At 47.9% G+C, this 115,343-nt stretch carries 86 protein-coding genes and 3 tRNA genes (2 of these 89 cut by a window edge); 24 read left to right on the top strand and 65 right to left on the bottom strand.

The features are described 5' to 3' along the window. The 3 genes from AC1DYT_RS05940 to AC1DYT_RS05930 form a co-directional block, all read right to left on the bottom strand. Positions 1–585 carry the 5' end (the start) of a T9SS type B sorting domain-containing protein gene (locus AC1DYT_RS05940; RefSeq protein WP_477468721.1) on the bottom strand. 3,723 nt of this gene lie to the left of the window's left edge, so only the first 585 of its 4,308 coding nucleotides appear in the window; it begins with the start codon at positions 583–585; its stop codon lies beyond the left edge, outside the window. 527 nt (positions 586–1,112) lie between these two features. Beyond that, positions 1,113–1,292 (bottom strand): T9SS type B sorting domain-containing protein, encoded by a 180-nt coding sequence (locus AC1DYT_RS05935; RefSeq protein ID WP_477468867.1) that lies wholly within the window; start codon positions 1,290–1,292, stop codon positions 1,113–1,115. A 117-nt stretch (positions 1,293–1,409) separates the two neighbouring features. Beyond that, positions 1,410–2,060: an NAD(P)-dependent oxidoreductase gene (locus tag AC1DYT_RS05930; protein WP_477468720.1), complete on the bottom strand. Its 651-nt coding sequence runs from the start codon at positions 2,058–2,060 to the stop codon at positions 1,410–1,412. 108 nt (positions 2,061–2,168) lie between these two features. Here AC1DYT_RS05930 and AC1DYT_RS05925 point away from each other — a divergent pair, with 108 nt between their 5' ends. Then, a complete protein-coding gene (locus AC1DYT_RS05925; RefSeq protein ID WP_477468719.1) occupies positions 2,169–2,507 on the top strand; it encodes a hypothetical protein in 339 nt (112 codons plus the stop codon). Positions 2,508–2,702: 195 nt separating this feature from the next. Here the strand turns inward: AC1DYT_RS05925 and AC1DYT_RS05920 are convergent, their stop codons facing one another. The 19 genes from AC1DYT_RS05920 to AC1DYT_RS05830 form a co-directional block, all read right to left on the bottom strand. After that, positions 2,703–3,620 (bottom strand): ChbG/HpnK family deacetylase, encoded by a 918-nt coding sequence (locus tag AC1DYT_RS05920; RefSeq protein ID WP_477468718.1) that lies wholly within the window; start codon positions 3,618–3,620, stop codon positions 2,703–2,705. Between the two features lie 309 nt (positions 3,621–3,929). Next, positions 3,930–4,406 (bottom strand): MarR family winged helix-turn-helix transcriptional regulator, encoded by a 477-nt coding sequence (locus tag AC1DYT_RS05915; RefSeq protein ID WP_477468717.1) that lies wholly within the window; start codon positions 4,404–4,406, stop codon positions 3,930–3,932. Between the two features lie 46 nt (positions 4,407–4,452). After that, positions 4,453–7,014 carry a DUF5686 and carboxypeptidase-like regulatory domain-containing protein gene (locus AC1DYT_RS05910; RefSeq protein WP_477468716.1) on the bottom strand — a complete coding sequence of 854 codons (2,562 nt, stop codon included), beginning with the start codon at positions 7,012–7,014 and terminating at the stop codon, positions 4,453–4,455. A gap of 10 nt (positions 7,015–7,024) precedes the next feature. Then, complete coding sequence (locus AC1DYT_RS05905) at positions 7,025–7,324, bottom strand: hypothetical protein (protein WP_477468715.1); 300 nt, start codon at positions 7,322–7,324, stop codon at positions 7,025–7,027. 475 nt (positions 7,325–7,799) lie between these two features. After that, complete coding sequence (locus tag AC1DYT_RS05900) at positions 7,800–8,351, bottom strand: phage tail protein (RefSeq protein ID WP_477468714.1); 552 nt, start codon at positions 8,349–8,351, stop codon at positions 7,800–7,802. Between the two features lie 20 nt (positions 8,352–8,371). After that, positions 8,372–8,926: a phage tail protein gene (locus AC1DYT_RS05895; protein WP_477468713.1), complete on the bottom strand. Its 555-nt coding sequence runs from the start codon at positions 8,924–8,926 to the stop codon at positions 8,372–8,374. A gap of 153 nt (positions 8,927–9,079) precedes the next feature. After that, a complete protein-coding gene (locus AC1DYT_RS05890; protein ID WP_477468712.1) occupies positions 9,080–9,676 on the bottom strand; it encodes a phage tail protein in 597 nt (198 codons plus the stop codon). A gap of 57 nt (positions 9,677–9,733) precedes the next feature. Continuing rightward, positions 9,734–10,345, bottom strand: coding sequence for a phage tail protein (locus AC1DYT_RS05885; RefSeq protein WP_477468711.1), 612 nt, complete (start codon positions 10,343–10,345; stop codon positions 9,734–9,736). A gap of 57 nt (positions 10,346–10,402) precedes the next feature. Next, positions 10,403–10,990, bottom strand: coding sequence for a phage tail protein (locus tag AC1DYT_RS05880; protein WP_477468710.1), 588 nt, complete (start codon positions 10,988–10,990; stop codon positions 10,403–10,405). A gap of 19 nt (positions 10,991–11,009) precedes the next feature. Continuing rightward, positions 11,010–11,570 (bottom strand): tail fiber protein, encoded by a 561-nt coding sequence (locus AC1DYT_RS05875; protein WP_477468709.1) that lies wholly within the window; start codon positions 11,568–11,570, stop codon positions 11,010–11,012. Positions 11,571–11,593: 23 nt separating this feature from the next. Continuing rightward, entirely contained in the window at positions 11,594–12,151 is a 558-nt protein-coding gene (locus AC1DYT_RS05870) for a phage tail protein (RefSeq protein ID WP_477468708.1), read from the bottom strand. A gap of 4 nt (positions 12,152–12,155) precedes the next feature. Next, a complete protein-coding gene (locus AC1DYT_RS05865; RefSeq protein ID WP_477468707.1) occupies positions 12,156–13,412 on the bottom strand; it encodes a hypothetical protein in 1,257 nt (418 codons plus the stop codon). Between the two features lie 27 nt (positions 13,413–13,439). Next, on the bottom strand, positions 13,440–17,435 hold the full coding sequence (locus tag AC1DYT_RS05860; RefSeq protein ID WP_477468706.1) for a hypothetical protein: 3,996 nt from the start codon (positions 17,433–17,435) through the stop codon (positions 13,440–13,442). Then, positions 17,425–18,366, bottom strand: coding sequence for a hypothetical protein (locus AC1DYT_RS05855; protein ID WP_477468705.1), 942 nt, complete (start codon positions 18,364–18,366; stop codon positions 17,425–17,427). The genes AC1DYT_RS05860 and AC1DYT_RS05855 overlap by 11 nt, the downstream gene beginning before the upstream one ends. Before the next feature lie 24 nt (positions 18,367–18,390). Further along, on the bottom strand, positions 18,391–20,052 hold the full coding sequence (locus AC1DYT_RS05850) for a hypothetical protein (RefSeq protein ID WP_477468704.1): 1,662 nt from the start codon (positions 20,050–20,052) through the stop codon (positions 18,391–18,393). A 4-nt stretch (positions 20,053–20,056) separates the two neighbouring features. Continuing rightward, on the bottom strand, positions 20,057–24,802 hold the full coding sequence (locus tag AC1DYT_RS05845; protein WP_477468703.1) for a DUF6603 domain-containing protein: 4,746 nt from the start codon (positions 24,800–24,802) through the stop codon (positions 20,057–20,059). 79 nt (positions 24,803–24,881) lie between these two features. Beyond that, the gene (locus AC1DYT_RS05840; protein ID WP_477468702.1) at positions 24,882–25,787 is read right to left on the bottom strand and encodes a PorP/SprF family type IX secretion system membrane protein; all 906 of its coding nucleotides are present in this window, start codon (positions 25,785–25,787) and stop codon (positions 24,882–24,884) included. A 265-nt stretch (positions 25,788–26,052) separates the two neighbouring features. Then, positions 26,053–34,296, bottom strand: coding sequence for a cadherin-like beta sandwich domain-containing protein (locus AC1DYT_RS05835; protein WP_477468701.1), 8,244 nt, complete (start codon positions 34,294–34,296; stop codon positions 26,053–26,055). A 301-nt stretch (positions 34,297–34,597) separates the two neighbouring features. Further along, positions 34,598–35,143 (bottom strand): phage tail protein, encoded by a 546-nt coding sequence (locus AC1DYT_RS05830; RefSeq protein WP_477468700.1) that lies wholly within the window; start codon positions 35,141–35,143, stop codon positions 34,598–34,600. A 486-nt stretch (positions 35,144–35,629) separates the two neighbouring features. On the opposite strand from AC1DYT_RS05830, the gene AC1DYT_RS05825 reads away from it, so the two are divergent. The 9 genes from AC1DYT_RS05825 (at position 35,630) to AC1DYT_RS05785 (ending at position 42,832) form a co-directional block, all read left to right on the top strand. Continuing rightward, positions 35,630–36,199: a hypothetical protein gene (locus AC1DYT_RS05825; protein ID WP_477468699.1), complete on the top strand. Its 570-nt coding sequence runs from the start codon at positions 35,630–35,632 to the stop codon at positions 36,197–36,199. An 8-nt stretch (positions 36,200–36,207) separates the two neighbouring features. Continuing rightward, entirely contained in the window at positions 36,208–36,882 is a 675-nt protein-coding gene (locus AC1DYT_RS05820; protein ID WP_477468698.1) for a hypothetical protein, read from the top strand. Further along, positions 36,849–37,640: a sensor histidine kinase gene (locus tag AC1DYT_RS05815; protein WP_477468697.1), complete on the top strand. Its 792-nt coding sequence runs from the start codon at positions 36,849–36,851 to the stop codon at positions 37,638–37,640. Before AC1DYT_RS05820 ends, AC1DYT_RS05815 begins: the two co-directional genes overlap by 34 nt. Positions 37,641–37,645: 5 nt before the next feature. Further along, the gene (locus AC1DYT_RS05810) at positions 37,646–38,299 is read left to right on the top strand and encodes a response regulator (protein ID WP_477468696.1); all 654 of its coding nucleotides are present in this window, start codon (positions 37,646–37,648) and stop codon (positions 38,297–38,299) included. A 165-nt stretch (positions 38,300–38,464) separates the two neighbouring features. Beyond that, a complete protein-coding gene (locus tag AC1DYT_RS05805; RefSeq protein WP_477468695.1) occupies positions 38,465–39,508 on the top strand; it encodes a phosphoribosyltransferase-like protein in 1,044 nt (347 codons plus the stop codon). Then, the gene (locus tag AC1DYT_RS05800; RefSeq protein ID WP_477468694.1) at positions 39,508–40,137 is read left to right on the top strand and encodes an NADAR family protein; all 630 of its coding nucleotides are present in this window, start codon (positions 39,508–39,510) and stop codon (positions 40,135–40,137) included. Before AC1DYT_RS05805 ends, AC1DYT_RS05800 begins: the two co-directional genes overlap by 1 nt. After that, positions 40,128–40,436, top strand: coding sequence for a response regulator transcription factor (locus AC1DYT_RS05795; RefSeq protein WP_477468866.1), 309 nt, complete (start codon positions 40,128–40,130; stop codon positions 40,434–40,436). Before AC1DYT_RS05800 ends, AC1DYT_RS05795 begins: the two co-directional genes overlap by 10 nt. 307 nt (positions 40,437–40,743) lie before the next feature. After that, the gene (locus AC1DYT_RS05790; protein ID WP_477468693.1) at positions 40,744–42,324 is read left to right on the top strand and encodes a hypothetical protein; all 1,581 of its coding nucleotides are present in this window, start codon (positions 40,744–40,746) and stop codon (positions 42,322–42,324) included. 19 nt (positions 42,325–42,343) lie between these two features. Beyond that, complete coding sequence (locus AC1DYT_RS05785; RefSeq protein ID WP_477468692.1) at positions 42,344–42,832, top strand: hypothetical protein; 489 nt, start codon at positions 42,344–42,346, stop codon at positions 42,830–42,832. Positions 42,833–43,225: 393 nt separating this feature from the next. On the opposite strand, the gene AC1DYT_RS05780 is transcribed toward AC1DYT_RS05785, so the two are convergent. The 8 genes from AC1DYT_RS05780 to AC1DYT_RS05745 form a co-directional block, all read right to left on the bottom strand. After that, positions 43,226–43,299: transfer RNA gene (locus AC1DYT_RS05780), tRNA-His, on the bottom strand. Between the two features lie 61 nt (positions 43,300–43,360). Next, positions 43,361–43,433, bottom strand: a tRNA-Glu gene (locus AC1DYT_RS05775). Between the two features lie 39 nt (positions 43,434–43,472). Next, positions 43,473–43,545: transfer RNA gene (locus tag AC1DYT_RS05770), tRNA-Glu, on the bottom strand. Between the two features lie 603 nt (positions 43,546–44,148). Further along, entirely contained in the window at positions 44,149–44,628 is a 480-nt protein-coding gene (locus AC1DYT_RS05765) for an anthrone oxygenase family protein (protein ID WP_477468691.1), read from the bottom strand. A 48-nt stretch (positions 44,629–44,676) separates the two neighbouring features. After that, complete coding sequence (locus tag AC1DYT_RS05760; protein ID WP_477468690.1) at positions 44,677–45,489, bottom strand: helix-turn-helix domain-containing protein; 813 nt, start codon at positions 45,487–45,489, stop codon at positions 44,677–44,679. A gap of 118 nt (positions 45,490–45,607) precedes the next feature. Continuing rightward, the gene (locus tag AC1DYT_RS05755) at positions 45,608–46,303 is read right to left on the bottom strand and encodes a 3-keto-disaccharide hydrolase (protein ID WP_477468689.1); all 696 of its coding nucleotides are present in this window, start codon (positions 46,301–46,303) and stop codon (positions 45,608–45,610) included. A 348-nt stretch (positions 46,304–46,651) separates the two neighbouring features. Further along, positions 46,652–47,197 (bottom strand): alpha/beta hydrolase, encoded by a 546-nt coding sequence (locus AC1DYT_RS05750; RefSeq protein ID WP_477468688.1) that lies wholly within the window; start codon positions 47,195–47,197, stop codon positions 46,652–46,654. Between the two features lie 238 nt (positions 47,198–47,435). Next, a complete protein-coding gene (locus AC1DYT_RS05745; protein ID WP_477468687.1) occupies positions 47,436–48,746 on the bottom strand; it encodes a hypothetical protein in 1,311 nt (436 codons plus the stop codon). A 185-nt stretch (positions 48,747–48,931) separates the two neighbouring features. Between AC1DYT_RS05745 and AC1DYT_RS05740 the strand changes: the two genes are divergently transcribed. Next, positions 48,932–49,669 carry a hypothetical protein gene (locus AC1DYT_RS05740; protein ID WP_477468686.1) on the top strand — a complete coding sequence of 246 codons (738 nt, stop codon included), beginning with the start codon at positions 48,932–48,934 and terminating at the stop codon, positions 49,667–49,669. 64 nt (positions 49,670–49,733) lie between these two features. Continuing rightward, positions 49,734–50,960, top strand: coding sequence for an aspartyl protease family protein (locus AC1DYT_RS05735; RefSeq protein WP_477468685.1), 1,227 nt, complete (start codon positions 49,734–49,736; stop codon positions 50,958–50,960). Between the two features lie 187 nt (positions 50,961–51,147). Here the strand turns inward: AC1DYT_RS05735 and AC1DYT_RS05730 are convergent, their stop codons facing one another. The 5 genes from AC1DYT_RS05730 to AC1DYT_RS05710 form a co-directional block, all read right to left on the bottom strand. Next, positions 51,148–52,896 carry an OmpA family protein gene (locus AC1DYT_RS05730; RefSeq protein ID WP_477468684.1) on the bottom strand — a complete coding sequence of 583 codons (1,749 nt, stop codon included), beginning with the start codon at positions 52,894–52,896 and terminating at the stop codon, positions 51,148–51,150. An 8-nt stretch (positions 52,897–52,904) separates the two neighbouring features. Then, positions 52,905–53,882 (bottom strand): PorP/SprF family type IX secretion system membrane protein, encoded by a 978-nt coding sequence (locus AC1DYT_RS05725; RefSeq protein ID WP_477468683.1) that lies wholly within the window; start codon positions 53,880–53,882, stop codon positions 52,905–52,907. After that, complete coding sequence (locus AC1DYT_RS05720; protein WP_477468682.1) at positions 53,883–55,697, bottom strand: gliding motility-associated C-terminal domain-containing protein; 1,815 nt, start codon at positions 55,695–55,697, stop codon at positions 53,883–53,885. A 131-nt stretch (positions 55,698–55,828) separates the two neighbouring features. Continuing rightward, a complete protein-coding gene (locus AC1DYT_RS05715; protein WP_477468681.1) occupies positions 55,829–56,863 on the bottom strand; it encodes an NAD(P)/FAD-dependent oxidoreductase in 1,035 nt (344 codons plus the stop codon). Between the two features lie 5 nt (positions 56,864–56,868). Continuing rightward, on the bottom strand, positions 56,869–59,487 hold the full coding sequence (locus AC1DYT_RS05710; RefSeq protein WP_477468680.1) for a hypothetical protein: 2,619 nt from the start codon (positions 59,485–59,487) through the stop codon (positions 56,869–56,871). Positions 59,488–59,759: 272 nt separating this feature from the next. On the opposite strand from AC1DYT_RS05710, the gene AC1DYT_RS05705 reads away from it, so the two are divergent. Next, a complete protein-coding gene (locus tag AC1DYT_RS05705; RefSeq protein WP_477468679.1) occupies positions 59,760–61,085 on the top strand; it encodes a cytochrome ubiquinol oxidase subunit I in 1,326 nt (441 codons plus the stop codon). Positions 61,086–61,100: 15 nt separating this feature from the next. Then, complete coding sequence (locus AC1DYT_RS05700; RefSeq protein ID WP_477468865.1) at positions 61,101–62,123, top strand: cytochrome d ubiquinol oxidase subunit II; 1,023 nt, start codon at positions 61,101–61,103, stop codon at positions 62,121–62,123. Between the two features lie 203 nt (positions 62,124–62,326). Here the strand turns inward: AC1DYT_RS05700 and AC1DYT_RS05695 are convergent, their stop codons facing one another. The 7 genes from AC1DYT_RS05695 to AC1DYT_RS05665 form a co-directional block, all read right to left on the bottom strand. Then, a complete protein-coding gene (locus AC1DYT_RS05695; RefSeq protein WP_477468678.1) occupies positions 62,327–65,710 on the bottom strand; it encodes a DEAD/DEAH box helicase in 3,384 nt (1,127 codons plus the stop codon). Between the two features lie 59 nt (positions 65,711–65,769). Next, on the bottom strand, positions 65,770–66,147 hold the full coding sequence (locus tag AC1DYT_RS05690) for a DUF2750 domain-containing protein (protein WP_477468677.1): 378 nt from the start codon (positions 66,145–66,147) through the stop codon (positions 65,770–65,772). A 67-nt stretch (positions 66,148–66,214) separates the two neighbouring features. Further along, positions 66,215–67,213 carry a hypothetical protein gene (locus tag AC1DYT_RS05685; RefSeq protein WP_477468676.1) on the bottom strand — a complete coding sequence of 333 codons (999 nt, stop codon included), beginning with the start codon at positions 67,211–67,213 and terminating at the stop codon, positions 66,215–66,217. A gap of 254 nt (positions 67,214–67,467) precedes the next feature. Continuing rightward, positions 67,468–68,640 carry a pyridoxal phosphate-dependent aminotransferase gene (locus AC1DYT_RS05680; protein WP_477468675.1) on the bottom strand — a complete coding sequence of 391 codons (1,173 nt, stop codon included), beginning with the start codon at positions 68,638–68,640 and terminating at the stop codon, positions 67,468–67,470. A gap of 21 nt (positions 68,641–68,661) precedes the next feature. Continuing rightward, the gene (locus tag AC1DYT_RS05675; protein WP_477468674.1) at positions 68,662–70,248 is read right to left on the bottom strand and encodes a flavin monoamine oxidase family protein; all 1,587 of its coding nucleotides are present in this window, start codon (positions 70,246–70,248) and stop codon (positions 68,662–68,664) included. Between the two features lie 272 nt (positions 70,249–70,520). After that, positions 70,521–71,030, bottom strand: coding sequence for a DinB family protein (locus AC1DYT_RS05670; RefSeq protein ID WP_477468673.1), 510 nt, complete (start codon positions 71,028–71,030; stop codon positions 70,521–70,523). Positions 71,031–71,033: 3 nt separating this feature from the next. After that, a complete protein-coding gene (locus AC1DYT_RS05665) occupies positions 71,034–72,050 on the bottom strand; it encodes a glycosyl hydrolase (RefSeq protein WP_477468672.1) in 1,017 nt (338 codons plus the stop codon). Positions 72,051–72,154: 104 nt separating this feature from the next. Between AC1DYT_RS05665 and AC1DYT_RS05660 the strand changes: the two genes are divergently transcribed. Then, positions 72,155–73,711, top strand: a complete 1,557-nt coding sequence (locus AC1DYT_RS05660; protein WP_477468671.1) for a L,D-transpeptidase family protein — start codon at positions 72,155–72,157, stop codon at positions 73,709–73,711. Positions 73,712–73,805: 94 nt separating this feature from the next. On the opposite strand, the gene AC1DYT_RS05655 is transcribed toward AC1DYT_RS05660, so the two are convergent. The 3 genes from AC1DYT_RS05655 to AC1DYT_RS05645 all read right to left on the bottom strand — a co-directional run bounded on the left by AC1DYT_RS05655 (position 73,806) and on the right by AC1DYT_RS05645 (position 78,512). After that, the gene (locus AC1DYT_RS05655; RefSeq protein ID WP_477468670.1) at positions 73,806–74,609 is read right to left on the bottom strand and encodes a murein L,D-transpeptidase catalytic domain family protein; all 804 of its coding nucleotides are present in this window, start codon (positions 74,607–74,609) and stop codon (positions 73,806–73,808) included. A gap of 283 nt (positions 74,610–74,892) precedes the next feature. Then, positions 74,893–75,840, bottom strand: coding sequence for a glycoside hydrolase family 43 protein (locus tag AC1DYT_RS05650; RefSeq protein ID WP_477468669.1), 948 nt, complete (start codon positions 75,838–75,840; stop codon positions 74,893–74,895). A 236-nt stretch (positions 75,841–76,076) separates the two neighbouring features. Further along, a complete protein-coding gene (locus tag AC1DYT_RS05645; RefSeq protein WP_477468668.1) occupies positions 76,077–78,512 on the bottom strand; it encodes an alpha-ketoacid dehydrogenase subunit alpha/beta in 2,436 nt (811 codons plus the stop codon). Positions 78,513–78,649: 137 nt separating this feature from the next. Here AC1DYT_RS05645 and AC1DYT_RS05640 point away from each other — a divergent pair, with 137 nt between their 5' ends. Then, positions 78,650–79,060: a DUF1573 domain-containing protein gene (locus AC1DYT_RS05640; RefSeq protein ID WP_477468667.1), complete on the top strand. Its 411-nt coding sequence runs from the start codon at positions 78,650–78,652 to the stop codon at positions 79,058–79,060. A gap of 385 nt (positions 79,061–79,445) precedes the next feature. After that, entirely contained in the window at positions 79,446–80,642 is a 1,197-nt protein-coding gene (locus tag AC1DYT_RS05635) for a pyridoxal phosphate-dependent aminotransferase (RefSeq protein WP_477468666.1), read from the top strand. Positions 80,643–80,670: 28 nt separating this feature from the next. Here the strand turns inward: AC1DYT_RS05635 and AC1DYT_RS05630 are convergent, their stop codons facing one another. Then, a complete protein-coding gene (locus AC1DYT_RS05630; RefSeq protein WP_477468665.1) occupies positions 80,671–81,129 on the bottom strand; it encodes a DUF3592 domain-containing protein in 459 nt (152 codons plus the stop codon). Between the two features lie 47 nt (positions 81,130–81,176). After that, the gene (locus tag AC1DYT_RS05625; protein WP_477468664.1) at positions 81,177–82,805 is read right to left on the bottom strand and encodes an acyl-CoA carboxylase subunit beta; all 1,629 of its coding nucleotides are present in this window, start codon (positions 82,803–82,805) and stop codon (positions 81,177–81,179) included. 161 nt (positions 82,806–82,966) lie between these two features. On the opposite strand from AC1DYT_RS05625, the gene AC1DYT_RS05620 reads away from it, so the two are divergent. Then, positions 82,967–83,560 (top strand): hypothetical protein, encoded by a 594-nt coding sequence (locus AC1DYT_RS05620; protein WP_477468663.1) that lies wholly within the window; start codon positions 82,967–82,969, stop codon positions 83,558–83,560. A 92-nt stretch (positions 83,561–83,652) separates the two neighbouring features. Here AC1DYT_RS05620 and AC1DYT_RS05615 read toward each other — a convergent pair whose 3' ends face one another. Continuing rightward, on the bottom strand, positions 83,653–84,237 hold the full coding sequence (locus AC1DYT_RS05615; protein WP_477468662.1) for an LOG family protein: 585 nt from the start codon (positions 84,235–84,237) through the stop codon (positions 83,653–83,655). A 150-nt stretch (positions 84,238–84,387) separates the two neighbouring features. Here AC1DYT_RS05615 and AC1DYT_RS05610 point away from each other — a divergent pair, with 150 nt between their 5' ends. Then, positions 84,388–85,170, top strand: coding sequence for a hypothetical protein (locus AC1DYT_RS05610; protein WP_477468661.1), 783 nt, complete (start codon positions 84,388–84,390; stop codon positions 85,168–85,170). Between the two features lie 86 nt (positions 85,171–85,256). Here AC1DYT_RS05610 and AC1DYT_RS05605 read toward each other — a convergent pair whose 3' ends face one another. The 4 genes from AC1DYT_RS05605 to AC1DYT_RS05590 form a co-directional block, all read right to left on the bottom strand. Then, on the bottom strand, positions 85,257–85,877 hold the full coding sequence (locus tag AC1DYT_RS05605; protein WP_477468660.1) for a hypothetical protein: 621 nt from the start codon (positions 85,875–85,877) through the stop codon (positions 85,257–85,259). Positions 85,878–85,889: 12 nt separating this feature from the next. Then, a complete protein-coding gene (gene guaB / locus AC1DYT_RS05600; RefSeq protein WP_477468659.1) occupies positions 85,890–87,359 on the bottom strand; it encodes an IMP dehydrogenase in 1,470 nt (489 codons plus the stop codon). A 196-nt stretch (positions 87,360–87,555) separates the two neighbouring features. Continuing rightward, entirely contained in the window at positions 87,556–88,839 is a 1,284-nt protein-coding gene (locus AC1DYT_RS05595) for a M16 family metallopeptidase (protein WP_477468658.1), read from the bottom strand. Between the two features lie 91 nt (positions 88,840–88,930). After that, positions 88,931–90,223, bottom strand: coding sequence for a M16 family metallopeptidase (locus AC1DYT_RS05590; RefSeq protein ID WP_477468657.1), 1,293 nt, complete (start codon positions 90,221–90,223; stop codon positions 88,931–88,933). 522 nt (positions 90,224–90,745) lie between these two features. Here AC1DYT_RS05590 and AC1DYT_RS05585 point away from each other — a divergent pair. Then, a complete protein-coding gene (locus AC1DYT_RS05585; protein WP_477468656.1) occupies positions 90,746–91,306 on the top strand; it encodes a hypothetical protein in 561 nt (186 codons plus the stop codon). A 113-nt stretch (positions 91,307–91,419) separates the two neighbouring features. Here AC1DYT_RS05585 and AC1DYT_RS05580 read toward each other — a convergent pair whose 3' ends face one another. From AC1DYT_RS05580 to AC1DYT_RS05560, 5 genes are all read right to left on the bottom strand, one after another. After that, the gene (locus AC1DYT_RS05580) at positions 91,420–91,764 is read right to left on the bottom strand and encodes a phosphoribosylpyrophosphate synthetase (protein ID WP_477468655.1); all 345 of its coding nucleotides are present in this window, start codon (positions 91,762–91,764) and stop codon (positions 91,420–91,422) included. Between the two features lie 421 nt (positions 91,765–92,185). After that, the gene (locus tag AC1DYT_RS05575) at positions 92,186–92,719 is read right to left on the bottom strand and encodes a VHS/ENTH/ANTH domain-containing protein (RefSeq protein WP_477468654.1); all 534 of its coding nucleotides are present in this window, start codon (positions 92,717–92,719) and stop codon (positions 92,186–92,188) included. A gap of 10 nt (positions 92,720–92,729) precedes the next feature. Beyond that, positions 92,730–94,487 (bottom strand): RHS repeat domain-containing protein, encoded by a 1,758-nt coding sequence (locus tag AC1DYT_RS05570; RefSeq protein WP_477468653.1) that lies wholly within the window; start codon positions 94,485–94,487, stop codon positions 92,730–92,732. A 1,108-nt stretch (positions 94,488–95,595) separates the two neighbouring features. Next, the gene (locus AC1DYT_RS05565) at positions 95,596–99,348 is read right to left on the bottom strand and encodes a DUF6443 domain-containing protein (RefSeq protein ID WP_477468652.1); all 3,753 of its coding nucleotides are present in this window, start codon (positions 99,346–99,348) and stop codon (positions 95,596–95,598) included. Positions 99,349–99,374: 26 nt separating this feature from the next. After that, positions 99,375–103,349, bottom strand: coding sequence for a hypothetical protein (locus tag AC1DYT_RS05560; RefSeq protein ID WP_477468651.1), 3,975 nt, complete (start codon positions 103,347–103,349; stop codon positions 99,375–99,377). Between the two features lie 515 nt (positions 103,350–103,864). On the opposite strand from AC1DYT_RS05560, the gene AC1DYT_RS05555 reads away from it, so the two are divergent. Further along, positions 103,865–104,233: a hypothetical protein gene (locus tag AC1DYT_RS05555; RefSeq protein WP_477468650.1), complete on the top strand. Its 369-nt coding sequence runs from the start codon at positions 103,865–103,867 to the stop codon at positions 104,231–104,233. Between the two features lie 59 nt (positions 104,234–104,292). Here AC1DYT_RS05555 and AC1DYT_RS05550 read toward each other — a convergent pair whose 3' ends face one another. The 3 genes from AC1DYT_RS05550 to gatB form a co-directional block, all read right to left on the bottom strand. Next, on the bottom strand, positions 104,293–104,988 hold the full coding sequence (locus AC1DYT_RS05550; protein ID WP_477468649.1) for a response regulator transcription factor: 696 nt from the start codon (positions 104,986–104,988) through the stop codon (positions 104,293–104,295). A 105-nt stretch (positions 104,989–105,093) separates the two neighbouring features. Then, the gene (locus AC1DYT_RS05545; protein WP_477468648.1) at positions 105,094–106,212 is read right to left on the bottom strand and encodes a redoxin domain-containing protein; all 1,119 of its coding nucleotides are present in this window, start codon (positions 106,210–106,212) and stop codon (positions 105,094–105,096) included. A 2-nt stretch (positions 106,213–106,214) separates the two neighbouring features. Then, positions 106,215–107,684 carry an Asp-tRNA(Asn)/Glu-tRNA(Gln) amidotransferase subunit GatB gene (gatB, locus tag AC1DYT_RS05540; RefSeq protein WP_477468647.1) on the bottom strand — a complete coding sequence of 490 codons (1,470 nt, stop codon included), beginning with the start codon at positions 107,682–107,684 and terminating at the stop codon, positions 106,215–106,217. A gap of 277 nt (positions 107,685–107,961) precedes the next feature. Here gatB and AC1DYT_RS05535 point away from each other — a divergent pair, with 277 nt between their 5' ends. Further along, positions 107,962–108,486, top strand: coding sequence for a hypothetical protein (locus tag AC1DYT_RS05535; RefSeq protein ID WP_477468646.1), 525 nt, complete (start codon positions 107,962–107,964; stop codon positions 108,484–108,486). 290 nt (positions 108,487–108,776) lie between these two features. On the opposite strand, the gene alaS is transcribed toward AC1DYT_RS05535, so the two are convergent. After that, the gene (alaS, locus tag AC1DYT_RS05530) at positions 108,777–111,695 is read right to left on the bottom strand and encodes an alanine--tRNA ligase (RefSeq protein ID WP_477468645.1); all 2,919 of its coding nucleotides are present in this window, start codon (positions 111,693–111,695) and stop codon (positions 108,777–108,779) included. A gap of 152 nt (positions 111,696–111,847) precedes the next feature. On the opposite strand from alaS, the gene AC1DYT_RS05525 reads away from it, so the two are divergent. Both AC1DYT_RS05525 and AC1DYT_RS05520 read left to right on the top strand, forming a co-directional pair. Next, entirely contained in the window at positions 111,848–112,399 is a 552-nt protein-coding gene (locus AC1DYT_RS05525; RefSeq protein WP_477468644.1) for an AAA family ATPase, read from the top strand. A 54-nt stretch (positions 112,400–112,453) separates the two neighbouring features. Then, the gene (locus tag AC1DYT_RS05520) at positions 112,454–112,984 is read left to right on the top strand and encodes a heme-binding beta-barrel domain-containing protein (RefSeq protein WP_477468643.1); all 531 of its coding nucleotides are present in this window, start codon (positions 112,454–112,456) and stop codon (positions 112,982–112,984) included. A gap of 9 nt (positions 112,985–112,993) precedes the next feature. Here AC1DYT_RS05520 and AC1DYT_RS05515 read toward each other — a convergent pair whose 3' ends face one another. The 4 genes from AC1DYT_RS05515 to AC1DYT_RS05500 form a co-directional block, all read right to left on the bottom strand. Further along, entirely contained in the window at positions 112,994–113,239 is a 246-nt protein-coding gene (locus AC1DYT_RS05515) for a hypothetical protein (RefSeq protein WP_133231175.1), read from the bottom strand. 332 nt (positions 113,240–113,571) lie between these two features. Continuing rightward, entirely contained in the window at positions 113,572–114,321 is a 750-nt protein-coding gene (locus AC1DYT_RS05510; protein ID WP_477468642.1) for an ABC transporter ATP-binding protein, read from the bottom strand. Further along, complete coding sequence (locus tag AC1DYT_RS05505) at positions 114,318–115,184, bottom strand: ABC transporter permease (protein WP_477468641.1); 867 nt, start codon at positions 115,182–115,184, stop codon at positions 114,318–114,320. Before AC1DYT_RS05505 ends, AC1DYT_RS05510 begins: the two co-directional genes overlap by 4 nt. Further along, positions 115,184–115,343: the 3' end of an ABC transporter substrate-binding protein gene (locus AC1DYT_RS05500; RefSeq protein ID WP_477468640.1), read on the bottom strand. The gene runs 812 nt beyond the window's last position; 160 of the gene's 972 nt are visible here — the last part of the coding sequence; its start codon lies beyond the right edge, outside the window; it ends in the stop codon at positions 115,184–115,186. The genes AC1DYT_RS05505 and AC1DYT_RS05500 overlap by 1 nt, the downstream gene beginning before the upstream one ends.

Here is a 115,343-nt window from a genome sequence, read left to right as displayed (position 1 = left end):
GCTCTGCGAAAAACTTTCGAAGCCGATGCCTATGCCTACCAAAGCGGTATTGCCGTCGGCGCTGATGGCAACTGAAGTTCCCTGCCCTGCCCCGTAAGACCTGCGCTTTACATAAGAACTGGGATTGTTAGGATCCGTCTGATAAAAGCCGTTATAAGTTGTAGTATCGGCAAGTTGTACGCTCTGCCTTACCATGGGATATGGTGTTGCGGTTATTGTAAAAGTACCTGCGGCCTGCACAACTACGTCGCTGTTCAGTTTCAGTTTTACAGACCCGGTGATATTGCCTGGCATTATCATACCGGCAATTTCGGTAGCGTTTACTTTTACTACTATGGCAAGTTTGCCGCCAATGTAAAGTTCTTTTACATCGCTTAAATTGGTGCCGGTAACCTTAATGAGCGTACCTGCCGGGCCATTTGCCGGGGCAAAGGAGGTAATGGTTTGTGCTGTTGCATTGCCTGCCATGCTTAGCGTTATTACCGCTGTTACGCATAGCGTAAACAACAGCTGCAACAGGCTTTTTGCCTTAATACGGCAATATGCAGGCAATAAAATTGCGGATAAGGTAGCGTTTTTCATCATATTTAGATAGTGTTTATGTGCGAATAAGGTACACACCGATGAATACACATACTTGCTAAATATGCGCGGATAGATGTGATAAGGTTATTATTATATAACTAAATGATTAAGATTTTAACCACCAGTTAGTTGCGGCTATGTATATGCCAAATATAGATGTTTGAACTATTATTTGCTTCGTCTTTTAAGGAATATTGGATTGTAATAAAGATAATACATAGACGAAATTTTTAATTTTAATTATTGATAATCAAGTAATTAAATAATTCTCTTGCTTTTACAAGCGCCTCCGCGAGTTAATAAATATTCGTATCAAGAATAAACGGACGAATATCGATGCGTAAAATGCAATAAACTAACTATCAGGTAACAGTATCTCGTTCCACGTAAATGCAAAAACACTACACAAATAAGGCAAAGCTTAACGTCTCCGTAACAAAGGATGACAGCCGGGCGGATTGTTTCGCCCCCCAAAAACAATAAAGGCCACGAGGATACCCCGTGACCCTATTTTTACAAGTATTTCGCTAATATTTGATTACCAAATAACCGGTTTTCCGTATCGTTTCCGTGCCTTTTTTATATTCAAGGGAATAAAAATAAGTGCCTGCTTTCTGCAGGGCACCATTTGCCGAGTGCCCGTCGAAAGCTTTAAGGTAATTATCGTAGTCGCTCGCCCTATATATTACGTCGCCGTTGCTATTTATAATCTTTACAACCCTTCGATATATCGTACATTAATCAAGCAGCTAGCCAGGATATTTTTCCTTTTTAATATTAATAAGATAAATGCCGGTAAAAGGATATGAAAAAGAAAGATTTTTTCAGGTAGATACCACCGGCATTTGGAGCAGGAAAAGCTTACCCTGCAAAGCATCCACCATAAACTTAGCAACGTTGCGCCGACTGATGGTAAGGCCTGGCTTGGGCTGGCTGTTAAGGCTTACGATAACGGTTTTGATTTTTGATGAATTGGTAAGCCCGACGGGGCGAACGATGGTGTACTTTAAAGCCGATGCGGCGAATAAATCCTCCTGACGCTCATGATCGCGGTAGGCAAGGCCTACGTTGCTGTTATCAATCACCCATTTAAACCACCATGGGATATCTTTGAGGGTATCGTTAGTGCCCCATGCCGAAGTGAGGATAATCCGGCTGATGCCATGCTGCGGCGCAAGCTCAATGATGTTTTTTGCCGTTTCGGAAAGGAAATTGGCCGGCGTACGCAGCTTAGCCCAGGGAAAATCGGAATTGCGGGAGATGTTCAATGCGCTTAGTATCGCTTCGCAACCTGCCATTGCTCCGTTTAAGGTGGCTTCATCGGTAGGTAGGCCCTCGAACAAGGTTAAAGCAGAATGCGCAGGCACCTTGCTTTTATCGCGCACCAATGCATTTACGGTATAACCCCGCGACAGAGCTTCCTGCAAAAGCAGCTTGCCGGTGCGGCCTGTGGCACCTAAAATCAATACGTGCATAATAAGGTGGTTTATGAAGCACTAAGCTAACTATTTTATGCCGATACGAAGGATTATCGCGCCGACCAAAGCATTGCAAATTGCGCAGAAAACCCTACCTTGCATCCAATGATTGAATATTTGGAAATGTTTAAGGATTGGCTGTTCAGCCTCGGCGAAGAGCATGATGTAAACCCATTGCTGCTTGCCATTCTTTATTTGGTAAGTAAGCCGTTATTTTTTTTCTTCCTGGGCTGGGTGATAAAAAACATGAGGAACAAAAAACCGTTCATGACACAGTTGCTCATCGCTTGTGTATGTTTCAGCATCCCCTACTCCTATCTGATATTCGCCGGGCGAAACATATCCATTTGGGTATATATATTTATTGCTGTGGTTTACGCTTATGGCGGGTTTTCTATCTACAAAAAGGTTACAGCTAAGGTGGATCCTACGTTGCCGGTGTAGTTGGAAACATCCATCGACCATAATTAATTACATTGCTTATCCACCTCGTCCTTGCGAGCGACAGCGTGGCAATCATCGGTGAACAGAGGAGCTTTGCACATCCGCCCTGCTTGCCGAGGATTGCCACGCCGCCCCATCGCGCATACCCCCACGTCGCTCCTCGCAATGACGTGGTAGAAAAAGTACTCACTCCCCCTACTTCCCATCCACAGCATTCAACACACTAATATCTTTACCTTTCAACATTTGCTCATAGTTTACTGCCACGAATTTCTTCCCTTGCATGGCTTTGAACTCCGGCGATAGTAGCATATTCAATTCGGTTTGGCGGTGCAGGCTGGTGAGGGGTTTGCCTTCTTTGGTATTCATCATGCCGGCGTTCATATCGAACAGGGCATCCATTTCCGGCCCCATTTGGCCAACGTGTATCACCACCAAATTGGGTCGCAGGGGGTTAAGCTTCCCTCCTACATAGGCCAAAAACGCTTTCTTTTTGGTAGCTACGGGTTCGCCCCACATCTCCAAATAGGTTTCGCCGAAATAGCTTACCGTACTTAGCGGCGATATGGCCAGTTTATATTTATGGGCCAGCTTTTCGGTGAGGGCACGCATGGCCGGGGTGGATAGCGCCACGCCCATATGCGGGTCGATATAAGTAATCTTCAATCCCGTCGCAAGCGCACGCTCTATCTGTGCGGTAAGCTCGCGCTCCACCTCTTCCATTTTGTAGCCGCTGTGCGCAAAATCGCCGGTTGACTGGTGGAAATACCCCACCCCATCAACAAGGCTCGGCACGGCTTCTTTGCCCAATACAGGTCCCCAGCGATAATACCGCCATTCGGAAGTAAGCGTAAGGTGCACGCCCACGCTTATCTGCGGGTTCTTTTTCAGTATCGCCACCGCCTCCTGGTACCAGGGACAGGCAAACTGCACCGACGCAGAGAAAGGCATGCCCGTTTTGGCCACCTGTTCCATGGCCATGTTTACGGAATGGTTCATGCCGATATCATCCAGCCGTATTAACAATTTAGGCAACTTATTTTGTGCGGAAAGCTTGAGTGTTAAGGCAGATAGCAAAGCTATCGCGAAGTAAAGTTTGAGAGATAATTTCATTTAGGATGTTGTGAGATGAGTATTCACGAATTGAGTTACCACGAATTTCACTAATAAAAACGAATTTCACTAATGGGAATCGGCAAGTTTCTTAAAGCCAAATGGTTTGTGCTAATCTTCCTCAATTCGTGAAATTAGTGGTAACTCAATTCGTAAAATTCGTGTTCACTCAATTCGTGAAATTAGTGTTCACTCAACTCGTATTCGCCCTATTCGAAAAAACCATATTTATTACAAAAGCCACAAGGATTATCCCTGTGGCTCTCTTTTTGAAAACTATATATCTATTAAAAATTATCCATTATATGGCTAAACCGGCTCTCCCGCGCAGTTATAATCCTCGTGGAATTTCACCAGCTTAAGCATTACGTCTATAGCAGCCTCGTAGTTTTTTACGCCTACTACCTTTTTATACTCGTTCTCTAAATTATCTACCTGCTTTTTTAAGTGCAGGTAAAATTTCTCACCCTGCGGGGTTAAATAAAGCATAGAGGCGCGGGCATCGTCGGGGCTTTTTTCGCTTCGTACCATGTTAGTGGCTTCCAGTTCCTTTACAATTTTGCTGGCTGCCTGTTTGCTTACGCCCATTTTGCCTGCCAGTGCATTGTTGGTAATGCCTGTTGTACCTATGCTCATAAAAAAAGGGATATGCGCATTGTTGAAATCGGGGTTATCCATGCGGCAGAGCTTTTTCATGCTCCAATCGTCTATCGAACGTTTCAGCAGGTACACCAATTTACAGGTGATCCTTTTAGAATCTTCAATTGTGTTGCAGTCGTCTGCCATGATTATATAACGATTAAAAGGTACAACTGGTTTAAACGAATATACATTAAAAATCGAACTTAACAAAGGCCCTTATACCGTACTCAGATACGCCGGGATTATCCAGGTAGGTAAAGCGTTTTACCAGGTCGATACGCAGTACCTTGAATATGTTACCTACGGCAACGCTTCCTTCAATATACGGGGTTGAACCCAGCGCATAGGTACCGCCGTTAGCCCCCGATGGGAAACGCAGGAGGTTAGCATTGTTAGTTGGGTCGTTCTCGCTGCGTACGCCGCCCCAAAGTGCTTTAAAGTCGATAATCTCGCGCAGCTTCAATTTCTTAAGCAATGGCACACGATTGAACAAAAAGCCGTTGAAGTTATGGTCTATGCTGATGCTGGCATAATGGTCGCTCACGAATTCCTGGAAATTCATTAAGTTGTATGAATACAGCTGGAACGCATAACTTTGGTTGGCGTGGTGAATATCAAGCAATGGAAAAGGCACCTGGCCAAATAAGTAGCCGCCCTCTGTGCTTACATCGGTAAAGCCCAATTGCGAAAGGTAGAAACGCTTGGTGATATTGGCCGTTACGTTTTGGTAATTGTAATCGCCGCCTGCCAGGCCCTTAACGCCTTGTGCATAGTTCAAGGTAAAAATGGGGTACTTATCAGGTATAGGCGTGCGGTATAGCTTGCCCTGGTAAAATTTTTCGTGCGGGGCCCAGCGCAAAGATGCTGAAAGTTCGGAGGTGTGGATCGTGCCCACATCGTTCAGGTTACCGTTTGGCAACAAGTTCTGAAACTTCAAAGCACCTGCTGCATCCTGGTTCCATTTTTTGAAACCGATAGAATACGAAAGATGGTTGCTGAATTCGTGCACGTAATCTAAACGGAAGATATCATTATACAGCCAAATATCGTTTGCACCGCGCTTGAATGATAGCAGCACGCTGCTCTCCTGCACGAATTGCAGTTCCTGGCCTGGTACCTTAGTATCATGCTGGAAACTTGCCCTTATATAATTCTGCGGGAACGAGTAGATGGATTTATTATTGATGGAATAAGTGCTGCTTAAAAAGTATTTCCACTCTTTATCCCTGGTACCGTAGGCACCATAAGTTTCAAAGTAATAACGCTTGCTCAGTTGCGGCGTGCTGCGACCGCCTAAACGCAGGCGGAAGCCTTCTACCGGGTTAAAGCTGTAGAATGTATTGGCGGGGCCAACCTCAAACTTGCCATAATTTTTGTACCCGGCAAGCACCAGCGTAGCAATATCCATGGTTTTTTTGAACGATGGGATGGTTTGCAGGCTATCGATATTTTTGTAGATGCTGGCAGCTGCTGCATCCAGCGTGTCGGGGCGACTCATCAGCCAATATTTATCGTCTTTATCGTCGGCATTAGTTGCAAAAACCTGCGCGGGGCCTTTGTAAGTATCATCTGTACGGGGCGAGTTTACCACAAAGTTGTTGATAGATACCAAACGCTCGCCATATACGCCGCCGCCTTTATTTTTGTTGATACCGAACTCTATCTTCAGGTCGCTTTGGCTAAGGTGGTACTTGCCATCGTTGTTTTTTTCGAAGGCAAGCGTGGCCTGCATCTGGCGCACGAAGTTGAGGTTGATGTTCTTGTTTACGTTCAACACCGCGTTCTGCACGGCGTAGTTACCATCCATGGTGATGTATATCCTCCCCTCGAATAACAGGCCGTTGGTATTGCGCGGCGTAAAGCTCAACTCTATCAGGTTGGGTTTTTGATCCTTGAGGGTATCGGTAATAAAGAATTTATAGAAATCGGGCGAGTGGTCGGCTATAGGGCTCAATAGCTGGTTGCTCAGCAACGATACGTTATTATCATAGATGTTGATATCCTGGTACATGCGGTTAAAGTATGTAGTGAGGCCCTGGTTATCTACGAAGCTTTCATCGTATTTCACCTGTTTGTTGGCAGATATCACTTGCTTTTTTGCATATGGCGATTTGCGGTAGTAGTTATCAGATAGTTTTTCTTCCTGGTATAACGGCAGCAATGTTTTGCCACCAATGAGCGTAGAATCCTGCTCCTTAAACAAAAACTGGTAGTTTTTGAATATGCGTTTGTTTTTGAATTTTTCGCTCAGGTTACTCAACGAAAAACTCATGCGCTCGTACTGTTTGTACTCGGCAAAGTTGTAGTCCTCCAGTTGGTTTTGTTTTTTGTGCGCAATCACCTGGCGTATCAGTGCAACAGCGGGATTATCTTTATTGGTGTATTTTTTCTTCTTGCCCGATTTTACCACCACTTCGCTCAGCGTTTGGTTATCTTCTATCAAGGCAATGTTGAGTTCCTGCTCTTTGCCGGCTTCTATGGTGCGGGTTGTAGTTTTAAAGCCTACGAAGGTTATCTGTATCTGGCTGTATTTTTCGGTAGTGCTGATGCTGTAGCGGCCCTGGGTATTGGTGCCGCTGCCAATAGTGCTGCCCGCAAACGTTACGGTTACGTAAGGCATCGGCTTGTGCGTTTTGGCATCGGTTATAGTGCCTTTTACTACGGTATTTTGCGCATGCAGGCTGGTAAAAGCCGTTAATGCGAGCAGTAGTAAAATAAAACTTTTTATGAGGGGTTTGTATAAAGTTTTCATGTTGGTGTTGTTAGGAATGAGATAAGGTAGCTGTGTTGTTATATTGGAAGCGCTTTTGGGCCACCTGGCGGCCTGCTGCGCTATATTTTTCTATTAGCTTTTTTACGCCCTTGCCCGATGCATGCGCTACGCTGCGAACGGTTAGGGTGATGAACTCTACGTTGATATCCATACCGTTAAGGCTTTGCTTGATACCCTCACCCAGTGCCTCTACCATATATTTGGCAGACGTTTTTAGAAGGGTAGCATTCGCGGCCCTGTTAGCAGCGGCTGCGGTAGTATCTGTTTGGTAGGTGGCAACGTTTTTCATGACTTTGTAAATGATAGCACAAAGGTAAACTAAGTTGACTAATATGGTCAACTTAGTTTACGATTATTTTGATTGTTAGTGTGTTTGTGACACTAAAATGAATTTTGTAAGCATCTTGTGTGTTTTTGCTGTTACGATTGTAGACGGCCAGCCTGGACAAACATTTCAAACCGGGTGTGTTTATGACACTAAGATGAGAAACTACTGCCCGAAAACAGTGGGCGGGCCGGTTGATTGAGGGATGCTGAAGCGGAACATATTTTTAACTGCTGTTGATTTTGCTTGCATATGCCAACGGCGCGCCAAATACATAAAATACTTATAAACAACCAGTTAAACAAAATAATAACAGATATAAATAACGACATATCGGCAATCAGCGAAGCCGGCAGTGTAATTCCGTAGCGGCGGCGATAAAAAAAGCCCCGTTCTGGTAAACAGAACGAGGCCATAGTAAAGGGGAAAAGGAAGTTTATCAGGCGGGCAGCCCTGCAAATATAATGTAGTAAGCGGCCACATTCTTGGGGCGGGTTTCGGCACTGTCGCCCGCCTCAGTAGAGGCTACTGAATTCTTCTCGCATGGCGGATGCCAGTGATTATCGGAGTGTGTGATTTTAAATGCACTCGTTTTCCATTCATTAGTGTTATGAGTATGCTTTTTAAAAGCATCGGCCTGATAGGTGCCCACGGCATTACCAGTGAGACCGCCCGGGTTTTGCGCATGGCGGTCTTTGGAGTCGGGATCGCGGGGGCTGTCATGCCGGTCCACACCTCTTATAAATACGCCGCGCAGGTCGGGCACGTTAAATCTGCTGGTATCTCCTCCGCTTGAGTTCCCTATCGCTCTATGTAATTGAGGGAATTCGGAGTGCAAGTACGACGTGCCATCGCAGGGCAGCCAGCCTTGCGCACGCAGGCCTATCAAGTTTTCGAACAAACCCATATAGGGCATTACCGTGCCAACGGGCATATTGTAAATATTGGCAGTTATCGTTTGTGTTACAGCTGCTAAATCACTTACTTCCATATCGTTATAAAATCAATTAGTTAAACGGTTTTTGGCAGCCCGGCAAAAATAATATAGTATGCCGAGATGTTTTTTGGGCGGGTTTCGCTGCCCCCTTCATCTTGTGGCTCAGTTTGTACAGCGGTATGATCTTTCGGCGGGTTCCAATTGCTTCCTGAATGCGTTATCGAAAACCAGTCGTTTGGCGTATAAACTTTAGTTTTATGGGTATGTTTTTTAAACTGATCGCCCTGGTAACTGCCTACAACGTCGCCTGCTTTATCTGTAGAGCCTTGCTTGGTCCTGTCGGCTGCATCGGTATCCTGTTTCCGGCCGCCATCAACGCCGCGTACAAAAACGCCGCGCATATCGGGCAGGTGAAAACTTGCGCCGCTGCCACCGCAGCTGTAGCCCATCATATCAAATAATAAAGGGTATTGGTCTTTATTAAGTGGATCGCCATTACAATAATGCCAACCGGTTGCGGTTAAACCGGCAAGCTTCTCAAAAAGCCCCATAAAAGGCATCACGGTACCAACAGGCACATTGTAAATGGAGGCCGCAACTGTTTTAGATTCTTCGTTTTCATTTTTCATTACTCAGTAGTTTGTTATTTTACAATAGTTATTTGGTTGATATCCCTGCAAAAATCTACATGCGCGTTTACCTCAGCTGTCGTTATTACTGCATTTTCCATTTGATGGATATTGTATGGTGTATTTATCGGTCTATTGCCAGGCAAACCCATTTTATAGCGGGCTGTTGTTTAAGCCTACGTAAATGATATAGTTTACCGATACGTTTACCGGGCGGCTTTCCTTCCCCCCGGTATCGGCCGTGGAGATGGGTTTCCCTTCTGCTGCTTTGTGGAAATTGTCGAACTCGTGCGAATCGCCCATCAATATCTTTACCGTATCCGCATACAACGAGCCTTTCCCTTCGGGTATATCATGCTTGTGGCTTTTAAGTGCATCCGCCTGGCGCGATAAAACCTTGTTCCCTACTACCTCGGCGGTGGCATGGCGTGTGCGTTCTGCCGAATCCGGGTCGCGGATGGTGCCCTCTTTTTCGTCGAGCACGTCTACTCCTCTTAAAAACGTTCCTCGGAGGTCGGGCAGAATAATTTCCGAGTAATGTTTTCCGCATGTTTCTCCCATGATAGTAAAAAGGCGGTGATGGCCTGCCATTCCCATTCCTTTACCATCGCACAAATACCAGCCGTGCGCATTCAGTTCCTTAGCTGCTTCAGCATCGCCGGCAAAAGGCATTATAGTGCCCACCGGCAATGTATTTATAAAAGCTTGCGTAACCGATTTTATCTGCGGATGCTGCTCGTTATTTTCCATTCGTTATTGTTTTATAAGGATTAATGTTAGATACGCCCATTGCGCCTGCCTCACCATTTATTCTTTATTCCGGGGCAACCCCGCAAAAATGATATAGTTTACAGATACGTTTACCGGGCGGGTATCTTGGGCACCAGTATCAAGCGTTGGGGTTATTACGCCTGCCCCCGGCTTATCAAATCTTTGCAAATAGAGTGTTGGGGGCGTTCGATCGAACTGAGACGCCCCTAACCTTATGCTGTCTACATATGCCGGCCCGTTTGGTATGTTATGTTTATGTCTTTTAAAAGCATCCGCCTGGCGCGATAAAATTTTATTGGGGGCTTTCTCCTCATCGGAGGTATGGCTGGTGCGTTTATCTGCATCCGGGTCGCGATGAGTTCCTGCTTCTCCTGCAGGCAAATCTACGCCCCGTAAAAACACGCCGCGCAGGTCGGGCAAGGCAAAGTTTAGGCCTTTGCCGCCACAGGCGTATCCCAATATGTCGTACAGAAGGGGGAAATCGTTTTTCCCCAGTGTTGACCCGTTACACAAAAACCAGCCAATACCGCTTAGGTCTGCCGCTGCTTCATCATTCCCCACAAAGGGCACTATGGTGCCTGCGGGCAATGCATTAATACAGGCCGACACGGCTTGTGATATTTTCGGTTCCTCCTTTTTATTTTCCATGGTCATTGGGTTTATAAAGCATCACGGTGCCGGCAGCAACCGCGTAGGTAATTTTTATTACAGTTTTGAGATTGGGGCGGGCTTCACTGCAGGGCCTGCAAAAATGATATAGTTTACCGATACGTTTACCCCACGGCTTTCAGCAAAGCCTGTTTCGGTTGTAACAATCTCGTCTATTGCCTTGGCCTTGTCGAATCTTTGGTACTCATGCTCGCCCATCATCAAAGGAGACCTCGCCTTTGCTTTTGCATCGGCTTGCGAACCCTGTGGCATTACGTGGCCATGGCCTTTTATCTCCGTATCCTGGCGGGATAAAACCTGGTTAGGGGCCAGCGCATCAGAGGTGTGGCTTTTGCGCGTAGCAGCATCCGGGTCGCGGCTTATTGCGCCTTCGCCATCTACGCCGCGTATGAACACGCCGCGGAGGTCGGGTACGCAAAAATTTGGGGATGCCCCACCGCATTTGTATCCTAATATCTGAAAAAGGCGGGGATGGGCTGTTTGAGCCAATTCCGCACCGTCGCAGGGAAACCAGCCTTCATCCTTCAGTTTGGCAATTGCGGCATCATCGCCCGAAAAAGGCGTTATCATGCCTATGGGCCAAATATTTATGGGCGTTGCAACGCTTCTTAGTAAATCTTCCATCATCAATTATTTAGCCGGGTTATGCAGTTTTAGGCAAACCGGCAAATATGATATAGTTTACCGTTACGTTTTTGGGGCGTGTTTCTACGCTGGTACCAGCTTCGAAGGTGTCACCGGCATCTGCTACGAATTTATCCCAGTGGTAACCACCTTCGGGTTTGCCTATAGAGTAAACGCCGTCTGCCTTATGCCTGCTATAGCGATGCACGTGTTTTACCATGGCATCGGGTTGCTGGGTGAGTACCTTATTGCCTATGTTGCCCCCTTCGCCCTGGCGGGTGCGGTCGGCAGCGTCGGGGTCCATCTTCGCATCCGGGTCGTGTCCTCTCATAAAAAAGCCGCGGAAATCGGGCAGGTTAAAATCAGTTCCCTTTGCGCCGGCTGCATTCTTCATCACAGCGTGCAGCTGCGGGTACTTATCCTTGCTCACCAGCGCACCATCGCAAAGCAGCCAGCCCTGGTTGCGCAGTGCCGAAGCTGCGTCGTTGTCGCCGGCGAAGGGCATTATGGTGCCTATAGGCAAATTAAAGATATTGGCTACGGCTTCGGCCGTTACCGGCGCATGGTTGATTGTTTCCATCGTGTATTAGCTTTGATTAATGGTTAAGAGGTTGGCAGCCCGGCAAATATGATATAGTACACGTACACATTTTTGGGTCGTGTTTCTTTGCCACCTGCGTTAGATGTGTTCTCCAATTTTACGTCTACTGCCGGTTTCCAGTATTCGGGTTTGTTTGCCATGTGTATGTTATCGTGATGCACCACGATGTGGATATTGTGGTTATGCTCGGCAAACTGATCGCCCTGGCGGCTCAAAACCCTGCGGCCTATTTTTTCTCCGCTACTTTGCGATGTGCGTTCGGCCGAATCCGGGTCGCGTTGTTTGGCCCCATCAGCTGAATCTACCCCCCGTAGGAACACCCCCTGCAGATCGGGCAAATCAAATTCGTTCCCCTCGCCGCCGCACATGTATTCTATGGTGTCGAATAATTGGGGGTATTTGGTTTTGCTTACCCTGCGCCCGTTGCAAAGCAGCCATCCTTTCGCATCTAAAGCTGCAAGTTTGGCATCTGTGCCCACAAAGGGCATTATAGTGCCCACAGGCATATTGTTTATTATAGCGGTTACCTCTTGGGTGGCAATCCTGGTTGTATTTTCCATAATATCAATCTTCGTTTGTTTCTCCCTTTTTTGTGGCTATCTCGAAAACGTTCAGTTTATATTTAGTTTGTTCGTACGCGGGTTCAACCACAAACTCAACTGCACCGGCGGGTATTGGCAACCTGATATCCTGCGTGTGACCGTTTTGTTCTATTATTTCGAAAGAACTGTAGTTTTTTATCTTCCAATCGAGTTTAAAGCTGCATTTTTTGTTGGCCGCTAACGGCTCTGCGGTAATATTGAAAGCCTCTATCAAAGGTGGGTTAATTACTACATTCGGGTGCTGTTTAACGCTTTCTACCGACCCCTTAACGGCCCATGCGGTAATGGTTATTGGTTTGGTGATGGGCCCGATAAATACCCTTTCAGGCTGTGGCGGTGTAGGTTGTTCTCCGGGTGCCTGCGGCGGATATTTTTCCTTCAAGATGATGCTCTTATCAGTACACTCCAGTTTTACCCCATCAGCATACTCGGTGGCCCAGGTAAGCTCTACCGATTCCCCCTTGTCTACAGCTTTGGCACTAACCTTAACAGGAGAAAGCAACGGGTTAAAAACGGTAACGGTACGCTGTATTTGCAAATTGGTGTCTTTGCTCTTAGCGTCCATAATGTATTGGGTAGTACGCGTTGGGCTAACCTGCAAGCCACCATGTTTCTTGTACTCCGTTTTATCGTGACTGATAGACGATGATAGCGTGTAAGTATCTATAAAATCGCCATCCCAATTGAGGTTGCAAACAGTGCCTGGGTCTATCGTCTGGTGGTCGATAGTGAAAATCAGCCTGGCCTCGGTATTGATAACCTTGGTAATATCCAGCTTGTATTCCAGGTTCGTATCCGGGTCTACTGCTACCTTCACCGTAATTTGCGCGGTCCCCTCTTTATAGTTAAAGATGACATTGTTTAGCTTAAAGCTAAAGCTTTTCTTAGATTCCAACAGTATTTTCGTTACGCCGGAAACCTTGGGCTTAATTTCAAAATGCGCCTTATCTCCTTTTTTGTCTATTTTCCATGGCGAGTCCTTGTCGTCCTCCGGCTGTATGTCGCCTTCGGTATTATCCAGTACCAGTTGGTTCTCATCCGGGCCTACGGGGAGGTCTATTTGCACGTGCTTCAGGTAAACATCGGGCCCGGTATTTTCAATAATCACGATGATGGCATCGAAGGCCTGTTGGGTATCTGTTGCTGATATTTTTACCTTCGGTGGATATAAAGAAGCCACTATCGGGTTATCTGTGCTATGAGTTGCGTTTGTGCTCATTTTTAGTTTTTGATTGTTTAAGGTCAGTTATGCTACTGCTATATTGATGGTTAGTTTTTGCGTGCTTTTGCCATCGCTTATGGTTAGGGTGATATCCTGTGTTTTTGTTACTGTATAAGCGTAAGCCGACTCATTGGCAGGTACGGTTTCCGCATCCGCATTACCTATAGCCAGCGTAGCGCTTGTTGCGCCCTGCGATGCCCAGCCAAGCTGCACGATGGTATCGACAGGAAAGCTGTAAGGTTGTTTTTGCCCAACAACTTCCAGGAAGAGCAACAGCATTTGATCGCCCAGTACGCCTGTAAGCTTAAGTCTGCCCTCAACGATGGTTTTAGGGCTTGCGCTCATCTGAGGTACTGCGTTTGCCGCTACCAACTCGTGCACTTCAGACCACTCCAGCTCATCATCCTCCCGGTAAGGCTGCAGCCAGCTCCATTGCTGCCCCACGCCGGCCGGCAATGGCAGCCACCATTGGGTTTTATCAACCAGCAACGGCCCGGCCTTAAATTCAACCAGCATATCGTCCAGTACCTTGCCTATGTACAATTCGGACAGTTCTACATTTAAAACGGGCAGCACGCCGGTAGAACAATGGATGGCACCACGCGGATCCAGCAGCAGGGTTATATGCACGGCTGCTGCATTTGGCTGCACGGGTGTGTACTTGTTTACGATGTATGGCGGCGATGCAGGGTCCACTATCATGGCGTTGTGTACGGTATTGAAAGCCGAATAATCATCGTTAGTAAAATAACCCATCACGCCATCCTGGCCCAGTTCCAGACTACCTATCTGAACCGGGAACTTGTAGTTATTTACGCCGCCGGTATCGTTTTGGCCGGTGCGCTCCCAGGCAAGGTTGGTGCTGGCATTGCCATAAAGCTCAAGGCCCATGGCAGCACGCACTACCGCTATAGGGCGGCCCACCAGTATAGATAAGCTTTGGTTGTTACGCTCGCCCAAGGGATCTACGCCCCAAAGTGTTTCATCAATAGCCTGCGAGAAATTTTTGAGGGCCTTGCCGCTCTCCTGCGTACCTTCATCTCCCCTGGCAACGCCAAGCAAGCCCCGCACAAAACCTTTCAAATGCCTGTTGCTGATGTCATCGGCATGGCAGCCATCAAAAGGTGCAGGCACCCACTGGGCGTGGTACGCACCGGTTGCGCCCATCAGCATTACCTCGCCAATAAATATCCCGCCATTATCATACACCATTACGCTATGGTTAAGGTGGTTGGGCAATACCCAACCGCACACCGGGGTAGTAAGCAACGATTGGCTGCTGCGTACCGCATCGTTTGCGGCCGATATAAAATCAAAATTGAGCCTGGAGCCCTGCGACAGGCGCGGCGGCAACTGGAACGAAGTAGGTAATTGCAGCTTAATATCATAGTCGCCGGGGCGTACGCCAATGCCCGGTATGGCATTAAATACCTTGCCCGAGGGAACGTAGTCGGCAGTGATATCGTACACCTGCCCAAAATCGTCTACTATCCACAACTTTTTAATATTTACGAAACCTGCCCGCACGGGGAAGAAATTGTTTGGGTAACCGGCAAGCACCATACCGTGGGCTTCATCGCCAACCGGGCCGGCAAAGGCATCCTGCGGCTGGTAGCCAAACTGCTCCAAATCCCATTGCAGCATTTGCATGCTAAAGCCGGTAAGCGTTTGCGAAAGCACGTCCCAGTTGCCTACGCCGTCCAAAACATCCTGCAGCGGCTCGTAATCGGGCGGGATTTTTTTACCATCGAAAGTACTGATGAATTCCTCGAGGCGGTTGCGCATGATAGCAGCCTGCGCCGGCGTAAGGATAGACCGGCCTTGAAAAACTTTATCGCCGGGGCGCGGATCTGGGATGGGTGTGCCTTTCTTCCAGTTGAAATCGCGCCCGTCGAACTCCCAGTTGCTTAAATCGGTATCTATTTTGGGCACGAAGCCAACCTGCCACTCCAGGTAAAGCGGTGTCCAGGGTTGCTCCCATTGCGTAACGCCTATTTTAGAGGGTACGTGAAATAATTCGTCGCTTGCGTTGAAGCCCGATATTTCTTCTATAGTACGCTGATCTATAGGCGTATCTGGCAGTTTGTTCCATACCAGCGTTTGCTGTTTCATGATGGTTTTTACGAATTCCGATTGAGGATCCGGCTTAGGATCACCCGTGGCCACTGTTGCAATACGTAGCGCAAAGTTGGTATCGAGCAGGTAGGCCTCATCAAGCAAGGCGTAAACTTCTGATGGTATGCCTTCCCTGGCAGGCATCGGCTCGCAAATATCGCGCGCGGTTACCCGTTTTACTTCGTTGCCGGGTTTTACATCCAAGCTGTTGATAAACTGCCCGCTGAAACGGGTGAACAGCATATCGTCGAATTCGCTATAAACGATATCCTCGCCGCGTTTATAGCTGCGCTTAGCATTGTTTACCAGCAATACGGGGTCGTTGGGGCGGTAAAACTCGTTCGCGGGCTTATCTTTCAGTTCAAATGCTTTCTCTATTTCGGTCCTGAGGGCTATGCTGGTATCCTCTATCACTTTTTTTGCAGCTGGCAAAGGCAGCATCAGCTCGTTTACTTTTTGCAAGGATATATTCAGTACGCGCTCCAGCTCCGGCAACGCTACCGGCGGCGTCAGACTTTGTTTAGCAATATTCCATTTAAGCCAATCGGCATATAGCAGTTTTTGACGGCTGATCAAATCGCGGTATTTGCTGTCGTAATCTGCCTGCAGCCTGTTCAGCGCGGCCAATTCATCGGCGCGATTGGTGGGCAATTCGGCCAGGCTGCTCTTGCTATCGTTAGGGTTGGGCGTGCCATTTTTGGGTATTGCCTGCGCAACCCATATGCGCCCGCCCGGCAATTTGCCAAACCACGCTTCGCGGATGGCATTATGCAATTCGGGCGTATCGTACACGCCGCCGGGCTGGTTAAGCATTTTATTGGCAAAAGCCTCCAGCATTATCTCTACCTCGCTATCGTCGCCAGGTACTTCGCTCTTTATAGGGTTGTTGAAATTCAGCTGCCATTGCATAAACGCTGCAAGGCAATCTGTAGCGGAATTGGCTGCCGATATGTAAACGCTCGATTTATCTAAGCGTGCATCCGGCACCATGCTCGATGGTTGGTGCGTTATTCCCGGCCACTCTACGTTTAACAGAAGGCCATGGCAAAGCGTTTGTGCCGCATATGTACCCTCTATGTCCTTAGATGGCTCAACCCCCTGCTGGCCCAGGTACCTTTGCCCGGCCGCTATGGCTTTGCGCAGGTCCTCGTTATCTGTTATGGCCTGGCTGCCTACGCTCCACTGCAGTTTATTCATGGTGGCCAGCCAACCGGTACGGTCTTCCCACTCCTTGCCTACTTTGGGCTTGGTGTACAACACATCGTACAAAGCATTAGAATACCAGCCAGATACCATATAGCTTACATTCAACGCATTGCTATCAGACAGCTTATCTATAAAGCTGAATACGAAAGCGTTATTACCCGCATAAGCCGTAAACATAGGGTCGGAGTTGCCCACTGCTGTCAGTATCAGTTCGGCCGGTTCGCCGGGCTCGTTAAAATTCTCGAAATCGTACCAGTGACCAATGTATTTTACCTCGGCAACGCCGTTGTTGTCCTTAATAATTTGCGGGTTTACCTTTTGGTCGGGAAAAGGGGTTTCGCTCATTTCATCGCTTTTCACTATCCAGGCCCGGCGTTTACCAGGGTCGGTACTGAAGCGGGTTATCATCCAGCGGTTGGGCAGGTAAGGGTACTCTACCTTGCCCTCTTTATTTATCTTGCCCTTGGTCATGCCATCGGGCAGGGCCCAGTTAAGGTGCACGCCGGGGTCGGGCCGTGTTTTAGCCGTTGTTGGCGTAAAAAGCCGCGGGCTCAATGGGCCAAATTCTTCGAATTCCTGTTTAAGGTTTAACGATTGTATAGAGAATTTAGTGGTATTAGGTACTTGGGTAACCACCAGCCCGTTTACGGTAATGGGCACCAAAAGCCTTGGCCCTGCCCAAATTGAATTATTGCTCATCTTCTTCTTTTTTTGGGGTGTTAACAAATATGGCTTCTTCGGGGGTGTTGATTATCTGCATGGCAAACTGCGATGCGCTTATAGGCTTCACCGGCTGGGGATATGCCCCGCTGGCCTGCAGGCTGGCCTGTATGGTGCCTTTAAGGGTATTAATATCCACCACGTATTTTTTGTCGCCCGTGCTTGCATCGGGGCGGAACAGCGTAGCCGACGGGATGTTGGCCAAAACCTCCTTGCTATCCTTCATCACCTGCATGCCCGTTGTTGGGCCGCTGATGTTGCGCAGCCGCGCCTGGTACGGCGCGGTGGCAGTGGCTTTATCTATAAACCCGAACTGTAGCCCCTGTGGCGGCTGCTGTATTTTTATAGATTGCGGCACCGCCGGGAATATCACCAGCAGCAAATCGTCGCTGAGGGTTTCGTACCGCAGAGGCACCGGGTTTATGATCCTGTTAGAGGAGTAGGTAGGGATAATCTTAAGCCCCGGGAATGACCTTACGATTTCTGATCGCATCAACAGGCCCGCCACCAGGTTATCCTGTAGGGGTTCCATCTCGGCAGTCAGCGCGTTGTCCATGCCCAATAGCTTCGCACGCATTTTATTGGCCACTACTGATGACCGGTCGCGCACGCTTTCGGCCATAACGGCGGTAAAAAGGCCCTCGGCAGAAGTGTTGGTGCCGATGCTTAGCGCACCATCTATCAATGCGTAAAGCCAGCTTGGGTCTACATAAAAAAAGCGGATGGCATTTTGCGGCAGCAGCCGGGTATCGGCAATCAAATCCTGGAAAGGCACATCGCCAAGCAGGATGAGGCGGGCCAGCCACTTATCAACCGCACCGTCTGTAGCGGCTACATCGTGCAACAGGTGCTGTGCGGACTGGTGCTGCAATATATTCTTTATCTGGGTTATCCCTATATTGGTGTTCATGGGTGTATTGGTTAGGTAATGGGGTTAATCTTGTTTAGGCGTGCTGTAAACGCGGTGTGCGGCATCCAGTTTTTCGAAGATCGCCACGTGCGGATCGGTGCCGTTCTCCAGTGCCGATTGCAGTTCGCCCTTGCTTAGCACGCCCGGCAGTTTCTCCAGATGTTTTTGCACGCCCGAAGGATCCAGTATAGCTACAGCCGGCCCGTTTTCGCCGCCTGTTCCCAGTATGTGCTTGCCAAGCCTGCGGCCCAGGTAGTTCATGAAAATGTATTTGCCCGCCTGGTCGTCCATCAGGTCATCTTTCAATTGCAGCCAGTTTACGCCATCAAGCAGGGCGTTAAGCTCCAATGTAGCTTCGGCGCCCAGCAGTTTCCTTTTCCTTTTTAGCTGGTGGCCAATCATCAGGTTAAGCACCTGCAGTTTTTTCATACCCTGTTTCTTCCACTGCCAAATGGCAATGGCTGCGGGGCGGTTGGCCAGCGTTAGCAGGCGGCCCAGTTCCCAGGCAACGGCATAGCTTTGATCGAACACGCCGGTTTTGGCGTCGTAAATCATGGCTTTATCTGCCGATGTGATATGGGTGAGGTAATCGCCCGCGGCAATAACCGGTTTTATATTGTTGATGATTACCGGCTTTACAGGGCTAAATGGGCCGCGGTACCAGGCAAAGCTCTTCTCGCCGGTACGGGTATCATGGTTAAGTGCCACGTAGCCATCGGCGTAACGCGCTTTAACTTGTTTCTGCGCATCGGTGTAATCCGTATCTTTTTGGGGCCAGGCGGCAGGCGCATCGAAACGTAATTGCAGCGTACCCGAACTCATCTTCTTCATCAGTCTGCCGAAACTTACCCCTTCTTTTTTGTTGTTGAATTTCCAGCTGTATAGGCTCACCAGGCGCAGCTTCTGATCGGCAGGGAGGGTTTTGGCCGGGGTAGCGCCCGGCAGGTATTCGGCCCAGCCTTCTAACGATACCAGGTGGGCATAATAAAGCGCTTCATTATTGGGGTTGGCCAGGCGGTTGGCCAGCAGGTTTGCGTAGGTGCGCTCGCCGGTTTGCCCATCTGCTACCAGGCCGCCACTGTTTATTTTGCGTATATGCGCCAGGTATTCCAATTCGGCCAGCGTAGGCGCCAGTTGCTGGAACGTGCTCGCCAATACATCAATAGTGTTTGCCCGCAGCGCCGGCAAAATGTTTCTTTCCAGCTCATTATCCAACTTGATATCGGGGCCCAGGATTTTATTTTTGTCGTACCCGGCCACTTCGGTTTTTACCGTGCGCATGGTGGATAACGTGGGGTTAGGCATCGCGTTGATGGGGTTATCGTATATGATCTCGTCTGCACGGAATATCATCAGGGCCATCCAGGGTGTGCTGCCTGTATCGCCGTTGATTTGGCGTGCCCAGGGCAAATTTTGTTCATTGAATACAATATAAGGCAGGTTGGTATGGAAATCGGTACGGCTATCCGGCATGGGGTATTGACCCTGTACGCTGCCCGGCGGTAAAGCGAACCGCGCTGCCAGCACCTTGAATTCCTGGCTGAGCTTGTAATTGCCTTCTACGCCGTAGGACTTCTCTGTTATATCGTGCGTTACATCTATCCTATAGGTACCGCCCGTAAGTACGGGTATGCTGCTATCCAGAAACTGCATCTCATTAGGGCCTATTGTAGTTAAGTTGCTCATGGCTTTAGTAGTTTAATACGTTTTTTAAGCTGACAGTTAATTTATTCTTTGCGTTGCCTTCGTCAAGCCCGGCATCCTGTGTTGCCAGCTGCTTACTTAGCCCGGCAGTCCACGCGGATATCGCCTGCGCTGTACCGGCTGTGCCAGCCAGTTGCAACCCGGCTTTAGATTCGGTCTCGGCCCATATGCTGAAGTGTTTGCCGGCAACCACATCGGGCAGGGTAAAGGCGGCCCAAGCTTCGGCACCGTTCGCGCCTACGGCATCTGCCGACAGTACCAAAGCCGCCTTGCTGCCTGCATCATCGGTATAGATAAGTTTCACCACCGTATCGAATGCCGGTGCTGCGGATGTGGCATCAGCATCGGGCCTTACCAGCACGAATACTTGCTTTACGCCGGGGTAAAAACGCGTCTCTATCCAGCCCTCCTTTTCGGCATTGCTGTTATTGAGTACCAACGAACGGCCCTCAACCAAGCCGGTATCATGTATGTATTGCTTCTTGCCCACACTATGCGAGTTTTTGGGGCGGACGAGGCAGCCTTTGCCCACCAGGTATTTGGGGTTTACCAAAACCAGGCACGATTGCTCGTGCCAGCCGGCGAGGGCTGTATTTACCCCATTAAGGCCCTGCAGGCACATCTGGGTTGCATTAGCGGGGATCGCTTCGGTTGCTATACCGGCAGAACTTAGCACTTTATCGGTAATTATCCGCAGATACTCATCGAATAATATCATACGTGCGGCAACCGCGCCCGAGTGTTGCAGCGTTTCGGCACCGGCCGTGTGATCCAGTTCCCATACCTGCAGCATGCCCGCCGTAATATCAAATGTGTCTATAGGATTGGCTCGCCCGTAGCGGCCTTTAGAAGCCGCGGTATTGTACAAGCCGGTGCGCATAATGAGGCCCGTTTGCACGGATTTATCGAAGCTGTATTTGATGATGGTGGCCTTTAGCTGGTGGCCACCGGTCAACACTGCATTGCGCCTTAAGGTGGTGCGGGTACCGGCAACCATCTTATCGGCAGTCTTAACCGGTTGCGGCTGTGCGGCTGCATTGGCCAGCATAGGCGAACCCTGGAATATATTCTTAGGTTCCGAAGCCATGGCATGCATATCATCGTTGGCACTGGCCAGCGAAAGAACCTGGCCGAGGGCATCAATGATACCTTTACGGGCATCTCTTACAGCATCGCTTGCAACGCTTGTTTTTATCACATCCAGCGAACCGCTTGTGCTTAAGGTTATTTCTGTTGCGCGGGCAGTAGCATCAAGGCCGTAATTTTTTCCGGCCAGCTTGGAATAAGCCAGATTTATAGAACCAAACTTATCAGGCCCTGTTGCGGGATGCAAAGGCGGAAGCGCCGACTTGATGCCCTTGGTTACCCCACCCAGCAGTTTTGCCTCAGGTTTTTCTTTAGGGTTCTTAACGGCTCCATACATAGCCTCCGGTACATTGTCTGTGTTTGGCCTTAACTGCCATCCTTCTAAACTGTAGGCCTTAAATACGGTGCCATCTTCCTTCCGGATGGTTAGATTGAGCTTAGAGGCGTCGCCATCAAGGGTGACGTTACCAACCGGCTTTATACCAAATGCTTTGCCGTCAATCTGCTGTGCATCTACCCTGCCCTCTTTAGTTATGAAGGTGATACGCGATACCGGGAACGACGACATAGCGTTGAAATCGAAGGTACCGGCATCTACCACCCAGATCTCTTCCGTGCCTTTCTTTATCTTCTGTTTTAGCCCGGCGTTGGTGTTTATGGTGATGATATTGTCGGTCTTTGGTGCATCGGCAAAGTCCTGCAGCTGGGTTTTGGCATCGCCCCCCGATAGGAAGTAGCTGGCGAAGTCTTTCCAGCTGATGGTTTTTTGCTCGGTGTTTTTATTCGCGCCAAAGCCTACGGTGAAGGAAATGATATACAGGCTTATCTCTGCCACGCCGCCAAATTCAGGGCCCCATAGCTGCACATCTACCCCAAGCTCCAGCGTAATGGTTTTGTGGATGAACGCAATATTAACCCGGTACGATACGCCGATATTTATACTGATACCGATATCGTAATGGAAGGGTTTCCAGGCGATAAGAAAATCGGCCACGGCCTTAAACCAGGCCTGCAAATCGCCCTCCTGGTAGGTGAGCGACAGCTTGCCGCCTGCCATAACGCATGATGGGGTAAGCGCAAAGTAGGCTTCGCCATTGAAATTGATGCTGCTGGAAACTTTCCAGTTGAATGCCAAACGCGGCACGGTTGGATAATGCGGGTACGCCGCTTTATCGAAGTTTTTATTGTAACCGCCAAGGCTCACCACAAAATCGCCGGAGTGCGCCCCGTTGAACCACGAATAGTAGGCAAAGCCACCGGTGATTTTACAAGATGGGTGTATTACGTAAGAGCTATCGGCCAGTTGCGCCTGCACGGCCAGTAAGCCTTCTTCGGGCTCGAAGGTGGCTTTGATGGCCATCTGCGCGTTTACGTAAGGTTTCAGCTTTGCGTCGGCAGGGAGTTTTGGCAACTGCAGCGTACTGAGGCCCAAAATATCCACCTCGAATTTCTTGCCGAATTGCAGTATGAGCAAAGCGAATGAATTCAACAGCTCGAAGGAGTTGAACTTAACGCCGGCCGCAAACCAGTACTGGCCAAGCTCGGGCGGAATAGATTCAGACATGCTTGCCAGCACCTTATCGGTATCCTTACCGGTGAATAACCCGGGGTTGATGGCTGCTTTTACGAAAGGGAAGTTCTGTACCTGGTTTATGGCAGGCATTACAATTTTGCGGTTGTAGCCAAAACCTGCGGCCAGAGCCGTTACGAAGAATACCGGTGGGCCGCCCAGTGCGGCATTCAACACGCCGAAGATAAACAGCGATGGGCTTTCTTTTACCGTGCCGAAGGAACCCAGGGCCGTGATGCCCCAGCTTGCTGCCTGTATGGCTACAGCACCATTGTATTCCGTACGCTCGGTTTCTTTCCCGGCATCTATTACGTTTTTGAGGAAACCGCCGGCCATGCTTACGGCACCGCTCTTAAAGGTAAGGTCGAAGCCTTCGAGGCCGAGCGAAAATGTGTTTGGGCTGCCTGTTGTGGCTACAGGCACGCCTACGGTTAGCTTATCAAGGTCAAGCTTCAGCGCATCAAGGTTAAGGCCGCCGCTCAGTTGGAACAACAGCGCTTTATCTTCATCGCTCCAGCCAATGCCCACATCTTTCAGGGCCACAGGGCCAAAGGATTTGTGCAGCGGTATGCTTACTATATCTTGCGGTTGCCCGTCTTCATCGAATAATTGCAGATAGAAATTGGTTTGGTACGCTGCAAGCAACGAGAATGCCGGGTTTACGGTAGGTTTCTTGTCTCCTTCTTCCTCCTTTGCTTCTCCGCCCGATGCCAGCAGAGTTTGCGCCACGCCTTCGCCTTCGGCAGATGGGCCAAGCGGCAGGGCTACATTATTAACTGCGGCAGCCACACCCCATTCGTTGCTTAGGCTGGAGAAAAAGCCACGTAGCTGGGCTTGCTCCAGGCTGTAGCCTTGCACATCGAACAAAGGCTGCCCGTCGGCTTTTGAAATATCCACGCCCACGCTTATGGCCTCAAACTGCGGGTCGAAAGAAACGCCTAAGCCGTTGGTATCCTCGCTAAGTACATAAAAATTCAGGCCCGTGCTTTCGGGCGCGGTGCCGCCTGCGGCTTCTATCCAGTCGGTCTCGTCGGCAGTAAAGCTGCCTAGTTGCAGTTTCATTAAGGGGCTGCCGTTTACAACCACATCAGCAACCTGTATATTTACACCATAGCGGCCTGCTTTCTTTATCAGGGATATTTTCCAGGTAGGCTCCGGTTCGTCGTCTTTGGCTTTGTGCTCCATTATTACAAACTCATGGTCCTCAGCCATGAATTCTTCGAACGCGGTTTTGATGGTATCGGTAACGTAATCCAGCACCTGTTTGCCGGGGAGTATGATATCGCCTGCTTTATAAGTGCCGTCGGCCTCTTCTACCAGCCAGCCGAGGGTTTTAAGTAAATCGGCCCAGGTTGTGGTAATGGTTTCGTTATCGGCAATTATCTTTTTCTTGAGGAAGTCTTTTACGCCATCTATCCCGAGCACCTTATCGAGCATTTCCCGTAGCGTGGGTATTTGCAGCCCGTCGGGCTTTACAGGGTCTATCAGCTTTATTTCGGGTTTAATCGTATTTTCTTTCAAATCGAACGTTACCCAAAATAGCACCTCTTTGCAGGAAAGGAATTTCGCCCGCGCGATATCGACGCTCAATTTAAAACCTATTTCGATCGGGCCGTTCTTATCCACGGCAAAAAGCGGTTCGGTGGTATCGGCCTTACCGGGCATCTGGAAAATAGGCGTAAATACAAAAGGGTTGATGGTAACCGCGTCATTTTTGAATTTGAATTCTTTGTGCATGCCGATACCCAGCAGGGCCAGCGGATCTGCCGTTTTCTGCACCAGGTAAAAGCCGGAGTTCTTTGTGCCGCCTTTACCGTCGTCTACGGTAACCGGGAACCAGTTTTCGTTGAAGATGCTGCCTTCCTTATTGTCGATAGGGTTTTTCGCCTTGCCCATAAAGGATTCGACAACGGGCTTAAGGTGGGGCCAGTTAAAGGCTTTGGTTAACTCATCTTTTGGGTGAGGGAACCATTCCAAATTTGGCTTCGGCTCAGCTTTGGTGCCTTTCAGCAAACCAATTAATAGCCCAAGGTCAATAGCCTCGGAACCTATTTTTTTTAGGTCGGGTGTACTCATAGTGGTAAATAAAAATTAGGAACGTAGAAGTAGTAGGTTCAGAACACTTATATATTGAATAACAACCTTGGCCTAGCTGTTATAAAAGTTTCCTTTGCAGATCGGTACCCCAGCGGTAGCTGATGCTTACCTCGTGGGTGGCATTGTTGAAGCCCCCCAAATTGGTAGATGATGTATTGAACTGGTAACTGTAGCCAACCTTAAAGCTGTTGGCGTTTACCGATATGATGCCCGCCACCTGTTTGTTGGTGCGGTAATTTACCCCAAGGCCCAGTTGCTCTTTGAGGTAGAAAGTGCCCGAAAAATCCGCCACCACAGGCGAACCCTGCAGGTACGATACCAATGCCGCAGGCTTCAGTTGCACGTCCTCGTTCAGTTTGGTTATGAAGCCGCCGCTGAAGTAGTAGTGGCTGCGCAGGTAATTGGCCTGCTGTACCGATGCGTTCCCCAGGTTGCGGAAGCTGAGTTCCGGCACCGAAAGCCCCACGTAGTAATTATCGCCGTAGAACATTACCCCGAAGCCGATGTTCGGCTTGGTCTCCCGCACGTCCTGGCTGAAGAGCGGGTCGCTGGCATCCAGCGTGGAATAATTGGCCACGTAGCTGCGGATGCCCGCATTCAGTGATACCGAAAGGTAGCTGCCGCCACTCAACTGTACCGATTTGGCGAAGAAGGCGTTCACCTCCGTTTGGTTCTCTACCGCGAACTTATCGTTCACCACGAAGAACCCTGCCGCCGCCCCCATCTGCTCCAGCGGGAAGCTGCCGCTCAGCAGCAGGCTGCTCGGCGCGCCATCCAAGCCTATCAGCTGCCTGCGGCCCAGCACGTTGAGGCTGTTGGCTTTATCAAGCAGCGAATAAGCCGGGTTTACCGGCGTAAGGTTATCTGCATACTGGTTATAGCTGAACATGTTCTGCTGGGCCAATGCCCTGCTGCCTATTAAGAGCAGCAGGGTTAGGCTTATCAGTTTTATGTATTTCCTCATGATTGCAGCGGCCTGTTTATGCTTATTCATTTTCAAAATATACCGGAGCCCACAGATATATTTACCAGGACTTAATATTTAATTGTGATATAGCCTGCCGTATATGCTTTCTCATCTCTGTGCCTGCTACTATACAAACTTGCCTAAAAATTGTATTTTTCTAAAGGGTAAATACAGCTTTTCGTGAGGGTTTTATCAGGTATCGGGCTACCTATATTTAAGGCTTTGCCCTGTAATAAACAAGTATCACAGGGCAAAACAACACTTAATATTTGATTACGATATAGCCCGTTTTACGCTTGGTTTCCGTGCCTGCCTTATACTCTAACGAATAGAAGTAGGTGCCCGGCTGCTGTAGCGTGCCTTTAGACGAGTGCCCGTCGAAAGATTGCCCAAAGTTATCGTACCCTTTCGCCTGGTATATCACATCGCCGTTACGGTTCATAATCCTTACCGTATTATCCGGGAAGGCATTGATGCCTTCTATGGTAAACCTATCGTTCACCCCGTCGCCATTGGGCGATAGGGCTTGTTTTACTACCAGCTCCGGTAGCGCATCCGGGGTTACCTCCGGCTTTTGCAACACATCAATTTGGTTCCTGTCCTTAGCGGCTAGAATTACTAAAGGTGCTGCATGGGTTACGGTCACTGTATAAGTACGTATAGTTGTTTTATCAGGAGCGGTTACTACTACAACGATATCAGTTGGCGAACTACCGCCGTTTAAAGTATAGCTGCGCGATGGCACTCCCGAGGCCACTAGTGAACCATTGGTTTTTATTTTGGCGGTGCTGGTTTGTACGGTTGCTGTAATAGTTACCGATGTTGTGCCAACGGGTACTTCTGCCGAATAATTTACGGCGCTGTTGCTGCTGCTGGTCACCAGCAACGGAACATCAGGGTTTAACACTAATGCACTAAGCCCGGTGTTACTTGAGCCGGTTTTACTCACCAATATGCTGTATGTTTTTACCGTAGTGCCATTTGCTGCCGTTACCAGTAAATTGATGGTAGTAGGCGAGCCGTCTGCATTCAGCGTTATCGGGCTTGATGCTGTATTGGTTGCCAAAGTTTCGGTACCGTTAACCAATATGGTAGCACCTGCATCCTGTGCTTTAGGCGTAACTGTTACAGTTGATGTAGTAGCCGATACTGATACGGTATAATTTACATCAGCCGGGCCGCTTGCTGCTGCAACAAGGGTTGAGCCCGGGCTCATTTTTATTGCGCTGAGCGTTGCATTGCTTGATGGCAACCTGGTAACCGTAACGGTATAGGTTTTAGTATCGCCACTTGGGGCTGTTACCACGGTGGCAACAATATTGGCGCCTACGGTTAGCGGCACAGCTACCGCTGGTGCCAAAGCATCTACTGGTGTGCCATTAACGGTTATAGTAGCATCCGCATCTGCCGCAGTTGGCGTGATAGCTATCGATTCCGCGGAGTTTGATACTTTGGCAGTGTAGCTTGTTTTAGCAGCTGTAAATACAGGGCTAAGTGTGCCGGTACCAAGTGCAAGGTCGCTCAACGTGGCATTTGTTGATGGCGCCCTGTTTACAGTTACACTGTATGTGCGTTTGCTGCTGCCGTTTGGCGCAGTAACTTCAACCATGATCACTGTTGGCGTGTGTGCCGCATTAAGGGTAATAGAACCTGATGGTTTTCCGCTTTGAACCAGTGTTCCGTTTACGGTAATAGAGGCATCTGCGTCTTGTGCTTTTGCCGTTAATTTTACAGTAACAGCGGTGTATGGTACCGTGCTGCTGTAATTGGTAGTAGCGGGCCCGCTTGTTTCAAGCACCAGCGGGCTGCCCTGGTTAAGTGTTATACTGTTTAAGTATGCATTACTGGAAGCGCCTTTCACCACGCTTACGCTATAGCTTCTTACGGTGGTACCGTTTTGAGCGGTTATCACTACATCAATAAGCGTTGGGCTATTGTCTGCATTAAGTGTAACAGGATCAGAGAATATACCATTGGCAACCGATGCGCCGTTTATCGTTACAGTTGCGTGCTCCTCCTGCGGTGTGACTTTTAATGTTACTGTGGTAACATTGGTACCAACTGTTGTAATGTAATTAACGTTGCTGCCACCGGTGGTGGTCACCAATTCGGCGTTAGGGCTCAGTTTCAATGTGGCTACAGCATTGTTAGATGGCGCTAAGCGGGTTATGGTTATATAATGCGTTTTGGTGCTGCCATCAGGTGCAGTTACCAATACATTGATGCGGTTATTACCAACAATTAGCGCAATAGGGTCGGCAAGCGGTCCGCCGTTAGCTGTTATTGTAGCTGTTGGATCTGTCGCCGTAGCACTTACCGTAACATTTTGTACAGCAGCTGGTACGGTGGCGGTATAATTATCTGATGTACCTATCCTGGTTAGCGGGCCGGCATCTATACCGATGTCTGCTAAATTGGTTGCCACCGATGGATCGATGCGATTAATGGTTACTGTGTACGTTTTGGTTGGGCCCTCCTGCGGGGTTACCACTACCGTTTCAACGTTATCGCCATATGCTAATGATACAGAAACAGGGCTGTAGCTGCTTGCTGTTACGCCGTTCAGCTTCATCCTCGCTGTTGTATCAGCTATAGCCAATGTTAGGTTCGCACTGCCTGTTGCTGATCCTACAATTGCAGTGTAATTTAAAACATCCTTGTTAAATGCAGGGCTTAAGGTACCTGCGCTTATGGCTAAATTAAACAGGTCGGCATTGGTATGTGCCGGGGTAACCAATACATTTATTGTTTTTGCCGAACCATCTTCTGCTGTTACAACAACAGGGAAAGAGTTGGCAGGGCCGGTTATTGGCAGGCTTTGCGAGCTCATGCCTTTAGGTACCCCTATGCCGTTTACCTTTACGGTAGCAAAGCTACTGGTAGCAGTTGGCGTTAAAATTACGTTTGTGGCGTCAGTTGGTACTACTATCTGGTAAAAAGTACCGGCGCTGGTAAAGGATTGGTTAAACCTGCCCACGCTGCTTGTTAAGCCACTTAAAGTATTATCCGACGATACGGGGCGGGTTATGGTTATGGTATAAATGGCCATGGTAGTGCCATCCTGTGCTGTACTGGTAATAATAAGCGTGTTGTACAGCGCATTAACCGGTACAGTTATTAAATGCTGGTTTGGTATAGGCAGGTTGTGCCCATTAAGCCTTGCCTGCAGTGATGCTGTTGTATCTATAAGCACAGGTGTTATGTCTACCGATTCTACTCCGGCAGGTAAAGTAACCGAGTAATTAGGATCGGCAGTTGGGTTAAATGCAGGCGACAAGGTGCCCTGGCTCAAGGTTAAATTAGCCAGCCCCGGCTCGCTGGATAGCGCCCTGGTTATGCTTAAAGTATAGGTTTTGGTAACAACACCATCCTCGGCGGTTACTACTATATAATAATTATGGAAGCCAACAGAAAGGTTGCTAAGGTTTATGGCTGCGCCCGATGTTGCATCGGCAGCGTTAACCTTCATGGTTGCATTAGCGTTGGCCAATGTTGGGGTAAATGATATTGCCGAAACTGAATTTGGCAGGTAAACATTGTAAGTGCCGGTAGCGCTTTCAAACACAGGGTCTAACGCGCCCTCGCTTAAGCCTATGCCCGCTAAATCGGCATTGCTTGATGCGTGTACGGTATTAATGGTGTAGGTTTTGCTGGTTACGCCGTCGCCTGCTGTAATTTTTGTGGTGATAACGGTTGGTGCGCCATCGCCAATAGTTATCGGGGTAGATGCGGTGTTATTGCTAACATATTCGCCATTTACCAGTAGCTGGTAAAAACTCTGCCTTGCCGATGGTGTTATAGTAACGCTTGGTACCGATTCGGGCACCTTGGCGGTGTAAGTTGTAACCGCCGGGTCGAAGGCAGGGCTAAGCGTACCTGCGCTTAGCGCAAGGCCCGCCAGCGTAATTGGGCGGTTAATGGTAAGGGTGTAAAAAGTGTTGCCGGTGTTATCGGCCGATTTTACATTGATGCTGATATGATTTGAGCCTTCGTACAAGAATACGGTTTTAGCACCATATACAACGCCGCCTTCGCCGCCGCCGCCGGCACCGCCATTAACTCTCGCTTTAGCGGCAGGGTCATGCGTGGTTGGGGTGATAAGAACCGATTCTGTTTCGGCAGAAACGTTTAGCGTATAAGCCGTAACCAGTGGGTTAAACGACGGACTGATGATGCCCACGCCGCTGTCGAGGTTTGATAGCTTAGAATCTGATGGGATAGGGCTTACGTTAAAGTAGTAAGATTTTATATCGCCGTTCTCTGCCGTTACGTGTACGCCAACCTGTGTGGTATTGTTGTTGCTAAAACTGATGGTATAAGGCGTTCCCGATGCAATTGGGGTAGCAACCGCCGGGTAAGCGCCTATAGATAGCGTAGAAAGCGGGTCGGTTACAGTTGCAACTAATGTTGCCGTTGTAGAACCGTTAGGGATGCTCACCGAATAAAAATCGGTTGCGGGCTCGAAAGCACCGCTGTCAAAACCACCGCCATTCACTGTGGCGCTTGCCAGTGTATTAACGGTTGATGCAGGTGTTACGGTTAAAGTGCCGCCTACGGTGGTAACGTTGTAATTGGAAGCGTACACACCGCCGTTAACATAAATATTATAATCGCCGGCCGCTGAATTGATGTTCGCGTCGGTTGTTAGTTGAATGGCCGATGTAAATGCTGTTGCCTCGGTATCGCCATTTTTATAACCGCTAACGCTGTAAGTAAGCGCCGGGTTTGGCTTGGTAGCAACTTTGGTTTTGTTTGCGATAGTGAGGGTAAGCGGTGCGCGGTCTATCTCGAAGTACCCGCCTTGGAAAGTCAGTTTATAATTGCTGTCGTTAATGGCTAAAGTACCGAGGCTTACGTTATACGGGCCCGCTGTTTCACCTGCATCGCGGGTTAATGCGCCTGTAATTTGGGTACCGCCCAACAAAGTGCCCGATACAATGCTGTAATTGATAGCAGGGTCGGCATCGCCATAGATCTTAAAGGTAGAACCACCCGAAACGGTGATCTCCCTTTGTATGATATTGAACGGCGCACTATGGAAAACAAGGTCATAATTTCCGTCGTTGCTTATTTGAAAAGTACCTATAGTAGTAGCGTAGGTACCTAAAGCAGTACCCGGCTCACGGCCCAGGGCACCAGAGAATACGTCGCCCGCAACCGGTGTGCCCGAATAAGAGTACCCGATTGTGCCATCAGGCTCGCCGTATTGCACATCGCGGCTGCCCGAGTAAATATCAATAGCACGTTTGCCAATGCTTAAATTTGCGCCAGTATAGTTCAGTGTATAATTGCTGCTTAATGCAAGCGTACCCTGAGTTATAGCATAAGTGCCAAAGCTTTCGCCGGCAGAGCGGCTTATAGCGCCGGTAAAGTTATCGCCGCCAACTAAAGCATCGGCTGTATAAGTTAAGGCAGGATCGCTGTCGCCATAAGTTTTGCTTTTGGCAGCAGCGGTTACGTTAATAGTTTTCTTGTTGATGGTTAGGTTAGCACCTGTGAAATTCAGGGTGTAATTGCTGCTGTTGCTCAGGGCAAGCGTACCCTGGCTAATGGCATAGGTGCCGAAGCCTTCTCCTGCCGCACGGGTTAGCGCGCCGCTAAAGCTGTCGCCACTGGCCAATGCATCAGCGGTGTAGGTTAGCGCGGGGTCGCTGTCGCCAAAGGTTTTGATTTTGGCGGTAGCATTTACATTAATGGTTTTCTTGCTGATGGTTAAATTAGCACCAACGAAACCTAAGGTATAGTTGCTGCTTAGCGCTAATGTACCCTGGCTAATGGCATAGGTACCGAAGCTCTCGCCCGGCGCGCGGGTCAATGAGCCGGTGAAGGTATCGCCAAAGCTTAAAGGCGTGTTTACATAAGTAAGTGCGGGGTCTGCATCGCCGTAGTTTTTGGTCTGTGGGGCGATGTTAACAGTGATGGGTTTGGCAGTTATAGTAAGGTTATCAGATATAAACGATATGGTATAGTACTGATCTGTAAATGCGCCTGTTGTAGCGTTTACCGGCCTTTTTGTACCAAGGGTAAACGCATAAACGCCCACATCTTCTCCTGCAGCCCTGCCAAATGTACCCGTCATACCTTCGCCGGGCGCAACAGAACCCACAACAAATTGGTAAGGGAAGCCCGGATCGGCATTACCGTAAACCTTTGTTGCCGGCACAGGGTGCAGGGTTATTAGCCTTTTGGTAATAGTTAAATACTCGGGTATATAGCTGATGGTGTAGTTAGCAGACTGGTCAGCACCTGTGGTGGCATTTACCGGCTTTTTGGTTCCAAAATTTATAATATAGGTACCCGGGGTTTCGCCGGCGTCCCGTACGTATGAACCGGACATGCCATCACCGGTTGCTAAAGAGCCCACCCTGAAGTAATAAGGGTAATTTCCCGGGTCGGCATCTCCGTAAGCTTTAGTTGCAGGTGCAGGCTGAAGCGTAATGGCCCGCTTGTTAACGGTGAAAACACCGGCAACAAAAGTAAGTGTGTACTTGGTGCTTAAGGCTACAGTTCCCTGGGTGATATTATAAGTACCTGCGTTAACACCTGCGTCGCGTGTTAATGCTCCGGTAAAGGCATCGCTGCCCACCAATGCGCCAGAGCTTATTGAATACGTAAACGCCGGATCGGCATCGCCGTAGCTTTTACTTGCAGCATTGGCCGTAATGGTTACTAAGGCCTTGTTTACCGTAAGGGTTTGGGTGGCATCACTCGCCGCCAAATAATTAGCATCACCCGCCTGCGATGCGGTAATGGTTGCCGTACCAGGGGCTACGATATGAATTTGCCCGCTTACAATGGTTGCTACGGCGGTATTACTGCTTACGTAGCTTATGGTAAGCCCGCTGTTTGTGCTTGCGCCAGGTGCAAAGTCGGCATTGCCGTAGGTTTTGGTAGCAGTTGAGGCGAAGGTAATGGTTTGTACCGCTTTGGGGCGGGTTACCGTAAGGGTGTAAGTTTTGGTGCCTGCATCCTGAGCGGTTACTACCGTGCTGATAACGTTATCTCCAATGTTCAGCGTTAAGTTGCCCGAAGCCGAGCCTGATGTAACAGCTGTATTGTTAACTTTTATGGTTGCGTTGGCCTGGCTGCGGGTTGGCGTTACCGTAATGGATGTTGTGGCGTTTGTTACCGATGCTGTGTAAGAGGTTGTTCCCGCTGCAAACGCAGGGCTTAACGTACCCGAACTAATGGTAAAGGCCGAAAGGTTTGCATCGTTTGATATTGTAGTAAATGTAACCACCGCGCCATAAGTTGTACCCGCGCCATTTACAGCATAGGCCCGCGCATAATAAGTGGTAACAGGTGTTAAACCTGTAACACTTGCCGAATATGCGCCATTAGTGGTTACTGTTGCATTTGCTGCCTTGGTATCGCTTACGGTTGGCGTGCTGTTAGTTGAACTGTAAACAACTCCGCGTTCGGTGCTCATACCGTAGCCGTACACCAGTGTGCCGGCCAGTGTTGCCCCCGTTGCTGTTACTGATGCTGCAGCTGTGGTGGTAACTTTAGGTTGCTCGGGCACGCCAAAATCATATAACTGTGGCGAATTTACGCCGGTTGTGAAATTGAGTGTCGTACTGAACGTGTTATTTGTAAGGTTTATGGCAACGATTTTTCCTGAGCCATAGTAAGCATCGCCAACGTAGAGGCGGTTATTGCCCGCATCAAGGCCTAAGCGAAAAGGCGAATTACAAACCGAAGCTGCTATTTGAACATCGTTGGTACCGTCGATATTTTGTCTTCTTACCTGGTCGGTGGCGGAAAGTGTAGCAGCACTCCCCCCTTCGGCACAATAGTACAAATACCCGGTAACCTTATCTAAGGCGACGTCATAAACCGAGTTCAATGTTGTGGCAAAGGCGCGCGAGGTAACGGCGTTGCTATTGGCCAGGTCGACGGTTTTTATGCTTCTGCCGCTAAAAGATACATCAACTACGTACACTTTATTATTAGCCGCATCCACTTCAAGCCTGTAAGGGTTTTTTGTTATCGATGCGGCCACGGTTTGCGTACCGGTACCGTCCGGGTGTACCCGGTAAAGGGCATCATTTGCGGTAACTTGCGTAATATCGCCGCCTTCGGTAATGTAATACAGCCAATTACCAACCACATCGTAATTTATATCCTTTATATAAGCAGAATTGGCGCTGGTAATGGTACTTGTCACCGAACTACCGGTAATAACTTTGATAACATTACCGCTTAAGTTACCCTCGGATACGAAAATGCGGTTGTTATTACCATCCAACGCAACGTTGAGCGGTTGTATCAGCCCGGCGTTGGTACCTGTAATAACGGTACTTCCGTTGGTGCCATCGTAGTTCATTTTTTTGATCAAATCGCCCGAGGTAGCGGCGCTGGTGTTACCCGGTTCGCCCATGCTGTAAACAACCTGGGCGCGGGTAGCTGTGCCGATCAGCAATAATACTAATAGCAAAAAGGCAGCCTTTAAAACGCCGGAGGTTTTTAACAAGCTGCTTTTTAATAAGAGTAAATTTGTTTTCATAATGTTCACTTAAGTAGTCCGTTTTTTACGGCAACGCCGCTGTATTTTAATATAATATTTGCCCGTTTCAACCGTAAAAACTGCATGCCGGGCCGTGGTGCAGGTGTTATATCTATAAAGTTTTGCCTGGCACCGTTTATTGATGCGGGCTGTATAAAACTTGTTATTTGCGAGTTAATGGTGTCGGCCGTTTGGCCGGGTGTATTATGGCTAAATTGCAGGGCTTAGGAGCCTCACAACTAATGCCAAGTGAAAAAGCAGCGCCCCATTATTTGAAGAAGGCGCTGCTGCTAATATTTAATTATGGTCTGCTCGGGTATATCCCGTCCCAGCAGATAATATAGTTTATTGCCAATACCGGCGATAAAATTTGTACCGGCTGGTTGCCGCCGGTGTAAGAAATACTTTTTGGATTTAACGCTGCAAGCGCAAATACAGGGTCGGTACCATCGTTGTAGGTAGAAAGAGGGTTACCACTGGTACCTTCAATAGGTACCGACATAAAATTATTAAGCGGGTCCGACTGGTTGGCCGCGGTAGTTACCCCTTGCAGTGCATGCGTGTGAGACGGCAATTGCTGTTGTGCTAGGGTTACGGTTTCTGCACCGGCCATTTGCCCCTCATAGTAATTAGACAAGCCCCTGCCCTGGCCCGGATGCACCGGTGCACGGCCCCGCAGGTCGGGAAGTGCGAAGTTAGTAACGCCGTCGCCGCCGTATGTTGTGCCAATAAGCGAAAAAAGAGTTGAATACTGATTGGTTGATAGCAAGGTTCCGTCGCAAAAGAACCAGCCTTTTGGCGCAAAGGTGCCTGCAAAAAGCATGAGAGAAGCAATGTACTGATCCATAGTTTTAAATTAATTAGGGTTATTGTTTAAGGTCTATAATTTGGTGTGTAAATGTAATATATTTAATTACTAGTAAAAGAAATATTTAATATCAACAACTGCATATTTTTAAATTAACAAATTAAAATTCAGCGCATTAATAAAAACTTGTATATACTTTGTATATGTTTCTGTGATATATAGTTAGCCGTTATAGGAATACTGCCTTAACATTTAATTAAATGTTTAACCACGCATTGGCGGCTTATTATGCTGCCCCGAGGTATTTAAAATATAACCGGTACTTTATTCCCGGCTATACTTCGATCAATGTGTCCCCTTAACATTAATTATTTATTACATCCCAAATGTATGTTGAAGCTAAAAGCTGCAACAGGGTTTAATCAGCTTTTTTGAGGGGGTGATTTAGGGGTAAAAAAAGGCGGGATACTTTTTGCGATTGCGCCCGTAATTACCCACTTTCGATAACCTTAAATTCATAACGATATGACAATCAAAAAAACCCTTATCCTATTGGCAGTCGCAGGCATCAGCCTTGCATCATGCCAACCCAAAACCACCGCACCAACAGAACCCGCCCCCGGCAGCGGCGCCATTGACACCACCGGTGCGCTTGATGTTGCAACAGCTACTAAATACGTGGGCAACTACAAATCCCGTGCAGGCGAGGTAGATTCCATACAATCAGACGGAACGCATGTAAAACTGCCCAACACACGCTCGGTTTGGTTTAGTAAAGAAAAGCTGCAGGCTATGCTAGCTGCTTTAGAGAAAGAAAAAGACGGCGACGGCGTAAGGTTTTACTACGCAGCTTATAACCCAAGGCTGGGCGTGGCAGCAAAGGATAGTGCCCGTAGGTACGATGGTTACAACACCCTGGTAATGGTATCAACCGTGAAAAAAGATACCCTGGGCCAAAAAAACCTGCACTGGGATAGCTACATCCCGCTGGACGGGAAGCCCACAGGCATCATAGGTGCCGGCCCCGAAAACCGCGGCGAAATTTGCCCTCCGCCAAGCAATTGCCCGGCCGTTGGCGCTACGCTTATCAAGTAACCATTATAATGAAGCCATACACGCTTAGCGACCTTTATACCCTTAATACAGCGGCCGAATTTATTTGCTTCCTGGTTGCGCTTATATTCCTGTTTAGGGATAAAAGCGCAACCTGGCGGCTGTTTATCATATACCTGCTCATAACCGTTTGCGTGGAAACCGCCGGGCTCATCATCCGTAAGGTATTCTGGCTGCCCAATATGCGACTGTACAATGTTGCGCTGCTGGTAGAGTGCGGTTTTATAAGCTATTTTTTTTATACCCTGTTTAAGCCTTACGGCTACGGCATAAAATGGCTATATGGCTGGCTGGCGGTATTTGCGGTAGTGTACACCGGCGAAATACTTTACAACCATTTTGCGGATTTCGTTACCGTCTCGGCGGAGTTGATGTCGGTAGTGTTCGTACTGGCCTGCGTGTGGTTTTACTATCTGAAACTAACGGATGAGCGGTACGAACCACTGCTAAGCTCGGGCGAATTTTGGTTTGTGAGCGGGGCGCTCTTTTTTTACTTCGGCAGCACCTCCTGCAATGTTTTTTTCGATTATCTTAAAACAAACGAAATATCGGCCTATAACAGTTCGGTGCGGTACGTTATTTTCAAGGTATTGAATGTTATACTGTATTCATTCTGGTCAATTTCATCCGTATGCCGGTATCTACAAAGGAAATCGTTTCGTTAATTGGGTTAACCTCCATCGTTTTCCTTATAGCCCCTATCTTTTTGATACGGTACGTGCTGCTATATAATCGTAAAAAGAAAAAACACGAAGAAGAAAAACAGGCTATGGTAAAAACTTTAGAAACCGAACTGCTGCGCACCCAGATGGAAGTGCAGGAACAAACCCTCAAAACCATAGCCTACGATCTGCACGACAATATTGGCCAGTTGCTTAGCCTAACTACCATCACGCTCAGCTCCATCAACCTGAACGACCTGGCCAAAACGGCCGAAAAAATAGCATTGGTGGAGGACCTCACGGCGCGCTCTACCAAAGAGGTAAAGGCCCTATCGCGCATGCTGCACAGCGAGGAACTGTTGAGCAGGGGGCTGTTCTCGGCCATCGAATTCGAGCTGGAATGGATGAAACGTAGCGACCGCTTCGCCATCCATTTCGTTAAACCCACCTTCGATTCGTTCACCGGCGATGGCAGCAAGGAAACCATCATGTTTCGCCTTTTTCAGGAAATCATAAATAATATCATCCAGCACTCCAGGGCAACAGAAATATTCGTTAATTTGGAACAGGTTGAAGGGGCACTGAAAATGAGCATACGCGATAACGGCGCAGGCTTTGATGTGGAAGAAACCCTAAAACGAAAGACCGGCATGGGTTTGTACAATATCAAGAAGCGCGCCGCCATCATTAACGGCACCGCCTCGATAGAATCTGCCCATGGTACCGGCTCTGTAATCGCGATTACTGTACCCTATTTATAAATAAAATGTCCCCCGACAAGATAAATATCGCCATAGTTGACGATCATACCCTCTTTAGGCAAGGTTTAGTAAACCTGTTGGCCGAAAGCGGCCAGGTAAACGTTGTTTTTGATGCCAGCAACGGTGCCGATATGATACAAAAAATCACCAAACAGGCCCTGCCCCAGGTTGTGCTGATGGATATTACCATGCCCATAATGGATGGCTACGAAAGCACCCGTTGGCTCAAACAAAACCACCCCGACATCAACGTACTGGCCCTCAGCATGTTTGAAGAAGACAAGCCCATTATAGAGATGCTGAAAAGCGGCGCGGGCGGCTACATGCTCAAGCAAAGCAAGGTTAGCGATCTGGTGGCTGCCATCGCAGGTATCAACCAACATTCCTTTTATATTAACGAGCTGGTATCGGGCAAGCTGCTACGCAATATCCAAAACAAACAGCAGCTTAAGAACGACTATTCGGACCTTAACGCCAACGAACTCCGTTTCCTGGAGCTGTGCTGTTCAGACCTCACCTACAAACAAATTGCCGATCAAATGTGCCTCAGCCCGCACACCATAGATAACTACCGCGAATCGCTCTTCCAAAAGTTCGAAACCAAATCGCGCACAGGGCTGGTGATTGCTGCGTTGAAGAATGGATTGATAAAGATATAGGGGATTTGGGTTGATGGTGGCAACTCCTTGGCGGAGCAAAGGAGGAGGCAACGACACAATTAAATTAACGAGCCATTCCACAATGTATTTCGTGTGTCTTGTCCAAAGCTTTTAGTTATAACATCAACCGCGGAGTAATGACCTATATTTGATTTATAATAAAAAATGGAAGAAAAAGCCCAGCAAATTGTCGATATTATAATTGATTATGAAAATAACGCGATGACAATCGAGCATGTTCTTGATTGGGTTTCTCAATTCGAAGAACAAGATCAGGAATTTATATTAGATGAATTGGCCGTAATCTTTCAAAAAACTTATTATTCCAAAATAAAAATTAAAGAATTGCTTAGCAGTTATTTAATTTTTTTAAAAGACCACTATAAATACGCTGATGTTCCGACTTTCTTAAAAGCAACCATTTTTTTGGATTTGCAGAATGAGCGTAAAAGTCAAAAGGAATTATTGCAGTTATTGGAGGAAATAATATCGGAAGAATATAACATAACATTGGGCGATTGCGGTCAGACTGCTAACCATTACCTTTATCTTGATGATGTTTTGTCTACTGGTAACACAATTTATTTCCAGCTTTCTAACTGGCTAAATGCGGCTAATGAAGTTGACATTTCAAAAAATAATTTTGCTTTCATTAAGGCAAATAATATCAAATTAAGCGTTTGTTTATTATGTGCACATCAATGGGGACAGAGCAACGTCGAATACCGATTAATGCAAAATATCGAATCAGAAACAAAAAAACACATAAAATATTTTTGGTTTTACTTAATAGAAAACAACTTAAAATCTCTTAAGCCAGCATTAAACGTAATGCTTCCTATTGATAATCAATTACCTGAGGTCGCGAATTATTTAAATTCATTAGAAGAGGCTAACAGCAATGCTGATAGAGCTTTCAGAAAGTTAAATCAGCCAGTTGAAGATAAATTGTTTTCATCAGCAGAAAAGAGAAATCGTCTCGAAACTATTTTTTTACAAAAAGGCATAGAGATACTGAATAGGGTACAAAATTTGAACGTTAAATCTATAAGGCCATTGGGATATACGGTAAAATCTCATAAAACATTAGGTTTAGGAACTCTATTTTTTACTTATCGCAATATTCCTAATAATTGTCCTATTGTCTTTTGGTGGGGAAACAATAATTGGCGACCTTTATTCGTATTAAAAAACAGGGGAAATCATTAATGCAAACGGAAAACTCAAAAAGCAGAATATACAGTATTAAAGACAGTATCGTTTTTTCTAAAACTGATGGACCATTTGGAGGGCTTTCAAATATGGCTCCAGGATATCCACTTTTTATAAATGATAATATCATTTCAACTTCTGAAGCGTTGTATCAGGCAATGCGCTATCCGTTATTTCCAGATATTCAACATGAAATTATTGCCCAAAACAGTCCTATGACTGCAAAAATGATTAGCAAAAAATATCGGGATAAAACTCGTCAGGATTGGGAAAGTATTCGCGTAAAAATCATGCGTTGGTCTTTGGAGGTAAAGCTTTCACAAAACTGGAATAAATTTTCTACTTTATTGAAAGAAACAGGTGATAAACCTATTGTTGAATTTTCCTCTAAGGATCAGTTTTGGGGTGCACTCGATACTTTGAACGGAGAACTTTCAGGAACAAATGCATTAGGTAGATTGTTAATGGATATCAGACAAAGATACGTGACAACCAATAATATCCCACAATGTATCGCGCCGGTAAATATAGCTGGGTTTATGTTGTTTGGATTTGAAATCGATACTATTTGCAATGAAGGCTTCTATATTATTGATGAAAATTCAAGAGAATTTGAATATGCGTAATCTCTACCCCCTTTCGCACACGTTGTAGGAATAAAGCGCGCTTTCTTAGCTTTACGCTACTGCGCAATATCCAAAACAAACAACCGCTGAAGAACGACTACTCGGACCTGAACGCCAACGAACTCCGTTTCCTGGAGCTGTGCTGTTCAGACCTTACCTACAAACAAATTGCCGACCAGATGTGCCTTAGCCCGCACACCATCGATAACTACCGCGAATCGCTGTTCCAGAAGTTCGAAACCAAATCGCGCACGGGGCTGGTGATAGCGGCGCTGAAGAATGGGTTGATAAAGATATAAGGGAAGGCCGGACGCTTCATTCTGCCGACAATTTTATCTCCAAACTTCAACTATCAATCATTACTTCGCTTGTTAACATATGCATGTGGACTTCGATTTTCTATGATTAGCAGCTAGTTAATTGAGAACTCAGTAAAAACACTACCATTCTCTACTTTTGCCGTGTCAATCTCCGAATACAGATTTTTCCCAGGCCTTAAATTTATTATCGATTAATATAGTAACCTAAAATTAAAATCGAGTAATTATATCTATTTTTATTAACGATAAGTTTACCTATCTTTATCGCACTAAACTTTATCAATAAATGAAAAGAAAATTCTTTCCATCCAAACAGTGGTTATCAGCCCTCTTTCTGATAGTAATTTGTATTGTGATTATTCACAGTTGTAAAAAAGATAGCGGCGGTAGACAGGCCGCACTTAACGATACAACATTTAATCTAGCTCGACTATGGTATGAGAAGGCTTACCCAATTACTTCTACAACGGACAAGCAAACGATACAGAGTAATAATCAGAAACATGACTGGAGCAAGGTTCTTCGGCCAGACTGGAACAAGGGAGACGCATTTTTCAGTAAAGGTTTAAACATTATAGAATTGCCGTCGATTAAAAAAGGCGACATGGCGTTTGCTACTCAGTCTATAGATCCGAGTCAATTCGATTTCAAACGCTCTAACAGCAATACTACTCTATTGGTTATAAATCAGCAAGGCACCTACAGCATTTACGCCATGACTATTCTTGCTGACCCGTCATACCTAAAAGGCAATTATGAAAAACTAAAAAACATTACTTATCGCAATCGCGATAAAGACTTTACAGGAATGGTATTTTACCATGCCATGGACGGAACATTCATAAACGGCTGGCAATACAAGAATGGCAAAGTTACTAATGCCATATATAAGAAGAATGGAGTTTCAAATACTCAAACCGTACAAAGTACCAGCGGCCAAAAAAGTAACGTCTTGCAGGATTGTTCTACAGTAATTGTTACTACCTATTGGTTAGACTGCGCCTATTATACTGACGATACAGCGATGGAAAATCCGTTTGACTGTCATATTGTGACTACACAAGATAGTTTCACCGAATGTAATGACAAACCTGATGCGCCAGGCGGAAGTGCGCCGCCAAGCCCATGCACACCTCCTAATACACCACCCGCAAATTCGTCTCTGAGCAATACTCCAAAAATACAGGTGTATGCTCCGGTTGATCCCGGAGGCGGTATTACCCCACCTGTTCCGCCACAGCCGTGCCCAACAACGCCGACACCACCCGCTAAACCGGCACCTATAATAACAAATAGAGTTCGGAACCCTTGCATAAAAAAAATGGTGGATGCGTCTATCAGCAAGAATATCTCGTATAGCCTGAATCAATCAATGAAGTCTATTTTTGACAGTAACACCGATTTTAACTTAAGCTTTTTAGATGATATCCCAGCCAATTTAAAAAGCCCCACTGAGGACGGGCAAATTGACATTACTCACGCTGCAGGTACTACATTAAATGGACGGCAGATTACGATGACAATGGATGTAACTATCACGCTAAGTACGAACTTGGCGAATGCTTCACAAGAATACATCACCGCAACAATAATGCACGAAGCACTACACGCCTATTTAACGTATAGTCACACGATTGTCAACCAGCATCTGGATATGGCCAGGCACTATATTACTTCTATGGAGACTCAGCTAATGGCCATGTACCCTACTTTAACAAAGCCAGAGGCTCATGCACTTGCATGGGGAGGGTTAGAAAAAGATGCGTTGAGCTTATATACCGACCTTACTCAACTTGAAAAAAACGATATTGCAATTGCAAATCAAAAATATAAATCTGGCACTGCGGGGCAGCCTTGTACGCCTTAATTTATTAAATAAGTAATCTATGTTGAAAAATAAGCTCATAATGATTTTTTTGCTGCTTAGCATAACATTTGCAGCTAAATCGCAATCAAAGGAAGCACTCCACGATTTCGCCAACTTTGTAAGTAAAAAATATCGCCTGCCCGATGAATTGAAATACAATTGCGAATGGATGTATGCCATTGTAAAAGTCAAAACAAATTCTGTTAATAAAGTTATAGGCTACGAATTTGTAAATGAGCCACCGGCTGCTATGAAAAATAGCTTTGATGTGCTGTTGGGGTATCGATTCCCGAAAACGATGAAAATAAACGGGCACCCGATTGTCTTTTATCTTTCAATAGATAACGCAGAAACCTGCAAACCAAAGGATGGCGAGAAGCGGTTTTATGCCCCTAACGATGTAGTATCAACCATATCGGGCTACTTAACCAACATCTTGCAGGCCGACCCACGTACCATAATTATCCCTGAATTGATAATTCAAAGTTTCCCTCCGAGTCAACAATAGCCTTTTCGTTTTCAGTCCGGAGGAAACCCTACTTATTGTAATGATTAATCCTACCGCCGCGCCATTGGTAAAACAATGGCGCTTTCTTACGTCGGTCGAAAATTATACTTAAATCCGCCGATTTCGATTCTAAAGAACGGGTTAACGGATGTCGTTCGATAACGAAACCCCATGCCCTTTTCGCCGTTAATGCAAGTCGGTTACCACGTCATTTACAGGCATCACGGTTTGTTGGTGAGCCACTATCATCCCAATTTTTATTTGCTATTGATGACACCTATAAACGCGCAATACCGCTGTGTTCCTGAAAATAAAGTTTCGGTTAACGGACTCGAACCGCTATCAGGTAGTTCGTAGCTACCTATTCTATCCTTTGAACTAAACCGAAATATGTGTGACCTATCGGAATCGAACCGATGTAACCTCGTTCACAGGGAGGCTGCGTTTCAAGTTACGCACAAAGTCACCATATATTTAAACAAAATACCGCAGTATAATACCTGCTGGCAGTTATACTGCTAAAAACCGTAAAGCGTACGGGATTCGAACCCGTGATGACTACATTGAAAGTGTAGTGGCTTAACCGCTTGCCAAACGCTTCATTTTTCAATCAATGCAATAAGGAATCACCCTTATTCCGTAAAGCGTACGGGATTCGAACCCGTGGTGACTACAGTGAAAGTGTAGCGGCTTAACCTCTTGCCAAACGCTTCAAAAAAAATTCCTATAAACGAAAAAAGCCTCTTAGTTTTTTAGTCTAAGAGGCTTAATGCTTTTATGTTGGATAATTTACACAGCAGTCCCTGTTCGACTAAAAGTCAAATAACGGCGGGTTTGCTCATGTAGATTATTAAATTTCATGCGACAAATATAATTATACTTAGTGTAATAACACAAATGACAGGGAATTTATTTTTCGCCGGCGTTTGCTTTCGCCGTGTTGGTGTTTTCGCCAATGACTACCCCCGCCGGTTCAAGCGTCTCGCTTGAACCCACATACATGTCAGCGTCCCGCTGACGTAACTAAATGATTTTTAGCGGGTTTCGAGGCTTAGCTGCTATAGCTTTAATCCTCTCGCGCCGGGGTGAGTGCGCATAGCCCTGCCGGCATACCCGCGCCAGGCTGAGCACATGTTTTTCGACATTGCAAAAGTGTTGTTGTAAGCGGGACGCTTACATTTGAGTTGGTTCAAGTGAGACACTTGAACCGGCGGGGAAACCGCAGAGGTGACGGATACCGCCTACCAGAACGAATTGAAATACAATTGCGAATGGGCAGCCGGCACTCATTCCCGGTTACCGGCTACCCAAGAAAATTATTTCTGTGCAAGCAAATATATCTTGTGCAGCGATACGCACGAGCAGCAAAGCCCTGCAAAAATAATTGCGGTACGCAGCCAGTTCATGGTGGCCCATTGCGACACTGTTTGCTTGAGCAGATCCACATCAGTCAGGCGGGCGGTTTTAAACATGATATCGTTGCGCGGATAGAAATAGGCAAATGTAAAAGCGTCTGCAATAATGTATAAAACAAAGGCAGCGCCGAAACTCAGCCGAATAGCCGGCGATGCCTTCCAGAAAAGGATGAGCACCAGTAAGCCCAATAGCTGGTTAACTGGCGAAAATATCCGGAAGAAATTGCCCGGGCTTACCACCTTAAAGTATTCCCGCGCCGCGGCAATGGAGTGGGGAACGTCGCTTCCCCAACTCCGTGCGTCGACCAAAGAAGTGTAAATGTTTGTAAATAGCAAGCCGCTGGCTATGCCGATAGATGCGAATAAAAATATTGTTTTCATTTGTTTTTTTCTGCAAAGATGCCGCAGTGGCACCCCGCAAAATTGTATTTAACGGACATCCTGGTAAAGGTGCCCTTTTACCGGGCCCATGCCCCGTTTGTATTCGCCGGGGGTAATGCCGGCGTAACCCTTAAAGGTTTTGTTGAAATGAGATTGGTCGGAAAAACGGATTTGGTAGGCTATTTCTGTAAGCGAAAGGTTAACATCATCATGCATCAACCCAATGGCCTTCAGGTATTTTTTATACAGCAGCATCTCTTCGGTATTCATGCCTGTGGCCTCCAGTATTTTCCGCTGCAACTGCCGTGGCGAATAGCACAATGATGAAGCCAGGGCGTTTACAGATAAATCGTTTTGGTTAGTGGCGTACAGGAAGTTGTTGATCATTTGCTCGCGGGGCTGCCAACCGGTAAGGTGTTTACTAAGCCAGTTAAGGAAAGCCGTAACCTTTGCATCAAAATTGTCCTGCTCCGCCAAATGGTGCCAAAGCGAATTGTAAATGGGGTTGACAAGGCCAAGGTCCACCGTTAAATTGGCAAACTCGGCCGCCGGGGTTTTAAATATATGTTTTACCGCTAAAGGTTGAAACATAACGCCAAAAAATACCTGCCGTTGCGGAAGCTGGATATTGATAGGGGTAGTATTAAACCCATTTATAAAGCAGTTACCCAAATATTGCTGTTTGTTGCCCAATTGAGCCGGTATGGGCGGGCTATCGCTAAAATTAAAGATTGCCTCCACCACGCCATTGGGGATAATACACTCCTTTTTAAATTGATGCTGCGGATGCTCTACCTGCCAAATGGAGTGTATCACTTGCTTAAAACAAGGCTCGGTTGGTGTATAGAATTTAGCAGTCAACGTCTTAGGCTCGAAGGTAACGATTTTGATTTAGACTGAGCCGAAGCTATTTACGTTACAATAAAATTGAAACAGGCACGCTTACGCGCCAGGAATACATTTCGTAAAACAAGACCTCCTACTTTATCTTCCTGATGTACAATGCTTTCACATCCAGTACCGTATGTTTGTCGCCATGGCATAGTTGTAAGCCAATGGCACCATCGCTAAATCCTTCTGCATGTACGATATCAATTGTTTTAACGCCGTTTAACCACGCTGTAATATGATGGTCCTTGGCAATGATATAGTAATGGTTCCAATCATTTGCCTTTACGAGTTTATCTGCCAGTTCTTTTGGGTACTTTTGAACCATTTCGGCCCTGCGTTCTTCCCAAAGGCATCCCCAGTAGCCGGGCCCCATATCAACCTGGTAGCCCGGTGCGTTATCAGTATCGGTAGGGTGTATGCGTATGCAAACACCCGAGTTTGCATCGCGGCCGGTCATCCTAACAATCGCATTTAATTCAAAGTTGGCGTAGGTAGTTTTGGTGTATGCATACATATGTTGCCCGCCACCGTTATAATCACCATGCAAAATGCCATCATTCAAAGTCCAGTAAGGTTTTGTAGCCACCCAGTCGTTTAACGAACCAATCAGGTTAACCCAACCTGTCCCCACGGGTTTATCGTTAACAAATTTGCCTTTATCCGGCAACGTGTACACCAACGAAGTTGTGTTTACAACCGGTAAGATGCGCGAACTGCCGCAACCCCCTGTTAAAAAAACGGAGGCAAATAAAACGAAGTATTTAACTTGTAATCTCTTCTTCATATAAGATAAAATATATAGTGTTCGTTCTATGTTCCCGCAAGGATCTCCGAAGAGCCCCTGTTGTTTTGCCAGCAGAGAAGGTGATTTATTTAATACTTAAATCACTTTGACAATCAATATGTTAAACGGCTGTTATTCCTTACTTAGCGAAAACCAAGCAATTTCCTGTGCAGATTAACTGCAAATCTTGTATCACAAACATAGCGATTATGGACTTGTAAATCCGATTATTTACAGCTTATTATGTTGATCATCTGTAACGGAAAAGAGGCCCGCAGGCGCCATGGCAGTAAGGTGCTGGCCTGCGGTTGCGGTCAATATGCCCCCTGGCGGCGGAGAAAGCGGGCTTTATAGCTCTTTGATATCCTCCGCCACAGCACTAAGATTATTGCCAAGTTGGTGGCCGCCGCTTTCGATTTCGCGGAACTTTGCTTGCGGCAGCTTTTGCCGGTAAATTCCGAACTGCTCAAACGGCACTTCCTCATCATCCCGGCAATGGTAAAAAAACAATGGCGTATTTTTGGGGAGGCTATCGGCAAAATCCTCGAGCAGTTTTAAGCCTTGCTGCCATTGCTCCTTACCGCTCCAATAAGGTGTGGCTGCCAGGAAAACACCGGTTAACTTTTGCGGGACCTTATTTTCAGAAAGATATTTAAGCAGCAACGATGCGCCTAAAGAATGCGCTACCAGGATAAGCCCATCCGCGTACCGCTCAACCTCCTTTCCGATTTGTTGCAGCCAGCCAAAATCCGGGCTTTCCTCATCCGTTTTTAGTCGTGGGTAACGCACTTCATACCCCTTCCCTAATGCATTCTCAAGAGAACGGACCAGCTTGCCGTCGGCTGCGTATCCATCATCGCCGCCGCCCTGTATAAATAGCACCTGCTTTTTCATACGGCTAATTTTTTCAAACTGCGTGCCAATGGCAAGCCCTTTTTGGTTGTTGATGACAACACCAACAACGGCGAAGTAATCCCAAAAAAAATGAAAATTCGTTGAAATACGCTTTTTTTTTATAAACCATAGAAAAACACCGAAATCTTTCAGAAAAAGCCCGAAAAAAACGACCTTTTTTTGCCCTATTGTGGTAAAAACAAGGAAATTTTCGACGGTGATTTTTGGCAAAAACGGGCTAAAAATTATCCTCGTAGTTTACCTTACCGTTTGATAGTTTCACGTAATCTACCGATCCCGTCCCCTGGAAACTAAAATCGATGCCGATAATTTTGGAGCGGACGATATTCGTTTTGATGGTGTACACCAGTTTATCGTCCAGGTACACCTTCCCTATCCCGCCGTGCGCCTCTACCCTAACCTTCACGTACTTACTAAAATCTACCCCGAAGACGGACAAATCCTGCGTTTTGCCCGATTTGTAGTAGTCGGTAAAAATGAAATCTATATCTGATACACAGCCCTTTGCACAAAGCGGTATGGCAATGGCCGTGCCCTCGCACAATATATAAATGTGGCTTTGCTGGCAAATGGCCGCGCCATCGCTGTAATCGTTCCGTAGTGAGGACTCGAATACGAAATCATCGCTGTATATCTCGCCCAGGTCGCGCACGTTGCTGAACAGCACGAAGGGCGGTGCGGGCTGCATTTTTATATTATGTGCCTGTATTTGAGCTATATCCAGCGACATTTTCCCATCGCGAATCACCTCTGCGCTGTCGAAATAAACCGGCACCGGCTTCAGCGTTACGGCACTCATCCACCCGTCAGATTTAATCAGGAGGTCATGCTGTTTTACGATTTTATTATTTACGATGAGCTTCGCCCGGTAATAATCTGGGTAGTAATAGATGGAGGTATGCTGCTTATCCCATTTAGAAACCTTCTGCCTCAGCGTTTTATCCCACGATTGCTGTATGATGACCGAATCGCCGGGGGCCTTTGCTGCATCGTAACTGAATATAACCGAATTGGGCACCCCCTCGGTAACAACCTTTTTGCTACTGAAGGTGTAATCGGCATCGGTAACAGGCGCGGGGTTTTTGTTGATGCTGAGGTAGGTTATCACAATGCCGGTTATCAAAGCAACTGCGGCGGTAATCTGCCATATCCGCATATTGATTGGCTTATGGGCGGTAACCGGTTTTGGTGCCGGTGCCAGCCCTGGTTGGGGGCTTACCAGTACATCTTCCAGTATGGCAACATTGGTATTCCCGCTTTTTTGGTGGGCGGTTACAAAGGTCCTCCAGCCATTAAAACCAATAAAAGTGGCAAGGGTATCCAGCGTATAAGTATTGGGCAGGCTATCGTATTTCACCTTTCCCCAAATGCGTTTGAGGGTTACATGGCTTAAGGTTACGCCGGTGCGCTGGTGTATAAGTTCGCTTAGGTTAATAAAATCCTGATTGGTCCAGCTGCCGCTGTCGCCCCAGCCGGTTTCGGCCTCGTACTGCTTTTTAAGCGATTCTATTAATTCATCAAAAGGCATAATCGGTTTTACTTGCGCAAATTTAACAGCATGCGTGGCATGCTTAGGCTTGTATCAACTTGTACCAACTTGTACAGGCAAAACGCATGCAATATGGAAAAACGCCGTCTACATTTGTATGGCCGCCGCTTACGCAAGTTACGCGATTTTGGCGGCTAAATAACCAAAACACCAATACATTTTTTATGGATAAGTTAGCTACAGCCGGCAAATGGCTTTATGCAGCAGCATTCTTTGTATTTGGCATACAGCATTTTATGTACGCAAGCTTCGTGGCTACGTTGGTACCTGCATTTATGCCCTGGCACTTGTTTTTGGCTTGGTTTGTTGGCGTTGCGTTCGTAGCGTTCGCTGCGAGCATAGCTATTGATAAATACACCCGTTTAGCAGCTCTTTTGTTGGCCCTGATGCTGTTGTTTTTCATCGTACTGCTGCATATACCACGTTTGATAAGCACGCCGCAGGATGTGCAGTTTTGGACACGTGCCCTACAGGATGTTGCAATAATGGCTATTGCCATGGCTTTAAGCGGGCAACGCAGGCTGCAATTGCCGGCGCGGTACCTGTTTGCCACGGCCTTGACGTTTTTAGCGATGCAGCATTTTGCACATATCAAATTCGTTACGGCCAAAGTACCGGAATGGTTCGCGGGTGGGGCCGTATGGGATTATTTGGTTGGGGCGTTCATTATCATCGCTGCCATTGGCATCATCAGTAACCGCTATGGTGGACTTCCGGCTGTTGCCCTGGGCATATTCTTAATGGCATTTGGCCTGCTGTATCATTTGCCGCTAATGGTTGCTAATATACACGATGGCCAGGTGTGGACGTCCTCGATGCTGGACTTTGCTATTGCAGGAGGTACGTTTACGATTGCCAACCTGCAGGCGCGCTATTATAAAACAGTAGCATTGGCAACTTAATGCAAAAACTAACGTATTATTATATAACCACCTGTTACAAACCAATTATAAACCGTGCGCCCTCATGCCACGCCATGCTGCATATTACCTCTTTTTGTTGCTGCTCATGCTTTTTGGTTGCAGCCGGCAGGGATACGCGCAATTTTTTGAGCTGACAGGCGGCCAGGACAAGGTAAACGTGCCGTTCAAGATAGTGCGGAACATGGTGATTATTAAGCTGAAGATAAATAATAATGGCCCCTACAATTTTGTTTTAGATACCGGCGTAGGCTTTATGGTGATAACCGAGCCCAGCCTTATCGATAGCCTGAGCATACCCGATAGGCGCACCATAAAGCTGGGCGGCCTGGGCGAGGGCGACGATTTCGATGCATATTATACATCAACTTTAAATATAGAAATTCCCGGGATAAACAGCGTAGGCGTTAGTGCTGCTATCTTTAAGAAAGACCACTTTGGTTTATCTAATTATGCAGGTGTGCCCATATATGGCTTATTGGGCTACGAGTTTTTTAGCAGGCTGGTTGTTAAAATAAACTTTAGCGATAGCACACTAACTGCCTATCGCCCGGGCAAAATGCGGGTGCCGAAGAAATACGATGCGCTGCCGCTTTTAATAGAGGGCAACAAACCCTTTATAACCACCTGCGTGCGTTTTTGCGATAAAACCGAACGCGATTGCAAACTGATTGTAGACATTGGGGCAGGCCATCCCCTATCGTTGGAGGATGACGGCAGCAAACGCTGGCCTACCGATAAATCCATCGCTGCCAACCTGGGCATGGGCCTTACCGGGCCCATTAGCGGCGATATAAGCCGGATAAACCAGCTGAATATAGGCAGGTATAGTTTAACCAACGTACTCTCCTCTTTCCCCGAAAGACGCGATGAACCGTATACAACTGCCCAGCGCGACGGCAACCTGGGGGTAGACGTACTGAAACGTTTTCACCTGATATTCGATTACGGCAAAGGGCTGCTGTACGTAAAACCCCGCACCAATCTTAAAGAGGCCTTTGAGCGCGATATGAGCGGCATAGAATACTATGCCGGCGGCGATGGCCTTAGGCATGTGGTAATAAGCCGCGTAGAACCCGGTTCGGCAAGCGATGAGATAGGTTTGGCTAAGGACGATGAGATCATGTCGGTGAATTTTAAGCCGGTGGCCAACATGCAACTGGAAGAACTGGACCAGCTTTTCCGCTCAGGCGACGGGCGAAGCCTGCTACTCGAGATCTATCATGAAAAGACATACACCCGGGTGATACTGACGTTGAAAAGGAGGATATAGGAGCGTTTGAATAGTGGCGGTGGGGACACCGCCACAGGGGTTGAAACAAAACAAAAACTCTCCGTAAGGCGGTGTCCTCACCGCCGGCTGCTATCGAACATGGCTAATTTGTGGCGGAGCGGACACCGGCACGGGGGTCTATGGTCAATATGAATATTTTCCCACGACTGTGCCCTCATCGCCGATTTCACTTCAACACCCCATCATACACCACTTCAGTACGGCGGTTTAGCTGATGCTGGGCTTCGGTGCAAGAGCTGTGGTCGGGGCAATCGGCTACCAGGTTTTCCTTGCCGAACCACCCTGCCGAAAGCCTGCCAGGTGCTATCCCCTGCTTAACCAGATAAGCAATAGCCGAATTGGAACGCCGTTTGGAAAGGCCAATATTGTAGCTGCCCGATGCCCGCACATCGGTATAAGAAGCAAGTTTTACCTTTACCAATGGATTCGCCTTCAACACTTCGGCCAGTTTATCCAGCTCCGCAGCGGCATCGGGCCGGATGTTGGATTTATCGAGGTCGTAATAAATAATCGCATGGATATCCTGCGGATCGAAAGCCGGTTTTGGTGTGGATACGATAACAGCAGGAGGTATAGGCACTACCGGCGTTGCAGGGGGCTGGTATTTAAAACTATAAATATCATCGTTACCTGCCCCGCCTGCGCGGTTACTGGAAAAGTATCCGCTAAGGCCATCAGCTGTCAGGAAATAAAAATCATCGGCCGTACTGTTCACCGGATAGCGGTGGTTAACGGGTGTGCTCCATTCAGCCATTTTGCCTTTTGCCTCAAAAATATCAAAGCCTCCCATGCCCGGTAATCCGTCCGAAGCAAATTCCAGGTCTCCATCCTTACGAATTACAGGGAAAGCCTCATCACCCTTAGTGTTGATGTCTTTGCCGCAGTTAACAGGTTTGGCCCAACTCCCGTCGCCTTGTTTTTGGCAGTACCAAATATCAGTACCCCCTTCGCCACCCGGCATATCCGAGGTGAAATAAAGTATCGAGCCATCCGGAGATAAAGCCGCATGGCCAACAGAATAAGCTTTGATATTGTTGTAAGCAAAGTCCTTGAAATTGCCCCAAACGCCATCTTTTTTTGTCGCCAATACGAGCATCAGCCTGCGGGTGTACAGGCGCTGATGGCTGCCTTTATCGCGTTTATCTACAGGCAGGTTGCCGCGCGGAACGGTTGTGGTAATGGTTATCCAGGCAGTGTCAGCCGCATCGTTGAATAAAGCGGGGCCAGCGTGGTAGTCTCCATTGAAAATCTTGCTGCCCTCGCTGCTCATTGGCAGCAGCAAAACGCTATCCTTATTGGCCCTGTACAGTTTAAAATAAGCATTACCGGTGCGGCTATCGGTTTGCTTGTCGCCCTCGCTCCCGGTAACGCGGTCGGATGTAAAAACAATGCCGTATTCGCCATACGCGCCATAAAAATTAGTGCCCCAATCAGCGTAAATGCTATTCAATTTTTTTTCTTCAATTATCCTATAACGCCTATTTGGCGCAGCCATCCACTTCGCAGCCGAATCGCAGGTGGCCAGCTTAAATTGCAGTTCATCGGGTTTACCCACGCTTTTATAATAGGCTGTATATTGCGCTTTGGCCTCCTTTAGCTTGTTGTTCTGTAACAGCGCCCCGGCGTAGTAATACCAATCTATTACTTGTGCGTTATTGTAGTTAATAGCATTGGCATACCAGTTTTCGGCGTTTTTGCTATCGTTTACCAGTCGGTAGCAATCGGCTACGCGTTCTACTACGCGCACGTCGGGGTTGTTTTTATCGGTAAGTGGCAGATAGAGGTTAAGAGCTTTGTAATATTCGTAACGCTCGAAAAGCTTATCGGCCAATTGTTTCTTGCTGAGCTGCTCCTGCGCGGTTGCAACCCGCGTAAGGCATTGTGTCAATACCAGGAATATCAGTATCTTCTTCATATTGGTCATCAAAAAAAGCGTGGACTAATTACTCTTGGCTGCTTCCGCCTGAAACTTATACTTAGCGAAACCTCGTGCGTGCCGCTTTCGTAGGTTGCCAGCGCGCTGGTGCTGAAATCATACGAATAACCAAAACGCAGGAAATCGTTGATATTGAATTGCGCAATGGCGGTTATGGTGTTGTTTTTATCTACCCCTTTATACTGTTTGTACCTGTTGTTGATGTTTACTCCCGTGTTGTACGATGCCCCCAACCACAGCTTTTTATCGAACAGCAGGTACGTTGTCAAATCTAAACCCGCAGGGCTTTTCAGATCTCCTTTCAGCATGGCTGATGGCTTGATATCGATAGTGTTGCTCAGCGGGATAACCGTACCTGCGGTGAGGTAGAAATGCGGAACCGGGTCTATTACTAAAGTATTCGCGCCCGATATCGGCTTCGAAAATAAATTCAATGCCGATGCTCCAACGTAAAAAGTGGTTGTTGTATAATACACGCCCAGCCTGAAATCGGCCATCAGCGTATTCTCGTTGCCGATGATGCCGCCGTCTGTAGGGTCTATCGGACTAAACTTTGAACCATCTATGCGGTACTGCACCAGCCCCCCGCCAAACCCAAAGCTCAGGCGTTTGGTGTCCTCATCGTCCAGCCTTAGGCGGTAGGCGTAATTGGCGTAAAAAGAGGTGTTATTTTCAGGGCCCAACCTATCGTTGGTGGCCAAAAAGCCGAGGGCGGCGTTCTTGCTATCGGGGTTCAGCACGCCATCTACAGATATGGTGTTGGTACGCGGCGCGCCATCAATACCGGCCCATTGCAAGCGGCTGGCCAGGTTCAGCGTCCAATCTTCTTTATAGCCTGCATAAGCGGGGTTAACCACCAGGCCGTTGAACATGTATTGGCTAAACTGTACGGTTTGCTGTGCATGGGCCTGCTGCAAAGCAAACGCCAGCGCAAATAGCAGTATATATTTGTTAAACCTGTTCATTTACCTTCTGTTGATGTATAGCCAACCCTTATACACGGTGCGTTTCGGTTCACCGGTGTTCAGTTCAAGCAGGTAATAGTAAGTGCCGTCGGCGAGGCCGTTAGCATCCCAGGTGTTGGCGTAATTCTCCGATTTATAAACCTGGTTTCCCCAGCGATTGAAAATCATCAGGCGGCTGCCGGGGAATCCCCCTATACCTTTCACTTCGAAAACATCGTTCTTACCATCATTATTCGGCGTGATGATATTGGGCACGAAGATGATACCATCAGGTTTGGGTGCCTTTACTACAACATCCAGGCTGGCCGCCAGGGCCGAAGTAATCACATAGGCCCAGGTATCTATGCTTTTGTTGTTACCGAAGTCGTCGTCGTCGTTAGTGCTCAGGGCCGTCTTTCCCCATTTGTGGCCGTTGGTCAGGCTGCTTAGGCCCGTGGTATTGGTTACAGGGTTGGACGGCACGCCATTTGGGGTAATCGGACTATCGTCCCAATAAATGGTATTATCGGGCGAGTTGGCGCCATTGCCGCGCGTAAGCTTTATGCCGTTGAGGTTACGTTCCACATCAAAAAACGGGAAGTGGACCTCGGCAGCGAACAGCGATACGTTGATATTAACGACGTAACTGGCCGCATTTGCCGGCACTACGCTCCCGGTGCCGTCCAGCCCGTTCCAAACTACTTCATTGCTCCCCGCGTTGATCGTTCCGCCAATTATTCGGTCTATGCCATCGGTAAAAACACCGTTGCGGTTAATATCTATGCTGATGGTGTAGCTGCCATTGGCCGTAGCCGTGAATTTGATTTTTCCACCGGGATTGGCCGTGCTGGTTTGGCCGCTGATGCCATCGGCCCCTATAAAGCTGATATTGCTTAAAGTAGGCAAAACGGGCACGTTCACCAGCCAGGTATTGCCACCGGGGGTATTGGCCGACGCGGGGAGGTCGGCAGCCGGGGTGTTGAAGAATATTTTGTGGGTGATATCAGAAGGCGTATCGCCGTTTGCCGGGTTGTACACATCGGGGCTGCTGGTGTTGTTTACGCTTTTGTATGATGGGGTACCATCGGCATTGCGGAAACCTTTGTTATTGGCGAAAAACGTAAAACCGTTGCCTGCCTGCCCGTTATTATCCAGTGCGTAGTGGTAGCCATCTTTGGTGAGGATGTGCAATATGGCGTTAAAACCTACATCGAATGTACCTAAAATGCCCGATAGCACATTGGTGAATACCCTGCCGGTTAAAAAGGCGGTATTGCCCGCATTACGCACCGAAACATCGAACGCGGCGATATAGCGGTTAGCGGGTTGCACCCATTGCGCATCAACAGCAAGTTGTGGCGGGTTGCCGCCCGTATCGCCGCCATTATTGGGCGAGATAAAGTCTATCTCCCAAATGCCGCCCTGCCCTGCCAGTACGGTGCGGGTAAAGGCCAGGTAACCGCCGGCGTTGGGCTGCGGCCCGGCAACTTCTTGTGCGCGGGTACCAATAAAACCTATGGTTTTTGAGTTGCCGCTGGTGTAAGTGGCGCCATCAGGCGAGCGCAGGTTTATGGTGCCGAAACTTTGCCCCTGCGCGCTGGAACCTACATAAATGGTTTCCCCCTCCTTTACATAAACCTTCATGGTGCCAAGCGTGGGGAAAGGGTACGAAGGGTTTTCTACCGTAGAGGATAACAGATAAGCACGGTTACCACCATTGGCGGCAAGCTCCTTGCTACCCTCGGCACGCAAATTAGCCGTACAAAACAATGCCAGGCAAAGAATGCAGCAGGACAGCCAATTACGAAGGCATGAGTTTGAAAAATGTATCTCCATAAATTACCGAACGGTAAACATTGGCTAAGTTAAAGGGCTGTGGCTAAAGTAAGAATTCTTGCGGGCAAAATAGTGATTAATGCCGTGCCAATTACAGCATACTGCGAAATAAAAAGGAGGCGACGGTATTGTTAGGGATTCACGTCGATGCCCATTTCGAGGTATCGTTTATTTAACGCATCTTTTTTGTGGTTGTAGTGCGTCATAAACCAGTTATCATATTGGGCTAAGTGCCAGTTGGAGAGCATGCTATTTTTAACGCAGCTGATAACCGTTTCGCCGGCCATAATGCCCGACATGAGACCACTTAGTATCCCCTGCCCCGCTGCAGGGTCTAAGATGCCGGCAGCATCTCCTGCCAGCAGTAAACCGGGGCATGCCAGCGGCCGAAAAACGCACCATTGCATATTGGCTGCTCTTACCGACGTGCTTTTGGGCGATGCGGCTAACTCTTTAGTAAAGAAACCAGCGTTTTTATTGTCGGTGAGTTTGGTCCAGGTGTGATAGCCATGTTGGCTGTAGGCCGTCCAGGCCCAACCATGTTCGTTGGGTTCGAAATGAGCCAATTGTTTGTTGCGATAGTCATGCTCGTCATCCATACTAACCCCCGTCCAGGAGAGCAGCGGGCGGCTATGCATTACTTCGTCGAATTTCAAAAACCGCCCCGCAAAACGGTTGCGGCCGCTTGCATCGATGAGGTATTTGCAATTAAGTGCCGTACCATCAGATAAGGTTATCCCGGTAACCGCATCGTCGCTGCAAATCACTTCATTTGCGCGGCTGGAAAAACGCAGGTCGATGCCAAATTCTTTCGCCTTCAAAAGCGCGAAGCTTGAAAACAGCGAAGGCGCAATATGATGCCCTTCCCAAATTTCACCCTCTACGGTGCTCAAATGAGAAATATGTTCGCCCGTTTGGATGCCTGTGTAAGTCCCTTTTGATGAATAAGCGATTGCGCCATCTATCTGCAATTTTTGCAGCAAACTCAGCGCGCCCGGGTGCAGGCTTTGCAAAGGTTCGGCAGGTCGGCCTGCCGCCTCATCTAAGGAGAGCTCCCCGGGTTTGTCGGCCAGCAATATAACCTTTAACCCGCCTTGCACACAGGTAATAGCCGCGGCTATGCCGGCAGGGCCGCCCCCTATCACTATTACATCTGCATGGTTCATATCGTTCAGGTATTCCAAACCAGTTTTTTCACAGTAGTTACCGTATCGCCTTTTATCATCGTCCACGCTATGCCGCGTTCGGTAACCTGGCAAACGTATAATTTTAAGCAGGCCTGTATGCGTCGTTTCTCGGCTAAATTATCGGCCATTACAGGTTTGGCTTTATCGGTGTTGGCGAAGATATACAGATAGCCGTCGCCGCTTATCCCTCTTTGCGCATTAATAGCCCAGGTGTTGGTATGCCCTACAAAATCGGCAGGGATGCCGATGCCAGCTGCGCCCTTAGCCCAGTCGTCAACCTTTTCGGCGCTTACGAGCCATAAGCCGGTCATACCTACCATCTTTTGTTTAATATCGTGTATAATTTCCTGGTCGAAGTTGGTTTGCGGCAGTTTTTGGATGCACAATTTCAAACACGCCATCCGCGAGCGCAGTTCGGCACTGGTCAACTCACGCAGTACCGACATATCCATTTTTCCATTCATAGCATTTTGGATATAATCTGCGCAGGCCAAATCGGTAAAATTCACGAACATGTTTCCGTTTACCCTTTCTAAAAATGGCCCCTGCTCGCCATCCCAACCGCTGGTTTCAAAAAAATGAAGCTCTTTAACCGCGGGCGAATCCTTGTGCAGGCCAATTTCCTTATCCATCAGCGGCACGGCGGTAGGGTTGCGGTAATCGGTATCCATCGATCCCTGGTAAGTACGGGCCGCATCGGGCGAAGCGGCTGGCCACATGCCATTCATGGCGGCGCAAAGCTTCATATCCTCGGCAAATGGTGAACCGAGGCCACGTGTACTTAAGTAGCTATCTGCCTTGTGATATTTGCCGTCGGGCTGTTTGGTATCATTAGCATAGGTAATATCCCAGCCCGGCGCAAACACGCCCGAGCATACATCCGGCAGGAAGCTGCTGGCGCGATAATCGCGTTTGCTGGTTTGGGTATAAATGCCTGCAGCGGTGTTTTTCGTCAGCGTGCTATCAGAAAATACCGCTGTAAAAGTATCGCCATGAGCATCAAAGGCCGGTTTTTTTGTAACCGGATCCTGCATGGTTTGGTTTGGCCGGGTGCGTTCGGCACAGAAACTATACAGGCCGCCTTCGAAAAAGTTGGTGGCATTATCCTCGTCAAAATCAAAGCCGGCCAAATCATAATTATCTACCAGCGGGAAGAAATCCGGCGCGGTGATGATCGAAAAAGCAGGTAGGCAATTGTGCAGTACATGTTGGGGCAGCAGCTTACTTTCCCAGCTCTTCGTGTCTACCGTTACGCAGCCATCGCAAATACTGTCTTCAAACAAAGCTGCAAGGTAATTGCCGCGCGGGTTACGTTCCAAATGGATAAAGCCGGGCATCGCGCCGTCTTTCTTAAACTTGGCGTTTACAAACATGGGCGTATTGCGCGGCACATCGTATGGGTTTACTTCGCGATACACTTGCCCATCCAGCTTATCGTAAAACAGCACTTCCTCGTTACCAACATAGGCGGTGTTCATGGCGGCGAAGTACGCGCCATCCTGCTTTTTAACCGTGTAATAAATTTGCTTACCATTCTGCTTTGCCCAGCGCACCAGGCCACCGGGGACAGATTTGATCAGAACAGAAGAGCCTGTGCCGATGCTCATTGCCAATGTTGTTGAATTGCCGGAGTCGACCCTGAACGGCGGCTTGTTGATATCGAACATGTGCTTGCCGCTTGCATCTATCGGGTTGTTAAAATGATCCGGAAAGGTTTTTACCAGGCTATTCAGCTTCTCGTTTACATGATACGCGCTAAAGTTGAGGCTTTGGGTGTCAAGCAGTGCGTCACCCTTGAATATTTTACGGACGGGTTGCAGGAAAGTGCGTTTTACGTCCTCGCCATCCCGGGCCTTGCCCATCAGGGTTATACCGGCCTCGCCCACTACCTTTTTAGCCAGGAACAAACCGAAACGGGCAGGTGTTACTGCAATACTTTTCACCTTGGCTGCGTTGGCTGGCTTGTTGGTATAGCAGCGGTTATGCGCATCGTAATGCATATCGCAATCGCCTATGCGGGAAATGCCCGTGCGCGAGAAAACCATATCGGCGTGCAAGTGGTGCGGTGTTTTATAAGCCGGGCGGTATTCATAAGCGAAAACGGCCAGCACCATGTCCTTCATTTCGTCGGCAGTGAAATTCCGCAGGCCGTAAATAATATCTTCCAGCGAGTCTATAATTTCCACAGACGGATACTGGCTTCTGGCGATAGCAGGCCGTACGCGTGCGCTGGCCAGAGCGTGATAAAGCAAGCTGCCGGCCGGGTAACCGGGCTCTATCAGCTTCTCGCCTGCAAAATCTTCGAAGCCCTTTACTTTGGCAAAGGTTTGATTTTTGGTGTAGTTGGCGATATCGGTATCCGCCGGATTTATTTTAAGGGACAGCGTTTTATTGAGGTAATCTACCCAGCCGTTATCCTGCATCCATTTCAGCAAAGTTTTGAATTTTGCCGAGGCATTCGCCGTTAACTGTACCGTGCTGCCTTTATCAAAATCAATGTCGTTTAACGTACTGGCGGGCGATGCCAATATGCTGAACGACGAAAGCTCGCTCAGTAAAAATGTGGTAAGCGCAGTTTTGGTGATAAAATCCCGGCGTTTCATAATTGGTAAGGTTTAGCTATTATGGTGATTGATAGGTGCGATAAATGTAGTTAAAAGAATATTAATCGATGAGCAAGTAAGGTAAAATAACGAAAAACCAAAAGGGTATAAACCGCTGTTTTACAAGGTGTTTTTTAGCTGCGATGCACCATATGTCTTATTAAGTTAAAAGCAATACAAATGCAATTAAAATATTAATACATAATCAATATAAATTATAATAATTACTTGATAGGTAAGTGGTTAAAACAGCATTTGCGTAAATTTACGGCATGGATAATTTTATGGCCGCGCGCTCGCAGATGGCATTGTCCCTCGGCTTCCACATCATATTTTCGTGCATAGGCATGGTGATGCCCTTTTTCATGGCGGTATCGCATTTTATGTACCTCAAAACCAATAACCTTATTTACCAGAACGTAACTAAGGCCTGGAGCAAAGGCGTGGCTATCTTCTTTGCAACCGGAGCAGTATCGGGCACGGTATTGTCCTTCGAGCTTGGGCTACTGTGGCCCACCTTCATGAAACACGCCGGGCCGATATTCGGCATGCCGTTCTCGCTGGAGGGTACTGCTTTTTTTATCGAAGCTATAGCGTTGGGTTTCTTCCTGTACGGCTGGGGCAGGTTCAATAAATGGTTCCATTGGTTTACAGGGGTGATAGTCGGCATCAGCGGATTAGCATCGGGCATCTTAGTAGTTGCCGCCAACGCCTGGATGAACAGCCCTACAGGCTTTACCCTGGTTAATGGCAAATACACCGATATCGACCCCGTAAAGGCCATGTTTAACCCCGCCTGGTTTTCGCAGGCCCTACATATGACGGTAGCGGCCTTTGCGGCTACCGGTTTTGCTGTAGCGGGCGTGCACGCGTTGATGATATTGCGTAAACGTAATGTTGATTTCCATATGCGCTCTTTCCGCATTGCAGCTATATTTGGCGTGGTGGCAGCTATTTTGCAGCCCTTAAGCGGTGATATCTCCGCCAAGATGGTAGCCAAAAGGCAGCCCGCCAAGCTTGCCGCCATGGAAGCGCATTTCAAGACCGAACCCTACTCGCCCCTTATCATCGGCGGCATACCCGATGTAAAGAACAAAAAGGTGGATTACGCTATCGAACTACCCGGCATGCTCAGCTTTATGGTTTACGATGATTTTAAAACGCCGGTAAAAGGTCTCGACCAGATACCCCTTGCCGACCAGCCCCCTATCGCCGTAACGCATTATGCCTTCCAACTGATGGTAGGCCTGGGTATGGTCATGATGGCCCTTGGGGTGGTTTACCTCATCGCCTTAGCAAAAAAGAAAAGTTGGTTTAGCAAAGATTGGTTCCTGAAGTTGTTCATCGCCGCAACGCCGCTGGGCTTTATTGCCGTAGAGGCCGGGTGGACGGTGACCGAAGTCGGTCGCCAGCCCTGGATTATACAGGGCGTTATGCGCACTGCAGATGCCGTTACGCCTATGCCGGGGATAGGCTATTCGTTCTACTTGTTTACAGCGGTATATTTTACACTGAGCATTGCGGTTACCTTTTTGCTTTACCGGCAAATAAAGATGGTGCCTGTACTTTACGACCATGAAACCACTGTTACAAATTAAACCGATAAGCTTATGATGATTTACGTGGTAATGGGTTTCTTATGGCTGGCGCTGCTGCTGTACCTGGTAATGGGCGGGGCAGATTTTGGTGCGGGCGTTGTGGAGCTGTTTACATCTAACGCTAATAAACACCGCACGCGCCGTATTATGTACAACGCTATTGGCCCCATTTGGGAGGCCAACCATATGTGGCTGATTATCGCCATCGTGATACTGTTCGTGGGTTTCCCGGTGATTTATACCACCATGAGCACCTACCTGCATATCCCGCTGGTGATTATGCTGATGGGCATCATTGCCCGCGGTACGGCGCTTACCTTCCGTAACTACGACGCTGTTACCGATAATATGCAGGTGGTTTACAACAAAATATTCGTGTATTCCAGCTTCATTACGCCGCTGTTCCTGGGTATTATAGCGGGCAGTGCAGTAAGCGGGCGCATAGATATCGGGGCCACCGATTTTATGACCGCCTATGTGTACAGCTGGCTCAACTGGTTCTCGGTAGCTATCGGTTTCTTTACGGTTGCGCTTTGCGGATTTTTGGCCGCTATTTACTTAATTGGAGAAGCGCAGGAACCAGAGGAAACCAAACGCTTTATCCGCAAGGCGCGGTTCATGAATATTGCAGCTGTAGTAGCCGGCGGACTGGTTTTTATTGCCTCCGTAGAGGAGAAAATACCGCTGGTACAATGGGTGTTCGGTAATATCATCGGTATTTTGGCGGTAAGTGCTGCCAGTATTTCGCTGGGGGTGATGTGGTACCTCATCATCAAAGGCAAAAGGTTCATCATCCGGGTGCTGGCGGGCTTCCAGATGACCATGATTTTGCTCACCACCACCTACAAGCATTACCCCAACATCGTTATCCTGAAAAACGGGGGTTACCTTTCCCTCCTGGCCAACCGCGGCGCGGATAAAGCCATAGAGGGACTGGGCATAGCTTTACTGATGGGAAGTCTGTTTATCCTTCCGGCACTTGGCTATCTTATCTATAGCTTCCAGCGGAAAGATAAGGGAGATGTGGCGGGGCATTGAGATGGCTATCGTCATCTTTCCCGTTGTCATTTCGAACGAGCGATAGCGAGGAGAAATCTTGATAGACCTGCATAGTATTGAACTTTGCAATCGTAAGCATAGTAGTGAGCTTTGCATATCTAACAAGATTTTTTCACTTCGTTCAAGAGATAGTTCTCCCTCGTTCCTCGGTTCGAAATGACAATTTTTTATTTGATGGCCTATCAAAACACCGATAACAGCCCCAGCAAATCGCTTTTTGTAAGCGAACTAAATATCGTATCCGATGATACCAGCTTCCCTGCAAGCTCTTTCTTGGTCTCCTGTAACACGATGATCTTTTCTTCGATGGTGTCGGGGCATATCAGCCTAACAGCTACCACGTTTTTGTGCTGGCCTATGCGGTAGGCACGGTCTATGGCCTGGTTTTCGATGGCTGGGTTCCACCAGGGGTCAACCAGGTAAACGTAATCGGCGGCGGTGAGGTTGAGGCCCGTGCCGCCTGCTTTCAGGCTCACCAAAAACACGCGGGTGGTGGCATTATCCTGAAAATCGTTCACCACCTGTTCGCGGTTGCGGGTGGCACCAGTGAGATAGGCAAAACCAATCTTGCGTTTTATCAGCTCTGCTTTAATCAGATCCAGCATGCCCACAAACTGCGAAAACACCAGTATCTTATGATTAGGCGATTTACTTTCTATCTCGGCTATCAGTGTATCTATTTTGGATGAGGCATTGCCGGGCACCCGCTCGCCTTGCAGCAATTGCGGCGAATCGCATATCTGCCGCAGCTTGGTTAGGCCTTTCAGCACATGCATGGCGCGTTTGGGCAACTCGTCCTGCGTTGTGGCTGATATGTATTCCCTAAACTCGCGCTCGTAGGCCAGGTAAATGCTGCGCTGCTGCTCGTCCATAGGGCAATGCAGCACCATTTCGGTTTTTTCAGGCAATTCAGCGGCAACCTCCTGCTTGGTACGGCGCAGCACGAAGGGGCGTATCTTCTGCTGCAATTCGCGCGCGCGTTTGCTGACCTTGAACTGGTCGATAGGTACTGCGTATATCTCCTTAAAATACTGGTGCGTGCCCAGCAAACCCGGACAGGTAAACGAAAGCTGACCGTACAAATCGAAGGTATTGTTCTCTATGGGCGTGCCGGTAATGGCTATGCGGTTTCGTGCGTTGAGCAATTTGGCGGCCTTGTAGCGTTGAGAGCCGGGGTTCTTGATATTTTGCGATTCATCCAGAAAGATGTAATTGAATGTATAATCTTTCAGGTAATTCACATCTGCCAGCAGCGTACCGTAGGAGGTAATTACCAACTCATAGCTATCAAAATCGGCGATGCTCTTTACCCTATCGGCACCATAGATGGTATGTATTTTAAGCGAGGGCGCAAACTTGGCCACCTCGGCCTGCCAGTTGAATATCAATGAAGTGGGCACCACCAGCAGATTGGTATTCTGCGCCACCTTTTCGCGCTGCGACAGGATGAACGCCAGTATCTGGATAGTTTTTCCCAAACCCATATCATCGGCCAAACAGCCACCAAAGCTGAAAGCGTCCAGGAAGTTAAGCCAGTTCAAACCCTGCTTTTGGTATGGGCGCAGGGTGGTAAGCAAAGTATCGGGCACCGGCACCTCCGCTACCGATTCGAAATTGGCAAAGCGTCGGTGCAGGTCCTTTATCTCCAGCTTCACCTGCTCATCCAGCATCTGTTTTTCAAACAGTTCCTCGATGGTCTCGTAATTGGTTTTGGCGATGCGTAGCTCGTCTTCCCATATCTGCCCCGCCCTGAAGTACTTGTCGAACTTTTCGAGCCACTCCTGCGGCAATATCCCCAGGGTGCCGTCATCCAGCTGCACGAATTTGGTTTTATTGCGGATAGCCTTGTGCAGGTGCTTCAATGATGCCCTGCGTTTGCCAAATTTGGCCGTGATATGCGCATTGAACCAATTGATGCCGCTGAGTATCTTGATGGTGATATTTACCTTGTTGGGGTTCAGCTTATTGCCGCTTAGTTCGTTGAAGCCAAGGATGGTGACGCCCGCCTTGTTCCAGGCTTCGAAGGCTTCTAAAAACCAGTCCTCATCCAAAAAGCGTTTTTTCTGGAGGTAGAAGTACTGTATCTCATCGCCTACCTGCTCCTCGAAATAAGGATGTTGCTGGATGATGAGACTGTTGAAATGCTTTTCGGCCACATCGTTCCGTTGCACCAAAAACTCGCGGCCTTTATCGTCGGGCGCGTATATCTGGGTATCCTTGCGGATGGGTATCTCGGCATCGCCGTAGCGCATCACGGGGAGTAACATCACATGCTGCCCGAAATCTGACAGGTAGATAATCATCTCGTTCTTATCGAAATGATGCTTCTTCAGCTGCGCAGGCGTTGCCTTCAGGATGTATGGATAATGCACCGCCATACTCTCTTCCAGCTTATTCAATATCCGTGTGCGGAACTCATTGAACTGCGAGCGGTGTATCAGCAAATTCTCGCCCGAGGATTTGAAAAGGCCAATCGCGCCCATCATCTGCAAATCCTTCACCAGGTAAAGCGCCTTATCTATACTGATGAAATAGCCGAAAGCCGTTTCCAATTTATTTACCGCGTAACGCTCCTCGCCCAGGTGCAATTCGCCGGATAGTTCGTAAAAGTCGCCTTTCTCATCCACCGTAAGCTGCAAGCCTTTGCTTATGCTGCGCAATGCAACAGGCTGCAATGCCGCAGCCGAAACTTTTTCTGATACCTCGCCTTTGTGGAGGTAACATTCCAGGTTAAGTGGATTTTTGACGATGGAACGCAAACCCTCCAAATTAGCCTGATTGACCTTTGCATCGATATTTTGCTGAAAACGCGATACGGCAGTAAAGAATTTCAGTTCGAGTGCATCGTTGGTATCCGTTATCAATTGCAGCGGAGCAACCTGAACGAGCGGGTTTTTTATACGGCCATCTTTGACGGTGGCGGCATCGTAAAGTTCCACCAGCAGGTGTTTGTAGAATTTATGCTGTTTGAGTACCAGGATGCGTTTGGTATCCTCGCCGGTTGCTGTTTTTGGCGCAGCATCGGGTGCGGACTGAAACATCAACTGCCGCTCCAAATCCAGCAGGCTGGCATTGCTCACCGGGAACAATGCCTTATTTTTTGGTTTGATGACGAGGCGGCCATCCTTCAATTCTGGCGCGAAGTGTTCGTCGGGGTCGGCTACACCGGCAAGGCCATAATCCGCAGCGAATTTCCGCAGCTTATCGTGGCGAAGCTTGTCATCGAAAAATATCAGGTAGTTTTGGTTGCCGATGATTTGCAGCAACGCCGAGGATTGGTGGCTGCAAAGCTTGTTTTTGGGCTGGCTGCAGTTGCAATGCAGTATAATGCAATCCGGGTGGTTGTTGATGGTTAAATCTACCATATTGGTTCCATCCCTCCCGGTAAAACCAGCCTGATTAACCCGGAATTTACCGGGCGTAAGCGGCTCATTACCCAAGTCTTCGTAACTTGTAACCGATGAATGGCGGGCAATTAGCACGGCGTTTAACTCCGCTATGTTCTGTTCTTTCAGGATATACATCCCGTCGCTTACGCCGCCGTTCTCATTAAAAGCACCTTTCATACAACGGCGACAAATTACAATAAATTTGGGGTTCTGATGTCAACGCCCTTTGCTTGCCGTTATTCTTCGTCCATCAAATCAATTAACAAGTCGTCGCCACCCACGGCCAGTGCCTGTTTTTTCGAATCGTAAAATACGCCAAATAAAATGTCATCATCCGCCATGTCGGGTATGCAAAATTCCTTAAACTCATCGTATGCTATCGACTGTATCGAATAACCTTCTACTTTCAATTCCTCGAAAATGCATATTTCAGCAACCTCTTTATGTGGCCAAACAGGGAATATCTCGTCGCCCTCTTCGTCAACAAACGTAACCCATGATTCGGAGGTGCCGACGGCCCAAACCTGCTCCGATTTTACGATTTCCCGGATGGAATACCAATACCGTTCCTCGGGATCAAGGTTGATAACGTTTTTTATTTTATCGGGATGCATATAAAAAGATTTCCATACGGAGACGCAAAATATTGCGTCTCAACAGTTGATTAAAATAAAATATGTTTTATTTCTGCATCACCATTACCCCGTTCATCATGATGGTGCTACCGTGTTCGGCTACGATGTTGTAAACGTTTTGTACGCCACCGGCATGCTCGTTCTTTTGCAGCACGGTGTAGGCTTCGTATTTACCGGTAACATCGTTAAGGCAAAGCACCTGCTGGCCAATGGCAATGTCGCCAATCTTCAATTTGCCTTGTTTGGTTAGCATGGGGTGGTTTGGCGTGGCCTTTAATACTTTGGCGCGCAGGCTTACCTGGGTGCCGCTTGCCGTAATATTTTCCTGCGCCGATACCAGCACCAATTGGGTGAGTGCATAATTCTTAGCCGAATGCACCGTTAGCTCCTTTACTTTGGTGGCAGTTGCTTTTTTGGTAAGCGGGTCGATGGTGATTACTTCATCGCCGCTTTTTACGTCTTTAAGTAATTTCGTTGCGCCGTTGGCCATGGTAACCAGTTCGTCGCCGGGGAAACAGATGTCGTTACCATAAGTGGCCGATTCTTCTTTCATATCCTTGCCCGCATTCAGCACCTTATATTGCTGGAAGCTGAATTCCTTCGACAGTACATAGCTCAACTTCAGGATGAAGTTTTTCTCCACCTTGTTTATATCGTCTATATCCTGAAAGTAGGCCGCCCACACCGCTGCATCTGCAGTAAAATCGGGCACCAGGGCCTGGTAGCGTTTGCCGGTTTCGCTGGTGTAGAACACCATGGTGCCAATCTCCTGCATACCCTCTTTGGCGATGAACTTATACAGGTCGATACGCTTTTTGAGGTTATCGCTGCCGGTGATGAAGTAGGGCTTACGGCTTTCGTACCTATCGAGCACGTAAGCGTTGTCGAACTTTACGTAGGTATCATTGTCCAGGTTGGCAATGGTGTAGGTTTTTGCCTTGGTGTACTCGGCCAGCGTTAGCGGGCGCGGGTTCGCAGGCTTGTCTTGTGCGAAGGCCGTTGTGGTTATAAAAAGTATTAGTAGTGTAGATAGTAGGTTACGCATTATAGTTCAATTTGAGTGCTTTCCATAACGTTTTGGTTATTTTTTACCACAGAGGGCGCAGAGAAGGCACAGAGGGACACAGAGTTTTTTTATGATTTCTTTTAATTCCCTCCCTCGGGAGGGGTGTGATGGCATGAGCGCAAAGGCAGGGAGGGGTTAGCCGCTTTGCAAAAAGCATGCATAGATCGTTAAACCCCTACCTCCTCCTTCCCCAGGGAAGGAATCGCACATGGCCACCTCTTTTTTCTTTACCCTTACGATATCTCCTTAAACGCCGCAGCAAAGGCTTCCATCTCGTCCATACGGCCAATGCTGATGCGGCACCAATCCTGGCCGTTTAGTTTCCAATCGCGCAGGGCAACGCCGCGTTTCATCATTTCGTCGGCGAATTTCTTGGCATCCATTTTCAACGGGAACATCACAAAATTTGCCGATGATGGAATGTAGGTGTAACCCTCCTTTTTCAAAGTTTCGTATAAAAACTCTTTGGAGGCTATGGTTTTCTTCAGCGCATCCTGCAGGTAATCGGTTTCGTTATACGTTGCAAGGGCGGCCGCAAGCGTGGCAGAGGATAAGCCTGCCCAGCCCGGTGTATAATTACCAAGCGTTTTTATGGTATCGGGCTGGCCGATGATGTAGCCAAAACGCAGCCCGGCAAAACCATAGAGTTTAGAAAAAGTACGTGCAATAATTATATTTTGCCCGGCCTTAACGCAATCCATCATGGTGATGGCCTTCGGATCCGGCAGGTAATCAATATAGGCCTCATCTACAAAAACAAGTGTCTTTTTCGATACGCGCTCGCAAAAGCCCTTCAGTTTTTCGGTATCTACAACAGTAGCGGTAGGGTTGTTGGGGTTACAAATGTAAACCAGCCCGGTGTTATCGCTTACCTTGGCTTCCATAGCATCCAGGTCCAGCTTGTAGTCGGCCGTTAATGGCACCTTTACCCATTTGCCATCAAAATGCTCAGCCTGTGTTGGCAAATCGTCGTACGATGGGTCGCCGGTAATGATTTCCTTTCCGCCTTTGCTGTAATACATGGCAGCAGCAAGCAGTAGTGGCGACGAACCCGAAGATAACAGCACATTGTTCGCTTTTACGCCTTCGTAACTTGCCACTTTTAGTCGCATGTTGAATATCTGCGCAAAGGTATACTGGTAGCTGGTATCCAGCGAATCGGTGATGGCCTTTTTAGCGGCCGCAGAGGGGCCAAAAGGGTTCTCGTTAGCCATCAGCCTTGCCTTCATGGGGGCAGGCACCTGCATCAGGGCAGCCTCTTCGGCAAGCATGGTGTTGCCGGTGCGCATTTTGCGTACCAGCGGCATGGCGGCCAGCTTGTTAACGGTGCTGCTTAAAAAAGCCACGCCTCCGGCCATCAAGGCGCTGCTTTTTATCCAATTACGGCGGTTTAGTGAGTTTGACATATCGTTTAATTTTAGTTTTGTCTATTGTTTCGTAGCCGGATAGCTTACCCTTTGCTCCGTTACGCGGGCATGCACCTGGGCTACTACGCTCCTTGCCGATTCGAAGGCCCCCGCCATCCAGGCGTTGAGGTATGTTAAGTGCTCGCCCGCAAAGTACACCTGCTTATCCGGTTTCAGCAAGGCCGGGTACTGCGTTTTGCGTGTCTCGTTATTATAAACCGCCCAGCCGCCCAGGTTGTATTTAGTTTTATGCCAACTTACCGAGAACGACCGCTCGAATTCCGTATCGTACTGCGGATGTATCAGCCTGCCTTTTTGCAGGGCCAGCCTCTCGCGGTCGGCATAGCTTAAGTCGCCTGTACGTACCGCTTTTTCGTTGAAATTGTAATACCCAATCAAGATACCCTTTTTACCCAAATAATCATAACTTGGATAAAATATTTGCGTTAAATCATTATTAGTGTGCGTGATACCTCCGTAAACATGATCATCTTCTTCCCAAAACCTGCGTTTGAACTGCAGGCCTATCTTGCCGGTTTGGATGTAGCCGATATAATCTATCGCCCGGCTTACATCGCCCGAGAAATTATTGTTGATATTGCTCAATACGGGCAGCGGCAGGGTGCAAATGCAAAGGTCGCCCTGCAAAACGTGCTCGCCCGTGGCATCTTTATAAGTTACTTTTACGCCTTCGGGCATGTTGGTGATATTGGTAACCTCGGCACCTAATTTAAGCGATGGAGCTACCTGCTTTTGCAGGGCTTGGGCTATCCTGTCCATGCCGCCCACCGCCTGGAACATGGTCATCTGCAACTCATAGGTGTACTCTGCCACGTTATAAAAATCAGGGTCCAATAACCCCGACTGGATGATATCCGCCAGCTTATTGGCTTCGGCTATTTTGCCCGACTTGTTCCCAGCCCCGGGAGATTCGGCGTAGCCCCTGCGGGCGGATGCCTTATACAATTTATCAATATCCAAACCGCCTTCAGCAGCCAGGTATTCCAGTACTTTTTGGGTGTCTTCTTTAGAGAGGGCGGTGTCTAAAGCCCCATGATCTACGCTTTTGCTCAGCAGTTCGGCCATATAGCCGCGTACATCGTTGTGCACCTCGCGGGCGCGTATTTTTTTGTTGGAGAGCGGGCCTTTGCCTTCGGCGAAGTAGTAGGCACCTTCGTTTACGTTGTTGTAAACCTGTATGGGTACGCCCAGTTCTTTGCAGTAATGCAGGGTAAGCTCGTGGTGGTGGGGTATGCGCGAGGGGCCTGCGTTAAAGTACAGCCCGTCGTCGAATTTGGCGGTTGTGGCAGGCATGCCCGTTTCCTGGTTGGTGCTGCCGTTGCGGATGCTCCAACATCGCCCTCCTGCCCTTTCACGAGCCTCTAAAATGGTGGTTTTATAGCCGAGTTTATTCAACTCGTAGGCCGATGCCATGCCGGCCAGGCCTCCCCCTAAAATAATGATGTGTTTGCCGTTGCCTGTACCGGTTAGGTTAAAGGCATGTGCGGGTGCAGCTTTGAGCATGCCCAGCGCCAGCATAGCGGGATAAGTTCCCCCGGCCAGCATGGCCCCCTTGCTTAAGAAATTTCTGCGGGTTAAATTTTCCAATGTACAGATCAGTGACAGGTGTTGCAAAAGCTCGAAAAAGCGAAACGGCATTTACACTGGAAATTTAGTATTTTTTGAATAAAAAGGCAATTAAATTATCAACATCAGCAAAAATGAGGCAATTTTTGTGAGAAAAGCAGGGCTTGGTGGTTTCCCTCCTCGTCATGCTAATCTTTTCAGCCCCCATCATAAAAGTAGCCACCTTACATGCCGTAGACCTGCCGTGTGGGGTACCGAAATAAGTAATCGGCATGAGACGAGAGGGTTAAGCGTTATTCGTAACTCAGCACCTTCACCGTTACGATCAACTGCCCCAAATGTCGCATCGAATGCTCCGCCGCGTGCGTATAAAGCCCTATAACCGTAGAAGGCAACTTCCCTCTGCCTACCGGCCTAAAGTCGGTTAGTGCGGCTTCATTTGCTTCGCTCAGTTGCAATAGCGCTTTGTCCACCTGTTTGTTAAAAGCCTCTACTAAATCTAAGGGAGTGTATGCTTTATTGGCCGCATTGCCCTCTTTGCTCAAATAATCCAGCTGCTGTTCGGTCAGCGATTCGTTGTTTGCATAAGTAAAAAGCCTGTCGAGCACGCCCGTTAAATGCTGCAAATGAAAACCCGGCGATGCCATGCCGGCAACTTTATCCCACAATTTATCATCCGGGAAACCGGCCATCAATTCGTTGAGTTCGTCCCTTGCTTGTAACAGCGCATGTGCTACGGGTTGCAGTAAAGCGGGTATGCCGGGCAGCGGGCCGCGCAGCCATACTTCGGGTTGGGTGCTCATGACTTATGGTTTTGTGGCCAGCCTGGCCTTCACGTCGTCGTGGTTGAGGGTGCCGGGCAGGTCGTATATTTCTTTGGCGCGGCCTTTTGGGTTATCGGTCCACAGCCAGCTGGTCCAGGTCATAAACCAAAGCCATTTGGGCTGTGCCTTAAGCACCTGCGGGTTGGGTATCTCGCCGTTTTCGGTAAGCGCTATGGGTTTGCCCGCCGCCAGGGCAAGCAGTTCGTTATAATCGCTTTGCTCGTAATCGAAGTGGTAAATATCGGCACCCAAAATATCCACATAATTGGCTCCTGGATAATAATCCTTATAATGATAGGCTTCATCCGCCGGGATATCGCGCAGGCCGTTGGCTCCCCACACCCAAATCAGGTTGTTCAGATGGTGGTAATTAGTGTACCGGTCGTACATCATTTTATACAGTTTTACGATGCCATCAGGCCCTTTTTTGTTTCCCCACCAAAACCATACGCCGTTCATTTCATGGTAAGGCCTCCACAACACCGGAACATGCGCATCCTGCAGTTGTTTCAGGTAGCCGGCAATAACATCTATCTGCGCTACCCATTTTTTGTTGAGGGCCGTGCCGGGGGTTACTAGTTCTGTCCATTGCGCGGGGGTAAGTTTGCCTTGCACGCTTTCTTTCCAACCGTAAGGCGGCTCGTCGGTTGGGCGGCCCTGGTGCCACATCAGGCTTACGAGGTAACCCTCGCGCGATTTCTTGATAGATTCGTTTACGATGTTCTGCCCCAGGTCTTTATCGCCCCATAAAATAAAATCGGTACCCCAAAGCGCCGGGTATTTGCCGGTAATGGCCTTTGCCGAATCGGAGAAAACGTTCAAATCGCTGTTGTAATTATGTTGGCCCGATAGGATATGCTTGCCGTTTATTTCGTACAGGTAGGCCAGCAGGTCGGTTGCCTCCTTACTGGCATTCTTGTTTACTGGCTTAAAGGTTTGCGCCATGGGGCTACAGGCCACCAACAGCAGTAAAGGGATAAATAATAATATTTTTCTCATCGGGATAAAAGCTTTTTATATGTTATACAGGGCATTTAAATAAATGCTGCATTATGGTATAGCTATTGCTATAGCCTACCAAAGCTAATATATAATTCTATCCCATGATAAAGTTCAACCTAAAAAAAATCACCCTATTATCTACGCTGCTGGCATTCGCCCTTTTGATGCTGATTTTGCCAAGCTGCAAAAAAAGCCGATCTGACCTGGGCAAGGTGCTATACCAAAAAACAAAAAATAAGGTATTTAAAGATGCCACTCCCGAAGGCCTCGCCGAGGTATTTAAACAGGTGCTGGCTCAGGAAAAGGTTAATGTAAGTAACCCAAAACTCATCAATGCCTTTTACGAGGAGAACGATTACGACCCCATTTTTGTGATGGACCATATCTTCAACGGCGACGTGGATTTGACTGCCAACTACTTCGAGAAAGTGAGCCAGCACGGGCTGGATCCGAAGATGTTCAATGCCGACAAGATAACCGCGCTGGTGGCCAAATTTAAGGATAAGCGTGCTATCAAAAATATCAATGAGGCATATCGCGATATTGCTTTGCTGGAGATTACTACCGCCAACTCGCTCATCAATTATTCCAATGCCCTGCAGTACGGTATTTTAAGCCCGCGAAAGATATACCAGCGCTACTTTACCGCAACCAAACGCCCGGATAGTGCAGGCATGTCGAAGATATTTCACATCACCAACATGAAGGCTTACCTGGATAGCATCCAGCCTAAAGATCCGCAATACCTCGCACTGCAAAAAGCCCTGATGGATGGCAGTACCGCACCGGGCATGAGCAAGGAGGAAACCACCCGCTATCTTGTTTCAAATATGGAGCGCCTTCGCTGGAAAAACAAGCCCAGCCAGGCTCGCTATGTCATCGTAAACATTCCCGATTATCGCCTTGATTTGATGGATAACGGCCACTCGGTACTGAACATGAAGGTGTGTGTAGGCGAGGGACGTAATAAGGACAAGCAGAACACCCTAATTGATTATGACGAAAGCGACAAAACCGACCGCCCATTTAGCCGCGAAACGCCGCAACTAAGCAGCCTGATCCATAGCGTGCAGGTAAACCCGGTTTGGAATATACCGCAAAGCATTGCCAGTAAAGAGATTATGGTAGAGGCCGCTAAAGACCCGTATTATCTGGCCAACAAAAGCATTGATGTGTACGAGAATGGAAAAAAGATAGAAGATCCCGAAACCATTGACTGGGCCAACGCATCGAAAGACCAGTACGAATTTAAGCAACGCCCCGGCGATGATAACGCCCTGGGTAAGATAAAATTCCTGTTCAATAATAAAAGTAGTGTTTACCTGCACGATACGCCCGCCAAAGAGCCTTTTAACTGGGATATGCGCGCCGTGAGCCATGGTTGTGTACGCCTTGAAAACCCGCAGGGCCTTGCCCAACAACTATTTGGCCCGGGTGCTACTTACAACAAAATTGCCAAAGCCATGGGCGAGGATAACCCCGAACCAACCACTATTGGATTGCCGACCAAAATGCCGGTGTATATCACCTACATTACTTGCTGGGTAGATGATAGAGGCGTTATCCAGTTCCGCCCGGATGTTTACGGGTTAGATATTGTGCTTTACGGCCATCTGCAACGCTTTTTAGCGAGTAATGACCAATTAGCTAAGCTATAGGCACCACATCCTCACCACCGCGTCATTGCGAGGGTAATAATAAAGCCCGGTCCAAATGCTACCGGGCTTCTTATTTTTATATTTTATTAGTAGTTTAAAGGGAAGCTACCCGGGCAGAATCTGCATGGATAGCAGCCGGCGCAGCTGGCATCAGGTAATTTAAGGGAGCAGTTTCATCTAATAGTTTAGAAGTGTAATTACTACTGTTCCCGTTGATGAACAACATCGAACGCCCTTTGATGGTGTTGATAACCAAATCAGACACGGCAGGGTTTACAGCCGGGCAGCCAAAGCTGCGGCCAAGGCGGCCAATTTGGTTGATGGTATTCTGGCAAACGTAATCGGCAGCGTGTATAACGATGCCACGTGCCAGCGCTGCGTTGTTAATGCCCGCATCCAGCCCATCTAAACGTAATGAACGGCCATGCTTGCCAATGTACACATCCTGGGTTAAATAGAAACCAAGGCTGCTTTGGTGCGATTCGTTGTTGTTAGAGAATGCCGTTGCCATATCGTTGCCGCTGCCTTGTCCGTGGGCAACCCAGGTGTTCAGCAGCAAGCTCTTGTTTAGCACATCTATAATCCACATGCGTTTTTCGCGGCTCGATTTATTAAAATCTACCACCGTAATTACGTTGCTATTCTGCGGAAGCTTATTAGTAAGCTTAAGGTTCAAATAGCCGGTTATAGCTTTTTGGAATACGGTAATATCCATGCCACTCTGCTGCAATTGCGCAGTTTGGTAAATGTCGTTTACGTACTGGTTAAAGTATTCTTTTGCATTTATCGGAGCAGATTTAACTTCGATATTTTTTGATGCGTTCGATGGTTTCCAACTGATGACAGATACGGAAATCAACAATAAAACGCAGATAGCCCACCAAAAATGTTTTCTCATAATTACACAGTTTAATCCAATAATTTAAATCAATACAAGGGTAGTACAGGAACAGGTTTTGTTGGTTACAAATTGTGATTTGTAGAACAAATATACGCAAGTTAATTAAAAATATTGTCACTACAAAGCAATTGTGTATTTTAATGATAAATATTTTCTATTTAGTTAATATAAATTGGATTCGGCAATCATAACCCGGGCAGTGTGAAATTATACTTTTTTTGGAGATAGGGTGCTTTTTCATGCTCATTTACCGGCTATAAATGCACTCCCGGCTTATCCCCTATTGCGGCATCGCCTCAATCTTCAAATAACGAAAGGTATCCGGCACTACTGAAAACACGCCCGGTTTCCCCGCGGAGATTGATACCTGGATAACGGCCGATAGGCGGTCCTGTACCTTATCGTTGGAGTTATGCGTATGGAAAACATACCAAAGCTTGCCATCGGCAGCTTTAAAAATATCGCCATGGCCCGAGCCATTACATCCCGTATTTGCGCGGCTGAGGATGGGGTTGCCGCTGTATTTTGTCCATGGCCCTGTTGGCGATGCCGAGGTGGCATAGCCAACGGCATAATCGATGTTCCTGAAATCGTTTGCAGAATAAAACAGATAGTATAAGCGCCCCATCTTAACAACGGTCGGCCCTTCGGAAACCGGCCAATTCGTATTCGCCGTATTTTCCCAACCGGCCTCGGCGTGCAGGCATTCTACCGCGGTAGCCTCATCCATCGCTGAAAGGTCCTGATTCAAACGGGCAACAAAAATGCGGTTGCCGTTTTGCAGGCGCACATGGTAGATGTACAATTCGCCATTTTTATCCTTAAAGATAAAGGGGTCTATTTGTTTGCCTTGTTCAGATAATGGTTTGATGATGCTTTGCTTAAAGGGCCCCAGCGGGTTATCGCTTTGGGCAATGGCAATGTGCTCATTAGCCGTGTAAGCCATATAATACTTGCCCTTGTGCTTAAATACCTGCGGTGCCCAAAAGCCTTTGGTGCCGTAGCTATCACCTATAAGCAAGGCATTGTTTTTGTGCCGTTCCCATTTAACCAAATCGGTAGAGGTGTAAACCGCGAAGCCGTCGGGTCGGCCGGTGCCGTATAGATAATAAGTGCCTTTTTCCTGGAAAATGGTAGGATCGGCCAGGCGGATATCTTCGGTTTGTGCTTGCACGTGAACGTTGAGGCCGAATAGAAACAATAGTAAGGCGAGAAGTCTGCTGCGCATTTGAATGGTGTTAAAGCGCAATATAATAGTTTTGGGATTTGATTGCACAGCGATATGGAATAAACCCTGATGCGCCGAGTTGATATTCTTGGCGGCTATAGTTGCCTTAAGCTGGAAGCTTAGACAATGGAAACCACGAGATATGCTTCGCTAATCTCGCGGTAGCGGCGGCGTAAAAAGAGCAGATTTGACAACTTTCAGAAAGTTGTCAAATCTTGAAGTTCAAATCTTAAAGCTTAATATATCGCCGGAAATTTCCCTGGGTTGGCTTCGTTCATCATACTGTACACTACTTCTACCACATCATCCAAAGATGGTTTGCTGAAGTAATCGCCATCGGTGCCGTATGGTGGCCTGTGCTCGGCACCGCAAAGGGTACGGGGCTGCGAGTCAAGCGAGTAATAGCCTTTCTGTTTCTCTATCACCTTTTGAAGGATATAGGCCGATCCGCCGCCCGGTAAATCCTCATCAACCACCAGCAGTTTATTGGTTTTACGCAGCGATTCAGCGCACACATTGTCGGTATCGAAAGGATACAAGGTCTGCGGGTCCACTACTTCGATATGGATGCCCATTTTCTCGAGTTCAACAGCAGCCTCCAGTACGATGCGCAGGGTTGAGCCGTAACTTATTACGGTAATATCCCCGCCATTTTTCAAAACCTCGGCTTTGCCCAGCGGCACGGTAAACTCGCCTACGTTTGCAGGCAGTTTTTCCTTTAAGCGGTAACCGTTTAGGCATTCTATCACCAGTGCAGGCTCATCGCCGCGCAGCAGGGTGTTGTACATACCTGCAGCCTGTGTCATGTCCCTGGGCACGCAAATATGCATGCCGCGCATTGAATTAAGGATGGTACCCAGCGGTGAGCCGGAATGCCATATCCCCTCTAAACGGTGCCCGCGCGAACGTACGATAAGCGGCGCCTTTTGGCCGCCCATGGTGCGGTAGCTCAGGCTCGCCACATCATCACTTAAAACGGTAAGGGCGTAAATAAGGTAATCGATGTATTGTATCTCGGCTATGGGGCGCAGGCCACGCATAGCAAGGCCAAGGCCCTGCCCTATGATGGTAGATTCGCGGATGCCGGTATCGGTAATGCGCAGATCCGAATATTTGGCCTGCAAACCGGCAAAGCCCTGGTTTACGTCGCCAATGGCGCCTACGTCTTCGCCGAAGGCTACGATACTCTTATCGCGCGCAAAATTGGCATCGAAGCAAGCGTTGAGTACCTCGCGGCCATCCAAAAGGCGGGCGTCGTCGGCATACTCGGCCTTTACAACGGGCACCAACAAGGGCGAGTGCGGCGTATCGCTAAATAATTTAGAATTGTAGCGTTCCTTGTTTTTTTCCAGTTCGGTACGCAGGTAATCTAACAGTACCTTGCGTTCGTAAGAAGTGCTTTCGCCAACGGTGAGGCGCAGCGTTTTACGTATGGCCGATATGGTATCCCTGCGGCCGGGATCTATGGCGCTTTGCAAGCCGCGCGTTATATCTAATAATTCGGCGTGCAGTGGCGAGTACTCAGCAACGTTCTCTATCAATTCCACTACCTCATCTATCTCGGCTTTTATCTCGTCCTCCAGTTCGGCCCAGGCCTCTTTCTGGCATTCACGCACATATTTCTTGGCGGTAGCTTCCAGTTCATCAATTTCTTCCGTTGTAATAATGGCCGATTCAATCATCCATTTGCGCATCTGCAGCAGGCAATCGTGCTCCTCTTCCCAGGCAAGTCTGTCTTTAGTTTTGTAACGCTCGTGCGAGCCGGATGTAGAGTGGCCCTGCGGCTGGGTCATTTCCACTACGTGTATCATTACGGGTACGTGCTCTTCGCGGCATATCTTGATGGCACGCTCGTAGGTTTCGCAGAGAGCCACATAATCCCAGCCACGCACTTTGAATATTTCGTATCCGGCGCCACGGGCATCGCGCTGGAACCCGCGCAGCACTTCGGAGATATCTTCTTTAGTAGTTTGCAGTTTTGCGGGTACGGATATAGCGTAGGCATCGTCCCAAATGGAGATAGCCATAGGCACCTGCAGTACGCCGGCGGCGTTGAATGTCTCGAAAAACAGGCCCTCGGAGGTCGCGCCGTTGCCGATGGTGCCGAAAGCCACCTCGTTGCCATTTACCGAAAATTGCTTCAGGTATTCCAGCTCTTTATTCTGGCGGTATAGTTTAGAAGCATAAGCCAACCCCAGCAGGCGCGGCATGTGCCCGCCCGTGGTAGATAAATCCGACCCGGTGTTCTTGGTTTCAACCTGGTTTACGAAGTTACCCTCGTTATCAACAAAGCGCGTAGCATAGTGGCAGTTCATTTGGCGGCCGCCCGATGCAGGATCTTTCTCGATATCAGGATGCGCATACAACTGGGCAAAAAACTCCTTAAGGTTGCTCATGCCGGTAGCGAACATAAAAGTTTGATCGCGGTAGTAACCGGCGCGCCAGTCGCCCTTGCGGAACGCCTTGGCCATAGCCAGCTGGGCCACTTCTTTGCCATCGCCGAAGATGCCGAACTTGGCTTTACCTGTAAGAACTTCGCGGCGGCCCAACAAACTTGCCTGCCGGCTTTCGTAACCCACGCGGTAGTCGCCGATCACGATATTCTTGAAATCGTCAAAACTGAGTTCGGCAGCATTTAGCTCGTTGCCAGGGTGTATTACAGTTTCGGGCATACAAAATTTTGTTTAGGCGGTAAAATTATAAAATTCTATTCTGTTTTTATTATCGGTAGTTGTAAAACATATAGTTTGTGCAATAGTTTTTAAATTAGGTTAAACCATTTATATTTGTAACAATCAAACAGGTAATTATGAAAAAAATAATGATGATTTGCGCAGTGTTCCTAGGCCTGGCCTTCACTGCAAACACTGCGATGGCGCAGGACGACACCAAAGCGGAGTTTAAATTTACCGAAGAAAAACACGATTTCGGCAAGATACCGCAAGGCACCCCGGTTACAACCGTGTTCGAGTTTACCAACGTTGGGCAAGAACCGCTGATTTTGACAGATGTGCGCCCTACCTGTGGCTGCACCATTGCTGATTACACCAAAACACCGGTATTGAAAGGCGCAAAAGGCAGCATCAAGATTACTTACAACGCACTTAACCCTTCGGCATTCAACAAAACCATCGTGGTTACCTCTAACGCGAAAACACCTACCAAATATTTAACCATAGTAGGCGAAGTGGTTGCTAAGCCAACCACAAGCAGCAGGTAAGCTTAGCCAGCCGGGTCTAAACCCGCTCCGCTGGTTAGCGGAAGGGTTTAAGAAAAATATTTAAGGCATCGCTATTAGCGGTGCCTTTTTTGTTGATTTGGGGTGTTCCGCGCGAAGCAAAAAAAGCATTCTACTGGGTCTTATACGGCTATAGGTTTACACTTGTAAACCAAAACACGGACAAGACCAAGTGTAAACCTATAGCCGTATAAGACCGTTCCAAAGCGTTCCACAAAAAAACACAAAACCCTGATAATCAAAAGATATTCAAAAACCAGTGTTCCACATTCAAAGTGGAACACCCTCCGGCCATGTGATGCCGACCGAGGCTTGGCAGCGTAAAAGGGGCGCGATATGGCTATGATTTTTTTACTAATTTTGCCCCATGCCAAAAATTTCGCAAAAAGGGCAGCGCATGCCTGCCTCGCCAATACGTAAGCTAACCCCCTTTGCCGATAAAGCTAAGCTGGAAGGCAAGAAAGTATATCACCTGAACATAGGCCAGCCGGATATTGAAACCCCGGAGGGCATGCTGAACGCCATCAAAAACATCGATTTTAAGGTATGGGCCTACACCCCATCAGAAGGCACGCTGAGTTACCGCAAAAAACTCACCGAATACTACAATAAACTGGGCTATAATATCGCCCCCGAGAATATCATCGTCACTACCGGCGGATCTGAAGCCATTACCATTGCCATGCTCAGCTGCCTTGACGATGGCGACGAAGTAATCATTCCCGAGCCATTCTACGCCAATTACAACGGCTTTGCCAACCAAACCGACGTAGTGGTAAAACCGATATTATCCTACATTGATAATGGCTTCGCCCTGCCCCCTATCAGCGAATTTGAGAAACTGATTACCGAAAGAACGAAGGCCATCATCATTTGCAACCCCAATAATCCAACCGGTTACCTGTATTCGAGGGAAGAATTGGAGGCCTTGAAGGCGCTTGCATTAAAATACGACCTGTACTTATTCAGCGACGAGGCTTACCGCGAGTTTTGCTATGATGGCCGCACCTTCATTTCCCCAATGCACCTGAGTGGGTTGGAGGAGAACGTGATCGTAATGGATACGGTAAGTAAACGTTACAGTGCTTGTGGCGCGCGCCTTGGTTGCCTCATCACCAAAAACAAGGCTGTTATCGCAACAGGGCTGAAGTTTGCCCAGGCACGGTTATCCGCAGGAATGGTTGAACAGATTGCCGGCGAAGCCGCCGTAGATACACCCGACGAGTACTTTACCGCCGTAAACATCGAATATACCAAACGCCGCGATACGCTGGTAAGCGCGTTGAACAACATCGATGGCGTGTACTGCCCCAATCCCGGCGGCGCTTTTTACGTGGTAGCGCGGTTACCGATAGATAATGCGGATAAATTTTGCCAGTGGATGCTGGAGAGCTTCAGCTACGAGAACCAAACGGTGATGATGGCACCTGCAACCGGCTTTTACAGCACGCCCGGCGCAGGCACCAACGAGGTGCGCATGGCCTACGTAATCAACAACGATGACCTGAATAAAGCAATGGTTGTATTAGCCGAAGGCTTGAAAGCGTACCCGGGAAGGGGGTAGTAAAGCCCTAAAACTTAAAAGCGGAGCGTTAAAAACGGATATAACTATCCGGATCGAGGATATAAAAAATTACCGAGGCGGAAAGAACGGCGGCCCCTGCCAACAACAGTAACGGGGCCACCGTTTTCGTGCTAAGATTATCCACCATAAAGTTTTTATGGTTAGCCGGATCGTACACAACTTCCACCTCTTCCCCAAGTGCATAGACAGAAGGGTTGCTTGCGAACAGGTCGTAATCGGCCGAGATAGGCCCCGAGTCGACCGTTTTAAAATATATCACCGGATAAAACCTTGCCTGCCTGTTGTTGGTGATCCAACTCCAGCGCTTTATTTTTATCTCTTCAACCTTCCCTTGTACACGAATGCCATTTTTGAGCAATTTGTTGAACTGCACACGTCTGCCATTACCTAATACAAGCATGTATAATCCTGCAATTGTGCCAAACAATTCGCCGTAGGTACGGTCTGATATATCGATAGTGAGCATAGCGTAAAATAACAAAAAAGACGCGAAATATGGGGTCTCTACCTCTATTAGGTTTGTATTATACCCACATTAAAGGCTTTTTCAATAGGCGCGTGATTGGCGGCTTCTATCCCCATAGATATTACTTTACGTGTTTCCAGCGGATCGATAATGCCATCTACCCAAAGTCTGGCTGCTGCGTAGTACGGCGTAGTTTGGGCGTTGTAGCGGTCGGTAGTTTGCTTTAGAAGTTCAGCCTCCTTGGCATCATCAACCTCCTCTCCTTTTGCTTTTAGGCCTGCCGCCTGCATCTGCACCAATACCTTTGCTGCCTGCGATCCGCCCATTACGGCTATTTTGGCCGATGGCCAGGCGTAGATAAGCCTGGGGTCATAGGCCTTGCCGCACATGGCATAGTTGCCTGCACCGTATGAATTGCCTATTACGATGGTGAATTTAGGCACAACGGAATTAGCCACGGCGTTCACCATTTTGGCACCATCTTTTATAATGCCGCCATGTTCGCTGCGGCTGCCCACCATAAAGCCGGTGACATCCTGCAAAAACACCAGTGGAATCTTTTTTTGGTTGCAGTTCATGATAAAACGGGTGGCTTTATCGGCACTATCGGAGTAAATTACCCCGCCGAACTGCATCTCCCCTTTTTTAGATTTGATCACCTTACGTTGATTGGCCACAATGCCCACCGCCCAACCGTCCACCCGGCCGAGGCCGCAAATGATGGATTGACCATAACCTGCCTTATATTCCTCGAATGCTGAATCGTCTATCAGGCGAAAGATAATCTCGCGCATATCGTAGGCTTTCTCCCGGTTATCGGGCAGGATGCCGTAGATGTCTTTTTCGTTAAGCTTGGGGGCTGATGGTTTTATCCGGTCGAAGCCGGCTTTAGCGTAATCGCCCACTTTGTTCATGATGTTGCGGATAGAATCGAGGCAGGCCTTATCGTTGGGATGCTTATAATCGGTTACGCCGCTTATCTCGCATTGGGTGGTGGCGCCGCCCAGGGTTTCGTTGTCCACTTCCTCGCCTATCGCCGATTTTACCAGGTAAGAGCCCGCCAAAAAAACCGAACCTGTCCCCTCAACGATCATCGCCTCGTCGCTCATGATCGGCAGATACGCCCCGCCGGCCACGCAAGAACCCATGATGGCCGCTATCTGGATGATGCCCATACTGCTCATCTGCGCGTTATTGCGAAAGATGCGGCCGAAATGCTCTTTATCCGGGAAAATCTCGTCCTGCAAAGGCAAATACACCCCTGCCGAATCTACCAGGTAGATGATGGGCAGTCGGTTTTCCATCGCTATTTCCTGCGCGCGCAGGTTCTTCTTGGCAGTAATGGGGAACCAAGCGCCGGCCTTTACTGTGGCATCGTTAGCAACAACAACGCATTGCCTCCCGCTTACATAGCCAATGCCACAAACCACGCCGCCGCTTGGGCAGCCGCCGTGCTCGGCATACATGCCATCTGCGGTAAAGGCACCTATCTCCAGCCAGGGTTTATCATCATCCAACAGGTATGCTATGCGCTCGCGGGCAAGCATCTTGCCTTTTTCTTTTTGTTTGGCGGCAGCTTTTTCGCCGCCGCCCAGGTATATCTTTTTTAGCCGGGTGTTAAATTCGTAAACGAGTTGCTTATTAACATCCTCATTCTTATTAAATTCCAAATCCATATACGTGCTTATAATAGGTATGGTAATGTTAGGAAAATAAACGCAAATCTATGCATGCATAACAAATTAATGGGCACGAATTGCGCGAATGGGACTAATTACATTAATTTTGATTTACCAATTGTCCACAATAAACCCAATTGATGAAATTCGTGTTGATTATGAAGAGAACCGCTCTATTGATATTTCTTTTAATTTGTTTCGCCGCCAACTCCTACGCCCAATACACATTTGATATCAAAGGAAAAACACTGGCGTATGCCCGCGGCTTTGAAAAAGGGGCAAACGGCATACCTATTGAATTAACAACCACCTTTCTCAGCGGCCCCCATATAGGTCAACCAGAGGTATATCGCCGCAAACAACAATCGCTGCCCGATTTGCTGGTGTACTATTTTCCTAATGGAACAGATTCTACCCTCAACCAGGTTTTATACGAATGGGATGATACCAATTTCGCCAATAATCGCGAAGCAATAAAACAGCCTTTAACTGCCTTGCAACCCTATATCGATCATTATTTATCCATCCAAAAGCAGGCTGAGGCAATTTTCGGCAAGCCGGAAACAACAGGCTCGCTTGATGATAAAGCGCTGATAGAAACAGGCCGGTTTCAGCGGAAAGATAGTTTTGGCAAGGATGGCGTATTGGTGGAGATGTATATCGTGCTATCCAACAAGCAGGAAGTCAACGGCATTGTAAGCATTATGCCCACGCATCGGGTTAGGATGTATGTAAAGACGGGGCCGCAGTAGGCAGTTGCCAGTTTGCAGTAGGCAGTCCTCAGTGTGCAGTACTCAGTTGGCTTTTTTTACTGCCAACTGCCTACCGCTACTGCCAACTGAACTTACGTTAAATTCCTGTCCCTGAACCAAACTTCATCGGGTGCAATATCAATTGCATCCATCAGGTTGATGAGTTCTACCGGGTCGGCAGAGCTGAGCACCAATGCCCGGTTGGCGGGCTTGAGGTAACGCTGCTCAACCATCACATCCATTTGCTGTAGCAGACTATCGTAAAAACCATTGGTGTTCAGTATGCCTACCGGGTGGTTGTGCAGGCCCAGCTGCAGCCAGGTTAGCACTTCGAAAAATTCTTCCAGCGTGCCGAAACCGCCGGGAAGCATTACGATGGCATCACACAGGTCATTCATCAATTGCTTGCGTTGGTGCATGTTCTTTACGATGCGCAACTCGGTAATCCCCTTGTGCCCTACCTCCTTATCCATCAAAAACTGCGGGATGATGCCAATAACCCTACCGCCACGAGACATTATCGCATCGGCCAGCAGGCCCATTACACCAACGTTGCCGCCGCCATATATCAGTTCGATACCGCGGCTAACCATTATCTCGGCCAGTTGGTTGATGGATTGCTTCAAAACAGGGTCGCCATTGAAGTTGGCACCGCAAAATACACAGAGGGATTTCATGACGGTAAATATAATAGTAAAAGGGTTTCGACGGATTAAAACCCTAAATTCGAAGCATAAATTATATCATCCATTATTTTGCGGGTTTTATCTATTGCATTAACTAATCCGCCAACCTAAACTTACGCTATTATATAAACCACAATCTAAATGAAAAAACACCTATCCTTCTCAGCCGCGCTGATACTGTTTTGCCTTACATCGCTTGCGCAAAACATTGCTAACCCTAAAATTGGTTCGCAAGACGACCCAAATGCCAAAATCGTACTGATACAAACCGACAAATTGTACTCGATGGTACAAATACAGGTAACTGCAAGCAGTGATAGCGCCTGGGCGGTTTTGAACAAGGAAATTTACCTGCAAACCGACGTGGACAATAAGCGTTACGAATATGTAAAATCTGAAGGCATAGCTGTTGCGCCTGCTAAGAGGCATATCTTTACCCAGGAAGGGCAAACCGTAATGTTTAAAGTGTACTTCAAAAAAATACCGGCGAATGCCAAGGTAATAGATGTTATTGAACGCGCCGGGCTGCGTACCGATGGCGTAGCCTTCTTCAATTTTTATAACGTGAGCCTTAAGGAGCAAACAGCCGACGGCAACATCATTACCGATATAAGGATAACAGCACCGGGAGGAGGGTCCCCGGATCTTTCGCAAGGGAGCGACGTATCCGAAGGCGGCAACAACCTTTTCGGCGGCTTGGGCGGCGATGCCGGCATAGGCAACATGTACAAAACGATGATTAAAAGTATGATGGATGCCCAAATAAGCTATTACAAAGAGCCGGGCAAACTGGCGGAGTTGGCTAAGTTAAATAAGCAATATTTTGATGCACTGGTAAAAGAGGGCTTTACAGAAGACCAGGCCTTGAAACTCGCTGCTGCAGCGGGATTAGGCCCTAAGGCCGGATTCGGCGATAATAAATAAGGATATCGGAAACAAAAAGAGGGATATCATTTTGAATCCCTCTTTTTGTTTATTGAATATTTAGCCCTAAGCTGTGGCGGGATATATCACTGTTTCCGTTCCTGAATTATCTTTCTATACTTATCTAACTCCTGCTGCCGGTACAACACTTCTACAATAGTTGGGTGCTTTGTAGAATAGATGATGTTAAATTTTTGGCCAGCGTAAAAGTTATTGAACACTTTGTAAGGTATTTTTTCGTCGACGGTATATTCTTCGCCATTGGCCATAATAAAAACCAATTTGATTTTCGAGAGGTCGAGCCTACCTGCTGCAAACGCATTGCCATCGGTCACAGTTGCTTCTGTTATTTCGCCGTATTTAGCAAGTTCTTTATTCTCGCGGCCTATCTCCTGAACAATCATCATCACTCCTGTACCAAAGAACATAATCATGATGATGGCAAAAATGATATAACCTTCGTTAGGATTGTCTTTCTTCTTTGGAAATAAAAAAAAGGTCACGCCAAAATACGTCATTAAAAAACACACCGTAATACATATTGAGGCAAGGATAGCCAAAAAAGTAAGCATCGATTTCATATAATTGATAGGCACTCCCCAAAAGAAAAACCAGACAAGCACCACCAGGGTGCTGCTCCAAATAATGGTTTTGCGTTTGAGCATTGCTCTTTTTTCGTCGTCAATTATAACCTCATCGTCGCTCATAAACCTTATCTTTTATCTCGTATAATTCGGTGCTTCTTTAGTGATCGTGATATCGTGCGGATGGCTTTCGCGCATACCTGCTGCGGTAATGCGTACGAACTTGGCGCGTTGCAGGTCTTCGATGTTGGCAGCACCGCAGTAGTGCATACCGGCACGTAAACCGCCTATGTACTGGAATATCACTTCGGCCATATTGCCTTTGAATGGCACGCGGCCTACGATGCCTTCGGGTACCAGCTTGGTTACCACGTCGGTCTCATCCTGGAAATAGCGATCTTTTGAACCTTTGGCCATAGCTTCTACAGAACCCATACCGCGGTAAGATTTAAATTTACGACCCTCGTAGATGATGGTTTCGCCCGGTGATTCTTCCACACCAGCAAATAACGAACCTGCCATAATAGAGCTTGCACCGGCTGCGATTGCTTTTACGATATCGCCTGTTTGTTTGATACCGCCATCTGCAATAACGGGGATGCCACGGCCTTCGAGCGCTTTGGCGCATTCGTAAACGGCATACAGTTGCGGTACGCCCACCCCTGCAATGATACGTGTGGTACAGATAGAACCGGGACCAATACCTACTTTCACGGCATCGGCACCGGCATCGGCGAGGGCAAGGGCGGCCTCAGCGGTGGCGATGTTGCCGGCTATTACCTGTAACGTTGGATAAAGGGCTTTTACAGCCTTTACCATGTCGATAACGCCTTTAGAGTGGCCGTGCGCGGTATCAACCGTCACTACGTCCACACCGGCGTTGTATAAAGCCGTTACACGGTCGATATTATCTGAGGCGACACCAACTGCTGCACCAACGCGCAAACGGCCGTATTGGTCCTTACAGGCGTTAGGGAAGTTCTTTACTTTTTGGATATCTTTATAAGTAATCAAACCTACCAATGTGCCGTAGGCATTTACCACGGGCAGCTTTTCAATTTTGTTGGCTTGCAATATATTGGCTGCTTCGGTAAGGTCGGTACCTTCCGGGGCTGTAATGAGGTTGGTTTTGGTCATCACTTCGGTAACCTTGACGCTCATGTCCTTCTGGAAACGCAAATCGCGGTTGGTGATGATGCCTTTCAATTTATGCTCTGCATCGATAACCGGGATACCGCCGATGCTGTATTCGCGCATGATGTTGAACGCATCCGACAGCAGGGCATCTTCCAGCAAAGTAACCGGGTCCTGTATCATCCCGCTTTCAGATCGTTTTACCTTGCGTACCTCATCGGCCTGCTGCTGTATGGTCATGTTTTTGTGCAGCATGCCAATACCGCCTGCCTGGGCTATGGCAATAGCCAAACCGGCTTCGGTAACGGTATCCATCGCTGCCGATATGATGGGGATGTTTAAACGGATAGCCTTTGTTAAAAAAGTACTCGTGTTAACTTCGCGCGGTAATACTTCAGAATAAGCGGGGAGTAGTAAAACGTCGTCGTAAGTTAATCCTTCGGCAACAAATTTAGATGGGTCTAACTGCATAGCAAATAATTATTTTGGAGTTATTATTTGCCGGGCAAAGATACATACAGATGTGCAGATATGCAAATGATTATTGGATGTGCAGGTGTGCAGATTTCAGATGTGCAGATGATATGACATTGGTTTGATGAAACTCATCTGCAATCAATAACGGCGTCTTCTGCACATTTGAAATCTGGAATCTGCACATTTGTCTTTAATATTTCCCTACCACCACTTTATAAAAACTGTTAAAATCCCAATACTTGTTGGCAAGTGCTTTCAGTTCTTCAGATGTAACGTTCTTTACAGCCGAAGTGTAGCGGTCGTAATAATCGTAATCCAGGCCTGCGAAATGGAGGTTCTTGAATTTATCGGCATGCGACAAAATATTCTCCAGGCTGCCTAAAAGCGAGCCGAGCATAAAGTTGCGCACCAGCGATAGTTCATCGTCGGGTATCAAATCGGTTTTCAGCAGGTTTACCTCTTTCGCTATTTCGCTAACCGCAGAATGGCAAACATCTGCTCCAACTTCTGATGCGATGAAGAACGAGCCGCTTTGTTTGAATGAACTGATACCCGAGCCGATGCCGTAGGTATAGCCCTTATCCTCGCGGATGTTGGCCATCAGCCTCGACCCGAAGTAGCCGCCCAAAACGGTGTTGAGTACCTGCATAGCCGGAAAATCGGGATGCGAACGATTGATGAACGGCGTACCGATACGTATGGCCGATTGCAGGGCCCCGGGTTTCTCCGTATAAAAAAACCTTTCCGCAGATGGTTCCAGCGCGGGCTGCATGATATCGGCTACGGCTGGCTGGTTTTCCCAATCGTTTTCAAAGGTGCCTGTCAACAATTCCAGGGCTTCGTGATTCACCTTGCCGGCCACGATGACGGTACAATTGGCAGGCTGGTACATTTCTTTGAAATGCGCCTGCAAATCATCGCGCGTAAGGCTCTGGAAATCTTCGGGTTGAGCCGCCAAGCCGTAGATGGTAGCGCCATTGAGGGCCTTATTGAAAATGCGGCGGGCCACAAAATCGTTCTTTTGCAGGCTCACCTGCAGTTTCTGCTGCTGGTTGCGCACAAAGGTATCCAGTTCTTTTTGCGGGAAAATCGAATTGGTGATGATATCCTTAATCACTGGCAGCGTGCTGGCCAGGTGTTTGGTTAGCGTATAAAGCGTAACCTGCGATTGATCGTAGCTGTAATCAACCTGCAAAAAGGCACCGTAAAAATCTATATGGTCGGCAATTTGCGCGGCTGTCATGCTGCCGGTACCATCGGCAAGCATGGTATTGGTGGCCACATTGAGCAATGGCTTAGCCGGATTGAAACGGAGGTTGTTGAATATCCATTCTATACGCAGCAAATCCTGCCCGCCCGAATTGAAGGCGTAAACATCGCAGCCGTTCGCCAGTTTTATGTGCTCAGGCTTTATTAAGGCTATGTTCTCCACTCCGTTGAATTGGGGAGGAGATTTTCTATCAAGTTTTATCATTGAATATTTTTTCTGTCTGAACTCGAATTTTAGGGAATCAACGAGGTTTCATAACTCTTTAAATTCGACAAATTACGGTTTGGCAATTCTGTTAATTCTTTAATTCTGAAAATTCTGATTCAGACAATTCAGATAATTCAGATTCGGCCTTCTCCGCCAGGTAAACCAGCGTTGAAGAATTGTCTTTCCGGAACAATTTATTAGCCTGCTCCTTAATATCTGCCGAAGTTACCGCCAGGTACTTATCTGTTTCGTAGTTAAGGTTATCCGCATCGCCCATCAGCTCGTAAAAAGCCAGGTTCATGGCGTTATCCAAAAGCGACATCTCCGAAAACGCTTTTATCGATTCGGTTTTGTTTTTTACTTTAGTAAGCTCATCTGCAGGCACTTCTTCATTTTTCAGTATCTCCAGCTCCTGCCAAAGGGCAGCCTCTGCGTCCTCTATCGCAACGCCCTCTATCGGTTTTCCCTGCATCACAAACATGCCTTTATCCATACTTTCGGTGATGTAGGCATGCACCTCGCTGAACAATTGCTTATCCTTTACCAACCTTTTATAAAGCCTGGAAGAGTTGCCGCGCGACAAGATATCCGACATCAGATCCACCGCGTGGAAGCTGCTATCCAACCTACCTTCCATCTGAAAAGCGATATATAGGTCATTTAGAGGCACTTTGGCTGTAACCGTATCGCGGCGTTCCTCTTGCTGCGGGGCCTCAATAGGCAAGTTACGTACGTACTTCTCCCCCGCCGGTATTGGGCCGAACCATTTTTCGGCCAGCTGTTTTACCTGCTCGGTTTTCACATCGCCGCCTACTACCATAACGGCGTTTTGCGGGTTGTAATGCTTTTTAAAGAAGGCCTTAACATCCTCTATACGAGCATCTTCGATATGTTTGATGGTTTTGCCGATGGTTGCCCAGCGGTACGGGTGCTGCTTATACACCATAGGGCGCAGCTTTAGCCATACATCCCCGTAAGGCTGGTTAAGGTAGCGTTGCTTAAACTCCTCTATCACCACATTACGCTGCACTTCCAGGCTTTTTTTGCTGAAGGCAAGGCTTAACATGCGGTCGCTCTCCAGCCAAAAGGCGGTCTCGATATTGGCCGATGGCAGGGTGATATAATAGTTGGTGATATCGTTGCTGGTGAACGCATTGTTCTCACCGCCAACACGTTGCAGGGGACCATCGTAGTTGGGGATGTTTACCGAACCGCCGAACATCAGGTGCTCAAACAGGTGTGCGAAGCCGGTTTGCTCGGGGTCTTCGTCGCGTGCGCCCACATCGTAAAGGATGTTAAGCACTGCCATGGGCGTTGTACTATCTTCGTGGACAATAACCCGGAGGCCATTATCCAGCGTGAACCGGTTGAATTTAACCATGTAATAACAAATATTTAACCGGACAAATGTATAATAAGTTGTTGGAATGTTGAAAGGTTGGAACGTTTGAATGTTGTAAAGTTTCATTTTTTGACCTTGGCGTAACTAACCCGCAAGAGACCATTTGCGACGCAATCTTTTATCAAACCGCCAAATTCACTTGCTAAAATTTCCGTATTTTTCTATTTATAGCATAAAAAAAGGGATGTTTTTCGCGCTTTTCCATCAAAAAATTGGCCGTTTTCGGACCGGTTTATCCATCTGCAAAAAAGGCTCCAAAATTGGCCATTTTTAATAAGATTGTCCATCGTCCCATTTTCTCTTCACGATTTTAATTTTTAGACCGCGACGTATTCTTCGGGATGTTTGGCAGTTTAAGAATTTCTAAAATTGGCGAAATTCTGATAGCTTGCATGTAAATTCGACTAATTCGTCTAATTCTTTAAAACGGCGTAGCCCTCTTGAGTACCCTATAAAGAAAATTAAACACGAAAAATTCGAGTTCAGACAAACACCAACCCCATGCTCAGCCAAGACCAACTTATACAAGAGCTTTATAAAACCTTTGGCAAAACCAAAATTGCTAAGTTAACGGCTATCGTAAATGAAGAGAGTTTGGACGTTGACGCCCTGATTGACCTTACCTTCCATACCGATAAAACCCTTGGCTTCCGTGCCATGTGGTTGCTGGATAGTGTGATGCTGAGCGACATTGCCCGTTACTCGGTAAATCTTAAATATTTCCTCTCGCGCATCAAGGAGGTAAACAACGAAAGCTGCAAACGCCATTACGCCCGCATCATGATGTTTATGACCAGCACCAAAGCACCGGATGTTGTGAAGAAAGCCTTAGGGGAGATTGATCTGGAAGATACCGTAGACGAGTTTTTCGATTGGATAATACACCCTAAAGTAAAACCCGCCGTAAAAATATTTGCTGCCGATGCCCTGTTTAACTTAAGCGAACGGTACGACTGGATTGCAGAAGAGCTGGCCAACCAAATGGAGTTTCTGATGCGCAACAGCGGGCCTGCTATACAAGTAAGGGGAAAGAAGCTGCTGGCAGCGTTGGGGAGGGGTTAGGCAGTTGCGGTAGCAGTAGCAGTAGCAGTAGCAGTGGCGGTAGCGGTAGCAATTGCGTAACTCTATACTGCTACTAAGACCTGCTACTGCCACTACAAAACTGCCACTTCCCCCTATTCCACCGGCCTGTCGCTGCCGTGTAGGTGGGTGCTTACCTGTTTATGGTGCAATTTAGCTTCTATGGCCGATGAGCTATCGTTAGCATAAGTGCCATAAGCGTTTATTAAAATACCTTTCAGGTTATACTTTTCGGAGCTGATGGCGTACACGATGGACATATCCGAAGGGTTGCTCTGCCCCTCGAAACGGTAGAACTCGTCTATCTCGAATTCATCGGCCGCCATGTGTATATTTTTGTCTTTATCGTCTATGGTGTCGCCCTCCAGGCTAAGGTTGGCTTCGTAACCGCGTTTGGTGAGGTCGTTAGTGGCATCCACTAACGTTTCAAAATTTTTCATATGATGTGGTGTTTATTGGTCTGCTGTTTAATAACAGGATAACCCCTAAACCTACCGCGTTGTTTTGTAGCCCCCTTTGATTTTATTTCTATCTTAGGGTTCAGACTATTGCTATTCGATTTCTTTTAGTGCCCCTCGTGGCACCCCTCTGAATTTTATTTTCAATTAAGGTTTAGCTTGCTTTATTAATTTGTGGTCTTCAGGAACGCCGTGCGTCACGGTAAAATATTATCATGGCAGTCCCACTGATAGAAGCGGGCCGGGCTTTGCCGGGCTACGCTGCGCTTCGGCCGCCCTATCTGCCCCTCAAGCCCCGCGCGGGCGGCTTCCCCTTTCAATCCCTCCTGCGAATGGAGGCTAAACACACGCGGTACGCGTAAGCCAACGTAGGTTACTTAATCAGTATATCACGCTAAGTTGGCTAATAAGTAATCTCACCAATTGTCGGCCCTTTTTTTTGATCTTGCCTTATTTTCTGTATTTGTCCAAAATCGACACCGACGATATTAATGAATTGATTAAAACCAATTGTTTCCATTTTAACAGATTGGATTTGATTTGTTGAAATTAGCATTGTTTCAGGATCATCTAAGATTTCGCCATTATATTTAACCTTTAAACTCCAGTACTTTTTATCAATTTTATATTTTTTACAAACGTCAACCAACGTTAATGGGTGCACGTTGCGCTTAATTTTCATTACCATAATGATTGTTGTTTCCAAATCTCGACTCACTATTTGCTCATCAGAAATATTCAAATTTTTTAAATACTCTCTGTCGGAGGGATCAATAAAATTATTCCTCGTAATAACTGGCGGCTTGTCGGGGAAAACAACAATAAATAACATTTTCTTGAATTCTTTTGGATTATGATTAAAGACGATTTTGGCAAACGCTATGGCTAAACCGAAGAAAAAAATTAAAAAGATTGTGAGGATAAATTTATTTTTCATTTTGATTGATTTAACGTGCACCAGTTACAACAAATGTGTAAATAAACACAGACGATGGCTGAGATTCATACCTATCAGTTGCAGTATTGTAAAATGTATAACTTCCATTGAAGCCTAATCCTGTAATAAGAACTTGGTGATTCATAGCCGCGCCCTCTGGTCTAAAAATTCCCAAAACTGGATTTCCATCTGCAATTGCCGATCTAACATCCGAGGAATTATATCCTTTTAGATATTGTTTATATGCCGAAATCCTAAGGTCATTTGATAGTCCTCCCGCCTCAAGTGTATTTGCCATGTCATTAGTGATAGTTTTTCCATTAATTTTAAAATTGTATACTAAATCGAGTCCATCAACTTTTTTACCGTAGTATCTCGCCGCAACCGCAATTGAATAAAAAACACAAGTATTCATATACTGCTTATTTTTTTCCTTGCCTTCATTTAAAGGCAAATTATTTCCCGTCAGATGCATCATTGCACCCCGATAGAAATCACCCCCTGCAGAAAGTACATTAAAAGGAAATAAATCTTCCTGCCCACCGCTAAAGCCGGTAGTTCCCATGGGGGTGCCGTCTGAATTTACAAGCCCTAAACTGTACGCATTCTCCTGCCTGGCCCCCCATGCTAACATCGCGTTCGAGACACTTGCACCATTGTTCGCCCCCAATGCAGCTATCGCGTCATTAAGGTAACCTAATGCACCACTCCAAAACGCACTATAATCTCCCCCACCGCCAGCTCTTCCCACGCCACCCATAACAGCGTACATCTCTCCTTGCAATCGCATCTCCGGGGAAATATTCGACCCAAAGATACTTTGATGCGGCGCCCAAGGGTAATAACTAGACGAATTGTCAATTTCCGTCTGTGCTTTATCGCCCAGCGGATCATTCATCATCACCGGGTTATTGGCAGCGTATTGATACGGACTTATATCTATCGCGGATTCCGGTATCGGGTCTACGGCTACCCAGCGGCCCAAAGCAGCGTCGTAATTTCGGAAAAAAGTTTGGTAATAATCGGGCAAGTTAGCATAATCGTTCTGCCACTCCCTGCCGCCGTTATAGAGCTTCTTGTTGCTGCCGCTGGTAACCGTGCCGCCGCGCATTACCAGCCCGTAGGCGTAGTAGCTGTTCTCCTGCACCACCTTTACGGTGTCGCCTGTGCCGGTGTTGTTGAAGCTGATGCGGGCATTGCCTTGCTGGTCGGTAATGATGTATTCGCGCGTAAAAGTACCACCGGAGTATATCACCCTGCCTTCCGGCATCGGGAAGTATTGCAAGGCGTTGCCTTCGAATACGAAGCCGTCTATATAATCGGTGGTCTTGATTAGCGTGGCCACACCGCCAACGTTGTCGTACTGCTGTTTCCGTATCAGTTGCCCGCCGGCGTCGTACATATAATAGATATACCGGCTAGCCGAAAAGCTGAGCTTGAAGGTGCGGTTTATGGCATTATAGGTGATGCTGCTTATGCCTTTGTATGGGTCGGCGGTAAGGTTGCCGTTGGCATCGTACGTGTAGTTGCCGGTACTGCCTGTGCGGTTGCGGAAGCCGCTGTTGGTATAGGCGCTGCCGGTACCGTCCGTAATGGAAAGCAAGCGGTTGGGGTTGCTGCTATCGTAATTGTAAGTGAGGTTGTCTATCGGCGTGTGCCCCCCGCTACCCTGCGAGGTACTGTCGCGGACATCGTCAGGATGTTGCCCCCTTCGTCGTAGGTTATGCGGTTCTCGTCCCGGCCATGTGTCACGCTGAAATAGTATCATGGCAGTCCTCGATATTCATCGGGGCCGGGCTTGGCCGTCCCAACGGCTGTAGGGAGCGCTTCGGCCGCGCTTTCTGCCACTTAACCAACCGCGCTGGCGGCTTCCCCTTTCAATCCCTGCTGCGAAGCCCAGGTTAAGCTAAAATATACGTTCTTCAACTAACTCGTACCTTGCAAGCTTAGGTACGAGTACTAACCCGCCTTGCCCTGCGGTGCATATTCGCGCCAAGTTGAGTAAACGTGCCGCCGGCAAGTTTGAGCGCTAGTCGCATAACTTACCCAATGCCGATACTCACGCGCCAGGTTGGGTAATATTGGAGCAGAAATGTTGAAACTAATTCCTATCGAAAAACTGCTCACAGAAACAGATGCACCTTTTACATTTGACGAGAAATAAAAACAAGGTTGCAGTCTTTAGAATTTACGTTAAAGGCTATCAGTAATGTGCTAAAAAGAGATAAAGCAGAAGTGCAATCTTTAGTTTTTAGTAATTTTAAAAAGCTATTAGGTTGAAAATACAAAGCCCCTGTCTCCGCCAGCGCGCAAGCCCTTTTGATATTAACCTTCATTATTAGTCATTAATAACGCAAGGAAAAATCAAATTCATCGCGCAGTTCTGTTAGACCGTTTCCCCAAATGTCACACATTTTGTCACACACTTTGGGATACGCTCACAATGAACCATCTCCTGTACCATAAAAAAACCTATTATTTCATACTGTGGGAACATTAATGAGTAGAGTTGCTTACTATTGTAAAAATAACGGGAGGAAGAATCAATATGATTATCACTAAAATACCCTTGTAAAATCTTTTTGCAGGATTTTCATCTTTCCACTTAAACCTCAACTCATTATACTTTCCTCCATACTTTCGGTAATTAATATAAAAGAGCAAAGCGAATATTGTTGCTCCAACGTACCCAAAATCCCTGAAATGTATCTCTCTGGTTGTTTTCTCGATAACAACATTCGCTATTAAGTTGATAGCAATTCCAATAGTCAATCCTTGAGACACCGAAATAACAGAAATAGCCGGTAGTCCCCTTCTTCCGCTTCTATTAAAAAAAAATTGAGTTGTTCTATAAAAAATATAGTCAAAAAACATTTTCAATTATGATTAATAACATTATCTACTCCATCGCCTATACGCTCTGTTATTGTCTTGCCAGTAAAAACACCTACACCCAAATCAAATGCCGCATATGCCAATCCAGCTACTGGAAAGGCCATTTCTAAACTGTAAATCGTACTTTTCACCCAAGTTCCGGCAGTAATCCCTTGTTTTCTTTGCGAATCTTCGTAAAGCGTGAACCCTATACTTATAGTACCCAGTGCATATCCCGCTACATTTGCATGTAAAGCATCTCTTAATACTTCTGCCCTTGCTATGCGACCAATACCGACAGTCTTAGCGCTTTGCCTCAGTCCCAAATTAATCATCGTTCCTTCTGCACTCATGTAGCCTGCCCAAGAGGACCGAGCGTTAAGATCACTTTGACCGGAAGCGGTAAAACCCTGCAAAAAATCAATTGCGCCCTTGCCAGGAAACCACCCCTCTTTATACGTACCAGCTGCATTACCACCTAACCCTGCAGCCGCCTGAAATACAAATATAGGATAGCAATTCCCTATATCCTGACCATTTGAACCGGTTATTGACTCATGCTGACCGTTATAGTAGCCGTAACCTGCCACGACAAAACTTCCTCCTTGTCCGTCTCGGTACACAATTTGCTCTGTCTCCAGCGCAAGAACAATATCATCCGTGTTGGAACCTACGCCTCGCAGTCTGTCGGTCCATACGGCAGAGTAATTCCCTCCGCCGCGGCCTTGTGAGTAGAGTTCACCATCCTGCCGCATATCCGGTGAAATATTCGACCCGAATATACTTTGATGCCCCGACCAGGGATAATAGCTCGACGAATTGTCGATTTCCGTCTGTACTTTATCCCCAAGGGGGTCATTAAACATCACCGGATTATTGTTCCCATACTGGTAAGGGCTCAAATCTATCGCGGATTCCGGTATCGGGTCTACTGCTACCCAGCGGCCCAAAGCAGCGTCGTAATTTCGGAAAAAAGTTTGGTAATAATCTGGCAGGTTCGCATAATCGTTCTGCCATTCGCTGCCGCCGTTGTAGAGCTTTTTATTGCTTCCGCTTGTTACCGTGCCGCCCGGCATTACCAGCCCATAGGCGTAGTAGCTGTTCTCCTGCACCACCTTGACGGTGCCGCCTGTGCCGGTGTTGTTGAAGCTGATGCGTGCGTTCCCTTGCTGGTCGGTAATGATGAATTCGCGCGTAAACGTGCCGCCGGAGTATATCACCCTCCCTTCAGGCATCGGGAAGTATTGCAAGGCGCTGCCTTCGAATACGAAGCCGTCTATATAATCGGTGGTCTTGATTAGCGTGGCCACACCGCTAACGTTGTCGTACTGCTGTTTCCGTATCAGTTGCCCGCCGGCGTCGTAATTAAAGTAGATATACCGGTTAGCCGAAAAGCTAAGTTTGAACGTAAGATTAATGGCATTATAGCTGATGCTGCTTATGCCTTTATATGGGTCGGCGGTAAGGTTGCCGTTCGCATCGTACGTGTAGTTGCCGGTGCTGCCCGTGCGGTTGCGAAAGCCGCTGTTGGTATAGGCGCTGCCGCTGCCGTCCGTTACAGAAAGCAGGCGGTTGGGGCTGCTGCTATCATAGGCGTAGGTAAGGTTGTCTATCGGCGTATGCCCGCCGCTGCCCTGCGAGGTACTGTCGCGGAACATCGTCAGGATATTGCCTCCTTCATCGTAGGTGATGCGGTTCTCGTCCCAGCCGTGCGTCACGCTGAAGTTGCCCGTTCCGGAGGTAGTGCGTTCGGCGTATATGGCTGCGGTATCGCGCCCGATGCGGTCGTAGAAATAGCGGTAGGCGCGTTCGTAGCTGCTACCGCCACTGCCGTCCTTGTTCATCCATTTCACACCCGTTAGCATGCCGTTATAGCGGGGCCGGTTGTTCAGCTTAGCATCGTACTGGTCGTACACCATCTGCATGCCGAATACATCATTGATGTCGTTGTTGGTCCTGCCTGTATCGCTGGCCAGCTTGCTGTTATTGATAGATAGCAGCTGCCCCCGTATGCTGTAACGCATGTCCAGATTCTGTAGCCATACCCCCGCGCTCACGTAGCCAAGGTTCTTTTTGATGACCTGCCCAATCTCGTTGTAGCTGTAGGCCGCGACCGAGGTCTTGCTGCCGGTGTTGTACTTCTGGCTGATATCGGTAACACGGTACATATGGTCGTACGTCATATAGGTGTACACGGTAACCGATCCGCTCGCGCCATATTGCTTGCGCACTTTGCTTGCCTGCGGCACGCCCGCAAAACTGGGCGTTACGGTCTTTACATCGGTAAGCACGGTATCGCCGGGGTGATACAGGTGGTTATTGCTGCGAACCTGTATGGGGTTAAGGCGGTTATCGTAAAAAGTAGCCGTGGTGAGCCAGTAATTCTCGATGGAGGTGCCGGGTTGCGCAAGCAGTGCCTTAGCGGTAATAGTGGGTACCCCTTTTAGCCTGGCACGGGTAACGCTATCTTCGCCCGGCAAGGCGGTATCGCTTTGCTTTGCGTAAAAGAAATCGTCATTGCCATCCTGGTTCAGGTCGTAATCGTCGTAATAACTGTATGCCAGCGGCGTAAGGTTAGTAGTGGGGAAAACGTTATTGGTATAATAGCCATTATTGGTAAGGGTACCACTGCGGCTCTCGTACCAGGTGGTATAGCTCAGCGTGTTTACGTAGGCCTGCATATTGGCTTGCCCGATGTGCGAAGTGGGGCTGGTGGTATTGTCCAGGTAGATGCCTGTGGCTACCGGCCTGCCCTTGGCATCGTATTTTATGTAGCTCCACTTGTTGGCTACCGCCTGCAAGGCATCCTGTGTCAGCACGGGGCGGCCGAGCGGATCATACACCATATAGCTCGTCCCTTTAGCCGGCACCTTCTTGCTGATGACGCGCCCGCGCCCATCATAGGTGTATTTGAATACAAGATTGCTGAGTGGCGTGGTAGCCAGCGTATAGCTGGAATTGGCGAGTAATAGGGCCAGGGCCTTGGGCGGCACGATGTAGCTGATGGCCCCGCCGTTGTTGTAAATATAATAGGTATCCAGGTTGCCGCTATCCAGCTTCTGGCGCTTGAGCACGGTATGCCCGGCCGGGTCGGTATAGGTAATCACCTTGGCCGAATCCTCATCCATCGCTTCTGTAACCGATAAGGTGTTGGCGGCGTAATAGGTGCTTGCCGTCAGCGTGCCGTCGGTATTCCATAGCAGGATGTTGCCGTCCTGCGTGGTGTTGTTGCTGCGGTAACTCGCCGTTTTGAAATGCTGGCTGCCGGTGGGCTGGAAACCTACGCCTACCGTACCCGATTTCAGCGGCCTTTGCAGCGGGCTGCTCTCGTACACCTGCTGGACGAAGGCATTGGTATCCCTGGCTATCAGATATTGCGAGGTGTTGTTGTAGAAGCTGCGCTGGGCAGTGAGCGCATTGCTGCGGTAGCGGCCTATCGTATCGGTGCTTTGCCCGGCGTAGCCCAAATAGCCTTTGATCTTCCTGCCCAGAGCATCGTAAACCACAGGCTGTATCATATCGTTCTGTGCGGGGCTGGCCTGCACGCCTATAGTTTGCACCGTACGGCCGAAGCCGTCAAGGTACACCCGGGTGGTCTGCTTATCCGTAAGCGAAAGCAAGCTGAATGCGTAAGTAGTGGTAACGGGCTTGCGGGCAACTTCCTGCTGCACGAAAGCGATCCTGGTTTGCGCATGGCCCTGTAGCGCATAGGCGGCAAGGGCTATGAAAAGCGCGTATATTTTCTTGATGCTCATTGGCTTAATCTTAATCGTTTATTGGCCTACAGGCAGTAATTGTATTGGTAAACTTCGAATGCGAGCGTGGTGCATGTACTCAGATTGGCATTGAACTGATAGGCGTTGGTGGACGAATACACCTTGCAGGAACCCCAGCAGCTACCGTTGAGGTTGACACTGGCATAACCCGTGCCCGTGCCGGAATTATATGCCGTCGCGCCGGTGAGGTACACCTTCACCAGGTAATTCCCCGGCGGCACGGTAGACGAGTTAAGCTGCGAGCCGGTAAACGTATACAATAGCGTGGTACCAGTCGCATCATAGAACCGGACGATGGTAATATCGCCTCCGCCGAATGTGTAGGTCGCATAGCTCAATGCGACCACCGGCGGCGGTGCAGTCGTCACGCCGACACTTATGGGAGTGAGTACTTTGTCACCGAAAAGCGGTGAATGCATAGTAGCCGAAACGGTTCTAGTCCCTGTACTTGCGTAAGTATGGTTTGGGCTCACCAAACCGGCGGTATTCGTGGTAGTGGTGCCGTCGCCAAAGTTCCAGTCTACAGTGGCACCTACCATGGCACAGTTGTCAGGGCCGACAATCGTGAATGCTACAGGTACGCCGCTGTAGATGTCGCCACTAGTTGTAATGGTAGAGCCGGCATACGTCTGCGCATCTACTTGCGTGAGGTAGGTGTTCTTCTGGATGATATTCTTATCCTGGTCGTAGGCGTAAAGCACGCGGCCCCAGTTGTCGTTAGCGAAGTAAGAGGAGATGCCGTTGGTGTTGGTCTGGGCTATCTTGTAGTTATAGGTCGCGTCGTAAGTGACTGTATTGGCTTCCGCTACGTTGGGGTAAAACAGCACGTCGTCTACGGTAATGTTTTGCTGCGAGGTGAAGCTGACGTTGAACGTGGTAGGCGCGGAAGGCATGGCCGAAACGTCGATCTTGAATTCGTAATATTTCCAGCCTCCCGCGCCGGCATAGGTCTTGCCCGTGGCCGTGCCGCCGTTCAGCGATACGTTGAGCGTATTGGTGCCCGTGGTGCTGTTTATCCAAAGCGAAAGCACGGCGAAATTCGTCATCGCGCTTTTGGTCAATGCGGGAGAAGTGAGCGTACGGGTGGTAGCGGGCATCCCATACGACAGGCCTGCATGGCTGCCAACTGCCGTGAAACTGCCCGTGCCGCTTATGGTGAACGCGCCGGCGTTGGGGTAAGCGCTGAGGTTATCGAAATCGCTGAAAGCTACCTCCGCAGGCTTGGCGTTAGCAAAACTCGCTATCGGTCGGTTGGAATAACGGTCGATAATGGTGGTGCTTACGTTCTTGTTGTCATCGTCGGCGCTCATCAGGTTGCCGAGGTCGTCGTACTTCGTAAAGTTCATGGTGGTGAAATACCTGCTATCAGGCGTAGAGGTATTCGCCGAGGTATTGATGGCGTACGGTGTGAAGGAAGATGCCGCAAGGCCGTCGAGCTGTACCAGTTTCATCTGCTTTGCTGGCATGTAACGCGTATTGCTGCCCAGCGTAAAAGCGCTGAACAGGTTAAGCGAGCCGCCGGTAACCAGGGTGGTGCTACCCCTTGTTACCGTCTGGTAGGTTTCCACCGGCAGGTTCATGTTGAGGCTTTTCAGGTAGTAAAGCGCGTTAACATAGGCATTGCTGCTGGTAGCGCTGGCGTAGTCTTTCACGTAGGTGTATTTAGTGGTATAGGTGCTACCGTTATTGTCCGTGGCAATCTGCTGCGTCATCAGCTTGTGGTTGGCGCTACCGTAATAATAATTTACGGTGCTGGTCTGCGCCTGGCTTAGCGTGGCCGAATCGTACACCTTGTTGACCACCTGCTTGCTCAGTTCGCTGGTATTGTAGTATATGGCGTATTTATTATAGGCTTTCATCGACAGAGAGCCGAAAGAAGCATCCTCGTAGCGGAATGCGGTGATGGCCGAAGGCGTATAGGAACGCTTGTATTTGTAGGTACTCTCGCTCACTTCGTTCCCGGCTTCGTCGTAGTTCGTCACCTTCTGCAGCATCCCGCGCTCGAAATCGTAGTTGGTGGCTGGGATGAAGGGATACGAATAGATATCATTGCGAACGTTCCAGCTCCCGCTGGTGCAGCTGTTGCGCGCTACATTGTTTACGGTGCGGTACCATTCGGTGCCGCAACTGTCGCAGGCCGGGGCCGCGTTGCTGTCCCAATAGCTGGCCGGGACGTAGTATTGGTAAAGCGTGCTGCCCGCGCCTGCCTGTTTAGTGCGCACGTAGCTATACATGATGGTATGGTCGTCTTCTGATAAGTCGTCTTCTGATAGTACGGTGATATAGTCCCAAAGCGTTTGCCCGGTGTAGCTCCCGTTATAGGGCAGCGTGAACGCGAACTGCGGCATTGACAGGGGTTTTCCGCTGGAGTTGGACGTGCCAGGCACGACGTATTCGTAATTGCGGACAAGGTCGCTCGCTGAGCTGACGCCATTATTGTCGGTAAGCGTCTTTACCCGCACGCCGCCGCCGGTGACGCTTGCACCGGAGGGGACGTCGAGATACGTATTCTGTTCGTAGGTAATCGTGGTCTTCGCGCCCAGTGCGGTGCTGACGGTAAGCAGGCAGCCCGCGCAGATATCGCCTTCGCCACTATTGGGCACCCGGCTTACCCCCGCAGTGGTGGTATAGCTGTAACTGCCACCGCCGGTAGAAGTATTGTAGACGCTATACCGCGGATACGCCGTATTGCTGGGATTGATGTACACCTTGGGCACCAGCTTGGTGTTGGGGATGTCGGTATAATAGCCCCAATAGTCCTGTTTTTTAGAGGAGGAGTCGGCAAGATAAGTGGTATAGAGCCCGTAACTGTCTTTCGTCTCCCCACGGTATGTGAACGCATAGTTCACAGGCGTGCTGCAGCCGGATTCATAAAAATTGCGCAGGAAGAACCGTGCATAACTGGAATTGAAATACGTAACTTCTGAATAGCCGAAGTTGAACACCCTGCCGAAGCCGGTGATGGCCGTTATTACGGTTTGCCCGGTCTGCCCGGGGCTTGAAAGCGTACCTCTTGAAAAAGAAAGGCCGCCATAGCTGGTGTTAACGTCGAATGGGTATATCGTATTGAGCCGCCTGTCGGTAACGGCGGTCGTCATCGTGTATTGCGGGCTTGGCGTAGCAGAGCCGGAAAGGTAAAGTTTGAGGCTGTCCCTGCCGTTGCGCACCGGCACGCTGGCATAGGTCAATCCCACGCCGTTCCCATTAGGGTCGGCTATACTGATCAGGTTCCAGCTGTTGTAATAGGTGATGCCGTTCTGATACAACGCGTATTTGCGCCCGAAATAGGCTGGGGTGCTGCCAGCCACCGCTTTCTCGGTAACCATTACCGGCGCACCGAAGGTATATTTGATGCCCTGGCTATTGGTGATTACGAAAGATTTTATGAGGCTGGCCGTATCGCTTGAGCCACCGATAGTGGTGTAGCTGAGCACCAGGTCCTGGTAGTCGATGATGCGGAACTGCGTGTTCACGCGGTCATATACGAGCTTGCACGACAAGCCGGGCGCGTTGACGTAAAAGATATCGGGTTCGGTATCTTCGCCGCTATAAGGGGCGATATAAGTATTGATGTAGCTGAGATCCGTCCCTTCATCCGTACAGTTGTTGTTCGTATTGGCTATGCTGAAGCCGGAGATGCCGCTGTAATGCGCGATATTCATCCAGCCGACACGCGCTGCCGATGAATTATCCTTCGTTACGTCGTCGGGCAATCCACGTACCGAGCGGCTGATCTGGCCGCCGGCCAATACGTTCCAGCCCATCCCGGCTGAGCCCTCTACTTCCTTCAGCTTGATGCCATTGGTGCCGTATGACAGGCTCACAGGGATGGCCACCTGCCCCCGGCTGACGGTATAGATCGGAAGGTTGACATTAAGGCCTCCGGTAAGCATGTTCACGTCGGCGGTGCTTTGCGCGAACAACCTGGCAGGAAGGGCCATTGCGCAAATAAAAAACAGCAGTAAATGTTTCTTATTCATTTATTAAATTGTGTATGGTTCAGGAACGTTTGGCAGGCCTTTGTTCACCCGCTAATATTATTGGCAATATTATAAAGAGTATTTGATGTTTTATAGGGGATTGGAATATTTTTATTTTATTGAGAAAACAATAATATTTATTCCTCTGAAATAATTAGCAGATGCCTGCAATTTCCTCCAAAAAACAACAGCAGGCTATTTCCCTTGCGAATTGCGCTAAGGGGCTAAGCTTTAATCGACCTTAGCAATCCTATAAAATACGTTGCGAATCCATCCTAATGCAGCCCCCAACCGATGAGCACCCCATCCCTACCGATAAACCCCGAAAAACTACCGACGAGGAGGCGGTTTTTCCCTTATTTATTGATTATAAGGCTTTAACGACTACAATCTACCGCCCGTCTATACAACCTGCCCGATGGTCTATTTCGTTTTAGGGGACTATTTTTTTGTTGTTGCTTTGGGTATTGAAACAAACGAGAACAATTATCCAACACACAAAAAATAAAAATATCATGAAAAAAGCAATCAAATTATCAGCCCTTTTATTGTTAGTAAGCACCAGCATTTTTGCAGCAACCGGCAAAGTAAAACCCGCACAAGATGAGGTAACCGTACAATCGGCAGCCAAACCGATGGTAGTAGCCATCAGCATACAAAAAGAAAGCGTGGGCAAATCGTACGTAACGTTTTTCGATGCAGATAGCAACGAACTGATGACCGACTACCTGCCCGCCAAAGATTCTGTAGCAAAAAACTACAATTTATCTGAGCTGGCACCTGGCACTTACACCATGGCCGTAACATCAAACAACCAGGTGGTTAAAAAACAGCTTACCGTTTTTGAAGAGTATGGCGTAAAAACATTCATGTTTTTACAATAACAGCAAACACCCCTAAAAAGCAACGAGGCCCCGGTTTTTACCAGGGCCTCGTTTTTTATTTAAATGGCTTCGAATTTGTAGCCTACACCTTTTACGGTGGCTACAACGTCGTCGCCCAGCTTTTCGCGCAGCTTGCGGATGTGTACATCTATGGTACGGTTGGTTACCACTACCGAGTCTTCCCAAATGTTCTTCAGGATTACCTCGCGGGTGTAAACCTTGCCGGGTTTAGAAGCCAGCAGGTAAAGCAGCTCGAACTCTTTTTTGGCCAATACCACCTTAACGCCGTCTTTATACACCAGGTAGGCTTCGCGGTCAATCACCAGGTTGCCAATTTCCAGCTTGTTATCTGCCACCTCTTCGGGCGGGGCGTTGCGGCGCAGTATGGCGTTTATACGGCTTACCAAAGCGCGCGGCTTGATAGGCTTGGCAATGTAATCGTCGGCGCCTACGTTAAAGCCGGCAATCTCAGAGTACTCCTCGCTGCGGGCCGTCAGGAAAACCATAAAGGTGTTCTTGAACTCGGGCATGGTGCGCATGATGCGGCAGGCTTCTATGCCGTCCATCTTGGGCATCATAATATCCAATACGATCAAATCGGGGAGTGTTTTCTTGGCTTCGGCAACGGCTTCCTGCCCGTTACGGGCCGAAAATACCTGGTAACCTTCTTTTTTTAGGTTGTATTCTATCAACTCTAAAATATCGGGTTCGTCGTCAACAATCAGAATTTTTTGCTTTCCTGTGGTAGTGCTCATGCAGGTTAATTTTTTTGCATAAATGTATAACCTTAATACCAGTTTATGGTTAACTACATATTAACAAATTGTTAAGTAGCGAGAAAGCTTAACCTTGTGTTTAGGCTAATTAAACGTCTTATTTAAGAAGGCCTCCAAATCGGCACCGGTAATATTCTTAGCCGCGATGTTGCCGTTAGGGTCGATAATGTAATTAGAAGGGATGGCAGATACCTGATATAGGCGCTCGGTTGGCCCTTCAAAACGCTGCATTTCAGATACATGCATCCAGCTCAGGTTATCGGCTTTAATAGCACCTTGCCATGCGCTTTTTTCTTCATCGAGGGATATCCCTAGTATATTAAAGCCTTTCGGGTGGAACTTTGCATACTGTTTAACCACGTTGGGGTTCTCGCGGCGGCAGGGAGCGCACCACGACGCCCAAAAATCGAGCATCACATATTTGCCTTTATAGTCGGATAATTTCACCTGCTTGCCATCGATACTGGTCATGGTAAACTCCGGCGCTTTATGCCCAACCGATACAGGTTTCACGGCATCCATCTGGCGGATGAAGGACCGCACTGCCGGGTTATCTTTAAAATCACCTTTAATAGTATCGGCGTAAGCAACCAACTCCTGCTCGTATTTTATCGGGTCCAGCGAAGTAGCCGCGTAAAAGCCGGCAAGCGAGTGCTTGTTCTTATCCACAAATTTCAAAACCTCGTGGCTGTTATCGTCCAGATTCTTCAGGAACTCCGGCATGTATTTCTTAACCACCGCATCTTTCTTTTCCTGGTCGAAGCCGTCAGTTTCGGCACGGAACTGGTCGGTCAGTTTGCTATTCTTTGAGCCGTAGTAATTGCTTATCCTGTTAAACTCTTTTATCTGTACCGAAGCATCCGAGCCGGAGATATCGTAGGCATGCGTAGCATCGTTCAAATCGGTGCTGAATTTAAAACTTTCGCCGTTTTGAGCTACAAAATCGTATATATCGTCGTTGATGCTCAGTTTGAACAGGTTTGCATAAGGGGCGTTGTATTTGAATTTAAAGCCGCCGCTTCCATCAAGCGCCGCAGAGTCTACCTTCATTACGCCTACGCTATCAGTAGCCAGCAAAAACACTTTGCCGGTTTTGCCCGGATTTTTTACGGTGCCGGATATGGTAAAGGTGTCGCTATCCTTGCACGACGTTAAAAACAGGGCTGCGGAAAAAAACACGGAGGCAATCAGGCGGATCTTCATTACTATTTAGATTCTAGTTCCTTTATTAAAAGCTGGTTGGTTTTCTTTGGGTCGATCTTGCCTTTAGATATTTTCATAATCTCGCCCATAAACAAGCCTAAAACGCCCTTTTTGCCCTTTTGGTATTCGATAACCTTATCCGGGAATTTAGCCAGCGCGGCGTGTATGAACTCATCCAATTGCGACGAGTTGTCGCTAATAAGCAGGTTAAGTTCCATGGCTACATCGGCTGCGTTCTTGCTGCCATCTTTAATCAGCACCGGGAATATCTTATGTGAGGCAACCGAGTTGTTCACCTTGCCCTCGTCTACCAATTTTATCAGCCCGGCAAGGGTGGCGGGTTTTAGCGGGATATCGGCTATATGGATGCTATGGTCGTTGATGTAAGAGCTTACCGCTCCCATCAGCCAGTTGGCGGCAGATTTGTAATGATCGGTATGCTTGATAATTTCTTCGAAGTAAGCAGCAAACTGTTTATCTGCTGTGATAACCGCCGCATCGTAATCAGATAACCCAAGCTCAGTAGTAAACTTGGCGAACAGCTCTTTAGGCAAAGCCGGCATTTGGCTGCGGATATCTTCCAGGTAAGTTTCGGTAACCTGTATCGGCAACAGATCCGGCTCGGGGAAGTAGCGGTAATCGTTCGCCATCTCCTTAGAGCGCAATACGGATGTTTCGCCGGTATCGGCATTAAAGTTCAAAGTATTCTGGTCTATATGACCGCCTGCTTCTATCACCTCCACCTGTCGTGCAAATTCATGCTCAATGGCGCGCTGCACGTTACGGATAGAGTTGAGGTTCTTTACTTCGCAACGGTTGCCGTATTCGGGCGCACCGTGTAGCCGTACCGATATATTGGCATCGCAGCGCATGCTGCCTTCTTCCATGTTGCCGTCGCAAATATCCAGGTAACGCAGCAAGCGGCGTACCTCGGTCAAAAATTGGCCGGCTTCTTCGGCGCTGCGCAGATCGGGCTGCGATACGATCTCTATCAGGGGTACCCCTGCCCTGTTCAGGTCGATAAGCGAATATTCATCGTGCTGATCGTGTGAGCTTTTTCCGGCATCATCTTCCATGTGGATGTGATGGATGGCGATATCCTTAGCGGTGCCGTCGGCCAGCTTAACGGTAACATGGCCGCCAATGCATATGGGGTGCTGATCTTGCGTGGTTTGGTAGCCTTTGGGCAAATCGGCATAGAAATAATTCTTGCGTGCGAAGGTATTGTTGAGGTTGATGGCGCAATTGCAGGCCAGGCCCATCTTAACGGCGTACTCCACCATTTTTTTGTTGATGCGCGGCAAAGTGCCGGGGTGCCCCAACGAAACGGGACTCACATGCTCGTTTGGACCCGCGCCAAAAGCAGCCGAATCTGAAGAGAATGCCTTACTTAAAGTAGATAATTGCGCGTGTATCTCTAATCCTACTACTAACTCGTACTTATCGCCCACGCCGCCTGTTAGAACTGCCATATAATATATTCAGCTGCTGTACAGCATTGATTTGACCCTGCCAAATATAATGTTAATTATATTTTTTGCGTGGTTTTTTTCAAATGCATTACCCGTATTGCAAAAAACAGCTACAAAGGCAGTCATTTACCCTCATTTATCTAATAGGGATAATACTTTTACTTAAACAACAAAACCGGGCCTTTTTACGGTATATTTATAATTTCCTAAACCTTTTGATGATTATGGTGTCTGTTATACAAAACTGTTAATAACAAGTTAACACATATTCAAAACCATGAAAAAGACAATATTAGGGATGCTGGCCGGATGCTTAATCCTTGCCGCATCGTTTACGAAAGCAGATGCACAGGTTAGCGTTAATCTTAACGTTGGGTTATGGAACCCACCTGCAGAATATTCTACCGTTGAGTATTATTACCTGCCCGACGTAGAAAGCTATTACTATGTACCCAAACACCAGTACGTTTACATGGACGGCGGCACCTGGGTGTTCCGCAATTCGTTGCCACCAAGATATAGCAGCTACAATATCAACAATGGCTATAAGGTGGCAGTAAACCGGCCGCGGGCTTACACTTACTATACAACCGACCGCGTACGTTATGCCAAATATAAAGGTTATAACAAACCAATGGTGGTGCGCGGCAACTCGTATGCAGCGCATAACAAGCACTACGTACGCAGAACCACGGTTGTAAGAACCTATAATGGCGGACCAGGCCGCGGCCCGGGAAACGGTGGCAACAAAGGCCACGGTAACGGCAACAAAGGCCATGGCGGCGGCCACGGCAAACACTAAACAGAAAGCTATTTAAATATGAAGGCCCTCCGAGCGATTGGAGGGCCTTATTTTTGTAACCAATTCTTTACCAGCACGTCTTTGCGAGGAACGAAGCAATCCTCGGCAAGCAGGTCGGATTTGCAAAGCGGAATCCCTCACCACCACGTCATTGCGAGGATCGGCGCGTGGGCCTGAGTGGTGGCGCGACGCGGCAACCATCGGCAAGCAGAGCCGCTCTGCTTGGTGCACCTTCCTGCCGATGATTGCCGCGCTTCGCTCGCAATGACGCGGGGGGAGTGCTCGGTTGCTTACCCCAAAAACGTCTTCGCCTTTTCCAAAGCCTTATCAATCCCACTAGCATCGCTGCCGCCGGCTGTGGCGTAGAACGGCTGACCGCCGCCGCCGCCTTTTACTTCTTTGGCCAGTTCTTTTACGATGTTGCCCGCGTGCAGGCCTTTATCGTTCACCAGGTTCTCGGCAATCATTACGGTGATGTTGGGTTTACCCCCAATCTCCGCAGCCAGCACCAGGAACAGGTTTGGTACGATATCCTTTAAATTATAGGCCAGGTTCTTCACCGCATCGGCATTGGGCAGCTCTACGCGTTGGGCGATAAAGTTGATGCCGTTGATGCTCTCGGCTTTTTTGGCGAGCTCATCTTTTAAGCCGGATGATTTTTCAAGTACCGATTTCTCTATCTCCTTTTTGAGGCGGTTGTTTTCTTCCAGCAGGCTTTCGATGCTTTTGCCGATATCTTTCGGGTTTTTCAGCAGTTCTTTTACCTGCTGCACCAGTTTGGTTTGCTCGTTGATGTAGTTCTCAGCAGCGATGCCGGTAATGGCCTCGATACGGCGCACACCTGCTGCTACGGCACTTTCTGATATTATCTTGAAGTAACCGATATGCCCCGTGGCTTTTACGTGCGTACCGCCGCAAAGCTCCTTGCTGAAGGATGCATCAAAAGTAATCACCCTAACGAAATCCCCATACTTTTCGCCGAACAAGGCGGTTACCCCGCTGCTGATGGCTTGCTGATATGGCACGCTGCGCTCTTCCTGTAGATATATATTCTGGCGGATCTTTTCGTTTACAATAGCCTCGATACGTGCCAATTCCTCCTCTGTAACTTTGGCGAAGTGCGAAAAATCGAAACGCAGGTAATCAGCATTCACCAGTGAGCCTTTTTGGTTTACGTGTGTGCCCAGTACCTGTTTCATGGCGGCATGCAGCAGGTGCGTGGCACTATGGTTATTGTTGGTACTGTTGCGGCGTTCTGCATCTACCATTGCGGTTAAAGCGTCCTCGGGCGTAGATGGTAGTTTATCGGTAAAATGTACGATGAGGCCGTTCTCCTTTTTGGTATCGGTAACTTCGATAATCTCCCCGTTAGGGAACACCAGTTCGCCATTATCCCCTACCTGGCCACCGCTTTCTGCATAAAAGGGCGTTTTATCCAAAACGATTTGGAACTGCTCTTTACCCTTAGCCGTTACCTTACGGTATTTGATAACGTGTGCAATGGTTTCGGTTTCATCGTAACCGGTAAACTCAACGGCTTCGTCTTCGTCTTTTACCAAAATCCAGTCGCCGGTATCGATGGCAGTGGCAGCGCGGGAGCGTTGTTTTTGTAGAAGCATGTTGACATCAAATCCGTAATTATCTAACCCATAACCGTTCTCTCTTAGAATTAATTCTGTTAAATCTTTGGGAAACCCATACGTGTCATATAAAGCAAATCCAATATTTCCAGGCAATTGACTGGTAAATTTTTTTAAAATTGAAAATGCATCTTCATAATCAGGTCGACCGATTAACAACTCTTTTAGCCCATAAAAATTAAATCCACCGTAGATTGGTGATTTTATGGTATAGTCGATATCCGGATCATACATACTCGGAATTGCTATTTCATCTGACAAATGTCGCGCTAGATTCATCACTACCTGATTAACCGGACCTTGCCCATAGTCAACAATCGCATGCACATCGAAATTGACCCAGTTTCTTTTATAATGCTTAGCTAAGAATTCTTGTATTTCACTAAGATATTCGACATAATCTTTAATAATATTAATACCCTTTCCTAACGTCCTCAAGAAAGAAACCTCCTCTTCCAAAATCACCTTCTGCACAAAATCCTTTTGGTTCCACAACTCATCAAAAACACCTTTAAATTGCTCGGCCAGCAATGGCACTAACTCATTAAAGAATGGTTCTTTAAAACCAAGGGTTTGATAACTGTAACGCACCGCGCGGCGTAATATCCTGCGGATAACGTAACCGGCTTTGTTGCTTGCCGGCAGTTGCCCATCGGCAATGGCGAAGCTGATGGCGCGAATATGGTCGGCCAGTACGCGCATGGCAACGGCATCGGCCCAATCGGTATCGCCGGGTTTAGCGGCGCTATTATATTTTTTGTTCGATTTCTCTGCAATGAACTGTATCATCGGCTGGAAAACGTCGGTATCGTAATTGCTTGTTTTGCCTTGCAGCACCCTTACCAAACGCTCGAAACCCATGCCCGTATCCACATGCTTATTAGGCAGCGGATGCAATGAACCATCTTTTACGCGGTTAAACTGCATAAATACGTTATTCCAGATCTCTATCACCTGGTCGTGATCGGCGTTTACCAATACGGCACCGCTTACTTCTGCACGCTCGTTATCCGGGCGACTATCAAAATGCACTTCCGAGCACGGTCCGCAGGGGCCGGTTTCGCCCATCTCCCAAAAGTTGTCTTTTTTATTGCCGGGGAGGATGTGGCTCTCGTCTACATACTGCTTCCACAATTCGTAGGTTTCGGTATCTTTTTCAAGGCCCTCTTTTTCGTCGCCTTCAAAATAGGTTACGTACAGGCGGTCCTTATCCAGCTTGTAAACTTCGGTAAGCAGTTCCCAGCTCCAGGCGATGGCTTCTTTTTTAAAGTAGTCGCCAAAGCTCCAGTTACCCAGCATCTCGAACATGGTGTGGTGGTAGGTATCAATCCCCACCTCTTCCAAATCGTTATGCTTGCCGCTTACACGCAGGCAGCGCTGGGTATCGGCTACGCGCGGCGCTTTGGCTGGCGCCTCGCCCAAAAACACGTCTTTAAACTGGTTCATCCCCGCGTTGGTGAACATGAGGGTGGGGTCGTTTTTAATTACAATGGGGGCGCTGGGTACGATAACGTGCCCTTTAGAAGCAAAAAAATCAAGGAAAGCCTGGCGTATTTCGGTAGCTGTCATAATGGGGCAAAGGTAGGAAATTGACCGCTGATTTTAATGATTACGTTGATTCCGCTGAATGTCTGAACCCTGATGAATTGGATTAAAGGATTTACTTGATGATATTGCGGCATCAACGAAATCATTTAATCATTCAAATCAACGGTTCAGACATGAAAATACAAATCATGGGCGCATCCTGTGCAGGCTCTACTACTTTAGGTCGGGCCCTGGCCAAGCGTTTAAATATCCCTTTTTTTGATACCGACGAATACTTCTGGGTACTTACCGATCCCCCCTATACCACCAAGCGCGAGCCGGGATTGCGCAATGCCATGATAAAGGAAGAAATGGCTAAGCACGAAAGCTGGGTGCAAGCCGGGTCAGTGATCAAATGGGGTGCCGACTGGGAGGAGATGTTCGATGTGGTGGTGTTCCTGTACATCCCGCATGAATTGCGTATGCAACGCCTCGTTGCCCGGGAAGTAGAACGCTACGGCGATATCATCTACACCGACCCTGCCCGCAACGCCCAACACCAAGAATTTGTAGCCTGGGCCGAAAAATACGACGACCGCACATTTAGCGGGCGAAGCATACAACACCACGAGGACTGGCTAAGCCGTGTGGATGCCAAAGTACTGGAGATACGCGGCGATACTACGGTAGCGGAAAGGATAGAAAAGGTTACAGATTATTTAAAAGCTGAATTTAACTTTGGCTAAAATTTGAGGCGGAAGCTGTATATTTAAGGTATATTTTCCATAACCGCGCAAACCATGAAAAAGTTACTGCTAATTTTACTGTGCCTGCCCGCACTTTGTTTTGGCCAAACATCAAAGAGGGACAGCCTTTGGAGTCCGATGAGCTACTTTATAGGCAAATGGCAGGGCGAAGGAAGTGGCGAACCCGGAACGGGCAAATACCAGCGCGAGTACCAATGGGTAATGAACAAACGTTTTATACAGGTAAGCAACAAATCAACCTATCCGCCAGCAGCATCCAATAACAACAAAGGCGAAACCCATGAAGATATGGGCTTTATCAGTTACAACAGCGCTGCCAAATGTTTTATGCTAAGGCAATTTCATACCGAAGGCTTTGTTAACCAGTATAAACTAGACAGCATTTCTCCTGATAAAAAAACAATTGTATTTATTACCGAGGCTATAGAAAATATCCCCGCAGGCTACCGTGCCCGCGAAAGCTACACCATTGTTGATAAGGACAACTTTATAGAAACCTTCGAAATAGCCGAACCCGGTAAGGATTTTGCGCTTTATACAAAAACAAAACTTAAGCGACAGTAGGAAATATCCTTAAGCCGCCAATCTGTTCGCTTTCACCACCTCTATCATGTAGTTGTTCATCAACTCATACTCGGAGATGATAACGCTGAAGTCTTCGAAACGAAGGCCGTCTTCAAAGGCGTACAGCGTGTAGCCGCGTTTGTTGCCGTCGTACTCGCCAAGTTCGTACACTTCGTCGTAATTCTTGCTTTTTATTTTTGCGCCACTTACCAACTGGTAAGAATCGGATATGTTTTGGAATGTGATGTTCTTCATAGTACTGATGCCTATGCAATTTCTTTGCCAAAAATTTTTCTTTTCGCCCGCAGAGTTGACTCACCCCGACGACCCGCATGCGCGGGCGTCGACCCTCTAACTTCGTTAAAGAGGGTGAGGAATTCGAGAAAAAAAACTCCCCTCTTTGCGCAGCAGAGAGGGGTTGGGGTGAGTCAACTCGCGACGCGGCAAGTAACAAGCATGCAAAGCGGCTTAGCATTCGGCCAATTTATGATGGGGTCTTGAAACAAGTTCAAGATGACGATTTATTCAGAACGAGATTGGCGAATCATCTGCACATCTGTAATTTGCATATCTGCACATCAATATTCCTACCCAAACCATTCAAACAACTCCGCCTGCTTCAGTTTTGCTTTTTCTGTTGATGGGATATCTTTCATGATTTGCCCCTCGCCCATTTGGAAGATGCGGGTGCCGTGGTTTGCTGCGTCCTTTAAGTTATGGGTTACCAATATGGCGGTGAGGTTGTATTGTTTTATCAAGTCGTCGGCTATGCGCATCACTTTTTCGGCAGAGCGCGGGTCGAGGGCGGCGGTGGGTTCATCCAGTAGCAATATTTTGCACTCATCCATTACGCTCATCAGCAGGGTTAATGCCTGCCTTTGCCCGCCGGAGAGCGTGCCGATAGGCTGTTCTGTTTTATCTTCCAGTCCCATGCCCAGGGCGGCTATCTTATCACGCACCAATTGTTTGAAGCTTTCATTCTTGCCTATGGCAAGCCCTTTGTTTTGCGTGCGTAGGGCCGCCAGGCGGAAGTTATCCAGTATGCTCAAATCGGCAGCGGTACCGGATAATGGGTTCTGGAAAATGCGGGCTATCCACTTGCTGCGGCCATAGTCGGGCAGTTTGGTGGCATTGTTGCCATCAATGGTAACCGTGCCGGTATCGCTGAATATCGTGCCTGCTACTAAATTCAACAGTGTGGTTTTACCCGAACCGTTAGAGCCTACTATCACCACAAACTCTCCCTGCTTTATTTCCAGGCTTAACTTGCCCAGAGCTTTCACCTCATTAGGTTTCCCTGCGTTGAAGGTTTTGCTGATATCATTCAGTTGTATCATGCGTTGCGGGATGTTAAGCGCGGCAAGCCGACGATAATCAATACAAACACTGCTGTCACTATCTTCAGCATGTTGGGGTTTACGCCTATGCTTAGCGTAAGTGCTAACACAAACTGGAATATGATGGCCCCTGCCAATACCAACACGAGGCTTAGCCATACCGAAGTTATTTGCAGCCAGTTGATAAGCGTTTCGGCAATGATAACAGAGCCCAGGCCGATGATGACCACCCCTATCCCCATGCTGATATCCGCGAAGCCCTGCATCTGCGTAATCAGGTACCCGCTCAATGCCGTAAGCGCGTTGGCAATGGCCAGGCCGATGATTTTCATCCTGTCGGTATTCACGCCAAGGGCGCGAATCATGGGCTCGCTGTTGCCGGTGGCACGCATGGCTATGCCGAAATCCGTTTTCAACAGGTAGCCTATAAGCAGCGTAAGCGCAGCAACGAACAGCGAGAGTATAATGAGCGAATTTTGGTTCGGGTCGGTTAGAACATTAACCACCGAAAATAAAGTGGGCAGACTAAGCAAGGGCAGGTTAGAGCGACCCAAAATGGTCAGGTTTACCGAGTACAGGGCCGTCATCACCAAAATGCCGGCCAGCAAGGCGTTTATCTTCAGTTTGGTGTGGATGATGCCCGTAAGCGCGCCGGCTGTTGCCCCTGCACCTATCACCGCGAGTAATATCAGCCAGCCGGGCTGGTTGTGCGTAAGCAGTATGCCAGTAACCACACCGCCTAGCGTGTAGCTGCCATCGGTCGTAATATCGGGGATGTTGAATATCTTCATGGAGATGTATATCCCGAAGGCAATCCCCGCGAAGCAAAGCCCCTGCAATAAAGCGGTGAGGTAAAAATCCATTATTTTACGGCGGTGTAATCAGTCGGGATAACGATGTTGTACTTTTTGGCTGCGGCTTCGTTATAAACCCTTTTACGCAATTTCACCATCTCTAATTTAAGCCCCTCGGTTTTATGCGTCTTTAAATATTGCGCTGCCTGCAGGCCGCTTTGGTAACCC

Source organism: Mucilaginibacter sp. P1_D10 (assembly GCF_056406215.1).
The sequence above is the reverse complement of the archived record's forward strand: the minus strand, read 5'-3'. Positions and strand labels throughout refer to the sequence as shown.

Coding starts and splice junctions, on each gene's coding strand:
- AC1DYT_RS05930 (WP_477468720.1), bottom strand. CDS start 2,060: ATGCACGTATTGATTTTAGGTGCCACAGGCCGCACCGGCAAGCTGCTT.
- AC1DYT_RS05925 (WP_477468719.1), top strand. CDS start 2,169: ATGATTGAATATTTGGAAATGTTTAAGGATTGGCTGTTCAGCCTCGGC.
- AC1DYT_RS05920 (WP_477468718.1), bottom strand. CDS start 3,620: ATGAAATTATCTCTCAAACTTTACTTCGCGATAGCTTTGCTATCTGCC.
- AC1DYT_RS05915 (WP_477468717.1), bottom strand. CDS start 4,406: ATGGCAGACGACTGCAACACAATTGAAGATTCTAAAAGGATCACCTGT.
- AC1DYT_RS05910 (WP_477468716.1), bottom strand. CDS start 7,014: ATGAAAACTTTATACAAACCCCTCATAAAAAGTTTTATTTTACTACTG.
- AC1DYT_RS05905 (WP_477468715.1), bottom strand. CDS start 7,324: ATGAAAAACGTTGCCACCTACCAAACAGATACTACCGCAGCCGCTGCT.
- AC1DYT_RS05900 (WP_477468714.1), bottom strand. CDS start 8,351: ATGGAAGTAAGTGATTTAGCAGCTGTAACACAAACGATAACTGCCAAT.
- AC1DYT_RS05895 (WP_477468713.1), bottom strand. CDS start 8,926: ATGAAAAATGAAAACGAAGAATCTAAAACAGTTGCGGCCTCCATTTAC.
- AC1DYT_RS05890 (WP_477468712.1), bottom strand. CDS start 9,676: ATGGAAAATAACGAGCAGCATCCGCAGATAAAATCGGTTACGCAAGCT.
- AC1DYT_RS05885 (WP_477468711.1), bottom strand. CDS start 10,345: ATGGAAAATAAAAAGGAGGAACCGAAAATATCACAAGCCGTGTCGGCC.
- AC1DYT_RS05880 (WP_477468710.1), bottom strand. CDS start 10,990: ATGGAAGATTTACTAAGAAGCGTTGCAACGCCCATAAATATTTGGCCC.
- AC1DYT_RS05875 (WP_477468709.1), bottom strand. CDS start 11,570: ATGGAAACAATCAACCATGCGCCGGTAACGGCCGAAGCCGTAGCCAAT.
- AC1DYT_RS05870 (WP_477468708.1), bottom strand. CDS start 12,151: ATGGAAAATACAACCAGGATTGCCACCCAAGAGGTAACCGCTATAATA.
- AC1DYT_RS05865 (WP_477468707.1), bottom strand. CDS start 13,412: ATGAGCACAAACGCAACTCATAGCACAGATAACCCGATAGTGGCTTCT.
- AC1DYT_RS05860 (WP_477468706.1), bottom strand. CDS start 17,435: ATGAGCAATAATTCAATTTGGGCAGGGCCAAGGCTTTTGGTGCCCATT.
- AC1DYT_RS05855 (WP_477468705.1), bottom strand. CDS start 18,366: ATGAACACCAATATAGGGATAACCCAGATAAAGAATATATTGCAGCAC.
- AC1DYT_RS05850 (WP_477468704.1), bottom strand. CDS start 20,052: ATGAGCAACTTAACTACAATAGGCCCTAATGAGATGCAGTTTCTGGAT.
- AC1DYT_RS05845 (WP_477468703.1), bottom strand. CDS start 24,802: ATGAGTACACCCGACCTAAAAAAAATAGGTTCCGAGGCTATTGACCTT.
- AC1DYT_RS05840 (WP_477468702.1), bottom strand. CDS start 25,787: ATGAGGAAATACATAAAACTGATAAGCCTAACCCTGCTGCTCTTAATA.
- AC1DYT_RS05835 (WP_477468701.1), bottom strand. CDS start 34,296: ATGAAAACAAATTTACTCTTATTAAAAAGCAGCTTGTTAAAAACCTCC.
- AC1DYT_RS05830 (WP_477468700.1), bottom strand. CDS start 35,143: ATGGATCAGTACATTGCTTCTCTCATGCTTTTTGCAGGCACCTTTGCG.
- AC1DYT_RS05825 (WP_477468699.1), top strand. CDS start 35,630: ATGACAATCAAAAAAACCCTTATCCTATTGGCAGTCGCAGGCATCAGC.
- AC1DYT_RS05820 (WP_477468698.1), top strand. CDS start 36,208: ATGAAGCCATACACGCTTAGCGACCTTTATACCCTTAATACAGCGGCC.
- AC1DYT_RS05815 (WP_477468697.1), top strand. CDS start 36,849: ATGCCGGTATCTACAAAGGAAATCGTTTCGTTAATTGGGTTAACCTCC.
- AC1DYT_RS05810 (WP_477468696.1), top strand. CDS start 37,646: ATGTCCCCCGACAAGATAAATATCGCCATAGTTGACGATCATACCCTC.
- AC1DYT_RS05805 (WP_477468695.1), top strand. CDS start 38,465: ATGGAAGAAAAAGCCCAGCAAATTGTCGATATTATAATTGATTATGAA.
- AC1DYT_RS05800 (WP_477468694.1), top strand. CDS start 39,508: ATGCAAACGGAAAACTCAAAAAGCAGAATATACAGTATTAAAGACAGT.
- AC1DYT_RS05790 (WP_477468693.1), top strand. CDS start 40,744: ATGAAAAGAAAATTCTTTCCATCCAAACAGTGGTTATCAGCCCTCTTT.
- AC1DYT_RS05785 (WP_477468692.1), top strand. CDS start 42,344: ATGTTGAAAAATAAGCTCATAATGATTTTTTTGCTGCTTAGCATAACA.
- AC1DYT_RS05765 (WP_477468691.1), bottom strand. CDS start 44,628: ATGAAAACAATATTTTTATTCGCATCTATCGGCATAGCCAGCGGCTTG.
- AC1DYT_RS05755 (WP_477468689.1), bottom strand. CDS start 46,303: ATGAAGAAGAGATTACAAGTTAAATACTTCGTTTTATTTGCCTCCGTT.
- AC1DYT_RS05750 (WP_477468688.1), bottom strand. CDS start 47,197: ATGAAAAAGCAGGTGCTATTTATACAGGGCGGCGGCGATGATGGATAC.
- AC1DYT_RS05745 (WP_477468687.1), bottom strand. CDS start 48,746: ATGCCTTTTGATGAATTAATAGAATCGCTTAAAAAGCAGTACGAGGCC.
- AC1DYT_RS05740 (WP_477468686.1), top strand. CDS start 48,932: ATGGATAAGTTAGCTACAGCCGGCAAATGGCTTTATGCAGCAGCATTC.
- AC1DYT_RS05735 (WP_477468685.1), top strand. CDS start 49,734: ATGCCACGCCATGCTGCATATTACCTCTTTTTGTTGCTGCTCATGCTT.
- AC1DYT_RS05730 (WP_477468684.1), bottom strand. CDS start 52,896: ATGAAGAAGATACTGATATTCCTGGTATTGACACAATGCCTTACGCGG.
- AC1DYT_RS05725 (WP_477468683.1), bottom strand. CDS start 53,882: ATGAACAGGTTTAACAAATATATACTGCTATTTGCGCTGGCGTTTGCT.
- AC1DYT_RS05720 (WP_477468682.1), bottom strand. CDS start 55,697: ATGGAGATACATTTTTCAAACTCATGCCTTCGTAATTGGCTGTCCTGC.
- AC1DYT_RS05715 (WP_477468681.1), bottom strand. CDS start 56,863: ATGAACCATGCAGATGTAATAGTGATAGGGGGCGGCCCTGCCGGCATA.
- AC1DYT_RS05710 (WP_477468680.1), bottom strand. CDS start 59,487: ATGAAACGCCGGGATTTTATCACCAAAACTGCGCTTACCACATTTTTA.
- AC1DYT_RS05705 (WP_477468679.1), top strand. CDS start 59,760: ATGGATAATTTTATGGCCGCGCGCTCGCAGATGGCATTGTCCCTCGGC.
- AC1DYT_RS05700 (WP_477468865.1), top strand. CDS start 61,101: ATGATTTACGTGGTAATGGGTTTCTTATGGCTGGCGCTGCTGCTGTAC.
- AC1DYT_RS05695 (WP_477468678.1), bottom strand. CDS start 65,710: ATGAAAGGTGCTTTTAATGAGAACGGCGGCGTAAGCGACGGGATGTAT.
- AC1DYT_RS05690 (WP_477468677.1), bottom strand. CDS start 66,147: ATGCATCCCGATAAAATAAAAAACGTTATCAACCTTGATCCCGAGGAA.
- AC1DYT_RS05685 (WP_477468676.1), bottom strand. CDS start 67,213: ATGCGTAACCTACTATCTACACTACTAATACTTTTTATAACCACAACG.
- AC1DYT_RS05680 (WP_477468675.1), bottom strand. CDS start 68,640: ATGTCAAACTCACTAAACCGCCGTAATTGGATAAAAAGCAGCGCCTTG.
- AC1DYT_RS05670 (WP_477468673.1), bottom strand. CDS start 71,030: ATGAGCACCCAACCCGAAGTATGGCTGCGCGGCCCGCTGCCCGGCATA.
- AC1DYT_RS05665 (WP_477468672.1), bottom strand. CDS start 72,050: ATGAGAAAAATATTATTATTTATCCCTTTACTGCTGTTGGTGGCCTGT.
- AC1DYT_RS05660 (WP_477468671.1), top strand. CDS start 72,155: ATGATAAAGTTCAACCTAAAAAAAATCACCCTATTATCTACGCTGCTG.
- AC1DYT_RS05655 (WP_477468670.1), bottom strand. CDS start 74,609: ATGAGAAAACATTTTTGGTGGGCTATCTGCGTTTTATTGTTGATTTCC.
- AC1DYT_RS05650 (WP_477468669.1), bottom strand. CDS start 75,840: ATGCGCAGCAGACTTCTCGCCTTACTATTGTTTCTATTCGGCCTCAAC.
- AC1DYT_RS05645 (WP_477468668.1), bottom strand. CDS start 78,512: ATGCCCGAAACTGTAATACACCCTGGCAACGAGCTAAATGCTGCCGAA.
- AC1DYT_RS05640 (WP_477468667.1), top strand. CDS start 78,650: ATGAAAAAAATAATGATGATTTGCGCAGTGTTCCTAGGCCTGGCCTTC.
- AC1DYT_RS05635 (WP_477468666.1), top strand. CDS start 79,446: ATGCCAAAAATTTCGCAAAAAGGGCAGCGCATGCCTGCCTCGCCAATA.
- AC1DYT_RS05630 (WP_477468665.1), bottom strand. CDS start 81,129: ATGCTCACTATCGATATATCAGACCGTACCTACGGCGAATTGTTTGGC.
- AC1DYT_RS05625 (WP_477468664.1), bottom strand. CDS start 82,805: ATGGATTTGGAATTTAATAAGAATGAGGATGTTAATAAGCAACTCGTT.
- AC1DYT_RS05620 (WP_477468663.1), top strand. CDS start 82,967: ATGAAGAGAACCGCTCTATTGATATTTCTTTTAATTTGTTTCGCCGCC.
- AC1DYT_RS05615 (WP_477468662.1), bottom strand. CDS start 84,237: ATGAAATCCCTCTGTGTATTTTGCGGTGCCAACTTCAATGGCGACCCT.
- AC1DYT_RS05610 (WP_477468661.1), top strand. CDS start 84,388: ATGAAAAAACACCTATCCTTCTCAGCCGCGCTGATACTGTTTTGCCTT.
- AC1DYT_RS05605 (WP_477468660.1), bottom strand. CDS start 85,877: ATGAGCGACGATGAGGTTATAATTGACGACGAAAAAAGAGCAATGCTC.
- guaB (WP_477468659.1), bottom strand. CDS start 87,359: ATGCAGTTAGACCCATCTAAATTTGTTGCCGAAGGATTAACTTACGAC.
- AC1DYT_RS05595 (WP_477468658.1), bottom strand. CDS start 88,839: ATGATAAAACTTGATAGAAAATCTCCTCCCCAATTCAACGGAGTGGAG.
- AC1DYT_RS05590 (WP_477468657.1), bottom strand. CDS start 90,223: ATGGTTAAATTCAACCGGTTCACGCTGGATAATGGCCTCCGGGTTATT.
- AC1DYT_RS05585 (WP_477468656.1), top strand. CDS start 90,746: ATGCTCAGCCAAGACCAACTTATACAAGAGCTTTATAAAACCTTTGGC.
- AC1DYT_RS05580 (WP_477468655.1), bottom strand. CDS start 91,764: ATGAAAAATTTTGAAACGTTAGTGGATGCCACTAACGACCTCACCAAA.
- AC1DYT_RS05575 (WP_477468654.1), bottom strand. CDS start 92,719: ATGAAAAATAAATTTATCCTCACAATCTTTTTAATTTTTTTCTTCGGT.
- AC1DYT_RS05570 (WP_477468653.1), bottom strand. CDS start 94,487: ATGATACTATTTCAGCGTGACACATGGCCGGGACGAGAACCGCATAAC.
- AC1DYT_RS05565 (WP_477468652.1), bottom strand. CDS start 99,348: ATGAGCATCAAGAAAATATACGCGCTTTTCATAGCCCTTGCCGCCTAT.
- AC1DYT_RS05560 (WP_477468651.1), bottom strand. CDS start 103,349: ATGAATAAGAAACATTTACTGCTGTTTTTTATTTGCGCAATGGCCCTT.
- AC1DYT_RS05555 (WP_477468650.1), top strand. CDS start 103,865: ATGAAAAAAGCAATCAAATTATCAGCCCTTTTATTGTTAGTAAGCACC.
- AC1DYT_RS05550 (WP_477468649.1), bottom strand. CDS start 104,988: ATGAGCACTACCACAGGAAAGCAAAAAATTCTGATTGTTGACGACGAA.
- AC1DYT_RS05545 (WP_477468648.1), bottom strand. CDS start 106,212: ATGAAGATCCGCCTGATTGCCTCCGTGTTTTTTTCCGCAGCCCTGTTT.
- gatB (WP_477468647.1), bottom strand. CDS start 107,684: ATGGCAGTTCTAACAGGCGGCGTGGGCGATAAGTACGAGTTAGTAGTA.
- AC1DYT_RS05535 (WP_477468646.1), top strand. CDS start 107,962: ATGAAAAAGACAATATTAGGGATGCTGGCCGGATGCTTAATCCTTGCC.
- alaS (WP_477468645.1), bottom strand. CDS start 111,695: ATGACAGCTACCGAAATACGCCAGGCTTTCCTTGATTTTTTTGCTTCT.
- AC1DYT_RS05525 (WP_477468644.1), top strand. CDS start 111,848: ATGAAAATACAAATCATGGGCGCATCCTGTGCAGGCTCTACTACTTTA.
- AC1DYT_RS05520 (WP_477468643.1), top strand. CDS start 112,454: ATGAAAAAGTTACTGCTAATTTTACTGTGCCTGCCCGCACTTTGTTTT.
- AC1DYT_RS05515 (WP_133231175.1), bottom strand. CDS start 113,239: ATGAAGAACATCACATTCCAAAACATATCCGATTCTTACCAGTTGGTA.
- AC1DYT_RS05510 (WP_477468642.1), bottom strand. CDS start 114,321: ATGATACAACTGAATGATATCAGCAAAACCTTCAACGCAGGGAAACCT.
- AC1DYT_RS05505 (WP_477468641.1), bottom strand. CDS start 115,184: ATGGATTTTTACCTCACCGCTTTATTGCAGGGGCTTTGCTTCGCGGGG.